The following is a 110,982-nucleotide window of genomic DNA, read 5'->3' on the forward strand; positions in this document are numbered from 1 at the left end:
CCGGTGCCCACTTTTCCTGGGACGCGAAGCCAGCGCGCGACCGCGCGCCGGTCGATAGGCCGCCCTCCCGGAGCCGGCGAGCGAAGCGAACTCGGCGTGAGGGGCTCTTTCTTCCCGCAATCCCGGGCGGAAAACCGGTGCCCACTTTTCCTGGGACGCGAAGCCAGCGCGCGACCGCGCGCCGGTCGATAGGCCGCCCTCCCGGAGCCGGTGAGCGAAGCGAACTCGGCGTGAGGGGCTCTTTCTTCCCGCAATCCCGGGCGGAAAACCGGTGCCCACTTTTCCTGGGACGCGAAGCCAGCGCGCGACCGCGCGCCGGTCGATAGGCCGCCCTCCCGGAGCCGGTGAGCGAAGCGAACTCGGCGTGAGGGGCTCTTTCTTCCCGCAATCCCGGGCGGAAAACCGGTGCCCACTTTTCCTGGGATTGCTCTAGCCATGCGCGATCGGAATGCCGAGCATCGTGGTCGTGATGGTGAAGTAGAGGATCAGGCCGGTCAGATCGACGATGGTGGTCAGTGCCGGGCCGGATACCACCGCCGGATCCTGGCGCACGGCAATCGCCGCCAGCGGCAGAATCGCACCGATCAAAGTTGCCGTCACGACCTGCACGGCGAGCGCGATGGCGATCGCAAGGGCAATGCTCTGCAACGTCAATCCATCCGGCACGTCGGCAGCGTTGGAAATGAACGTCACCTTCAGATAAGCGAACGCAAACAACGTCGCAGCCAGCATCAAGGCGACCCGTCCTTCGCGCCAGAAGATGCGCCCCGCGTCGGCGAGGCCGACCGTGCCCACGGACAGCGCGCGGGTGACCAAGCTTGCAGCCTGCGTGCCGACATTGCCGCCGGTATCCGCCACCATCGGCATGTAGAGCGCGAGGATGACCAGCGCGTCGAGCGCATCCTCGTAGACGTGGACGACATAACCGGCCGCAAGTCCCGCGACCGCAAGGCCGAGCACCCAGGGAATACGGCGGCGAAAATCCGTCCAGACGGAGTGGGTCAGATAGTCGTCTTCGGTCTCGCCGACGAGGCCGGCGAAGCGATCGGCGTCTTCCATCAGCTCGTCGATCAGATAGGCCTGGGCGGCCTTGCAGGAGACCACGCTGAGGACCTGGCCGGAGGAACCGACCACCGGAAGGATATCCAGTCCGTTCGCCACCATGCGCCGGGCGCTGCCCTCGGCGGTATCGGCCGGCCGCGCCACGGCAGCACCGTTTTTCATCACCGAGGCGACCGGCGTTTCGGGATCGGCGGCCAGACAATCCCGCAGGGTCACGATCCCCCGCAGGCGGCCGGCATCGTCCAGCACGCAGGCCGCATCGATCGTCTCCGCCTCGCGATCAGCGGACAGCAGGGCAACCGCAGCGCCGCAGCTCAGCCCCTCCGCCAGCCGTGCGAAGTTGGTGCGCGCGATCTTGCGCACATTGTCCACGACCGCGTTTTCGACGGATGCGGCTTCCACCATGTTTCTTGTCTCTCCTCTGCGGGCACGGCCGATCTATCCTGCAAGCGGCCTGTGTGCCCGTTCAAGACGAACGTTTGGTGAAGCCTGAGCTTTTCACTCCAGTCTTTCCAAGGGGTGGGACGGCTGACGTTTGAGAGGACGCCGCACCATTCCTCCGTCCCTGCCCGCGGAGGAGGTTGGGACCCTGTTGGGGTTTCAAACACCCCCTCATTCCGGCAGAAACCGAAAATCCAGGAGCTACACGACGGGCGTAGGAGGTCTTGGCCCTGGATTCCGGCTTTCGCCGGAATGTGCGGAGTTAATAACTGCGCTCCGCGGGACCCAACATCCTCCGCTCATTCCCGCCAAAGCGGGAATGAGCGGAGGACTGGGCAAGGGCAGGCGAAGCCAGCGCGCGACCGCGCGCCGGCCGACAGGCGACCCACCCGGAGCCGGTGAGCGAAGTGAACTCGGCGTGAGGGGCTCTTTCTTCCCGCAATTGCGGCCGGAAAATCGGTGCCCACTTTTCTCAGGCTTTGCTTCTATTCATCAGCAACCGCGTTGGAGAGCGTGCCGATCCCCTCCGCGGAAACCTCGACCACATCGCCAGGGACCAGCCAGCGCGGCGGATCGAACCGAGCGCCTGCCCCGGTCGGCGTTCCGGTCAGAATCACGTCGCCGGGTATGAGCGTGGTAAAGGTGGAGATGTAGGCAATCAGCCGGCGAAAGCTGAAGATCATCCGGCTGGTGCGATCATCCTGGCGCACCTCGCCGTTGACCGTGGTCGTCAGCCGAATGTCGGCGATCTGCTCCTCCGCCACATAAGGCACCAGCCACGGCCCGATCGAGCCCGAGGCATCGAAATTCTTGCCCTGGGTAACATTGAACTTGGCGTGGCGGAGCCAATCGCGCACGGTGCCCTCGTTGGCCAGCGACAGCGCGGCGATATGGCCGAGCGCGTCGGCCTCGGCGATGTGCCGCCCGGCCTTGCCGATCACCACCACGACCTCGCCCTCATAATCGAACTGGGGCGACACGCGCGGGCGCACAATCGGCTCGCGGTGGCCGACGAAACTTCCGGGAAAGCGGACGAACAGGGAAGGGTTCGCCGGCGCGGCCTGGCCGTCCTTATATTCCTCGTTTCGGTCGGGATAGTTCACGCCGACGCAGATGATCTTCTGCGGCGCAGGCACGGGGATCCGGTAGGCGATGTCGGCTTCGGCGAAGTCGGCCGGCAGGCCCACCGCCTCGTCCGCCAGGCGGGTGAGCGCACCCGCCTCGATCACCTCTTTCAGGGTCGGAAAGGGATGACGCGCGGACAGGTCGACGACACCGTCATCGCGCACGAGGCCATAACGGTCCCGGCCGGCGGCGGCGAAGGTGGCAAGGCGCAAAGAAGCGGTCATGGCGCGACGATCGGCTGGGCATCGAGACGGGCAGGCGAAACGGGCGTGTCGACGAACAGCGTCCCCTCCTCAAACCACGAGCGCGGCGCCGGCGCGCCCCAGAGCGTCTGGCGCTGCGGATCCTTCAGATCCCACTTGATCGGCTCCAGGTCCGGATCGACGGTTTGATAGTCGGAGCAATAGATCTCCACCCGGTGGCCGTCCGGATCGCGCACATACAGGAAGAAGGCGTTGGAAATGCCGTGGCGGCCCGGCCCGCGCTCGATGTTGTCGACATAGCCGGTGGTCGACATCAGATCGAGCAGGTCGATGATGTTGAGCGGGGTTGGCACCCAGAACGCAATGTGGTGCAGCCGCGGTCCGGTGCCGTTGGTGAAGGCGATGTCGTGGACGCCGCCCTTGCGGTGGGTCCAGGCCGCCCAAAGCCGCTTGGTCACCTCGTCTTCGGTGTACTCCGTCACCCGAAAGCCGATGTCGTTGTAGAAGGCGACCGCCTCGTCCACGTCGGGCGAGAAGCAGTTGAAGTGGTCGATCCGGAGCGGTTTCACGCCATGATAGAGCTTATACTGCTGGTGGATCGGCGGCAGCCGGTCCATGCGCGTGTAGAATTCCAGCGGAATGCCCTGGGGGCAGCTCGTGCGCAGGGTGGGCGACTGGAACGGCCGCTCGACCCATTCGACCGCGCGGCCACGCTCTTTGAAGAAGCGCTCCGCATTCTCAAGGTCCGGCTCGTCGAACAGCTTGAAGCCCAGCGCGTTCGCGACAGGTTCCGGCCCCTTGCGCAGAACCAGGCAGTGGTGCCCCCGCTCTTCCAGCGCGCGCAGATAGATCGTGTTCTCGTCCTCGTCGGTCACCTGCAGGCCGAGCGTGTCGACATAGAAGGCCCGCGAGGCCTTTATGTCCGTTACCGCCAGCTCGACATGGCTGAGCCGCACGATGTTGAACGGCGGGTAGAGATTGGGCGTCGGAATCGGCATTTTATCCGCTCTTTTGCTTGTCTTCGTCAGATGACAGGAAAGACCACGTTGGTCTGGCCGGTGCCGGAACTCGGGAAATAATCGGTCACGACTTCGCCTTTGCCCTGATACCGGTCCCAGCCGAGGGCACCGAGCAGCATGACGGTGTCGTGCATGGAGCCTTCGCCGCAGCAGAAGTCGGCATAGTCGGGCAGCATCTTGACGAAGGTCGACCAGTCGCCGCGCTGCCAAAGGTCGAGCACGTGCAGATCGACCTGGCGGTTGAACTCCGAGGAGATCGTGAAGGTGCCGTTGTTGGCCTCGTAATCGTCGTTGGCCCAGATCTTGTGGGACAGCGATCCGGAGGCGAGCAGCAGCACCTTGTCGTCGCTCGCCTCAACGGCCTCGCGCACAGCCTCGCCCAGCTTTCTTGAGGTCTCGAACGAGTGCACCGTACAGTAGGCGGCGACCGAGACGACTTTCAGATCGGCTTCCCGGCTCATGAAGTGCATCGGCACCAGGGTGCCGTATTCCAGCTCCAGCGAGTCGATCTGGTGGGAAAGCGTGTAGACGCCCTTCTCGCGTGCAACCTGCGCGATCCGGTCGCCGAAGGCCGCATTGCCCTCAAAGCTGTAGGCAAGATCCTGAATGAACTGCGGGAACTCGTTGGAGGTGAACAGCCCCTCGAAGCGGTGGTTGGCGTTGATGTGATAGCCGGCGTTGATCAGCCAGTGGGTGTCGAAGATGACGGCGGTGTCCGCGCCGAGCGCCTTGGCCCGGCGCGCGATCTCCAGATGTCCGTCGATCGCCGGCTGGCGGGTTCCGAAGATCCGGCCCGGCTGCTCCGACATCAGCATCGTCGGCACATGCGTCACCTTGGCGGCGAGTACGATCTCTCCCATAGCGTCCCCTCCCCGGAGATGGCTCTCGCGCGTCGGCGCGCAGGTTTTTTACCCGCCCAACTTGGAGATCCGATGCTCCTGCGTGGCGAAGGCCACGTTCTTGGTTTCCATATAGAACTCGAACGAATAGTCGCCGCCGTCGCGGCCGATGCCGGACGCCTTCATGCCGCCGAAGGGCGACGGTAGATGGCGCACATTCTCCGAATTCACCCAGATCATACCCGCATCCAGCTGGTTGGAGACCCGGAAGGCGCGCCCGACATCGTTGGTCCAGATGTAGCCGGCCAGCCCGTAGCGCACGCCATTGGCGATCTCGATCGCCTCTTCCTCGTTCTTGAACGCGATAGCCGTCAGCACCGGGCCGAAGATCTCTTCCTGGGCGACCCGCATGTCCGGCCGCGCGCCGGTGAAGAGCGTGGGCTCGACATAGCAGCCACCGCCCGGCCCATCGGCGGCCTTGCCACCGAGCGCAACGGTTACGCCCTCTTCGCGGGCCAACTCGAAATAGGACACCACCTTCTCCTGGTGCGTCGGATGGATCAGCGGCCCGATGACGGTGTCGGGGTCGAGCGGATGGCCGATTTTGATCGCCTTCGCCTTCTCCGCGATCTTGGCTGTGAAGGCGTCGTAGATTTCCGCCTCGACCAACAGTCGGCTCGACGAGGTGCAGCGTTCGCCGTTGAGCGAGTAGATCATGAACACGGCCGCCTCGGCCGCACGGTCCAGGTCGGCGTCCTTGAATACGATCACCGGGTTCTTGCCGCCGAGCTCGAAGTGGACACGCTTCAGCGTCGGTGCGGCCTGGGCCATGATCGCCGACCCGGTGGCGGATTCGCCCACGAAGGCAATCGCGCGGATGTCGGGATGCTCGGTCAGCGCCTTGCCGGCTTCCTCGCCCAGGCCGTTGACGGTGTTCCAGACGCCCTTCGGCAGCCCCGCCTCTTCCGCGATCTCCACCAGGAGCCGCGCCGTCAGCGGCGAAAATTCGGCGGGCTTGTGGACCACGGTGCAACCGGCGGCGAGAGCCGGCGCGATCTTCCAGGTCGACAGCATGAACGGGGTGTTCCACGGCGTGATCACGCCGACCGGGCCAAGCGGCACGCGGGTGGTGTAGTTGAACTGACCTTCGGTCGGCAGCGCCAAACCGTCGCGCGCCTCAGGGGCCTTATCGGCGTAAAAGCGGAAATTTTCCGCTCCGCGCAGCGCCGCCTTCGCCATGAAGCGATGGGCCTGGCCGGTGTCGACGCACTCGACGAACGCGATCTCCTCGGCGCGCGCGACGATCGCATCGGCCACCTTGTGGAGCAGCTTCTTGCGGTCTTTGCCAGGCATCGCCGCCCATTCCGGAAACGCCGCCTTCGCCGCCTTCGCCGCCTGGTCGATGTCGCCCGCCGTGCCGCGCGCCGCCCGGGCGATCGGCTTCAGGTCGATCGGAGAAATCACCTCGAAGGTCCCGCGATCGGCGGCCGGCACCGCTTCGCCGGCGATCTGGTTCAAAACCGGCCCGTCCTTGAACCGGGCGAGATAGGCGTCGGCCTTCTTCAGGTTTTCGTCGAGCGTCGGCATCTGAACCTCAAGGTCTCGCAAGTCGGGTATGCGTGTGAGCAGAAGTAACGTTAGGCGACGCCGCGCTGCTTCATGTGCTCGCGGATCGAGCCGCATTTCGGGCTGAGCTCGGGGTCGATGTCGCGCATCTCCAGGGAGAGAGCGAGCGGGCGCCGGACGAAGAGCTCCGACAGGAACGTCTCGGCAGCATTGAAGATCGCCTGGGTCGCCGCCTTGCGCGCCTCGATCGGCCGGCCGCCGCGCAGGCGGACGGACATGTCGATGAAGGCGTTGTCGGGGTGACCGTCGGCGATCAGATAGTCGGCGCAGCGCACCGCGCGCACCCGGATGCCGGCCGGATCGAACACCCCCGTTTCCACCGCCGCCGTGCGCAGCGCCTCCATGAAGCCCGGCATGTCGAGGTCGCCGTCCAGATTGGCGGAGTACTCGAAGGAAATGTGAGGCATCGCAGCGTTCCGTCCCGGATTTTTATTAACATGTGAATTATATAGCGCCGGGTGTCAACCGGCCAAGACCGAGACGTCGGCGGGACGCGGAAAAGCGGGACGGGTCTAACGAGAGCGCGCGCGGCGCAGGCCGACGATGTCGCGCAGATCGTCGGAGAGATCGTCCGCTCGGTAGGACCGGTCGGGGAGCTGGTTCACCGTTTCGGTCAACTCCTTCAGGAGAGCCTGCAGCGTCTCCATCCGCTCCGCCCCGAACGCCGCTTCGACCTCGGCGTAGATCTCCTCGGAGTATGGTGCCACGGCCGCGATGACCTTCAGCCCGTCGTCGCTGATGGAGATCAGGGCGCGGCGCAAATCGGCCGGGTCGGGACGGCGGCGGATCAGCCCGCGACCCTCCAGGTCGCGCAGAATGCGCGACAATGACGGCGCCAGCAGAGACGTGGCGTTGGCGAGATCCGTGACCTCGATCTCCCGCACCGCGTTCAGCGCGCGTAAGACCCGCCATTGCTGCTCCGTCAGATTGAACAGGTGCAGCGACGAGCGGAACCGGTTCATCACCGCCTCGCGCGCCAACAACAGCGTCATGGGAAGCGAGCGCGAGAAGCTTCTGAGCTTCACGGTCACGCTGGCGGAGCGGGCGGCATCCGTCTGGGCGGGTGCCTGGAGATCGTCGGTCTCGGTCATGACTCCATCAGGGAGCGCACGGCGGCATGCGTCAAGCGTACCGGTGCGCGCGACGGCCTACCCCTCCTCCGAGGGGCGGAGATCGAAGTGTTCGCCGGGGAAGAATTTCTCCAACCGAATGTCGGCGGTGCGCGCATGGCCCTCCATGCCCTCCAGGCGCGAGATCCGGGCCGTCGCCTCCGCAAGCGGGCGGGCGGCCGCCGGGGTGGCGCGCTGCCAGGTCACCGTCTTCAGGAACTTGTGGACCGAGAGGCCGCCGGTATAGCGGGCCGCGCCAGACGTCGGCAGCACGTGGTTCGGCCCGGACGTCTTGTCGCCGAAGGCCACCGTGGTCTCCTCGCCCAGGAACAGGGAGCCATAGGCCCGAAGCCGGGAAAGCCACCAGTCGAGATCGGCGGCCTGGACGTGCAGATGCTCCGGGGCGTAGGCGTCGGCGGTCTCCGCCATTTCCTCCCGGTCGCCGCACAGGATCACCTCGGCGTAGTCGTCCCAGGCAGCCTTGGCGTTCTGGCCGTTCGGATCCGGCAGCGCCGCAATCAGCTCCGGCACCAGGTGCAGCACCTCCTCGGCCAACGCCCGATCGGTGGTCGCCAGCCAGACCGGCGAGTTGTAGCCGTGCTCAGCCTGCCCCACGAGGTCGGCGGCGACCAAGCGCGGATCGGCGGTCCCGTCGGCGACGATGAGGGAATCCGTCGGGCCGGCGAACATGTCGATGCCGACCTCGCCGAACAGGATTCGCTTGGCCTCCGCGACATACTGGTTGCCAGGGCCGACCAGGATATCGGCCTTCGCCGGCACGAAATAGCCGAACGCCATCGCCGCGACGCCCTGCACGCCGCCGAGATTGAGGATGCGGTCGGCGCCGCAGAGATCCAGCGTGAACAGGAGTGCCGACGGAATGCCGATGCCCGGCCTTGGCGGAGAGCACGCGAGGATGTTGCGCACGCCGGCGACCTTCGCCGTCGTTACCGTCATGATCGCCGACGCCACATGGCTGTAGCGCCCGCCGGGCACGTAGCAGCCCGCGGTCGTCACCGGAAGCTGGCGCTGGCCGGCCATCAGGCCCGGAATGACCTCGATCTCGCACTCTCCGACGGTGGCGAGCTGGGCCTCGGCGAAGCGGCGGATGTTGTCATGGGCGAAGCGGATGTCGTCCTTGATGCGCTCCGGCAGCGCCTTGCGCGCCGCTTCGATCGTCTCCGGCGAGACCACGACCTCGCCGTCCCAACGGTCGAACTCGGCGGAGAAGCGTCGGACCACGGGCTCGCCGCCGGCGCGGATCTCCTCCAGCATGGCGGCGACCGTTTCGCGCAGATCCTCCCGGCCGGTCTCGGCGGTGCGAGACGCCTTCTTGAGATATTCGACTGCCATCAGAAGCCTCTCAAAACCGCTACATCCTGCCCTTCCAGGGAACGACGCGGCGTTCCACGAAGCGCATCAGGAGATCGAACATGTAGGCGATCGCCGCGATCAGGATGATGCCCATGATCACCGTCGCGGTCTGAAGGAACTGGGAGGCCGACAGCACCATGTAGCCGATGCCCTTGGTGGCGGCGACCATCTCGGCGGCGACCAGCGTGGTCCAGCCGAAGCCGATGCCGATCCGCATCGCCGTCAGGATCTCCGGCAGCGCGGACGGCAGGATCACATGGCGCATGACCTGCCAGCGCGAGGCGCCGAAAGAGTAAGCCGCATGAATGCGCTCCACCGCCGCCGAGCGTACGCCCGCCTTGGCACCGAGCGCCACCGGCGCGAACACCGAAAGGAAGATCAAGAGCACCTTGGAGGTCTCGCCGATGCCGAACCAGATGATCATCAACGGCAGGTAGGCGAGCGGCGGGATCGGACGGTAGAATTCGATCGGCGGATCGAAGATGCCGCGGAAGATCGGGCTCATGCCCATGGAGAGCCCGAGCGGAACCCCGATCGCACACGCCAGCAGGAAGGCGCCGAACACGCGCGCCGCCGAAATCGCGATGTGTTCCCATAGCGGCGTGCCGGTGAAGCCGTTCTGCCAGACGGTGACGAACTTATCCACGATCGCCTGGGGCGACGGCACGAACAGCGGCTTCACCAGCCCGAGCGTGGTCACCAGCCACCACAGAAGCAGCAACAGGCCGATCGTCACCAGGCTCAGGATCAGCGTGTCGCCCTGGCCGGGCACGCCATAGGTCTCCCCCGGCTGGGTCGGCCGGCCGCGCTTCATCCGGTCGATGGCCGCCGGAATGAGCGGTTTGCGGGCCGGCTTGCTATCAGCTTCGATCTCGCTCATACGGATTCCTCGTCGGCGAAGATGATCGCCAGCACCTCTTCGCGCAGCTCGATGAAGTCGGACGACGCCTTAATGGCGCGCACCGCCTCTCCCTCGCAGTAGCGTCGGGAGAACGGCAGGTCGAAGCGGTGCGTAATGCGCCCCGGACGCGGTGACATCACGATCAACTGGGTGCCCATGAACAGCGCCTCTTCGACGCTGTGGGTGATGAAGAAGATCGACTTGCCGGTGTCCTTCCAGATCTGAAGGATCAGTTCCTGCGCCTTTTCCCGGGTGAGCGCGTCGAGCGCGCCCAACGGCTCGTCCATCAGGAGCAGCTTGGGATCGCAGGTCAGCGCACGCGCAATGCCCACGCGCTGCTGCATGCCGCCCGACAGCGTGTAGACCGGCGCCTGTTCGAACCCCGACAGGCCCAGCCGCTCGATGAACCGCTTGGCGACCCGGTAGCGCTCTTGCTGCGGTGTGCCCTGCAGCTTGAGGCCGAAGGCCACGTTGTCGATCACGTTGAGCCACGGCAGGAGCGCGTGCTTCTGGAACACCACCGAGCGGTCCGCACTCGGACCGTCGACGATGTGCCCGTCGAGCGCGACGGTCCCGCTGGAAGGGGCCAGAAAGCCCGCGATCAAATTGAGAAGCGTAGACTTGCCGCAGCCCGAAGCGCCGAGCGCGACCACGAATTCGCCTTCTGGAACGGTCAGTTCGACCTTGCTCAAAGCCTCTACCGGCGGCCGCCCATGGGCTGCGGGGTAGACGACCGAAGCCTGATTGATTTCAAGCGCCACGAAAGTTCCCCATGCTCTTCGCGGCGGACGGATCCGCCACGAAGCCGCATCGTTGTCGATGCCGAGAGCATGTCCCGTTCAAATTGACTCAATTCGAACGAAAGGACTTGCTCAAGCGACTGAAGCAGGAGCCATTTCTTGTCGCCAGATGGCTCCATCCGAACGGAAAAAGCTCTGGACCGAGAACTTAGTTGGCGATCGCCGCTTTGGCGTACTCGTCGGTCACGAAGGTGGAGTAGTCGTCCGCGACCTGGTCGATACGTCCGGCCGCCTTCAGGAACTCCGCGGTCGACTTCAGCGCTTCGGCGGCACCCCCGCCCAGCCACTTCTCGCCGACCTGCTCCTTCAGCGGCAGGTAGGTGAAGCCTTCCATGATCTCCGGCACCTGAGACGGATCGGCACCGGTGCGTTCCGCGATCATCTTCACCGGCGTGCTGTCCGGAGTCCAGGACGCGGTGTTGTTCAGATAGTCGAGGTTCGCCTCGTTCATGGTCTTGGTGAAGGCGACCATGGCATCCTTGTTCTCTTCGGCGAATTCCTTGTTCACCACCCAGGCGTCGAAGGTCGGGTAGCCCCATTCGGCGGTCTGGTTGGCGCTGATCAGCCGCTTGCCGGTCTGCAGGATTTTGGCCTGGACCGGCTGCCAGATAAAGCCGCCATCAATGGCGCCCTGCTCCCAGGCTGCGGCGATCTGGTCCGGCGGCATGGAGATGATGTTGACCGCATTCTCATCGATTCCGGCGTGCTGCAAGGCGCCCATCAGCGAGAAGTGCGCGGTGGAGCCGACCGGAACGGCGATCCGCTTGCCCTTCAGGTCCTCGATCGTCTCGATGCCGGACCCGTCGCGCACGATCAGCGATTCCGCGTCGCCGATCACCATGGCGAACATGAACATCTCGATGGGCACGCCCTGGCTGGTGGCGATCGCCAGCGGCGAGGAGCCGAGATCGGACACCACCACGTCGCCGGAGGCCATTGCGGCGATCACATCGGTACCGGAGGCAAACTTGCGCCATTCGATGTCCCAGCCCGTCGCCTTTTCGAACTTCTGCTCCGCGGCGGCGTACTGATCCGGAGTCGGATTGCCGAAATGGCCAATGATCACCTTCTCCGCGGCGTTGGCGCTGCCGATCATGAGGCCCGATACGGCCACGCCGGCAACGAACACGGCTTTCAAATTGTAAGGCATGCTGCTCTCCATCTTTCCACTCTGGGTTCGGACCTCCTGATGCGGAGGCTTCTTTTCGATTTCGGGCGGGACACGGAGAAATGGCACCGGACGTCTGTCCGAACCCCGCCCTCACGTCTTGTCGTCGACCGCGCTCTGATGCCGGGCCGAAAGCACCGACCTCATCGCAATCGAACCGCACAGCAAGGCCGGCACCAAGCGCAGCCCCGCGAAATCTCAGCCTTTCGGCTCCGCAGCATCAGCCCCGGAGAAGGCAACAATCGCATCTGCCAGAATGTCGACCGTATCGACGACCGGCAAGGGCGATGCGATCGCATCGGCGATTATGGAAAATTCCGAACAGGCGACGAGCAGGCTGTCGGCGCCCTTCTCTCCCAATTCGGTCGCCGCCTCGGAGAGAATCTCGCGCGCTTCCGGGCTGCGGCTCGATATCTTGACCGCGCGGATCGCCCGCAGCAGAGCCTCGCGATCATCCGGAAACAGCGACTCGATCCCACGCGCGGCAAAGGCGCGATCGAAGATGCCGGTGATTTTGACCGCCGGCGAAGCGAGCAGCCCCACCCGCCGGGCGCCATCGTTGGCCAGCCGGTCGGCGGAAAGCTCCACCATATTGAGGAACGGCATGGAAACGGCCGCCTCGATTTGCGGCGCATAGTGGTGGGCGGTGTTGCAGGGCATGGCCAAAGCCTCCGCGCCCGCCGCCTCCAGACGGCGCGCCATCTCCGCAATCACCGGTCCCGGATCTTCGCCGGTCCCTTCCACGATCGCCTTCAGGCGCGAGGGCACCTGCGGATTGTTGTCGACGATCATCGGCACATGGTCCTCATCGTCGCGCACGGCGGTGCGGTCGATAACGCGCTGCATGAGCTGCACGGTGGCCTCCGGCCCCATACCGCCGAGAATGCCGATGCGCCGCCGTGCCGGCCCCGCCATCAAGCGGCCCTCCCGATCGGCAAATTCGCCGCGCTGGCCGCAATGATCTCGGCAACCTGGCGGCAATCCTCCACGGAGAAGGTGAGCGGGATGCGCATGTCGAACAGACCGGCGAGGATCGCATCGGTCTTCGGAAGAGACTGCGGCTCCATATAGGCCCAGCTCTTATGGGTGCTGGTGAAGGCGGACGGCTCTTCCGCGCCGAACCATTTGAGCTCGACGCCGGAGGCCGACACCTGCCGCATAAAGCGGCGTGCGTCATTGGGCTGAATGTCCGGGATCAGGAATTGGATGGAGCTGCCGACATAATGTTCCTCGGGCGGCCGCACCGGCAGCTTCAGACCCGGCACTTGGCGCAACCGCATCTCTACCGCCTGATAGCGCGCGTTCCAGCGCGCGATATTGGTGTCCAGATCGGCGAGCTGGGGCAACAGGATCGCCGCCCTCAGATTGTCCATACGGCCGGAGTTGTTCGGTGTCTCCAGCCGGATGCTGGCGAACACGTCCGCCGACGGGGCGGCGCCGTGGCGCTCGTAGAGCATGTAGGACCCCGACAGGATGATCGCGCGAGCGGCAAGCTCCGGATCGTCGGTGGTGAGGAGCCCACCCTCGCCGGAATTCATGTGCTTGTAGGTCTGGGTGCTGAAGCAGGCGACCTTGCCGAAGGCGCCGCTTTTCCGGCCGTTCCAGGTCGCGCCCATGGTGTGGGCGCAATCCTCGATCATGGTGAGCCCGCGCTCGGCCACCAGCGCGGCAAGCTGTTCCATGTCGGCCAGATGGCCGCGCATATGGGAGGCGAGGAAAAAGCGCGCGCCGGTCGCATCGGCCTTTGCCGCCAGGTCGTCCAGGTCGACGACCAGATCCTCTGTGATCTCCACCAGCACCGGGCGGCCACCGGCGGCGGCGATCGCACCCGGCACCGGCGCAAGCGTGAAGGCGTTGGTGAGCACCGGTTCGCCCGGCTCAAGCCCCGCCGCCCTGAGCGCAAGCTGCAAGGCATAGCCGCCGGAAGCGCAGGCGAGACAATAGCGGCTTCCCTGATAGTCCGCGAACGCCCGCTCCAGCTCAGAGGCCACGGACATCTCGCCCGGCTCGGCGTTGTAGCGATGCAGCCGGCCGGAGCGCATCACCTCGACGGCGGCAGCGATCGCCTCCTCCGAGATCGGCTCCTGCTGGGTGAAGCTGCGAGTGAACTTGGGAAGCGCCATGGCCCTATGCCGAATGAGCCTCGAAGGCGGCGGTGTAGCCGAACAGCGCGGCCGATCCGCCGGTGTGGAGGAATACGACCCGCTGGCCCTTCTTGAAGGTCCCCTTGCGGATCAGATCGATCAAGCCCGCCGCGCCCTTGCCGGAATAGACCGGGTCGAGGAGGATCGCTTCCAGCTCGGCGAACATCCGGATCGCCTCGATGGTGCTGTCGGCGGGAATGCCGTAGCCCTCGCCAACATAGTCGGTGTTGGCGACCACGTCCTCGCGCTTCACCACGCCGGGGCAGCCAAGCTTTTCGGCCGTCCTTTCGGCGAGCGCGAAGACGTTCTCCTCCTGCTTGGGCTTCGGAGCGCGCACCCCGATGCCCAGAAGCGGCACGTTGGCGTTCATCGCCTTGAGACCGGTCACGAGGCCGGCCTGAGTACCGGCGCTGCCGGTGGCATGCACCAGGCAATCGATCACGAGGCCGGCGTCGTTGGCCTGGCCAAGCAGTTCGAAGGCGCAGTTGACGTAGCCGAGGGCGCCGGTCGCGTTCGAGCCACCGCCGGGAATGGTGTAGACGCGCTTGCCGTCGGCGCGGAATTTGTCGGCGACCGCCTCCATCTCCGCATTCATGTCGAGGCCGGAACCCCGCTTCTCGGTGGTGGCGCCGTGCAGGCCGTCCAAAAAGACGTTGCCGTTATGATTGTACTGCGGATCCTTGGAGCCGGTGCGATCCTCAAGCAGCAGATGGCAAGCCATGCCGAGACGCGCGGCGGCGGCGGCGGTCTGGCGCGCATGGTTCGACTGGGTCGCGCCCTGGGTCATCACCATCTCGGCGCCCTGCTGCACCGCCTCGGCCATCAGGAACTCGAGCTTGCGGGTCTTGTTGCCGCCGGTCGATAGCCCCGTGCAGTCGTCGCGCTTGATCCAGATTTCCGGTCCATCAAGCTCGCTTGAGAGACGGTCCAGCCGCTCCAACGGCGTCGGCAGATGGGCGAGACGAATGCGCGGAAAGCGAGAGAGATGCATGGAGGTCCGTCTTCGATGAATGATCGATCGTGCGCCTTCAAAATGCGCATGACTGGATCATAACCACCCAAGAGCCATGGCCAATTGCAAATTTCGCCGCTGATTATGCATAGTGCGCATATTAGCAAGAGGAGCGACGATGCGACTGGAGTGGCTGGACGACATTTTGGCGGTGCTGGAAACCGGGTCGCTCGCCGCGGCGGCGGAACGACGGTTCGTCACCCAGCCCGCCTTTTCCCGCCGCATCATGGCGATCGAAGCCCATCTGGGGGTCGAGCTTCTGGACCGCAGCCGCCGGCCCGCCCGCATGAAGCCCGCCGTGCGGGATCAGCGCGAGCGCATCCAGGAGCTCGCGACCGGGCTACGGACGCTCCAGGACGATCTCCGCCGCCAGGACCGGCAGGTGCAGAACCGGGTGGTGATCTCCTGCCAGCATGCCATCACCACCTCGATTGCGCCCTCTCTGGTGGAGCGCCTGTCGGCCGACAAGGCGCTCAGCATCCGGCTCAGGTCCGCCAACCGGGAAGAATGCTACGCCCAACTTATGACGAAGCAGGCCGATATGGCGCTGCTCTATGAATCGGAAACGGAACCGCTGCCGCCGGCCGACGACTATCTGGAGCGCATCGAGGTCGGCTCGGAGCCGCTGTTGCCGGTGTTCGCAACCAACCGGGTCGAAAAGCTGAACCAGGACTATGCGCTGGGCGAGATCCCGATCATCGCCTATCCGCCCGAAGTGTTTCTGGGAAAGGTGATGAACCAGGAGGTTCTGGCCGGTTTCGCCCAACTCTCCTTCATCCGCAAACGGGCGGAGACCGCGCTGACGCTGGCCGTAAAGCAGCTCGCAAGCGCAGGCGTCGGCGTCGCCTGGCTACCGGACAGCCTGGTCGCGAGCGATGTCGAGGCGGGCCGCCTGAGCGACCTCTCCGACCTGCTCCCCATGGGCCGTCTGACCATCGTCGCCATGCGGCTACGCGTGGATGCGGGCGCCGGGCTCGGCCGGGTCTGGGACGAAGTGACCGCCATGGCGGCAGACTTCAGCGAGCCGTACGGCACGAACCCTTTGTTTTGAGGCATTTCCGGACAGCCGTCCGGTGTCCACTTGGCCTGGAAACGCTTTAGCCGAACTCCGGACCGTCGTTTTCAGTAAGCCGCCGCAACAACCGCTTGATGGTGGCAAGCTCGACGGCGTCCACATCACCTAGCCGCTCCAGCTCGAAGCGTTCGGCATACTGGATCAACCGCTTGAGCCGCGCGGTGCCGGTTTCGGTCAGGTGCAGCGCGGTGTCGGGATCGCCGGCCACCAGGTCCTGCCCGCGCAGGGTCTCGAGCGCTTCGGAAGTGATCTGGCTACCGAGATAGGTGCCCCGGCTCACCAGCTCCGCGCTCGATCCCGGACGGATCGAGAGATAGGCGAGCACCCGCATATCGGGACCCGAGATCCCCTCCTCGCCGAGTTCGGCGAAGAAGGCGTCGTAAAGCGACGAATAGGCGCGATGGAGCAGAGGGATCAAAAAGTCGTCATAAGGATGCGGACCGTCTCCGGAGCCCGCGATCCCCGGCTGGCGATCGGCAAGCGGATGCTCCGCCGTCACGCCATAGCGGCCCTGAGCGAACACCAGCACGTCGCGGTCGAAGCGGGCGAAGCGATCCACCCGCCCGACCATGATGATGTGGTCGCCGCCGTCGTGCTCGGCATGACGGGCGCATTCGAACACGGCAGCCGCCCCGGACAGCACCGGCGCACTGCCCAGTCCCGGCGTCCAGTCGACGTCGACGAACTTGTCCTGGCCGGGACGCGCGAATCGGTTGGAATGATCGAGCTGGTCCTTGGCGAGCACGTTGATGGCGAAATGCGTGGCCTCGAGAAACACCGGGAGGCTCTTCGCCTCCCGCACGATCGACCACAATACCAGCGGCGGCTCGAGCGAGACCGACGCGAACGAATTCGCGGTCATCCCGACGATCTCGCCATCCGGCTTCGCCGCCGTTACGACGGTCACGCCCGTCGCGAATTGCCCAAGGGTGCGGCGCAGCGCCTTCGGGTCGAACCCTTCGCGCGCGCCGGCTTCGGTCGGATCATCTGTACGCATTTTCTTGGTCACGCGGGCGCGTATTCCAGTTCCGGGAAAGCTTGGCAAGCGAAGACTTGCGAGCGATGGGCGAGAACAAGCGACGGACCGCTTTCCGCACTGCGCAAAAAATGACCCGAACCAACCGTTGCGGCAAGGGTCGGGAATGAATATCGATGATACCGAAATCTGACATATTTGGCGGAGAGGATGACGGTCGAGACATCCAGAGATTGCACTTTCGCGCCAAGGTAGCGAAGCTTCGTTGGGCAGCGTGGTGGTTTTAACCGGTGCAGTCCCTCTTTGACGCACGCGGCGGCGAATCCGATCAGGAGGATAATTCGCAGCCCTGACTTGCAACGGGAGGCACATTGCGCAAAAAACGAACGCCATGCGTCAATCCGAAGATTTTTAGGGGAAATACCCAAGGAATTGCCCATTTCAATCCCTGCCGCGAAAAAGTCGCGCAGTCGCGAGCAATCGCCGCTAGCAGCGAGGCGTGGTTGAGATGTCGATCGGCACACATGCAATCGCCTGCGGCGCCGTACAACGGCTAACGCAGTGCAACGAACAACCCTGGGGGACGACGCAAACCCAGCGGCCAGATGACCCGGCCGCACGACGACACCAACGGTCCGGCATGAATGCCGGAACGAAGGACCATGCCACCGGCCACCCGGCACCGGGTTCGGGGCCCCAATCCGCATTCGGCGAGGGGCCGTAAGAACCGAGGCGACGACCTTGGCCGACCGGCATGATCATGAGCAGGAAAGAGACTTATGCAAAACCAGCGTTCCGCCAATTCGGTCGACTACCACGTGGGGACGCGGCTGCGGCTGCGCCGTCTTGAGCTCGGAATGAGTCAGGAACGACTGGCCGAAAAGCTCGGCATCACGTTTCAGCAAATTCAGAAATACGAGCGCGGCACGAACCGAATCGGCGCAAGCCGCCTTCACGATATCGCTATCGCGCTGCAGGTGCCGATCTCTTATTTCTTCGAGGGCGCCGACGGCGTGAAGGCCGGTCCGGTCGACGGAGTCGAATCACCGCTTTCGGAAGCGCTGAGCGATTCGGCGACAGTGCGGCTCCTGCGCGCCTTCTCCCTGATCGAAGACGCGAGCGTTCGCCAAAAGGCCGTCACCGTGATCGAGGCCATCGCGTCGGCCGCGGGCGCCGAAGAGACCCTCGCCGAGAAGGCCTCGACCTAAAGCGTTCCTAGGCCAAGTGGGACCCGGTTTTCCGCCCGCTTCCCGCTCTCGCCCTCAAGCCCATCGATCACGATCATGATGTCAGGTCGCTGAGACCGCAAATCGTCACGATCCGGTTCGGTGCTCCGTTCGGCGGGTCCGAACGGCCAGTTAGCGATGCTGCCGCCGCAGGACGCCGATCGCCGCGATCGGCCCCTGAGCGTATGGGTATGCTCTTCTGCATCCTAAGAATTACCGGGCGGCGGATGCGTCGCCCGGCTTTTTCGTGCCCTCAACGACCGGTTTTAGCGTGCGCATCCAGTCGAGGCCGGATTCGGTACGCGTGAGCGGGCGATACTCCGCCGAGACGGCACCACTATAGCCAATCGCACGCAAGACGTTGAAAGCGCTCACGAAGTCGATGGAGCCGGTGCCCGGTTCGTGGCGGCCGGGAACGTCGGCGAACTGGACATGGCCGATAGCGCTATCCGCGCGCCAGATGGCGGCAATGAGATCGGGCTCCGTTCGGGCCATGTGATAAAGATCGAACTGCAGATCGACGGACGGATGATCGATCTCTCCGATCAGCTTCAACGCCATGTCGAGGCTGTCGACGAAATAGCCCGGAACATCATACGGGTTGACCATCTCCACCATTACGCGCCGACCATCCGCCGACAGGACGTCCGCGAGCGCACGCACATTGTCGATCAGCACCCGCCGGGTCACGTCGTCCGGCTGGCCGGGCGGCGGCGGACCGGCGAGCACGTTGACCTTGCGACAGCCGAGACCGTCGGCGAACCGACGCGCGACATCGATCCCCTTACGGAAGCCCTCTATGCGCTCGGCGTCGGTGGAGAGACCCACGTCGCCCGAGAGCGGCGCGCCGGCCGGCGCGTTGATCAGGTGTACGGGACAGTCCACCGCCACATGAGACAGCAGCGACACCTCCTCGTCATAGGGGAACTGGATCTCGACACCATCGAAGCCCGCAGCCATGGCGGCCGGCAAACGCTCCAACAGCGGTCGTTCGGCAAACAGCAACGAGACATTGGCGATCAATTCCATTCATGTCCCCCAATTTCACCGCATCGCGGGCTACACGGCCGCTATCGTGGTCTCGATTGCGATCCATTCGGTCGGACTCAAACGGCCCCTTTTCCAATCGAGGCGCTTGACCGAACTCGTGGCGGCCGCCATGAGCGGACGAACCACGTTGGGCAGAGCCTTTCAATTGCGAATTGCAGGGCCGCGCCATGATCGCGATCAAGGAAACCGTATCGTGCATCGGCCCGCCAAGCTTCGACCAGCCAAAAATTCCGACGGTCCGGGCCTGGTGCGCCTGATCTCGACCATTTTTGCCGACTACGCGAACTGCCACTACGTCGCTTCGGAATTTCCGGAACTCGCCGCCCCCGCCAGCCACTACCGCGCGCGCGGCGGCGCCCTCTGGGTCGCGGAGGCGGACGGCGACGTGATCGGCTCGCTCGCCATCGCGGCGACTGCGGAGCCGGGCGTGTTCGAACTCTTCAAGGTCTATCTCGCCCGGCCGGCGCGCAGACAGGGCCTCGCGCGGCGCCTGCTTGAGAATGCCATTTCTCTAGCGCTGACTGGAGGCGGACGGCGGCTTCGACTGTGGACCGACACCCGCTTTCTCGAGGGTCATCGCTTCTACGAGCGGACCGGTTTCCGCCGACTTCCGGTGGTGCGGGCGGTGCCGGATGCGTCCGATACCTGGGAATTTGCCTATGTGCGCGATCTTGCCCGTCCGGGCGGCAGCACATGAGGAACGAAGCCGGTTATGCCCCCATTGCGCTGGTCGTGCTCGCCGTCGCGCTGTTGTCGGCGATGGACGCGGGCATGAAAGTACAAACCGCCCTGCTGCCCGTGCTGCAAGCGGTTTGGCTGCGCTATGCCGCCGCGACCCTCATTCTCGCCCCGATGTTCCTGGTCCGGCCACAACGGCTCACGCGGCAGACCTTGCGGGCCAACCTCGTGCGCGGCGTGGTCGTGGCGGCGACCGCGCTCAGCTTCTTCTATGCGATCTCCGTGCTGCCGCTCGCGCTCGTGGTCGCCGTGGCGTTCGTCGCGCCGTTCTTCATTGCGCTGCTCGGTCGGCTGATGCTCGGCGAGCCGATCCAACCCCGGGTCGCCATCGGCATCCAGATCGGCTTCGTCGGGGTGTTGGTGATTTTCGGCGGCGAGTTGCGGGTCGGGATCGACCCGGACCAGATCCTGGGCTTCGTGGCAGCGGTCGCCGGCGCCTTTGGCTACGCATTGGTCGCCGTCATGATCCGCAAGCAGGCCGCAAGCGACCGGGCGATCACGATGGTGCTGCTGCAGACCGCCACTGCCGGGGTGGTGCTGACCGTGCCCGCGGTCGCCGTCTGGCAGCCACCGAGCCAGACGTCTTATATGCTCGCCCTTGCCGTGGGGGTATTCGGCGCCTTCGGGCAACTGGCGATCGCCGCCGGCTTCTCCCGTGCGCCGGCCGCCAAGCTCGCCACCATCGAATATACGAGCTTCATCTGGGCCACCCTGTTCGGTCTCGTGCTGTTTTCCGAAATCCCGAAGCTCGAAACCGTCGCGGGGGCGGCGATCATCGTCGCCGCCTGCCTGATTGCGCTTCGCCCGTCACGGGTCCCGTTGGCCGGCCGAGCTACGGCGCGAGCGCCGCGCACGGCGGACACCCGCGAAGAGGAGTAAGTCTTTCGAGGCTTGAGCCGATCAGCTTTTCACGGAATCGCTGAACGGCTCTAACCTTTTATTTTGATGCATTTCCGGATGGCGAACCGGTTCCCACTTCGCCTGGAAATGCTCCAGTCCTAAGCCGCCAGCTTCGCCGCGATCTTGGCGACGTGCGCGCCCTGGTAGCGGGCTCCTTCCAGCTCGACCGCGCTCGGCTGGCGGGACCCGTCGCCATCGGCGATCGTCGTCGCGCCGTAGGGGCTGCCGCCCTTCAGCTCTTCCACGCCCATCTGCTGCTTGAACGAATAGGGCAGCCCCACGATGACGTAGCCGAGATGCAGGAGAACGGTCTGGGTGGAGATAAGGGTGGTCTCCTGACCGCCGTGCTGCGTGGCCGTCGAGGTGAACACCGAGCCGACCTTGCCGACGAGCTTGTCGTTGAACCAGAGGCCGCCGGTCTGATCGAGGAAGTTCTTCATCTGGGCGGTCATGTTGCCGTAGCGCGTCGGCGTGCCGATGATGACGGCGTCATAGTTCGGAAGATCGTCGACCTGTGCGATCGTAGCGGCCTGGTCGAGCTTGAAGCCGGAGCTGCGGGCCACCTCTTCGGGAACCAGTTCCGGAACCCGTTTGATGTCCACCTCTGCGCCCTCCGAGCGCGCGCCCTCCGCAATGGCGTTCGCCATCGTTTCGATGTGGCCATAGCTCGAATAGTAGAGCACCAGAACCTTCGCCATTCTCGATCTCCGTTGCTGTCGTTTTCCGGCCGGTCGGCCGCAATGAATAACGATCAGATAGAGCCGACGTTTCCCCGCAGCGAGATGCAGGACATGAACGGTCCGTTGCGGTTTTGGAAACCTCTGCCCATATCAACTGCGTCCGCGCCGAACCCGATCTCTTGATTTCCCTCTCTTGACATGGCGCAGGCCCGCGCATTACCTCAGCCCCGATCGTTGGCACTCTCTACACGGGAGTGCTAGCAGGCCTCGGATGACCGGTTATTCGAGGTGCATTCGATCCCCCACCGGACGGGCAGCAGTCCGCATTTCGAGCTCATGAGGGAATGACGCGATGAACTTCCGCCCCTTGCACGACCGCGTGGTCGTCCGCCGTATCGAGTCCGACACCAAGACCGCCGGCGGCATCATCATCCCCGACACCGCACAGGAAAAGCCCCAGCAGGGCGAAGTGATCGCCGTGGGTGCCGGCGCCCGTGACTCCAAGGGCGAGATCATCGCCCCGGACGTGAAGGCCGGCGACAAGGTTCTGTTCGGCAAGTGGTCGGGCACCGAGGTGAAGATCGACGGCGAGGATCTCCTGATCATGAAGGAATCCGACATCATGGGCGTGCTGGCCTAAGCCAACCGCACCACGCTCTGCTGACTGATCCCACGAATTCAAAAGAGAGGTAGACGATCATGGCCGCGAAGGAAGTGAAATTCGCGCTTGAAGCCCGCGACAAGATGCTGAAGGGCGTCGACACGCTGGCCAACGCCGTGAAGGTGACCCTCGGTCCGAAGGGCCGCAACGTCGTCATCGAAAAGTCGTTCGGTGCGCCGCGCATCACCAAGGACGGCGTCTCGGTCGCCAAGGAAATCGAGCTTGAGGACAAGTTCGAGAACATGGGCGCCCAGATGGTCCGCGAGGTCGCCTCGAAGACCAACGATCTGGCCGGCGACGGCACCACCACCGCCACGGTTCTGGCCCAGTCGATCGTGAAGGAAGGCGCCAAGGCGGTTGCCGCCGGCATGAACCCGATGGACCTGAAGCGCGGCGTCGATCTCGCCGTTGCCGAGGCCGTCAAGGATCTGGAAGCCCGTTCGCGCTCCATCGACACCTCTAACGAGGTGGCCCAGGTCGGCACGATTTCCGCCAATGGCGAAAAGGAAATCGGCGAGATGATCGCCTCGGCCATGCAGAAGGTCGGTAACGAGGGCGTCATCACGGTCGAAGAGGCCAAGTCGCTCGAGACCGAGCTCGAAGTCGTCGAGGGCATGCAGTTCGACCGCGGCTACATTTCTCCGTACTTCGTGACGAATTCGGAGAAGATGATCGCCGACCTCGAGGATCCTTATATCCTGATCTTCGAGAAGAAGCTCTCCAACCTGCAGGCCATGCTGCCGGTGCTGGAAGCCGTCGTGCAGTCCAGCCGTCCCCTCCTCATCATCGCCGAGGACGTGGAAGGCGAGGCGCTCGCCACCCTCGTGGTCAACAAGCTGCGTGGCGGCCTGAAGGTCGCGGCCGTGAAGGCCCCTGGCTTTGGCGATCGCCGCAAGGCCATGCTGCAGGACATCGCGATCCTGACCGGCGGCACCGTTGTGTCGGAAGACGTCGGCATCAAGCTTGAGAATGTCACCATCGACATGCTCGGCCGCGCCAAGAAGGTCTCCATCACGAAGGACGAGACCACCATCGTCGACGGCGTTGGCGAGAAGTCCGACATCGAGGCCCGCGTCTCCCAGATCAAGGCTCAGATCGAAGACACCACCTCCGACTACGACCGCGAGAAGCTCCAGGAGCGCCTTGCGAAGCTCGCCGGCGGTGTCGCGGTGATCCGCGTCGGCGGTGCCACCGAGGTCGAGGTGAAGGAGAAGAAGGACCGCGTCGACGATGCCCTCAACGCCACCCGCGCGGCGGTCGAGGAAGGCATCGTCCCGGGCGGCGGCGTCGCGCTCCTGCGCTGCAAGGCGGCCGTTTCGAAGCTCTCCTCCGACAACGAAGACGTCCAGGCCGGCATCAACATCGTGTTCCGGGCGCTTGAGGCTCCGATCCGGCAGATCGCCGAGAACTCCGGCGCCGAAGGCTCCATCGTGGTCGGCAAGATCCTCGAGGACTCCAATCCGGACATCGGCTTCGATGCCCAGAACGAGGAGTTCGTGAACATGATCGAGAAGGGCATCATCGACCCGACCAAGGTCGTGCGTGCCGCCCTTCAGGACGCCGCTTCGATCGCCTCGCTGCTCATCACCACCGAGGCCATGGTCGCCGAGCTGCCGAAGAAAGACGGCGGCGCGCCGGCCATGCCGGGTGGCGACATGGGTGGCATGGGCGGCATGGGCTTCTAAGCCCGCGACAGCTCCCAAGCGACGGCTGCGGCCGGCGGGCACGAACCCGCCGACCGGCCAAAAAACTCAGGGCCGGCGACTGCGCCGGCCCTTTTTTGTTGTCCGAAGCTCAAACGAACTCGAGCGCCGCGCGGCACCGGACGTCGCACAGAACCGACACGATCTCTTCGGCCTCCCGCACGAGGCGCGCATGGCGCTCGCTGTCGATCTGGCCCTTCGCGAGCCGTCGATCCAGCATTTCCCGCAACTGCGAGCGCTCGAACGGCGTCGACGCGCGGTCGCCGCGCTCCACGGCCCACTCACTCCGGCCACCACTCATGACACATCCCTGCTCGCAGCCATCGTCATAAAAGATATAAATTCGGCACGATTTGATAGCCGCGAGATTTGAGGAGCCGCCGCCCCCGAAATTCCGGCTCAGATTGGTCGACAGGACCGCCGAACCACCGGAACCGAAGAGGAGTTCATCGACCATGGAGCTGATCGACACCTTGAGCGCGGATGCCAAGTCCGCCGTTGATCCCGTGCTCGCGTGGCTGGCGCTGCGGGGCATGTCGGTCATCTACGCGCTGATCATCCTGGTCGTCGGTTGGCGGATCGCCCATGCCACTAAGCGGCTGGTGTCGCGCGCTCTTGCCCGCACCAAACGGATCGACGCGACGGTGCACGCCTTCCTGGCGAGCCTGACCTACTATTTCGTGCTGGCCGTCGTCGTGATCGCGGTGCTGCAGCTGTTCGGCATCCAGACCACCAGCCTGATCACCGTCCTGGGCGCCACCTCGCTGGCGATCGGCCTGGCGCTGCAGGGAACGCTCACCAACCTCGCCGCCGGCGTAATGATCCTGGCGTTCCGTCCGTTCAAGCAGGGCGACTACATCGCCGTCGCCGGCCAGTCCGGCACGGTGAAGGAGATCACCCTTTTCACCACCGAGCTCGCCACGCCGGACAATGTCCAGATCATCGTTCCGAACGCCAGCGCCTGGGGCACCACGGTCACCAACTACTCCGTTTACGCCACCCGACGCCTGGAGGTGTCGGTCGGCATCTCCTACGAAGACGATGTCGACCTGGCTCTGGACGTGCTGGTTGCAATGGCCAAAAGCGACGCGCGCGTGCTCGCAGATCCGGCCCCGTCCGCCTACGTCGCCGAACTCGCCGACAGCCAGGTCACGCTGAGCTTGCGCGCCTGGTGTGCGTCGGGCGACCTTTGGGCCCTGAAGACCGATTTCACCAGGCGGATGAAGGCGGAGATCGAAGGCGCCGGCATGAACATTCCATACCCGCACACCACCCTGGTGCCACCGGCAACCGCCCCTGCCCCCGCTGGTGCGTCGTCCGAGAGCGCCCGCCCAACATGACCCGGCCCGTCGATACCGTCGTCATCGGGGGCGGCCTCGGTGGCCTGATGGCCGCCGCGCTGCTCTCCAAGCGCGGCTTCTCCGTCGCCCTTTACGAGCGGGCGGACCATTTCGGCGGCGCCGCCTCCACCTATCGCCGCGCCGGCCTCACCATCGAAGCCTCGCTGCACGCGACGGAAGACCCGCGCAGTCCCGGCGATCCCAACCGCCGCGCTCTCGCCGAGTTGGGCATTCTGGACGATCTGCCGCTGGTGGACGTGCCGGAGCTTTTCGAAGTGCGCGGCGGGCCGGTCGGCGCGCCATTCCGTCTGCCGCACGGCTTTGAAGCGGCCCGCGAGGCGCTCGGTTCCCGCTTTCCCGAGGTCGGAACCGGCGCCGGCCGCCTGCTCGACGAGATGGCCGGCGTCGCCCGCGCACTGGAAACCGCGGGCTCGCACAAGGGCCCTGGCGGACTCCTCGCCAGCCTGCCGCGCATGGCCAGCGACATGTGGCCGATCGTCAACGGTTGGAACCGCTCCGTCTCGGAGGTGTTCGCGCGCCGGCTGGACGGGCACGAGGGCGCAAAGTTCGCGCTTGCCGCCAACCTCGCCTACTACGACGACAACCCGGCAGAGCTGTGGTGGCCCTTCTTCGCCGTCGCCCAGTCGGGCTATCTCGCCCACGGCGGCAAATATATCCGCGGCGGATCCCAAACCCTGACGGACAAGCTCGTCGACATCATCCGCGCCAATGGCGGCACGGCGGAAACCGGCCGATCCGTCACGGAGGTGCTGCTCGGCGCCGACGGGCGCGCATGCGGCGTGGTCCACACCGCACCGGACGGCAGCGAACGCTCCGAGCAACCGGCGAGCGCGGTCCTGGCCAATGCTGCCCCGACGGTGGTTACCGGCATGCTTCCGGCCGAAGCGCGAGCGCGTTTCGTGGAGGCCTATCGCGGCCGCGCGCTTTCCATGTCGGCCTTCAACATCCATTTCGGCCTGTCGCGGAAACCGGACCAATTCGGTTTTTCCGCCTATTCCACGATCCTGCTGCCGGAGTGGATGCAGACCCTGGACAACATTGCCGACTGCGGTCCCCTTCTGGGCGAAGCGCCTGGCGCCGCGCTGCCGCTCCTCGATATCGTCGACTATTCCGCGATCGACGCCGGCCACTCCGCCGAACCGCCACATCTGGTCTCCGTTGTCGGCGTCGACCGGGTGGCCAACTGGGACGGGCTCGAACCCGACGCCTACGACGAACGCCGCGAAGCCTGGCTTGCCGCGATCGAGGCGGAGATCGACAGGCAGTTTCCGGGCTTTTCCGCCGCCGTCACAACGCGGATGTTCGCCTCCGCGACGACCTTCGCACGCGCCCTCAACGCGCCCGGCGGCGCGCTCTATGGCTTCGCGCCGACACCGCCCGGCACGCCCATCTGGAAAGGCTATCCGCGCTCGACGGAGACCCCGATACCGGGGCTGCTGCTGGCCTCGGCCTATGCCGGCGCCGGCGGCTTCACCGGCGCGCTCTCAGGTGGCGCATCGGCCGCCAACCGGATCACGCGGGCGAAGGGCGCGAAGAAGTGAGCAGATGGGTTAGCCCTTCACCCAGGCCCAGGCATCGGCGATCCGGTCACTCTCGAAGCCTTTGACACGGCCCGGCATCGCCACTTCGGCAGCGTCCACCATCAACCGGTCGGCCAGGCTGTGGGTCACCACGGCCAGACGTGCGATCTTGTCGATCAGACGCGCGTCGCCCTTCAGCTCTTCCCAGAATGCCGCGACGGAATCCCAACCGTCGAAGCCGGCGAGTTCGACCAGCACCTTGAGCTTGCCGGTCGGATCGCCCTCGGCCCGATAGTGCAGTTCCGGGACCCATTTCTGGTAGTCCGCGACACTCAGCGGTCCGTCGGCCTGTAGCCCGACGACGTTGCCGGCGCTCCCGGATAGCTCGTGCAGCATGTCGTTTTTCTCCGGCTCAAACCGCGGCGGCATTCGCCGCAGCGGCCATCCGCTCATCGCGAAGGCGCCGGACCTCCTGACGCTTCATGGAGATCGACGCCGCGATTACTCCGATCGTCACGATAGAGATCAGGATTGTACAGACCGCATTGATCTCCGGCGACACGCCGAGCCGCACGGCGGAGTAGATCTTGATCGGCAGTGTCGTCGCACCCGGCCCGGTGGTGAAGGAGGCGATCACCAGATCGTCGAGCGAAAGGGTGAAGGCGAGCATCCAGCCCGCCGCAACCGCCGGCGCGATGATCGGAAGCGTGACCGCGAAGAAAGCTTTCACAGGCGTCGCGCCCAGATCGAGGGCCGCCTCCTCCAGCGAGCGATCGAACGAGATCAGCCGAGACTGCACCACCACGGCCGCATAGCAGGTGCAGAAGGTGATGTGGGCGATCGTGATGGTCCAGAAGCCGCGTGAGAAGTCGATCGCAACGAACAGGAGCAGCATGGAGAGGCCGGTGATGACGTCCGGCATCACCAGCGGCGCATAGACCATGCCGGAAAACAGCGTCCTGCCCCGGAACATGCCGCCACGCACCAGCGCGAGCGCGGCCATGGTGCCGAGCACGGTCGCCACCGTCGCCGAAATCAGCGCGACGCGGAGCGTCACCCAGGCCGCCGACAGGAGCTGCTCGTCCTTGAACAGCTCGAAATACCACTTGGTGGACCAGCCCTCCCAGACCGCGACGTTGCGGCCGGCATTGAAGGAATAGATCACCAAAAGCACGATCGGCAGATACAGAAACGCAAACCCGATCGCCATCGACGTGATGTTGAACCAGCTCGGTCCCCGGTTCATTTGCCGCTCTCCTGCAGCTTCGCCTGATGGTTCTGGAAGTAGACGATCGGGATCACCAGGATCAGGAGCAGCAAAACGGCGATCGCCGACGACAGCGGCCAATCACGGTTGCTGAAGAACTCCGCCCACAGCGTGCGCCCGATCATGAGCGTGTCGGAGCCACCGAGCAGATCCGGAATGACGAACTCGCCCACCGCCGGGATGAACACCAGGAAGGAGCCGGCGACGACGCCGGGCAGCGACAGCGGCACGGTAATCTTCCAGAACGCCTTCCATGGCGGGCAGCCGAGATCCGCGGCCGCTTCCAACAAGCTTTCGTCCAGCTTCTCCAGCGTGGCGTAGAGCGGCAGCACCATGAACGGCAGGTAGGAATAGACGATGCCGATATAGACCGCCGTGTTGGTGGAGAGAATGACCAGCGGATTGGCCGGATCGACGACGCCGATAAAGATCAGGAACTGATTCAGCAGCCCTTCCCGGCTCAAGATCCCCATCCACGCGTAGACGCGGATCAGAAAGCTGGTCCAGAACGGCAGGATCACCAGCATTACCAAGAGCGGCCGCCAATGGCGCGGGGCACGGGCCATGCCATAGGCCATCGGAAAGCCGATCAACAGCGTCAGCACCGTCGAGACCAGCGCGATCCAGACACTCGACAGGTAGGAGAGGTAATAGAGCCGATCCTGGGTCAGGAAGAGGTAGTTGTCGAACGAGAACTGCTGCAGTTTGGCCAAGTTGGCCGAAATGCCCTCGGCCAGATCGAACACCGGCGTATAGGGCGGGATCGCGATCGTGATCTCCGAGAAGGAGATCTTGAAGACGATCAGGAACGGCAAGAGAAAGAAGAAGAGCAGCCAGAGATAGGGCAGCCCGACCACCACCAAGCGCCCGAAGCGAGGAAACAGGCGCCCGCGCGCTTTGGCCGGCACGTGCCGCGCCCCCGGCATCGGTTCGCCGGTCAGCTCGCTGATCCGGATCGCTTCAGGGTCGTTCGCCATCCCGTCCCGCTCTCCCCTAAAGAGCCTGCCCCTCGCGAGGAGTCATCGCGTCAAGATCACGCCCGCGTTGCGATCCCATTCCAGCCAGACCCGATCTTCCCAGGTGATCGGCCGCTCCACCAGCCGGGTGGTGTTCGCCACGGTGGCGCGCATGATGGTGCCGTCGTCGAGCTTGACGTTGTAGATCGAGACGTCGCCGAGATAGGCGATGTCCCAGACCTCGCCCTCCACCGCATTGACGCTCGCCTCCGCCGGTCGCTCGCGCAGGATCCGCAGCTTCTCCGGCCGGATCGCGAACCAGGCCACCTCCGGACGCTCGGTGACGGTCTGCTCCGCCTCGATGGTCAGGCCGCTTTTCGGCGCGACGAGACGCGTCATCCCGTCGCCCGCCGCCTCCAAGCTGCCCTCGACGATGTTGATGTCGCCGATAAAATCGGCGACGTACCGCGAGGATGGCTGCTCGTAGATTTCCGCCGGAACCGCCACCTGCCGGATCACGCCCTGATCCATGACGGAGATCCGGTCGGCCACCGTCATCGCTTCCTCCTGGTCGTGGGTCACGATCAGGAAGGTCATGCCGAGCTCCTGCTGCAGGTCGGTCAGCTCGAACTGGGTGGCCTCGCGCAGCTTCTTGTCGAGCGCGCCCAGCGGCTCGTCGAGCAACAGCACCCGAGGGCGCTTGGCCAGCGAGCGGGCGAGCGCGACGCGCTGGCGCTGGCCACCGGAAAGCTGGTGCGGCTTGCGCTTGGCGAACTGCTCCAGCCGGACCATCTTGAGCATCTCGCCGACCCGGTCGTCGATCTCGCTCTTGGCCATGCCGTCCTGCTTCAGGCCGAAAGCGATGTTCTTCTCCACACTCATGTGAGGGAACAGCGCGTAGCTCTGAAACATCATGTTGACCGGCCGCTGATAGGGCGGAACGCCCTTGAGGCTCTTGCCGTCCAGCAGCAGATCGCCCTCGCTCGGCTCCTCGAAGCCGGCGAGCATGCGCATCAACGTGGTCTTGCCGCAGCCGGACGGGCCGAGCAGCGCGTGGAACTCGCGCTCGAACACCGGCAGGTCGACCCGGTCCACGGCGACGAAATCGCCGAACCGCTTGGTCACGGCGTTGAAATGGATGAGCGGCTTCGCCTCGGGATCGTCCCAAGGGGCAAAAGACCGTCTGATCGGCCCCAGAGCCTGCTTGGCCATGTTGTCTGGTTTCCGCGCCTCACCTCCCCGCCCGTGGCAGGGAGATCCCCTCTGCTCTTCCACGCTCGGCCGGAGGTCTCCCGAGCGTCCGGTTCAGCGCTATCGACCGCCCGTCCCGCGCAAACGAAGCACCCCCGAAAACAAACGGGGCAGCAGATGCCGCCCCGTCCGACTGGTTACATGCCAGTCTTCACGTTGGTCCAGGTTCGGGTCAGAAGCCGCTGGTCGCGCGCGTTGTAGACCGCCACCACGTAAAGCTTCTCCATGACCTCAGCCGGCGGATAGATTGCCGGATTGTCCAGGATTTCCTTATCGATATATTCCTGCGACGCCTTGTTGCCGTTGGCGTACCAGACATAGTTGGTCGCCTTGGCGATCACTTCCGGCTTCATCATGTAGTTGATGAAGGTGAGCGCGTTTTCCGCGTTCGGCGCATCTGCCGGCATCGCCATCTGGTCGAACCACATCTGCGCGCCTTCCTTCGGGATCACGTACTGGACCGTGACGCCATTGTCGGCGGCATCGGCGCGATCGGCCGCCTGGAAGACGTCGCCGGACCAGCCGAGCGCCAGACAGATATCGCCGTTGGCGAGCGCGTTGATGTACTCGGAGGAATGGAACTTCTGGATATATGGGCGGATCTTGGCGAACAGCGCCTCCACCTTCTTGAAGTCGTCGGCCGAGCGCGCGCTCGGATCCAGCCCGAGATAGTTGAGCGCGGCCGGGATCACCTCTTCCGGCGCGTCGAGCACTTGAATGCCGCAGGACGAAAGCTTCTCGGCATTGGCGGGATCGAACAACAGATCCCAGGAGTTCAGCGGCGCATCGTCGCCCAGGATCTCCTTCACCTTCTCGACATTATAGCCGATGCCGGTGGTGCCCCACATATAATTGACGGAATAGGCGTTGTCGGGATCGTAGGAGGAGACCCGTTTCTCCACCATCGGCCACATGTTCGTGAGGTTCGGAAGTTTATCCTTGTCGAGCTTCTGGAACACGCCGGCCTGAATCTGACGCGCCAGGAAGGTCGCCGAGGGAACCACAACGTCATAGCCGGTGGAGCCCGCCAGCAGCTTGGTCTCCAGGATCTCGTTGGAATCGAAGACGTCGTAGTTGACCGTGATGCCGGTCTCTTTCTTGAAGTCCGCCAGGATCGACTCGTCGATATAGTCGGACCAGTTGTAGACGTTCACGACTTTGTCTTGGGCCGCCGCCGTGCCGGCGGCAAGAACAGCGGCCACGGCGAGCCCGCTCAACAGGTATCCGCGCATCAGGATCGGCCTCCCCCTCTGGAGTACGTGCGATCTGGATCGAGCACACCCGAACCACGACTGCGCTCGCGACATGAGGGCACGGTACGGTGGCCCGGCCGGGCGCTCAACCGTTTTCCATCGTCCTCAACCCGAAATATGCTGATTTCACAGGCATGTCACATCGACGCGCAGATGGCGACGCGTCACAGATAGGTCGAACGCTCCAGCGGGGAGATCTCGGAGCGGAAGGCGGAGATCTCCGCTTCCTTGATCGCCGCATACATGGCGCGATACTCCACCCCGAAGGTCCGGCGGATGAAGTCGGACTTGCGAAACAACCGCACCGCATCCTGCATGTCGTCGGGCAGTTGCGGCGCCGGCGCCTCGTAGGCGTTGCGATCGGTCGGCGGCGGCGGCACGCGCTGCTCCTCGATGCCGTCGAGCATCGCCGCCAGGATCGCGGCAAGCACCAGGTAGGGATTGGCGTCGGCACCAGCGATGCGATGCTCGATCCGGGTGGCGGCCGCCTCGCCCGCGGGAATGCGCACGGCGACGGAGCGGTTGTTGTGGCCCCAGGCCACACGGGTGGGCGCGTAAGAGCCCGGCAACAGGCGCCGATAGCCGTTCCATGTCGGAACGAACACCAGCATGGCCGGCGCCATCCCCTCCAACAGGCCCGCGACCGCGTGTTCCAGCGTCCGCTGGCCCTTGCTGGCATCGGCGAAGATGTTGGCCCCGTCGATGTCGACCATGCTGACATGGCAATGCATGCCGTTGCCGGCCCAGGGCATGAACGGCTTGGCCATGAAGGTCGCCCTGAGCCCATGCCGGCGGGCGGTTTCCTGGACCAGACGCTTCAGCAACAGCGCATCGTCGGCGGCCGCCATCGCGTCGACGCGATGTTTGAGATTGATCTCGAACTGGCCGGGGGCCGCTTCCGACAGGATGGTATCGATCGGCAACCCCTGCGCCTTCGCGCCGGCGCGGACGGCGGCGAAAAAATCGGAATGGGCGGAGAGATCGGAGAGCGCGTACATGTTCTGCCGGTCCGGCCCGTCGCCGAGCGACAGAACCGGGCGCAATGCTTCGGCCTGCGCCTCGCCGGTGCGCCCGGTGAGAAGGTAGAACTCCAGCTCGAAGGCGACGCAGGCGCGCAAGTTCAGCTTCGCGGCGCGGGCGACCACCGCCTCCAGAGCGTGACGGGGGTCGCCGTGGAATGGCTTGCCGGTCTCCGTGGTCATGGTCAGCACGACCTGCGCTGTCGGAACATCGGCCCACGGCACCGGGCGCAGCGAGCCGGGCACCGCCTTGCAGAAGCCGTCGCGGTCGCCGGTATCCACGTGCAGCCCGGTTTCCATCACTTCGCGCCCCCAGACGTCGAGGCCGAACATGGAAAGCGGAAAGGCCACCCCGGAGGTAAACGCCTTTTCGATCGTTCCGGCGGGCGCCCACTTCCCGCGCATGACCGCGTTGGTGTCGGTGATCAGAAGCTCGACGGCTTCGGTATCGGGGTGGTGGGAGAGGTAGCGCTCGACCTCGTCGAGCGGGTCGGCGGTTGTGTCCGCCGGGAGATCAGGGGTCATCGGGATCGGGGCGTACCGGGCCGGCGCCGATATCGACACCGCCTCTGCTTGTCTTTGGCTGTGGCTGACGCTGCGCGCATCTCGTCGTCCGTCAGCCGATGGAATAAATCGCAGATTTGAACGTTCGCAGGTGTCTGAGCAAGTGCCAAGACCCGAGACGCCGGCTCTGAACCGCACCAAAAGCCTTCCCACACGTAGATGATCAGGGAAGCCCTATGCAGTCTTCTGTCCTCTTTCTATGATGCCCGACGATTGCTCCGGGCCTGTTGCCGGCCGCCCGGGCCGGGTTCGCCGCCGCCAGGCGGCGCGTCTGCAACGCTCAGGCCGCACTCACTGAGGATCCTCCGGGCGGAACCCGGAGGCATGCGTGTTCAAATGGATTCCGAAAACCGCTCGCTCGTCGAGACGGAGGACGCCCGCGGCGTCTCTTCGCATGAAGAGGCCGTCCGGTGGCTGAAGGACCGCCGGATTCAGGACGTCGAATGCATCGTCCCCGATCAAGCCGGTGTCGCGCGCGGCAAGATGATGCCGACGGAGAAGTTCGCCGCCGGCCCTTCCATCACAATGCCGACGTCGATCTTCACCCAAACGATCACCGGCGACTATCCGGAAGAGGACGACAACTTCAAGCACGACCCGAGCGATTCGGATCTGATCTTCGAGCCGGACTATTCCACGCTCGCCGTCGTGCCATGGGCGAGCGATCCGGCCGCGCAGCTCATCCACGAGGCGCGCTATCGCGACGGCCGGCCGGTCGACCACGCGCCGCGCCAGGTGCTGCGCAAGATCGTGGATCTCTACCGTCACCGCGGCCTGAAGCCGGTGGTCGCGCCGGAAATCGAGTTCTATCTGGTCAAGCCCAACACCGATCCGGACTACCCGCTGGAGCCGCCGATCGGCCGCTCGGGCCGGCCGGAAATCGGCCGCCAGTCCTTCTCCATCGCCGCCGTCAACGAATTCGAGGACGTGTTCGACGACATCTACGCCTATAGCGAGGCGCAAGGGCTGGAGATCGACACGCTGATCCACGAGGAAGGCGCGGCGCAGATGGAGATCAATCTTCTCCACGGCGACCCGATCGACCTGGCCGACCAGGTGTTCCTGTTCAAGCGCACCATCCGCGAGGCCGCGCTGCGCCACAACATGTACGCCACCTTCATGGCCAAGCCGATGTCCAACGAGCCCGGCTCGGCCATGCACATCCATCACTCGATCGTGGAGATCGAGACCGGCCGGAACATCTTCTCCACCCCGGACGGCACGCCCAGCCGCGACTTCTTCTCCTTCATCGCCGGCCTGCAGAAATATCTGCCCCACGTGATGGCGATCATGGCACCCTACGTGAACTCCTACCGCCGGCTGGAGCGGTGGACCACGGCTCCGATCAACGTCTACTGGGGCTACGACAACCGCACCGTCGGCCTGCGCGTGCCGCATTCGCCGCCGGCCGCGCGGCGGGTGGAAAACCGGGTTCCCTCGTCGGACGCCAATCCCTATCTCGCCATCGCAGCGTCACTTGCCTGTGGCTTCCTGGGCATGGACGAGGAGCTGTCGCCGGACGAGCCGGTGGAAGGCTCCGCGCGGGAGCTGCCCTACGGCTTGCCGCGCGGCCTTCTGGAGGCGGTCGCGCTGTTTGAGGAATGCGACGAGTTGGTCGGCCTGTTCGGCAAGAGCTTCGTGCACACCTATCGGGCCATCAAGCAGGCTGAATACGAGACGTTCATGCGCGTGATCTCGCCCTGGGAACGGGAGTATCTTCTGCTCAATGTCTGAGGCTGCATTGACGAACGATCCGGAATCCACCGCCGGGCTCCAGCGGCGCGATGCCGCGCATCACATCCACCCCTTCACCGACACCGCCGCCCTCAATGCCGAGGGCGCGCGCGTGGTGGTGTCCGGCGAGGGCTGCTGGATCACCGATTCCGACGGCAAGCGCATCCTCGACGGCATGTCGGGACTTTGGTGCGTCCAGATCGGCCACGGCCGGCCGGAGATCGCCGAAGCCGTGCACCGTCAGATGACGGAGCTCAGCTACTACAACACCTTCTTCAAGACGACCCACAAGCCGGCGATCGCGCTGGCCGAAAGGCTGGCCCGGCTGACGCCGGCCCACCTCAACCACGTCTTCTTCACCGGCTCCGGATCGGAATCCAACGACACCGTGATCCGGATGGTGCGCACCTATTGGGACGCCGTCGGCAAGCCGGAAAAGAAGACCATCATCTCGCGCTGGAACGCCTATCACGGCTCAACCATTGGCGGCGCGAGCCTCGGCGGCATGCGCGCCATGCACGGCCAGGGCGGCATGCCGATCCCCGGCATCGTGCACATTCCCCAACCCTACTGGTTCGGCGAAGGCGGCGAACTGGATCCCGACAGTTTCGGCACCTGGGCCGCGCGCGAGCTCGCCCATGCCATCGAGGCCCAGGGGCCGGATACGGTGGCGGCCTTCATCGCCGAGCCGATCCAGGGCGCCGGCGGCGTGATCATTCCGCCCGACAGCTATTGGCCGGAGATCAAGAAGATCTGCGCCGACTACGACATCCTGCTCGTGGTCGACGAGGTCATCACCGGCTTCGGCCGGCTCGGCACCTGGTTCGGCTCCGACTACTACGACCTGAAGCCCGACCTGATGCCGATCGCCAAGGGGCTATCCTCCGGCTATCTCCCGATCGGCGGCGTGATGGTGGGCGACAGGGTCGCCGACGTGCTGATCGACGACACCGGCGAGTTCTTCCACGGCTTCACCTATTCCGGTCATCCGGCCTGTTGCGCGGCCGCGCTGGAAAATCTCCGCATCCTGGAAGAGGAAGGCGTGGTGGAACACGCCGCGAAAATCGCGCCCTATCTTCAGGAGCGCTGGCGCGCGCTTGGCGATCATCCCCTCGTCGGCGAGGCCCGCATGGTCGGGCTGATGGGCGCGCTGGAGCTGGTGCCGTCCAAGCCGAGCCGCACCATCCGCTTCGACAACGAGGGCGAAGTCGGGACGATGTGCCGTGATTTTTCGCTCAAGAACGGCCTGGTCATGCGGGCGGTGCGCGATTCCATGATCATCGCACCGCCGCTGGTGATCACCCGCGACGAGGTCGACCAGCTCATCGACCGGGCGAGCAAGACCCTGGACGATACCCTTGACGCCCTGAGCAAAGCGGGGCGCCTTCCCTCATGAGCCGGCAAGGCGCCTTCGCGGCTGCCCAGAGAAGCGCAGGGCGGGCTCCCGAAGGGCCTCCCTCCGTTTATACCGCAGGCTTTGCGCCGCGGCACATCGCTCCGCTCCGAGGCGACACCCGCGCCGATGTCTGTGTCGTAGGCGGTGGCTTCACGGGCCTGTCCACGGCGTTGCATCTGGCTGAAGCCGGACGCTCGGTTATCCTGTTGGAAGCCGAACAGATCGGCTACGGCGCCACCGGACGTAATGGCGGGCAACTCCACTCCGGCCAACGCCGCGACCAGGTCTGGCTGGAAAGCCGGCTCGGGCGCGAGGACGCCGCCAAGCTCTGGCAACTTGCGGAAGCCGCCAAGGACCTGGTCCGCGACCTCATCGAGCGCCACGAGATCGAATGCGACTGGAACAGCGGCCTGATCGAAGCCGCCCACACCCGCTCCCTCTTCGACGAAGAGCGCGACTATGTCGACCATCTGGAGACACAGTATGGCGTCACGGCCCTGTCGGTGCTCGACCGCGCCCAACTCGAAGTCGCGATCGGCACCGACCGTTTCGTCGGCGGGTTCCGGGACGCCAGTGCCGGCCACCTGAACCCGTACGCGCTTGCGCGCGGGATCGCCTCTGCGGCCGAGGCCGCCGGCGCGACGATCCACGAAGGCGCGACCGTCATCGGAATCGAGCAAGCTGCCCGCAGCCGTCGCCGGGTCGCCACTGCGGCGGGTTCTGTGGAGGCGGACACGGTCGTGCTGGCCGGCAACGGCTATTTGGCCGACCTGGCATCCGAGGTCGAAAGCCGCGTCCTGCCGATCAACAACTACGTGGTCGCCACCGAGCCGCTCGGGCCGGACGGGATGGCCGCGCTGATTCCGGGCCATGAATGCGTGGCCGACACCCGCTTCGTGATTCACTACTGGCGCCCCACCGGCGACGGCCGGCTGATCTTCGGCGGCGGCGAAACCTACCGCCGGCGGCTTGCGCCCAATGCGGAGGAGCTGGTTCGCCCGCATTTGCGCGAAATCTATCCCCAGCTTGCCGATGTGCGGATCGACTACGCCTGGGGTGGGACGCTGGCCGTCACCCGCCACCGCATGCCCTTCATCCAACGCGTCGAACCCGGCCTCTATGCCGGCTGCGGCTATTCCGGCCAGGGCGTCGGCACCGCCAACTTCGCAGGCAAGATCCTGGCCGACGCCATCATCGGCGACACCGGCGCGCTCGACGTGTTTTCCCGCCTGCCGGTGCCCACCTTCCCCGGCGGCACTCTTTTGCGAACGCCGTTGCTGATGCTCGCCATGACATGGTTCGCCATGCGCGACCGGCTTTAGAGTATGTCCGGCCGACGTGGATCTGGCTCGCCCGCAAACGCCCTATGACGCGTAGAGATCCTTGTAGATCTCGCGCAGCGCCGCCTTCTGGATCTTGCCCATGGTGTTGCGCGGCAGCTCGTCGACGGTGACGACCCGCTTCGGGATCTTGAAGGCGGCAAGCGAGCCGGAAAGGCCGGCGCGCACATCGTCTTCGCTCACGGAGGTCCCTGGCTTCACGGCAATCACCGCGGTGACGCCCTCGCCGAAATCGGCGTGCGGCAGCCCGATGACGGCCGATTCCTTTACCCCCGGCAGCGCATCGATCAGCGCCTCGACCTCGGCCGGATAGACGTTGAAACCGCCGGAAATCACCAGATCCTTGGCTCGGCCGGCAATGCAGATATAGCCGTCAGGGTCGACATAGCCGAGATCGCCAGTGATGAAGAAGCCATCGACGCGGAATTCCTCCGCCGTCTTCTCCGGCTTCTTCCAGTAACCTTTGAAGACGTTCGGGCCCTTCACCTCGATCACGCCGACCTCGCCATCCTCGATGGGTGTCCCGGTCTCGGGATCGGCGATGCGCACCGAGACATCCGGCAGCGGCAACCCGACAGTGCCCGGCTTACGCGGACCGTCATAGGGGTTCGACGTGATCATGGAGGTCTCGGTCATGCCGTAGCGCTCCAGGATCGCCTGGCCGGTGCGGGCGGAAAACGCCTTGTGCGTTTCCGGCGAAAGCGGTGCGGAGCCGGAGACGAACAGGCGCATGCCGGACGTGAGCTCGCGCGTGAAGGCGTCGGACCCGAGCAGGCGCGAATAGAAGGTCGGAACCCCCATCATCGCCGTTGCCTCCGGCATCCGCCGGATCACCTCGTCGACGTCGAACTTGGGCAGGAAGATCATCGATCCGCCCGCCTTCAGAAGCGTGTTGGTCGCCGTGAACAGGCCATGGACATGGAAGATCGGCAGCGCGTGCAACAGCACGTCGGAAGCGGTGAAGCGCCAGATCTCCGCCAGCGCCTCCGCGTTGGAGGCGAGATTTTCATGGGTGATCATCGCGCCCTTGGAGCGCCCGGTGGTGCCGGAGGTGTAGAGGATCGCGGCCAGATCGTCCGGGTCGCGGGCAACCTCGCGGAAGCCGTCCACCGGGGCGGCCGCGATTTCGTCGGCCAAAGAGCCGTTTCCATCGGCGCCGAGCGTTTCCAGTTGGGTGACGCCTGCCTTCTCCGCGATCGGGGCGAGCGCGTCGGATCGGGCCGGGTCGCAGACGAACAGGACCGGCTCGGCATCCTGGAGGAAATACTCGAGCTCGGCGCCGGTATAGGCGGTGTTCAGGGGCAGGAACACGCCGCCGACCCGGATGGTGGCGAGATAGAGCAGAAGCCCTTCCACTGACTTTTCGATCTGGACCGCGACCCGGTCGCCGGGCTTCACGCCGAGCGCGACAAGTGCTGCGGCGATTTCCGCCGTCAGCGCATACATCTCCCGATAGGTAATGCGGCGATCGCCAGCGAGGATGAAAGGCGCATCGTCTCGCACATCGGCGGTCAGTCTGCGAAAAAGCTCAGCCATCAGTGGAAACCAGGGCCTTCGGTTGCGGCAGCGCGCGCGCCAGCTTGGTGACGGCCGACGAGGCGGCCACGGTGCGGTCGTTCACGAATGCCTCGTGATTCTTCTCGATGTCGGCCAGACGGTAGAGATAGTTCACCATCAGCCCTTGGGCGCTCTGTAGCGCCTTGACCGACATGTCGGCCGCGAAGTTGACGCGCTCCAGCCGGGCGCCGTTGCCAAGATGAAAACGGGCGACAGGATCGAGCGGACGGTTACGGGAATCGCGCGCCTTGGTGAGGTACCAGGCGGCCAGCGGCGGCAGCACCTTGGCGAGCTCCTCGCGGGCGTCCTTGTCCAGCCACCAGGCCTCGTTGTCGAGCCGGTCGAGCGCGGGGCGCACGTCCTTGGTCAGCACCACGGAAGCGTCGTCGGCGCGCTCGCGCGCCAGCCAGGCGGCGAAGCCGGGCACCGGCGAGAGCGTCACGAAGGTCTTCAGGTCGCGCAGCTCGCGCTGGAGATCCTCCACCACCTGCTTGATCAGGAAATTGCCGAACGAGATGCCCTGCAAACCCTTCTGGCAGTTGGAGATCGAGTAGAACACGGCGGTAGTCGCGTCCTTGGGCTCGATCGTGGTGCGCTCCTTCTCCAGGATTGGCTGGATCGCCGCCGGTATGTCCGCCGTCAGCGCCACTTCGACGAAAATCAGCGGATCGTCGCCAAGACGGGGATGGAAGAAGGCGTAGAGCCGGCGGTCCGGCAGATCGATCCGGCTTCTAAGATCGTCCCAGTCGTGGATAGCGTGGACGGCCTCATATTTGATGATCTTTTCCAGAACCGCAGCCGAGGTCTGCCAGTCGATCCGGCGCAGGATCAGAAATCCGCGATTGAACCAGGTCTGGAACAACGACATGAAGTCGTCGTTGAGCGTCCAGAATTCCGGATGGCTCGACAGCCGTTCCAAAAGATCCAAGCGCATATCGACCAGATCGGCGGTGCCGCCTGGCGCGAAATTGAGCCGGCGGAACAACTCCAAGCGCTTGGGCTCTGCCGCCCGTTGGATTTCCTTGGCCGCCTCTTCGCTCGGCTCTTCCAGGAAGCGCGCGGAGGCCGCCCCAAGCCGGGTGCGGTCGGCGCCGTAATCGGTCACCAGCAGCCGAAAGAAAGAGGTCTTTCCGGCGTAATCGAGCGCCCGATAGCCATCCAGAAGCTCGCGCGCCCGCACCACGCCGGATGCCTCGCCCGGCGACGACAGCAGAAGATCGGCCAGCTCGCCGAGGGCGCGCCCGCTGGGTCGGCGCGGACGGCGCCAATCGACGAGGGCTCGACCACGGTCGCTGATGATTTGAAGAAGATCGTTCAAGACGGAAGCCTGCGTCATGAAGAGTAAGATGGAGGAACGGCGCGGCGATCACAATCGGGATGCGCCGCAGTGTGCATAGCGACGCCCTGCCGGGCGGAACGCGACCGGAAACCAGCCGGCGAGAGCCAGCGCGCACGCTTGCCCGACTATCGCCGCCCAATATATCGATGCCGTGACGTTTGCCCCGCCCCGCTTCCACCGCTGCCGAAAGGCCCGTCATGCATTTCCCGCCCAATCGCCGTACGGCCACGATCGTCGCTTCGTCCCGCATCCATGACGGCTACGTCAAGCTCGACGAGGTCCAGCTTCGGGTGGAGCGCCCGGGACGGGCGACCCAGGAATACGAGCGCGACATCCACCACCACGGCCATGCCGCCACCGTGCTGCCCTACGACCGGTCTCGCAAGACGGTGGTCGTGGTGCGCCAGCTCCGCGTTCCGCTTTTGGTGATCGGCGATCCGGACCCTTACTTGGTCGAAGCGTGCGCGGGCATCATCGACCCCGAGGACAAGGACGCACAAAGCGCCTGCCTGCGCGAAAGCCAGGAGGAGATCGGACTCAAGCTCCGCACCCTGGAGCCGGCCGGGTTGGTCTATCCGTGCCCGAGTTGCGTCACGGAGCACATCAGCCTCTTCCTTGCGCCCTACACTCCGGAAGATCGCATCTCCGACGGAGGCGGAGCCGACGAGGACGAAGACATCGACGTGATCGAACTCCCGATCGCCGAGCTCATCCGCATGCTGGACGCCGGCGAAATCCGCGACGCCAAGCTTCTGATGCTGACCCAGGCGCTGCTGCGCGCCCATCCGGAGCTTGCGGCCGACTGATCGGGCCGGCGTGCCGCACCCGCATTGCGCAATCCTGCGCAGCTGCGCAATCGACATTTTGCGCAATCCTGCGCAACGGGATCCTATTCTCCGAGGGCGCGTCTTTACGCAATCGGATTTCTTTTCTGCAGCCGGCGCGCGAATTGGAAAACCATATCGCGCAACGGCCGACCGCAATCTTTAACTCTTCCGGACTGATCCTTTCGTCCGGGAGCCGCGTCGCCATGTCCGCCGCATCCGATATCGCTAAAGACCACAAGCTGGCCGTGTTTCCGGCCTTCCACCGCGTCGCCGACCGCAAGGTCGTGATCGCCGGCGGGGGCGATGAAGCGGCCGCCAAGATCCGGCTCCTGTCGGAGACGAGCGCGCGCCTGGTCGTGGTGGCAAAAACGCTTTCGCCGGCCTCCGAAGCGGCGGTCGCCACGTCGGGTGCCGTCTGGATCGACCGCCTTTTTGCGCCGGACGATCTCGCCGACGCCGCCCTCGCCTTCGCCGCGTCCGGCAAAGAGGCCGCCGATCGCGCGGTCGTAGAGGCCGCCCGAGCCGCCGGCGTTCCGGTGAATGCCGTCGATCGCCCGGAGATCTGCGACTTCTATGTCGGCGCCCTGGTCAACCGCGCCCCGGTCGCCGTCGCCATCACCTCCACCGGAACCGGCCCGGTGCTCGCCCGCCACATCCGCGCGAAGATCGAGGCGATGCTGCCTGGAGAGACCGGCGCACTGGCCCGCATCGCCGAAAGCCTCCGCGAGACGATCGCGAGCGTCTTTTCGAACGGCACGGACCGACGGCGCTACTGGGAGCGCTTCTTCTCCGGCTCCGTCGCCGACGCACTGAAATTGCGGGGCGAGGACGCCGCACGCCGCACCGCCAAGGAGCTGATCGGCACGCGCGAGCACACAGGTCGCGTCACCCTCGTGGGTGCCGGACCGGGTGCGGAGGATCTCCTCACGCTGCGCGCCCAGCGCGTGCTGCAGGAGGCCGACGTGATCGTCCACGATCAGCTTGTCCCGGACGCCGTCATCGCCATGGGCCGGCGCGACGCCGAACGCGTTGCCGTCGGCAAGGCCAAGGGCGCCCATTCTGTGACCCAGGAGCGCATCAACGAGATCCTGGTGGAACGCGCCACCCGAGGCGAACGTGTCGTGCGGCTGAAGAGCGGCGATCCGATGATCTTCAGCCGTGCCGGCGAAGAGATCGCCGCGCTGGAGGCCGCCGGCATCGCCTACGACATCGTGCCCGGCGTGACCGCCGCGCTGGCTGCCGCCTCGTCCGCCAAGATCCCGCTGACGCTGCGTGGCATCGCCTCCAGCGTCGTGTTCGCCACCGGCCACGACCGGCACAGCAACGTGCTGCCGGACTGGGCGAACCTGGCGCTCTCCGGCGCCACCGTCGCCGTCTATATGGGCCGCACGGTGGCCGGAAAGGTCGCAACCCGGCTGATGGCCGCCGGCCTTCCTGCCACGACCCCGGTCGCCGTGGTGGAAAACGCCGCCCACGCCGACGAGCGCGCCTTTACCGGCCGGCTGGACGACCTGCCCGAGCTTTCTCGCCGATCGGACGTCGACGGCGCGGTCCTGATCGTGATCGGCGAGGCCGTCGGCGAGGCCGGTGCCAATGCCGCCGAACCACTCGCGCCCCTGGGCGCGCTCCTCGAAGCCGCCTGAGGTCCTGCCATGAAGGTCGTCACCGCCAACCGTCTCATCGACGGCATCGTCGTTTTCCTCGGTCGCAGCCAGCGCTGGGTCGAGCAGATCGACGACGTCAGCCCGTTCGAGGATGACGCCGCCATCGAAGCGGCCCTTGCCTATGCGGCGCGATGTGTCGAGGCACGCGAGATCGTCGAGCCTTACGCGATCGATGTGCGCGCCGATAAACACGGCGTCACGCCCGTGCGTCTGCGCGAGGCGATCCGCGCCAAAGGGCCCACCGTTCGGCTCGATCTCGGCAAGCAGGCCGAGCGCGCCACCGTCGACACCGCCGCTTGAGACAAGCGCCAGTCGAGGACACGTTTTCATGTATCGCTATGACGAATTCGATCACGCCTTCGTCCGCGCCCGCACCGAGCAGTTCCGCGACCAGGTCCGCCGCCGGCTCTCCGGAGAGCTGACCGAGGACGAGTTCAAGCCGCTGCGCCTGATGAACGGCGTCTATCTGCAGCTCCACGCCTACATGCTCCGCGTTGCCGTTCCATACGGCACGCTGTCGTCGCGGCAGATGCGCATGCTCGCCCGCATCGCGCGGGAGTATGACCGCGGCTACGGCCATTTCACGACCCGGCAGAACATCCAGTACAACTGGCCGAAGCTCGCCGATATTCCTGCGATCCTCGACCTTCTGGCCGAGGTCGAAATGCATGCGATCCAAACGTCGGGCAACTGCATTCGCAACGTGACCGCGGACCATTTCGCAGGGGCGGCAGCCGACGAGATCGCCGATCCTCGGCCCTATGCGGAGATCATCCGCCAATGGTCGTCGCTGCACCCGGAGTTCACGTTCCTGCCGCGCAAGTTCAAGGTCGCCGTTTCCGGCGCCGAGCGCGACCGGGCGGCGATCCGCGTCCACGATATCGGGCTGCAGATCAAGCGCGACGACACCGGAACGCTCGGCTTCGAAGTCTGGGTCGGTGGCGGTCAGGGCCGCACACCCATGATCGCCAAGAAGATCCGCGACTTCGTCGCCGAGGAGGATCTGCTGGCCTATCTGGAAGCCATCCTGAGGACCTACAATCGCTACGGTCGGCGCGACAACAAATACAAGGCGCGCATCAAGATCCTGGTCCACGAGACCGGCATCGACGAACTGAAGCGCGACATCGAGGCCGAGTTCGAGGACATTCGCGACGGCGCGCTGAAGCTGCCGGACGACGCCGTGCGGGCGATCGAGGACTATTTCGCGCCGCCCGCCTTCGACGTGGCGGTCGCGGGAGAGGTCGAAGAGCCGTCCGATCCTGTCTTTGCGGCATGGCGCGAGACCAACGTCCACGCCCACAAGGTTGCCGACTATGCCTCCGTAACGATCTCGCTGAAGCCGATCGGCGGCATTCCCGGCGACGCGACGGCGGAGGAGATGGAGGTGGTCGCCGACATTGCCGAGCGCTATGCCTTCGGCGAGATTCGGGTAAGCCACGAGCAGAATCTTGTGCTGCCCCACGTGGCGCGCCGCGATCTTCCGGCAGTCCATGCCGCGCTGATCGCGGCCGGTCTCGAGGAGGCGAATGCCGGGCTGATCACCGATATCATCGCCTGCCCCGGCCTGGACTATTGCGCGCTTGCCAATGCCCGCTCGATCCCGGTGTCCCAGCGGCTGTCGGAACGGTTCGGATCGGCAGAGCGCCAGCGCGAGATCGGCCCGCTCTCCATCAAGATTTCCGGCTGCATCAACGCTTGCGGTCATCACCATGTCGGCCACATCGGCATACTGGGCGTCGACCGGAAGGGCGAGGAACTCTACCAGATCACCCTGGGCGGGGCGCCGGGCGAGGATGCGGCGATCGGCCAGATCGTCGGCCGCGGCTTTTCCGAAACCGACGTGGTCGACGCGGTGGAGACCATCGTCGACACCTATCTCGCGCTTCGGGACAGCCCGGAGGAACCCTTCCTGGCGGCCTATCGCCGCCTCGGCGATCAACCGTTCAAGGAGGCGCTTTATGGCCCCGCCCGGACCGCAGCCTGAGGCGACGGCAACCGACACCAACCCGGATGGCTCGGTGGTCGCGCTGAAGCTCGACCGCCGGCTGCGGGTGCGGCGCGCGCTGGAGACGATCTCGTCGGTGCTGGTGGACGGCTCGGCCGGGAAGACGGCGATCGTCTCCTCCTTCGGGGGCGAATCCGCGGTGCTGCTGGCGCTCGTCGCCGAGGTGGCACCGGACGCACCGGTGATCTTCCTGGAGACCGGCAAGCACTTCCCCGAGACGCTGCGCCACCGCGACCAACTCGTCGCACGCCTCGGCCTGACCAACGTCCAGTCGATCGCCCCGGACGCGACCGCCCTTTCCGACGAAGATCCGGACGGCACGCTCTGGGCGCGCGACACCGACCAGTGCTGCACGATCCGCAAGGTGCTACCGCTGGAGCGCACACTCGCCGGCTACGATGCTTGGATCACCGGACGCAAGCGCTTCCAGGCGGCGACGCGCAACGCCCTGCCCTTCGTGGAGTGGGACGGGCAGCATGTGAAGATCAATCCGCTCGCCGATTGGACGGCGGACGACCTCGCCGCGTTCATGGATGAGCGCGACCTGCCGCTGCATCCGTTGACTAAGCAAGGCTTCCCGTCGATCGGCTGCATGCCGTGCACCGAGCGCGTGGAAGACGGCGAGGATGCGCGGGCCGGGCGCTGGCGCGGCTCGGGCAAGACCGAGTGTGGCATCCACTTGCCAAAGGACCGTGCGGCATGAGCACCGAAACATCGCCCGCCACCGACATCTTTCGCGACGGCGCGTTCCAACCCGATTTCTGGGTGCAGGTCGACGCCGAAGCGCCGCTGCCCGACGACGCCCCGGCGATCGTGCCGCTCGCGCGCTTCCTGGCCGACCGGGACGGCTTCCTGGCCTCGAATCAGCCCCTCGGGCTTTTGATCAAGGTCGGGGAAAAGGTCGAGGACGTCGCGCAGGACCTCTCCCGCTTCTCCGTCGTCGCGATCGACTTTCCCGCCTACACGGATGGACGGGGCTACTCCACGGCACGCCTCCTGCGCGACCGCTACGGCTACGAGGGCGAACTGCGCGCGATCGGCAACGTGCTCGCCGACCAGGTGCCGCTGATGGCGCGCTGCGGCTTCGACAGCTTCGTCGTCACCAAGCCGGCGGCCCGAAAGGTGCTGGAGGATGGCGGCGCGCCCGACGTGCCGGTCTACTACCAGCCGTCGACGCGCGACGAGATCGCCGTCACCACTAGGCGGCCGTGGCTGCGCCGCTCCCCGCCCGGGGTGGCGTGAGGCTTCAGGCTATGACGGTTTGGGCCTCGCAAGGAGGCCGCCCCAGTCTCCGCTCATTCCCGCGCAAGCGGGAATGAGCGGAGTGAAGGGAGCGCGTGACTGCGCGCCGGCCGGTCAAGCGGCGAGGAGCGTAGCGACCGGGACAAAGCTGAATCCGCGCCCTCCCGGACCCCGTGAGCGAAGCGAACTCGGCGGGAGGGGTACAATCTTCCCTCCGCAATCCCGGACGGAAAACCGGTTCCCACTTTTCCGGGGACTTGCGAAGCCAGCGCGCGACCGCGCGCCGGCCGCAGGCCGCCCCCGCGGAGACGTCGCGCACAGCGCGACTGTCGCGAGCGCAAAAAACTAGTTCGGCGTGACCGCGATCTTCAGCACGCCGTCGCGCTGGTGGGAGAACAGGTCGTAGGCATCTACGATATCGTCCAGCTTGTAGCGATGGGTAACCAGCGGCTTCAGGTCCACCCGGCCTGACGAGACCACTTCCAACAAGCGCCGCATGCGCTCCTTGCCGCCGGGGCAGAGCGAGGTGACGATCTTGTTGTCGCCGAGGCCGGCATGGAAGGCATCGAGCGGGATCTTCAGATCGCTGGAATAGACGCCGAGGCTGGACAGCCGCCCGCCCGGCTTCAGCACACGCAGGCAGCTCTCGAACGTCCCCTGGGTGCCGAGCGCCTCGATCGCGACATCGACGCCGCGGCCATCCGTGATCTTCATGATCTCGTCGACCGGATCGACCTCGCGGAAATTGACGGTGTGGTCGGCGCCCATGGCGCGGGAGATTTGAAGCCGCTCGGCGACCGCATCCACCGTGATGATGGTGGTCGCGCCGCAGAGCTTCGCACCCGCCGTTGCGCACAATCCGATCGGCCCCTGCGCAAACACCACAACGGTGTCGCCGATCTTGATGTTGCCGGCCTCCGCACCCGCAAAGCCCGTCGACATAATGTCCGGGCACATCAGCACCTGCTCGTCGGTCAGCCCGTCCGGAACCGGGGAGAGATTGGCCATGGCGTCCGGCACGCGGACATATTCGGCCTGGGTGCCGTCGATCGTATTGCCGAAGCGCCACCCGCCAAGCGGCTTCAGGCCATGCTTGTGGTGCTGGCCGTCCTGGGAGCACAGCCCGTCCAGGCAGGCATTGGAATAGCCGGAGGGGCAGATCGCGCCGGCGATCACCCGCTGGCCTTCTTCGTAGCCAAGCACGCTGGAGCCGAGCTTTTCGATCACGCCCACCGGTTCGTGACCGATGGTGAGGCCCTTTTCCACCGGATACTCGCCCTTCAGAATGTGGACGTCGGTGCCGCAAATGGTCGTGGTGGTGATCCGCACCAGGGCGTCGTTCGGCCCAATATCCGGGATCGGCTTCTCGTCGAGCTCGATCCGACCGGGCTCAATAAAGACCGCCGCCTTCATCATCGTCGCCATACCATCTCTCCCCTGGAGCGATTTCCGCTAAACGTCGGAACCTGCGTGCATCCTGCGGGCGCTTGTGCGACGCGACATTGATCCAGGATAAGGCCCGGACGCGAGCGCCGCCCGTTGACGCGATTGACAGGCGCAAGCGATCCGCCTACAGCCGACCCCAGCCATGCGGGCGGCTGTCGATGCACGCTATCTTACTGATTTATTTATATTATAAAGTGAGCCGGCCAGCGACGGTACGGTCGATCCGGAGACGAGGATGATCCGCTCCATCAAGCACAAGGGCCTTTGGCACTTCGCCGAGACCGGCGATCCCTCCAAGCTCGGCACGGTCGACGCCGACCGCATCCGCCGCATCCTGGCGCGGCTCGACGTCTCGGTGCAGCCCCACGACATGAACCTGCCCGGCCTGGCGTTTCAATATCTCGCGGACGTGCGCCTTTACGCGGTCCGAATCCGCGATAAGAGCCGGATTCGGTTCGGCTGGCACGGGGAGGACGCCGTCGACGTCGATCTGGAGCACCGCACCTGATGGACCGCAACACGCTGCTTCTGGATCTGCGGCCCACCCATCCGGGCGAATTCCTGCGCGAGGACGTGCTGCCGGCGCTCGGGCATTCGCTCGAGGCAATCGCGGACTTGCTGAGGATTTCCCACGCTGACCTCGGCGCGATCCTGGACGAGACGCGCCCGCTTTCGGCGGACATGGCTCTGCGGATCGCCAAGTTGACCGGCACGACCTGCGATTCCTGGGTCCGGATGCAGGTCGCCTTCGACCTCGCCCATGCCGAAATCGCGCTGGAAGACGACCTCGATCTGATCCCGACACTCGATCCAGACGGCGATCTCGGCTGATCCCCGCCTTGTTCCGGGACGGCCTTTCGTCTACTTCACCGGCAATGCACGAAGCGGCGGGATCGCGGCTTCGTCTTTTTCGATTCAGCCGAAGTGTTCGAATTCCAGGTCCATGAGCCGAGACACAGAAAACCTGCCGAAGGCGCGTCTGCCGCGCGGCTTCGCCGACCGATCCGCCGCCGAGATCAAGGCCGCCGAGCGGATCATGGCGGAGATCCGCACCGTCTACGAGCGCTACGGCTTCGAGCCGGTGGAAACGCCGTTCATCGAGTTCGCCGATGCGCTCGGCAAGTTCCTGCCCGACCAGGACCGGCCGAACGAGGGCGTGTTCGCCTTCCAGGACGACGACGAATCCTGGCTGTCGCTGCGCTACGACCTGACGGCGCCGCTCGCCCGCCACGTGGCCGAAAACTACGAGCGGGTGGTGAAGCCCTACCGCACCTACCGGGCGGGCTGGGTGTTCCGCAACGAAAAGCCCGGGCCCGGCCGGTTCCGCCAGTTCCTGCAGTTCGACGCGGATACTGTCGGCGCGGCCTCGGTCGCCGCCGATGCGGAGATCTGCATGATGGCCGCCGACACGCTGGAGGCGATCGGCATTCCGCGCGGCGACTACGTCATCCGCGTCAACAACCGCAAGGTGCTCGACGGGGTGATGGAATCGATCGGGATCGGTGGGCCGGAGTACGGCGGCACCCGCCTGAGCGTCCTGCGTGCGATCGATAAGCTCGACAAATTTGAACCTACAGACATCTATCTGCTTCTGACCAAGGGTAGGAAAGATCAGAGTGGAGACTTCACGCCGGGCGCTGGCCTAACGGAACATCAGGCCGAAGACGTTCTGAAATTCCTGGACATTGTTCATCAAACGTCAAGCGACCCAACAGCAAGCGAATGGATCCGAATTAAAAGCGGATTAGACCCAGATAATCCGCTAGATCAATTTCGCTGGCTTGAGCAACTCCTGATCAAGTCACCAATGGGCCAAGAAGGGACTTCAGAACTTCGCAATATTTCTAAATTCATCGAAGAAGCCGGCTACTCCGATCGCGTCAAAATCGACCCCTCGGTCGTGCGCGGGCTGGAATACTACACCGGCCCGGTGTTCGAGGCCGAGCTGACCTTCGAGATCACCGACGACGACGGCCGCCCGGTGCGGTTCGGCTCTGTCGGCGGCGGCGGCCGCTATGACGGTCTCGTCGGGCGCTTCCGCGGCGAGGACATGCCGGCGACCGGCTTCTCCGTCGGCGTCTCGCGCCTGGTGGCCGCACTTGCCGCCCGCGAAGGCGCACAGGACAAGCCGCTCGGCCCGGTGGTCGTGATGGCGATGGACCGCGATCCGGCCGCCATGGCCGGCTATCAGCGCTTCGCCCGCGACATCCGCGCGGGCCTGAAGGACGCCGGCCTGCCGCTCGGCGCGGAAGTCTATCTCGGCTCGTCGGGCATGAAGGCCCAGATGAAGTACGCCGACCGGCGCAATGCGCCCTGCGTCGTCATCCAGGGGTCATCGGAGCGTGAGACCGGAACGGTCCAGATCAAGGACCTGATCGAAGGCGCGCGGATCGCAAAAGGCGTGACCGACAACAAGACATGGCGCGAGGAGCGCTTCGCCCAGACCAGCGTCGCCGAGGCGGATCTGGTCGCAACCGTGGTCGAGGTCGTCTCGCGCTATCTCGGCGAAAAAGGCTGAGCACCATGGCCCCCGACCGGCTCCGAGCGCTGCGCGCCCTCCTCGCCGAGGCCGCCAACGAAATGATCGACCCGCCGATCCTGCAGCCGGCGGAGGTGTTTCTGGATCTCGCCGGCGAGGACATCCGCCGCCGCCTGTTCGTAACTACGTCCGCGGCCGGCGGCGAGCTCTGCCTGCGTCCGGATTTCACGATTCCTGTTTGCCTCGCCCACCGCGACGATGGCCGGCCCGACGAGCCCGTGACCTACGGCTATCTCGGCCCGGTATTTCGCCAGCGGCGCTCCGGTGCAGCGGAGTTCCTGCAGGCCGGCGTGGAATGGGTCGGCCACGACGACACCCCCGCCACGGACGCCGCCGCGCTTTCGCTGGCGCTGCGCGCCGCGGCAACGCTTGGTCTTTCGCGGCCTCAGATCCGGGTGGGCGACGCCACGTTGTTTTCCGCCCTGGTGGAGGCGCTGCCGCTGTCGCCGGCCTGGCAGCGCCGGCTGATCGCCTGGTTCGGCGAGCCGGACCGGCTGTCGGGCGCGATCGCCAAGCTTGCCGGCGGACAGCCCTTGTCCTCCGGCAAGGGACCGGCTGGCCTGTCGCGCGCGCTTGCCGGCGTGGAGCCGCAGGAGGCGCACCGGATCGTTGCCGATATGCTCGGCGCGGCGGGCCTCACCGTGGTGGGCGGACGCAGCGCCGACGAGATCGCCGACCGGCTGCGCGACACCGCCACACTCTCGGCCGGCGACGGCGACGCACGCGCCGCGGCCGCAGTGATCGAGCGTTATCTGGAGATCCGCGCCCCCCTAACGGAGGCCGGCGACGCGGTCGCCACCTTCGCCAAGCACGAAGGCCTAGACCTGACCACCGCGCTTGATGCGTTTGCGCGCCGGGTCGACGCCTTTGACGCCGCCGACGTGCCGCTGACCGACACCAACTTCGCCGCCGACTTCGGCCGCCGGCTCGACTACTACACCGGGCTCGTGTTCGAGCTTTACGATCCCGCCCGCCCCGACGCCGCACAAACCATCGGTGGCGGCCGCTACGACAAGCTGTTGTCGCTGCTCGGCGCACCGAAGCCAGTGCCGGCGGTGGGTTTTTCGGTCTGGCTGGACCGGTTCGGGATCGAAACCGGCATCGCAGGAGACTGGTCATGACCGGGCTCGTCATCGCCATCCCATCCAAGGGTCGGCTGGAGGAAAATGTCAGCGCCTTCTTCGATCGCGCCGGCCTGACCATCCGCCGCAGCGGCGGTTCGCGGCGCTACCGCGCGGCGATTTCCGGCATCGACGATGCCGAGATCGCCTTCCTGTCGGCCTCCGAGATCGCGCGGGAGCTTGCCGCCGGCAGCGTGCATTTCGGCGTCACCGGGCTCGACCTGGTCCATGAGACGCTGGCCGACGGCGGCGAGCGCGCCGACGCCATTCACCTGGTCACACCGCTCGGCTTCGGCCATGCCGACGTGGTGGTGGCCGTGCCCTCGGTCTGGATCGACGTCGACACCATGGACGATCTCGCCGAGGTCGCCGAGGACTTCCGCGCCCGACGCGGCCGGCGCATGCGCGTGGCGACCAAATATATCAACCTCGCCCGGCGCCATTTCGCCGAGGCCGGCATCGTCGACTATCGGATCGTGGAAAGCCTGGGCGCCACCGAGGGCGCGCCGGCGGCCGGCTCCGCCGAGGTCATCGTCGACATCACCACCACCGGCTCGACGCTGGCGGCCAATGCGCTGAAAGTGCTCGACGGCGGACTGATCCTGGCCTCCGAAGCCCATCTGGTCGCCGCCAAGACCGCCGACTGGAACGACAAGGCGCGGGCAGCAGCCACGACGGTGCTCGACCGGATCGCCGCGGAACTGCGCGCTCGCGCGATCCGCGAAATCCGCGCCGTGGTCACCAACCCCCTCCAGGTCGCGGCGGAAGCCTCCAACCTGTTCGGAACCGTGGCGCCGTTCGGCTCGATCCCGTCGCCGCTGACCCTCCACTGCCCCGCCGGTCAGGCCTACATGTGCGCCCAGTGGCTGAAGGCGCAGGGCGCGGAAACGGTCACGATCGGACGGCTAGACGATGTGTTTGAGCCGGAAAATCCCTTGCTTGCGGCGCTGGAGGCCGCACTTCCGGCTGTTTGACGCGGTACCGGGCGGCGAACACGGCAGACCATCCGGCGCTCTCAAAAGGAAATCGAGAGGCTGCCTGGGGGCATAGGCAGCCTCTCGACCGGCACCCGGACTGACGTCCAGGTACCCGCGCCGCAAGCCGGTACGCGGGGGAGGAGGTGGGGGTGACCGGCCGCAGCGTTGTTCCATACGGAAAATCAGCGTGCCTGGATGACATAGTTTGTCTGGCTTGCACCGGGCTGTCGGCAGCCCCGGTGGCAACGGCCGGCGGCAGCCTCAAGTCGGCCGTTTGAACGCGGCCCGTTCCGCGTCGACGGTCTCGCGCAAACTGCAGCCCTCGACGTGGTCGTTGACCAATCCAACCGCCTGCATGAAGGCGTAGAGCGTGGTCGGCCCAACGAAGCTCCAGCCGCGCCGCTTCAGCTCCTTGGCGAGCGCGCGCGACTGCGGGCAGTCCGTCAGCTTGCGCAGGGTCTCCCAATCGGCGCGCGCGGGGCGTTCGGAAGCCGGCGGCTCGTAGCGCCACAGGAAACCGGCGAGCGACCCCTCCTGATCGATCAGATCGCAGGCCCGCTTGGCATTGTTGATGGCGGACTCGATCTTGCGGCGGTGGCGCACGATGCCGGCATCGGCCAGAAGACGTTCGACGTCGGCCTCCCCGAACCGGGCCATCCGCTCGAAGTCGAAGTCGGCGAAAGCGGCCCGAAATCCCGCACGCTTACGCAGGATCGTCAGCCACGACAGGCCGGACTGGAAGCCTTCCAGCACGATCTTCTCAAACAGGCGTCGATCGTCGGCGACCGGCCGGCCCCATTCCTCGTCATGATAGGCGAGATAGTCCGGCAGATTGCCATGCCAGGCGCAGCGCCGGGCGCCGTCAGGTCCTTCGATCAGTCCGTCGTTGGCCGTCATATGCCCCTACTCTCGTTCTTCCGAAGTCCATATTAACCTTTAACCCCAACGCCTCGTCCGCGACCTCCGCCCACTTGAAAGCGCGGGCGCTTCTTTGCGAATGTTGGGCGCGTTGACTGTCGTGGATGGTTGCCTAATGCGGGCGCGGCGTACTCCAATTTTTCTCACTTGGCTCGCGACCGCCATGGTTCTGTGTGCCATGTCCGGCACTGTGAACGCGGACGAGACGAACGGGCTCAAGCCCAGGGCGCTCCGAGACGCCTTCTTCAAGGTCGTGTTCGGCCTGGAATATGGCCGGCTATTCGGCGAATCTCAGCGCGTCAAGAAATATACCGAGCCGGTGCGCTACAAGGTCATCAACGCCGCCGCCGAGGACCGGTCAAGCGAGGTCAACGCGTTCCTCGCCTCGCTACCCGGCAAGATCGACGGCCTCAAGACGTTGCCCGCGCGTGACCGCGATCAGGCCAACTTCCTGGTCTTCCTGGTCGATCGCGACAAGTTCGCCGACGTGGTCTCCAAGGAGCTACATACCGATGCCATCGCCATGGGGGCGCGCTGCCTGGTGGGCGTCAACACCAGGCGTGGACGCATTCTCCATTCCACCGCGGTGATCGTGGCCGACGACCCCTATCTCTTCAAACGCTGCACGGTGGAGGAAATCCTGCAGGGGCTCGGGCCCATGAACGACAACGATTCCCTGACCGAAAGCGTCTTCAACGACGCCTCGCGCCACACCACCTTCACGCCGTTCGACCAGGCGCTGATGCGCATGCTCTACCATCCCTCGATCCGACCGGGCATGACCGGAAGCCAGGTCAACGACGTGCTGCCGCAGGTGCTCGCCGATCTTGGGTATTTCCGTTAGACACGCTCCGCTTTTCTCGGAGTCACAGAGCAGGTCTAAGTTGTTGTTTCGACGCGCTTTCGGCCGGAAAGCCGGCCCTACCCCGTGACCACGGCAAGCCAGAGCCCGATGGTGAGCACGGAGCCCGCCGTCGTGACGGTGATCGCCGTTGCCGACAGCGCCTGCCCGGTCCCGATCCGAGCCGCGATCAGGTAGGCGTTCACACCGGTCGGGCAACCGGCGACAAGAGTCGCGACCGCCACATAGAGCGGCGGAAGCTGCACCACATAGCGCGCCATCACGAACACGATCGCGGGCAGCACGAACAGCTTCAACACACTGATGGCCAGCGCCGGACCGATAGACCCGCGCAAACCATAGCGGCGCAGCCCCATGCCAAGGGCCAGCAGCGCGCTGGGGATCGCGATATCGGCGATGCGGTCGACCAGGGTGCGCGGGACGCCCTCGAAGGCAAATCCGGACGCGCTGAACAAAGCGCCGGCGAGCGTGCCGAGAATGATCGGGTTCTGGATCAAGGCCAACAGCACGCGGCGTGCGATCCCCATCGGATCGATGCGCTCCTGGCTGAGGCCGTCGCGCTGCTGGGCCAGCTCGGTTTGCACCGCGCTTGCCGTCATCATCACGGAGAGATGCACGGAGACCAGCACCAGGATAACCACCAGCCCCTCGTCGCCGTAGGCCTGGTTCACCACCGGAACGCCGAGCAACACGATGTTGGAATAGCCGGCCGACATGCCGGCCACCACGGCGGCCCGCGCATCGCGGCCGAAGCCCCGCCGGATGATCGCGCCACTCAGCCACCACACCACCGCGACGCCGGAGAAATAAGCCAGCCAGAACGGCCAAGGGGACTCGTCCGGCCAACCGACGGTCGCCAGCGTGCGAAACAAAAGCAGCGGCAGACTAACCTTGAAGACGAAATCAGTAAGCGCATCGCCCACCTCTTCGCCGATCAAACCGACCCAGACGACGAGGTAGCCAATGCCAATTAGACCGAAGACAGGGAGGATGACGCCGATCAGCGCTTCAATGGACATGCACTCTTGCGCTTAAAGGAATTTGAACGGGCTGCGAAGCGACCTGGGCGGGACCCTGCCGCCCGGCACAAGCATGGCAGCCTCTCAATCGGGACCTGCGCGATCCCCGCTGCCGATCGCAAACAGTGACTGGCCATGCGCTTTCAGCCACAGACGGGCCTCCGGCGTCTGCGGCGCCAGCCGTTCGGTCAGCTTCCAGAACCGGTGGGAGTGGTTGCGCTCGATCAGATGGGCGACCTCGTGGGCGGCGACATAGTCCAGCACGAAGGGCGGAGCCATCACCAGGCGCCAGGAGAACGACAACGCTCCCTTATGGGAGCAGGACCCCCATTGGCTGCGCGTCTCGCGAATGCGAATGGCCGTGACGGGCCGGTCGACCTTGCGCGCGTGGCGGTGCGAGGCCTCGGAGAGATCGTCGCGCGCCATGCGCTTCAGCCCGTCGCGCACGCGCCGAGGCAAATGCTGCACCTCGCCGGTGACACACAGAAGCCGGCGCTCGCTCTCCCCGTCGATCCAGAGCGTGCCGCGACGGCCGGGCATATGGCGGATTTCGTGGTCGACCCCGCGCACCGGAATCACGGCCCCCGCTTCAAACGGCACGCACGGCGCCTGGCGCGCCAAACGCTCCGCCAGCCAGCCGGCATGGTCTTTGACGAAACGCTCAAGCGTGGTGTTGGACATGCCCTGCGGCGCAGTCACCACCGGTTCGCCGGCGGTCGGCAGCCGCAGCGTCGCGCGGCGGGCGCGCCGCGACCAGCGCACCTGAACGGTAACCCGGCCATTCGGCAGGTCCAGATCGATGCTGGTCAACGGCGGAGTCGCTTTCAGAGGCCAGTGCAGGGTCCGCTCCCGAATCGCCGAGTTGATGTGGAGACGACAGCCTGCCAATCCGCTCGGCTCATGCAACGGGCAAAAAAAGAGGGCCGCAACATGCGGCCCGCCAAAGTCGAAGAGGTCAGGAAAATCAAGGGGCGGAGGGGACCGCCCCATCCGGGTTCGGCTCTCAGCCGTGGTGAGGATAACCCGCCGGCCCGGCTTCCGGTTCCATCCGCGGACCCGCATTGCCGGCGGACGTCCGCGCCGACATGAAGCGGTCGAACTCCTCCTGGTCCTTCGCGCGGCGAAGGTTGTGCAGGAAGTCGTCGAACTCGGCGCGCATAGCGTCCAGCTTGCGACGCTCTTCTTCGAGGCGCGCAAGCTCACGCTCGCGATACTCGTCAAAAGCAACGTTCCCCGTGCGGCCACCGGTGAAGGCGGTATCACGCATCGTACGCATTTTGCGCATGGAGCATCCCTTGAAATGACCGCGGGCGTCGTCGGCCACGCGGTGGAAGTGATCACCCCACAAGATGTAGGCCAGCATCGCCAGGCCGAGCGGCCAGAACACGATGAAACCCAGCACCATGAGAAAGACGGTGAGCGGCGTCCACGCCGGGCGAAGGGTAAGAGAGTTGGTCATCGTCCGTTCCATCCAATCCAACGATAGAAAGGAGGTGGGGACGGCGCGCGATGCGTTCAAGAAAAATCGGCAACACGTACGCGTTGCCGACTTTTCAGGCCTTCGAACCGGGTCCAAAGGACGCGTTCATCTCTTTTTGTAAGAGCGGCACGGGGCGGAATACCGGCTTCCCCTCTTCCGTGATCGCTACTGAGCGACCGAGCCGGTCTTCACCGCTTCCAGCCGGAACGCCGCCGCCATCAGCGCCCGCGTGTAGTCCGTCTCCGGCGCATCGAAGATGCGCTCGGCGGGACCGGCCTCCACCACCTTTCCGCCCCGCATGACGATCACGTCGTTGGCGAGCGCGCGCACCACTTTCAGGTCGTGGGAGATGAACAGATAGGCCAGGTCGTGGCGCTGCTGAAGGTCACGCAACAGGTCGACAACTTGGGCCTGCACGCTCATGTCGAGCGCGGAGGTGGGCTCGTCGAGCATCAGAAATTTCGGCTCCAGCACCAGGGCGCGGGCGATCGCGATGCGCTGGCGCTGGCCGCCGGAAAACTCGTGCGGATAGCGATGGCGCGTCTGCGGATCGAGACCGACCTCCTCCAGTACCCGCGTAACGCGATCGCCGCGCTGATGGGCGGAGAGCTCCGGGAAATGGATCCTCAGCCCCTCGCCGATGATGTCCTCGATCGACATACGCGGCGACAGCGAGCCGTAAGGATCCTGGAACACGATCTGCATGTCCCGGCGCAGCGGTCGCATGTCCTTCCAGGAGCGCGTCTCAATGTCGGAGCCCAGGAACACGATCCGCCCCTGCGACGAAATCAGGCGCAAAAGCGCGAAGCCGAGCGTGGTCTTGCCGGAGCCGGATTCCCCCACGACACCGAGCGTCTGACCCGCCCGCACGGCAACGTCGACGCCGTCGACCGCCTTCACATGCCCGACGGTGCGCCTGAGCAGCCCGCGCTTGATCGGGAACCACACCTTGAGATCGTCCGCCTCCATGATGATCGGCGCGGACCGGTCCGTCGCCGTCGGCGCGCCCTTCGGCTCCGCCTCCATCAGGTGCTTGGTGTAGGGGTGCTGCGGCCGGTCGAGCACGTCCATGACGGCGCCCTCCTCCACCAGTTCGCCCTTGGTCATCACGCACACCCGGTCCGCAATGCGCCGCACCGTGTTGAGATCGTGAGTGATGAACAGCATCGCCATGCCGAGCCGGTTCTGCAGATCCTTCAAAAGCTCCAGGATCTGTGCGGCAACCGTCACGTCCAGCGCCGTGGTCGGCTCGTCGGCGATTAGCAGGCTCGGCTCGTTGGCAAGGGCCATGGCGATCATCACGCGCTGGCGCTGGCCGCCGGAAAGCTGATGCGGATAGCTTTTCAGCCGCGTTTCCGGGTCGGGAATGCCGACGGCATCCAACAGCTCCAAGGTCCGCTTGCGACCAGCGGTTTCGGAGAGCCCTTTGTGGACACGCAAGATCTCGCCGATCTGTTTGCCCACCGGATGCAGCGGGTTGAGCGACGTCATCGGCTCCTGGAACACCATCGCGATGTCGTTGCCGCGCAAAGCACGCATCTCGCGGTCCGACGCCGTCAAGAGATCGCGGCCGTCGAACAGGATCCGGCCGGAGGGATGGAAGGCCATCGGATAGGGCAGCAGGCGCACGACGGAAAGCGCGGTGATCGACTTGCCGGAGCCCGACTCGCCCACGATCGCGACCGTTTCGCCCTTCTTCACCGACAGCGAAACGCCCTTAAGCGCCTCCAGAGGCGCCCCTTCCTCCTGGCGAAACGAAACGGCCAAGTTCTCGATCTGGAGGAGGTCCTTCGACGATCCGGTCATCTGCTCCTCCTCACACGAACGTCTTGCGCGGATCGAAGGCGTCGCGCACCGCCTCGCCGATGAAGATCAACAGCGACAGCATAATCGAGATCACCAAAAAGCCGGTAATGCCGAGCCAGGGCGCCTGCAGGTTGTTCTTGCCCTGGGCCAGCAGCTCACCCAGGGACGGCGAGCCGGGCGGCAGGCCGAAGCCCAGAAAGTCGAGCGAAGTCAGCGTGGTGATCGAGCCGTTCAGGATGAAGGGCATGAAGGTCAGCGTCGCCACCATCGCGTTCGGCAGAAGGTGGCGCCACATGATGGTGCCGTTGCCGACGCCCAGCGCCTTCGCCGCCGTGACGTACTCGAAATTGCGTGCGCGCAGGAATTCCGCCCGCACCACGCCGACGAGCGCCACCCAGGAGAACAGAAGCAGGATGCCGAGCAACACCCAGAAGCTCGGCGCCAGCACGGCGGAGATGATCAAGAGCAAATAAAGCGCGGGAATAGAGGTCCAAATCTCGATCACACGCTGGAAGATCAGATCCACCCAGCCGCCGAAATAGCCCTGCACCGCCCCGGCTGCGACGCCGATGATCGACGACAGCACCGTCAGCACCAGGCCGAACAGCACCGATATTCGGAATCCGTAAATCAACCGCGCGAGCACGTCGCGGCCCTGGTCGTCGGTACCGAGCCAATTCCAGTTCCAGGGCGTGCAGTTGGGATCAGCCGCGCCGTCGACATAGCCCTGGCAGCGCTCGCTCGCCGACAGCATCCAGGTCGGTGGCGAAGGGGCGGGAACCGGCAGCTCGTTGTTGACGGTGGAATAGGAATAGCGGATCGGCGGCCAGATCATCCAACCATTGGCCTGGATCTCGTCCTGAATAAACGGGTCGCGATAGTCTGTGATCGCGAGGAAGCCGCCGAAGCGCTCTTCCGGATAGTTCACGAACACCGGCATCAACAGGTCGCCCTTGTAGGAGACCAGAAGCGGCCGATCGTTCGCCAGAAACTCCGCAAGAAGCGTGAGGACGAACAGGACCAGGAAGATCCAAAGCGACCAGTAGCCGCGCTTGTGACCCTTGAAGTTGCGCCAGCGCCGGCGGTTGAGCGGGGTGAGCGTGAACACGCCCTTGCCGGTGGCCGGCGCGGACGCCACCGCCGCCACCTCTTCGCCCGAGGGATCGATGCGTGCTTCCACGGCCTCAAACCTCCCGGCTCTCAAAGTCGATCCGGGGATCGACCCACATATAGGTGAGGTCCGTGACCAGGTTCACGACGAGCCCGACCAGCGAGAAGATGTAGAGGGTCGCAAACACCACGGCATAGTCGCGGTTGATGATGGATTCGAAGCCCAGCAAACCAAGGCCATCGAGGGAGAAGATCGTCTCGATCAGCAACGAGCCGGTGAAGAAGGCGGAAATGAAGGCGCCCGGAAAGCCTGCGATGATGATCAGCATGGCGTTGCGGAAGACGTGGCCGTACAGCACCTGGCGCTCCGTCAGCCCCTTCATCCGCGCGGTCATGACGTACTGCTTGCGGATCTCTTCCAGGAACGAGTTCTTGGTCAGAAGCGTGGTGGTGGCGAACGCCGACAGCGACATGGCGATGATCGGCAAGGTCAGGTGCCAGAAATAGTCCGGGATCACCGCGGTGACGCACTGCTTCACATCGAAGGCCGCGTTCCAGGGTGCACAGGTCGCGCCGCGGAGGCCTTCCGACAGCAAGCCGCGCAAGGGGAACCAGTCGTAGAACGATCCGCCGGCAAACAGCACGATCAGAAGCACTGCGAACAGGAATCCGGGAATGGCGTAGCCGACGATGACGACCGCCGACGTCCACACATCGAAGCGCGAGCCGTCGCGCACCGCCTTGGAAATGCCGAGCGGAATGGAAATGCCGTAGGAAATCAGCGTCATCCATAGCCCGAGCGAGACCGACACCGGCAGCTTCTCGCCAATGAGCTCAAGCACGCCGATATCGCGGAAATAGCTCTGGCCGAAATCGAAGCGCAGATAGTTCCAAAGCATCAGGAAAAAGCGCTCGACCGGCGGCTTGTCGAAACCGAACTGGCGCTCCAGGTCCTTGATGAACTCCGGATCGAGCCCCTGGGCGCCGCGATATTTGGAGGTGATGTCGCCGCCGCCGCTGGACGAGCCGGGCTCGCTGCCGCCGGCGAAATCCCCACCCCCGCCGGAAATGCGAGCGGTCGCGGAAACGTCCATACCCTGAAGCTGCGCAATCACGCGCTCCACGGGACCGCCCGGCGCAAACTGCACCACCAGGAACGAGATCAACATGATCCCGAACAGGGTCGGAATGATCAGAAGCAGGCGTCGAAACAGATAGGCGGTCATCGTCTATCTCTGGAGCCGGAGGAAATCGGGGTGAGGCATGCGCCCGTCGCACCGCTCACTCCCGCCAAAGCGGGAGTGAGCATGGCACAGAACACGGTCTCCAATTGGGAGATCCTTTGCACGTCGTCTTTCTCGCTGAGAACCGATTGATTTCACGCCGCGACGATCCCGTCCATACAACCAACTCCCTATAGATTCCCGCTTTCGCAGGAATGAGCGGAGCAAATCAGGGTCCAGTTTTCCATCATCCCGCCTTTTTGGGCACGGGATGAGGGCGGAAAACCGGTTCCCACTTTTCCATCATCCCGCCTTTTTTGGGCGCGGGATGCGGGCGGAAAACCGGTTCCCACTTTTCCATCATCCCGCGCTAGCGGCTCTTGCCGAGAGCGGATGCCTTGTCGGCATCCCACCACCAGGTCGACACCACCGGAAAGCCGTAGTGCGGCGGCTTCTCGGGAAAGCCGAACAGGTCCCAATAGCCGACGCGATGCAGCCCCGGATACCAGTTCGGGACCCAGTAGAAGCCGAGCCGCAGCACCCGGTCGAGCGCGCGCGCCGCGGCCACCATGTCGTCGCGGGTCGGTGCATTGACGAGCTTGGCCACCAGGGTATCGACGGCCGGGTCGGCGATGCCGGATAGATTGTAGGAGCCGTCGGTTGTTGCCGCCTCCGACGTCCAGAAATCCCGGATCCCCTCGCCCGGCGTGGCGGAGAAGGCGAAGCGCTGGCCGGTCATGTCGAAATCGAAGCTGTTGAGCCGGGACTGGTACTGCGCCGGATCGACCAGCCGAAAATTCATCTCGATGCCGAGCCGCTCCAAGTTGCGGGCATAGGGCTGCACCACCCGCTCGAAAGTCGGCGAAAAGCTCAAAAGCTCGATCGTGAAGGGCTGGCCGTCCGCATCGACCAGGCTGCGGCCCTTCCGGGTCCAGCCGGCCTGCAGCAAGAGTTCGTTCGCCTGCCTCAAGAGGGTGCGGTCGGCGCCCGATCCGTCGGAAACCGGCGGCGTCCACGCCTCCTCGAACACACCGTCCGGGACTTGGCCCCTCAACGACTCCAGAAGCGCCAGCTCCTCTGGAGCCGGCACTCCGGTCGCCATCATCTCGGAATTCTCGAAGAAAGAGGCCGTACGCTTATAAAGCCCGTAGAACAGGTTGGCGTTGGTCCACTGAAAATCGAAGGCGAGCCCGAGCGCCCGGCGCGTGCGCGGATCGGCGAATTTCTTGCGCCGTGTGTTGATGAACCAACCTTGCGCGCCGGACGGACGATTGTCGGGAAACTCCGCCTTGATCACCTTGCCCGTCTGCACGGCGGGGAAGGTGTAGGCCGTCGCCCAATTCTTCGCGACCGATTCCATGTAGAAGGTCAGCGTCCCATTGGTCAGCGCCTGGAAGGCGATCTGCCGGTCGCGGAAGAATTCCAGCCGGACGGTGTCGAAATTGGCTTGGCCGCGCGCCACCGGCAGGTCCTTCGCCCACCAGTCCTCTACCCGCTCGAACTCCACGTACCGGCCGGTCTCGAAGTTGCCGACCCGGTACGGACCAGAGGACAGCGGCGGCTCCAAGGTGGAGCGCGCGAAATCGTGGGTGTCGTAATAGGCCTTCGAGAGGATCGGCAGTCCGGCGATCGTCGGCGGCATCCGATTGCTCGCCTCCGGCTTCAGCACCACCTCGACGGTTGCGGGCCCGTCCGCCTCCACGCGCTCCACCCAGCTCAGGATCTGGCGAAGGGTCGGATGGCCCTGGGTTTTCAGCGTCTCCAGCGAAAACACCACGTCCTCGGCCGTCAGCGGCGAACCGTCGTGGAAGCGTGCGTCCGACCTCAGATGGAACGCAAACGTCTTCTCGTCGTCGGAAACCGAGACTGTCTCGGCGACCAGGCCGTAGACGGCATCCGGCTCCTCCAGCTGCCGCACCATCAGGCTGTCGAAGCACATGTCCATCATCGGCGGCGCATCGCCGGCCAAGATGAACGTGTTGAAGGTGTTGAAGGTCACCGGGTTCTGGTTGAAGCCCCACTCCCAAGGCACGACGCGGACGATCCCGCCTTTCGGCGCCTCCGGATTCACATAGGGGAAATGCGCGAAATCCGGCGGCAGCGCGAGGTCGCCGAACACCGACAGACCATGGCGCGGCGCGCCGGTTGCGGGCGAGCCTTGCGCCCAGGCCGGCGGCGGCTTCAGCCCCGCCAGCATGGCGCCAGCGGCACCTACGGAACCGGCATGGAGAAATGTGCGACGATTGAGGGACAGCGATCGAAGCAGGCTCACTTCTTGGCCTCCGCGATCGCCTTCGCCTTGGCCTCGTCATACCACCAGATCGTTGGGAAGCCGGGCGTGAACTTCGGCAACGTTTCGGGATGGTCGATCCTGTCCCAGTAGACGATGCGATCCACCGGCGCCCGGAATTGCGGCACCACATATTCGTTGTGGAGCAGCACCCGATCGAGGGCATGGGTGGCCGCCACCAAGGTCTCGCGATCCTCGGCGAACACGATGCGCTGGATCAGGGCGTCCACCGCCGGGTTCTTGATGCCGGCATAGTTCTGCGATCCCGGCCGGTCGGCCGCATCCGAGCCCCAGTACTCGTTCTGCTCGTTGCCCGGCGACAGCGACTGCGGCCAGACGAAGATCGCGATGTCGAAGTCCCGCGCCCGCACCCGGCGGACATATTGCGAGGTGTCGACCGTGCGCAGGCTCACCCCGATGCCGAGCTTTTCCAGATCCGCCTTGTAGGAGAGCGCGCCGCGTTCCGCACCCGGCGACGACAGCAGGATTTCCACCTGGAGCGGCTCCCCGGTCTTGGAATTGACGAGCTTGCCGTTGTTCAGCTCGTAGCCCGCTTCTCTCAGAAGCCTGGACGCCTGGCGCAGATTCTTTCTAAGCGCCTGGGGCGAACCGCCCACTGGCAGATCATAGGGTTCGGTGAAGACCGTCTGCGGAATGCCCTCACCGTCGACCTCCTCTTCGACGTCCTTCAGAATCTGAAGTTCTTTCCCCTCCGGCAGACCGGTGGCGGCAAGGTCGGTACCGGCGAAGTAGGAATCGATTCGCTCGTTCAGGCCGTAGGACAGGATCTCGTTGGAGGTCTCGAAATCGTAGGCCAAGTTGAAGGCGCGCCGGACCCGCGGATCCTGAAACTGCTCGCGCCGCAGGTTGAACGTGTAGCCCTGCATCCGGCCGGAACCGACATCCGGGAACTCCAGCTTCTTCACCCATCCTTTTTCGATCGCCGGAAAATCGTACTGGGTTGCCCAGCGATTGGCGGACATCTCCTGATACCAGTCGTACTGATCGGCTTTGAAAGCCTGCCGCGCCACGTCCTCGTCGCGGTAATATTCGTAGCGAATCTCGTCGAAATTGTTGGTGCCGACATTCACCGGCAGGTCCTTGGCCCAATAGTCCCCCACGCGCTGGTAGACCACCGAACGGCCAGGCACCACGGAGGAGATCCGATAGGGACCGGACCCGAGCGGCGGCTCTACGGTCGCGCGCGTGATGTCCCGTCCTTCGGCCGTCCAATAGTGCTTGGGCAGCACCAGGAGCTGGCCCACGATCTTCGGCAGTTCGCGGTTGCCGGCCTGGTCGAAGGTGAAGGTGACTTCGCGCTCGCCGGTCACCTCCGCCTTCTCCACATGGCGGTAGTAGAAGGCCTGGCCAGGATTGTTCTCCGTCAGCACCTGGAACGACCAGACCACGTCCTCCGGCGTGACCGGTTCGCCGTCATGCCAGCGCGCGCCCTCGCGCAGCCGAAACTTCACCCAGGACGAATCGTCGGGATATTGCATCGCCTCGGCCAGCAGGCCGTAGTCGGCCATCACGTCCAACTCGTCGTAGGCCGGCGTCATCAGCGTGTCGTAGATGAGCCCGAGCCCGCTGGCGAGGTCGCCGCGCCGCGGCACCGGATTGAGATTGTCGAACGACCCGCTCTCATGCTCCCGGATGGTGCCGCCCTTCGGCGCATCCGGATTCACATAGTCGAAATGAGCGAAGCCCTCGGGATATTTCGGCTCTCCGATCGCAGCCGCCGCATGCCGCCATTCCGGCTCCTCGGCGCGCACGGGTGCGGACACCGCAGCGGCGGCGAGAAACGCGGCCAGGCCGAGAGGAAAGAAACGCATCATCGCTGGCATCCCTGATCCTGAGTCGGCCCCATACTACGGAGCCTGCCGGAGGGGGAAACCGCCGATGACCTCAATGACGAAAATTTAATGCCCGGCCGGGGGCTTGAAACCACCCCGACCGGGCACCGAAACACATGAATTGAGGCGCGGACGGCCCGGCGCTACTGACCGTCGGAGGACGCGGACGCGCCGGGAAGCGGCGCGGGATTGTCCGCAAGGGTCCGCAGATAGGCGACCACGGCCGCGCGGTCCTCTTCCTTCTTGATGCCGGCGAACGCCATCTTGGTGCCGGGCACGACCTTCATCGGAGCCGTCAGATACTCGTTCAGCAGATCGTAGGTCCAGGTCTTGTCCGTGCCCCATTCCTTCATGGCGCCGGAATAGTTGTAGCCATTATCGGGATGGATCACCGGGGAATTCACGATACCCCAGAGGTTCGGGCCGACCTTGTTGGCGCCCCCCTTCTCGAAGGTATGGCAAGCTTGGCAAACGCGAACGCCACGCTTGCCGTCGTCCGGGTTGGCCGCAGCCACCATCTGAACGAACCCGTCACCGCCGGACGCATCACCGCCCGATGCGCTGCCACTGTCCGCCGAAGCCGCCGCCGTCTGGGTCTCGCCGCCGGAGGCGTCGGACCCGCTCGCCGCATCGCCGCCACCGGAACTCGCGTCGGTCGCCGTGCCGGTGTCGGCCGAGGCGGTCTCCTTCGGCACCGGCGGCAGGGCCACCGGGCTGTCGGACAGCGAGCGCAGATAGACCAGCACGTCGGCGCGCTTCTCGGCATTCTTGATACCGGCGAAGCTCATCGCCGTGCCGGACACGGTGCCGCGCGGATTCTCGATGAAGTCGTTCAGATTCTCGAAGGTCCAGGTCTTGTCCGCACCCCATTCTTTCATGCCGGACGAATAGTTGAAGTCGGGATGGCTGATGACCGGACCGCCGACAACGTTCCAGAGGTTCGGGCCGACCTTGTTGGCCCCGCCCTGCTCGAAGGTGTGACAGGCCTGGCAGGGCCGAACCGCGTTTTCGCCGGACGAGACGCTGGCATTGGCCAACAGAACCGGCAGCGGCTCTTCCTTCGGCGCCGCAGGCGCGCTGCCTTCGGGATGTTCGGCATCGGGGATGGCGATCTCGTAGCCGGGTTCCTCCGGCGGATGGTTTTCGAAGATCGAATCCGACAGCACGCCGACAGCCATGGCAAAAAGGCAAGTGCCCAGAACCGCGCCGGCGATCTTGTTAAGCTCGAACGAATCCATCCTTGTCCTCATCCTCGTCGCGGAGGCCCGGGCGCGCCTTTGCCACAACGCTGCGCGAAGCGGCGCTTAAATCGCGGTGGACACTACCCGCTATAATAATTCTATGTCTATCCGTATAAGGCGGCCTGTGCACGAGGCAATCGGTTCTTCACCGCGCGCAATTGACGCGCCCACGCTTCAAGTTCCCTCTCCAACCGGCCCATTCGCGAGCTTCGATGCCAAACGAGACGCTTCTCATCGTCCCCGCCCGCCGCAAGGCGACCCGTCTTCCCGACAAACCGCTGGCGCCGATCGGCGACGTGCCGATGATCGTTCAGGTCTGGCGGCGCGCGATGGAGACTGATGTCGGACGTGTGGTCGTCGCTTGCGACGATCCGGAGATCCAGGCGGTCGTGGAGGCCGCCGGAGGCGAAGCGGTGATGACGGCGGCGGATCATCCGTCGGGCTCCGACCGGGTGTTCGAGGCGGTCTGCCGGATCGATCCCGACGAAAAGTGCGCGGTGGTGGTCAACGTCCAGGGCGACCTTCCAACGATCGAGCCGGACACGATCCGTGCCGCGCTTGCCCCGCTGCAGGAACCCGCCGTCGACATCGCCACGCTCGCCGCTCCAATTACCGACATCGAAGAGCGCACCAATTCGAACGTGGTCAAGGTGATCGGCAGCCCGCTTGCCGAAGACCGCCTGCGCGCCCTTTATTTCACTCGCGCGACCGCGCCCTGGGGCGATGGGCCGCTCTATCACCATATCGGGCTTTATGCCTTCCGCAGGGCCGCGCTCGCCCGTTTCGTGGCGCTGCCGCCCTCTCCGCTGGAACAGCGCGAGCGGCTGGAGCAGCTTCGCGCGCTAGAGGCCGGAATGCGGATCGACGTCGCCGTGGTTGACGCCGTGCCGCTCGGGGTCGATACCCCCGCGGATCTCGAGAAGGCACGCGCGATCCTTGCTCGGGGCCGATAGGTCCGCGCGGTAGACGAAGCGAAGCATGACAGACAGCACGCATCCCCGCGTCGTGTTCCAGGGGGAACCCGGCGCCAACTCGCACATCGCCACCCACACCGTCTTCCCGGATGCCGAAGCGATTCCTTGTGCGACGTTTGAGGACTGCTTTGCTGCGCTGGCCGCCGGCACCGCCGATCTCGGCATGATTCCGATCGAGAACTCCCAGAACGGTCGCGTGGCGGACATCCACCACCTGCTGCCGACCTCCGACGTGCACATCATCGGGGAATATTTTCAGCCGATCCACCACCAGCTTCTGGGGCTGCCCGGCAGCAAGATCTCCGACATCAAGACCGTGCACAGCCACATCCAGGCGCTCGGCCAGTGCCGTCGGACGATCCACCGCCACGGCTTCCTGCCGCTGACGGCCGCCGACACCGCCGGCTCCGCCCGCCAGGTGAAAGAGGCCGGCGATCCCAGTCGCGCCTCGATCGCCTCGCGGCTCGCCGCCGAGATCTACGGTCTCGACATCCTCATGGAGGATATCGAGGACGCCGACCACAACACCACGCGCTTCGTGATCTTGTCGCCCGAGCCGAAGCTCGCGCCCAACGACGGCAACCCGGTCGTCACCTCGTTCATTTACCGGGTGCGCAACGTTCCAGCCGCGCTCTACAAGGCGCTCGGCGGCTTTGCCACCAACGGCGTCAACATGACCAAGCTGGAATCCTACCAGATCGAGGGCCAGTTCTTCGCCAGCCAGTTCTACGCCGAGATCGAAGGGCACCCGGACCAGCCGAGCGCCGCGCTCGCCTTCGAGGAGCTCGCCTTCTTCTCCACCGAGTTGCGGGTGCTCGGCATCTATCCGGCCTCTCCGTTTCGCGCGAAGATCCGCGAGCCGGAGGAAAATCGCGCGCTGCGCCCCGGAGTCCTGAAAAAAAGCATGACGCGCGGCCGAGCACGTCAATAAATCTCCAGATTTCAACGGTTCGATTGTGCCATGTCTGGCGAAAACGACCCCCTCGACGTCGATGAAGATGCCGAAGCCGACGCGGCCGCGATCGGCTCTGTGCTGGTGGCCGTCGCCACCGCATTTCGCACGCGCGACATCACGCCGATTTCCGACGCCTATGCGGCCGACGCCGATTGGACCAATGCCTTCGGCACCACGCTGAAGGGAAGTGTGGAGATCCTGGCCTATCTCGATGGGCTGTTTCGCGATCCGCGCTTCGCGGCAGGCCGGCCGAAAGGCCCGCCCACCGTCGACGTGAGGTCGGTCACGGCGGACGTCGCCGTGGCACGGACCTACATGGAGATCGAAGGCCAGGAGACCACCGAAGGCACCATCGCGCTCAGACGCAATTTCTCCCAGAAGGTGCTCGCCCGCGAAGCGGATGGTGTGTGGCGGATCGTCTCCGACATCTACATGGATGCCCGCGACGAAACGACCTATCTCGGCGCGCCGCCGGAAACGTAAGCCTCGATCAGGTGATGGGCGATCGCCATCGCCGGCGGCACCTTGAAGCCCTCGGGGTGGCGATCGGCGAGCATCGCCGCCACCTCATTCCGACTGAACCAGCGCACATCCTCCAGCTCGTCCACCTCGCGGACGAGATCGAATGACCTCGCCTCGGCGAAACAGCCGACCATCAGGCTGGAGGGAAACGGCCAGGGCTGGCTGGCGTGATAGGCGACGGCGCCGACCCGAAGGCCCGCCTCCTCGGAAATCTCGCGGCGGACGGCGTCCTCCAGCGTCTCGCCGGGCTCCACAAAACCGGCCAGGCAAGAATAGACCCCGGCCTGGAAGCGATACTGCCGGCCGAGCACGCAGCGGTCGCCATCGACCACCAGCATGATGACGACCGGATCGGTGCGCGGGAAATGCTGGGCCCCGCAGGTGGCGCAATCGCGGCGATAGCCGGCCTGGGCAATCGCCGTGCGCGCACCGCAATTGGAGCAGAAGCCGTGGCGCTCGTGCCAGTTGAGCAGGCTGCGCGCCTGGGCGAGAGCGCCGAGATCGTGCGCCGGCAGGCTGGCCTCCACGGCAAGGCTGCGCAAATCGACCGCGCGAAATCCCGCAACTTCGCCTGTGGCGGTCACACGTGCGGCCAACCGGGGCGCACCGTCGTCGAACCCGAGCAGGATCGCCGCCGAGGGATCGAAGCCGAGCGATTCCGCCGTCGCGATGTCGTGCAACGCGAGCGGGCCGTCGCCCGACGTCACCAGCGCCTTGTCCTCCTGAAACAGATAGAGACCGGCATCGCTTCGCGCGGCGATCACGCACAGCGACGGCAGCTTTCCCCGCGCCTCGGCAAGACGGTCGATCCGGTTGCCGGCAAACCCGGTGCGAGCGGAGGCCTCGACATCGGGAAAAAAGGGAAAGGGCTGCCGCTGCATTGTCTCCCGAACCACACAAGAGGGGGAAAGCGCCGAATCGGCTGCTCACCACTGCTCCGACGGTGCAGGCTGGAGCGATCCCAATCAAGTCGCGCGGGAGGACGACGCAGCGCTCATCCGTCGGCGAGCGCGCGCTCCAGCCTGGCGGTGAAATCGGCATGTTCCAGGCTGTCCCAGGGAAGTGCCGGCCCCTTGCCCCAGATCGGCCCGGGCCAGGCCGGATCGTCGGAGAAGCGCGCAATCACGTGGACGTGAAGCTGCGGCACGGAATTGCCGAGTGCCGCCACGTTGAGCTTTTCCGCGTCGGTCAGCTCCTTGAGCACGCGCGACGCCATCACGATCTCCTCAATCAGGAGAGCGCGATCGCCGGGGTCGAGGTCGATCAGCTCTACGCACTCCGCCCGGCGGGGCACCAGAATCAGCCAGGGATAGGTGCGGTCGGCGCTGAGCCGCACGGAGCACAATGGCAGCTCGATTACCGGTGTGCTGTCGGCGGCGAGGCGTTGGTCGAGGGCGAAGGCGTGGGCCATGGACGGTCTCCCGTTTTTTGCCGGCGTCTTGGGCCATCGGGCGGACCGGCTGGAGCATGGTGAGCGTGGTCTCATCGGACCACGACTCAGGAACCTGATCGGTTCCGGCTTGCTTCTAGGCGGATGCGGGCGGAAAACCGGCACCCACTTTTCCTCATCCCGCAAGATCAACCCCTTCGGACCGAAGGGATAAGTTGATCGCCTTTCATTCTTAGAGCGGGATGCGGGCGGAAAACCGGTACCCACTTTTCCTCATCCCGCGAGATCAACCCCTTCGGACCGAAGGGATAAGTTGATCGCCTTTCATTCTTAGAGCGGGATGCGGGCGGAAAACCGGTACCCACTTTTCCTCATCCCGCAAGATCAACCCCTTCGGACCGAAGGGATAAGTTGATCGCCTTTCATTCTTAAAGCGGGATGCGGGCGGAAAACCGGTACCCACTTTTCCTCATCCCGCAAGATCAACCCCTTCGGACCGAAGGGATAAGTTAATCGCCTTTCATTCTTAAAGCGGGATGCGGGCGGAAAACCGGTACCCACTTTTCCTCATCCCGCTCGAGCCTGTGGAAAATCGCATGACCAGACGCCTTGCCAAAAGGGGGGCGACCTTTGATATAGAGAGGTGGGAGGTTGGCAGTGGACGCGCCACTCGCCAACCGGGTCAGGTCCGGAAGGAAGCAGCCCTAACGAGCCAGGCACGGGTCACCGTGCCAGCCTCCCACCCCGACCTTCTGGAAGGGATCCGGCGCCGGGTCATGGACGACACATCACCGCGCGAGGTCCCGGCGGCGCCCTATCGCGTACTCGCCCGCAAGTACCGCCCTCGCACATTCGACGACCTGATCGGCCAGGAGCCGATGGTGCGAACGCTGAAGAACGCGTTCGAGACCGGGCGGATTCCGCAGGCCTGGATGCTGACCGGCGTGCGCGGGGTGGGCAAAACCTCCACCGCCCGTATCCTCGCCCGCGCGCTCAACTACGAGACCGAGAGCGTCCAGCGCCCGACCGTCGACATGCCCGAGCTCGGCGTTCATTGCGCCGCGATCATGGAGGGCCGCCATGTCGACGTGATCGAGATGGACGCCGCCTCCCACACCTCCATCAACGACATCCGCGAGATCACGGATGCCGCGCGCTACAAGCCTGTGAGCGCGCGCTACAAGGTCTACGTGATCGACGAGGTTCACATGCTGTCGACGGCGGCCTTCAACGGCCTCCTGAAGACGTTGGAGGAACCGCCGGAGCACGTGAAGTTCGTGTTCGCCACGACGGAGATCCGCAAGGTCCCGGTCACGGTCCTGTCGCGCTGTCAGCGCTTCGATCTGCGCCGGGTCGACGCCGAACCGCTGGTCACTCACCTCACGCGCATCGCCGGCATCGAAGAGGTCACCGTCGAAGACGAGGCCTATCGGCTGATCGCCAGGGCGGCGGAAGGCTCGGTGCGTGATTCGCTATCGCTGATGGATCAGGCGATCGCCCATGGCGCCGGCGCCGTGACGGCTGAGACGGTCAAGGACATGCTCGGCCTGGTCGACCGGGCGCGGGTGGTCGACCTGTTCGAAACCGTGATGCGCGGCGACGTGGCCAAGGCGATCGCAGAGCTCGACGAGCAATATGCCTCAGGCGCCGATCCCGCGACCGTGCTGTCCGACCTCGCCGCCTTCGTGCATCTGGTTACCCGCTTCCGGCTGGTGCCGGACGTCGCCGCCGACGCGACCGTGACGGAAGAAGAGCGCACACGCGGTGCCGCCTTCGCCAAGTCGCTCTCGGTGCCGGTGCTGTCTCGCGCCTGGCAGATCCTGTTGAAGGGGCTGCCGGAGGTGCAGACCGCGCCGAAGCCGCTGGCGGCGGCCGAAATGGTGCTGGTGCGGCTTGCCTATTCCGCCGACCTGCCGACCCCCGATGCCGTCTTGAAGGCGTTTTCCGGCGAGGGCGGTGCGGACGCCCGCTCCGGCGGTGGCGCGCGTACCGGCGAGTCGTCGGGTCCGGCCGCCCGTGCCGTCGCCAACAGCAATGGCGGCGGCGCGCCCCGGCCCGACCCGGTTCCCCGCGAGGAGGCGTTTGCCGCCCCTGCTCCGACGGCCGCGGCAGAGCCCGACACCGGTCCGAAACTCTCCTCGCTTGCCGATGTCGCAGCCCTTGCCGGCGAAATGCGCGCGGCCAAGCTGAAATTCGCCGTGGAACGCGAGATGCGGCCCGTGCGCTTCGAGCCGGGGCGGATCGAGGTCTCAATGGTGCCCAACGCCTCGCCGACAGTGGCGGGCGAGCTGGGACAGCGGCTCACCGAATGGACCGGTCGGCGCTGGCTCGTCATTATCTCGTCCGACGAGGGCGGAGAGACCCTTTACGAAGCCCGTGCCCGCAATGCTGAGGAGCGCCGGGCCGATGCCGCAGCCGACCCGATCGTCGCGGCCGTGCTATCGCGCTTTCCCGGCGCGGAGATCGTGGACGTCCGCATCGCCGACGAAACAGAAGAAGCCGGCGGCGAAATCGCCGTGCCGGATGACGAACTCGACGAGGAGTAGATCATGGACTTCATGAAGATGATGAAGGCGGCCAAGGAGCTGCAGTCCAAGATGGGCGACCTTCAGGAGGAGATGAGCGCCGTCGAGGCCGAGGGCACCTCCGGAGGCGGGCTCGTCACCGTCCGGGTCAACGGCAAGCAGGAGCTCCTCGGCGTCAAGATCGACACCTCGCTGATGAACCCGGACGAGACGGAGATCCTGGAGGATCTGATCGTCGCCGCCCATGCCGACGCCAAGACCAAGGTCGACGCGGCCGTTCAGGAAAAGACCCAAGAGTTGATGTCGGGCCTCGGCCTGCCGCCTGGCATGATTCCTCCCGGCATGCCGGGGATGTGAGGAAGGGCAGCCCCCTTGCTCCGCTGATTCCCACGAAAGCGGGAATCCATCGGGCCTAGTGGAGGGGATCCGGCCTTTCCAATTTACGCGTCCAAGAGCGCGCTCACCGCGTCTTCGTACTGCTGATAGATGCTCCGGATCGCCCGCTCACTATGGATTCCCGCTTTCGTGGGAATGAGCGGAGGGTGGGGCAAATTCTGCAGCGAACAACAAGTCCTATCCGTCCCCTCCACAGCCCCCAACCCAGTCCCTTCGCCCATGGCCGCCACCACCGGACCCGAAATCGAGCGCCTGATCCAGCTCCTGGCCAAATTGCCGGGGCTCGGGCCACGCTCGGCCCGGCGCGTGGCGCTGACGCTGGTGAAGAAGAAGGAAGGACTGCTGATCCCGCTGGCCGGCGCGCTGAACGAGGTGGCGGAAGCGGTGAAGGTGTGTTCGTCCTGCGGCAACATCGACACCGCCGACCCGTGCTCCGTCTGCACCGACACACGCCGCGACCGCTCGCTGATCATCGTGGTGGAGGATGTCGCCGATCTCTGGGCGCTGGAGCGCGCCTCCGCCGTCTCTGCGCTCTATCATGTGCTGGGCGGCACGCTCTCCGCCCTCGACGGCATCGGCCCGGACGCGCTCAACATCGCGTCCCTGATCGAACGCGCCCACTCCGACGAGGTGAAGGAGATCATCCTGGCAGTGAACGCCACCGTGGAGGGTCAGACCACCGCCCACTATCTGATGGAGCAGCTCGACGGACTGGGCGTCAGCGTCACCCGGCTCGCCTCGGGCGTGCCGATCGGCGGCGAACTCGACTATCTCGACGAGGGCACGCTGCAGGCGGCGCTCAGGCAAAGACGGCCGTTTTAGAGGATTCCTTTTCGCTCACGCCAATGCGCTCCGCGCACGGCTGCGCGGGCGCGGCCTCACCACCGGCCGGTGCGCGGTCGCGCGCTGGTGGGTGCGGTCCGGCAAGGCGGGAGCCACCCTCCAGATGCCGCCTGCGCCGAGCGAGTTTGTACCACTCCCGAACCCAAAGGGTTCGCAAGCACGACCGTGCGCCACCCGGTTAAGAGGCGAGGAGCGCCGCGACCGGGACACGAAAATGTGCCGCGCCCGCCCGAAGCCGGTGAGCGAAGCGAGCTCGGCGTGAGCGATAAAAAAACGGCCCGCCATTTGGCGGGCCGCATCGATTCCATCCCAAGAGAGCCGAAGCTTAGACCTTGAAGCCTTCCTGGCGAACCAGGTCGACCAGCTTCACCTCCGGGCGGGCGCCCAGGTGCTGGATCACCTCGCCGGCGGCGAGACCGCCAATCGCGGCACAGTCGGGAAGCGGCAAGCCGCGCGCCAGGCCGAACAGGAAGCCACCGGCATAAAGATCGCCGGCACCCGTCAGATCGACGACCTTGTCGACCGGCGCGGCCTTCACGTGGTGGGTCTCGTCGCGGGTGATGGCGAGCGAGCCCTCCGAGCCCATGGTAACGGCGGCAAGCTTGGCGTCCTGGCGCAGGGCGGAAACGGCGGTGTCGAAGTCCGACGTCTCGTAGAGCGAGCGCAGCTCGTGCTCGTTGGCGAACACGATGTCGACGGTGCCGGACTTGATCAGCTCCAGGAACTCGGCGCGGAAGCGATCGACGCAGAAGGTGTCGGACAACGTCAGCGCGACCTTGCGGCCGTTCTGGTGGGCGATCTCGGCGGCCTTGCGGAAAGCCTCCTTCGCCTGCGGCGGATCCCAGAGATAACCCTCCAGAAAGATCACTTCGGCATCGGCGACCAGCGCAGGATCGACGTCGTCCGGGCCGAGCGCCTGGCAGGCACCGAGGAAGGTGCTCATGGTGCGCTCGCCGTCCGGGGTGACCAGCACCAGGCAGCTCGCCGTCGGCGCTCCGCCGGAAAGCGGATTGGAATCGAAGGCGACGCCCACGCCGCGCATGTCGTGGCGATAGGCCTCGCCGAATTCGTCGTCGGCAACCTTGCCGATATAGGCGGCCTTGCCGGTGAGCGAGGCGACGCCGGCAATCGTGTTGCCGCCCGAGCCGCCGGAAATGCGAACCACCTGGCCGAGATCGCCGTAGAGGCGCGCGATCTCGTCGCCATCGACCAGACGCATCGACCCTTTCACCAGGTCTTCGCGAACAATGAAGTCGTCGTCGACATGAGCGAGAATATCGAAGATCGCATTACCGATCCCAAGTACGTCGAAGCGCGGCGCGGCCATGATTGGTCGGTCCTCCTTACATGCTAGATCTGATCGAAGACTGCCGATCGCCGTCGCAGACACACCGCGGAAACGACCGGATCCCGATAGGAAAAGGCGAAATGAGTGGCGCGAACCTTACAGAGATCGATCCGATTTTCCACCCCCGCCGCCAAATCCCCCTCTAAACCCGCACTTGAGCCCGGCTCGGCAAGGGCTTAGAGCCTGCGTTGCGGTCGCATCGGTGACGGCGACGAACCTGCACCCGCTTTTTCGCCCGGCGCTCGACGTACCGCGTGGTCCCAAGCCCTCATTCCCCGATGCAAACGGACGGATCCTCATGCTCGCGAGTGCGTCTCGTGCCTTTTCGGAGATCTTCACGCCACCGTTCCGTCCGGTCCTCCTGAAGACCCTCGGGATCACGCTGGCCTTCCTCGTCGTGCTGTGGCTCGGGGTCCAGGCGGCCCTCGCCCATTGGGTCCACCTACCCTACGGATGGCTGGAAACGATCCTGTCGATCCTGACCGGCATCGGCCTCGTCATCGGTCTCGGCTTTTTGGCCGCCCCGGTTTCCGCCGCCGTGGCGGGCCTGTTCCAGGACGAGATCGCCGGTACGGTGGAGCGGATCGACTATCCCCACGACGCACCCGGCCACGACATTCCGATGATGCTCGGCCTCTGGCACACGGTGAAATTCACCGGCGTCGTGATCCTCGGCAACATCCTGGCGCTGCTTCTGCTTCTGGTGCCGATCGTCAACGTCGCCGCGTTCTTCGTCGTCAATGGCTACCTGCTGGGGCGCGAATATTTCGAGGCGGCGGCGATGCGGTTTCACTCCGAGGAGGAGACGAAACGCCTGCGTCGGGCCAATTCGATCCCGATTTTCATGGCGGGGCTGGTGATCGCGGGCGTCCTGGCGGTGCCGATTCTCAATCTGGTCACGCCGATGTTCGCAACCGCCTTCATGGTGCACCTGCACAAGCGAATCATCGCCGGCAACCAGGTGATGTGAGGCGCAGAGCCGAAGCAATCTGGCGCAAATTTATTGGGGCAGAGCCCCACTTGCTGCTAAGAGGGCGCTGCAAAAAGCCGCGGACCATCCTCCTCGCCACCGGCTTTGACGGGGGGCGGGTCGCAGGCTAGAACGATGACAGAAACCGCCCGGCGGTCCATCCGGAGAACGCGTAATGTCGCACGTCGACGCCAAGGCAAACCGGCCTCTGTCGCCTCATCTGCAAGTCTATCGTCCGATCGTCACGATGGTGATGTCGATCATGCACCGCATCACCGGCAGTGCATTGTTTTTCGGCACCATCCTGCTGGTCTGGTGGCTGGTGGCCGCCGCAACCGGCCCGGAAGCTTTCGCAATTGCGAACGGCTTCATGGGCTCGTGGATCGGAATCATCCTTCTGTTCGGCTTTTCCTGGGCGCTGATCCACCACACGCTCGGCGGCATCCGCCACTTCATCTGGGATACCGGCCGCGGCTTCGACGAGAAGTCCCGCGAGGGCCTCGCCTGGGCCACCATCATCGGGTCCGTTTCCCTCACGATCCTGCTTTGGATCATCGGCCTGATCGCGATCTGAGGCTTAGAGACATGGCGAATATGACGACCCCGCTGAAACGCGTCCGCGGCCTCGGCTCGGCCCGTTCCGGCACAGATCACTTCTGGATCCAGCGCCTCACCGCGCTCGCCAACGTTCCGCTGGTCCTGTTCTTCCTGGTGCTGGTGATCTCGCTCGCCGGCGAATCCTACGACGTCGTGCTGGACCGCCTGTCCTCGCCGCTGGTGGCGATCATCTTCGTTCTCACGATCGCCTCGATCGCGATCCACATGCGCGTCGGGATGCAGGTCGTCATCGAGGACTACATCCATCGCGATCCGACGCGCGTGCTGTTGTTGATTGCGAACACCTTCTTTTCGCTGTTCGTCGCCGCGGCGTCGATCTTCGCGATCCTGAAAATCAGTTTCGGAGGCTAATGCCATGGCTGACAGCAATGGCAACGGGGCGGGCAACGGCAGTGCGCCGGCCCTGATCGGAGAGGCCTATCCGGTCATCGACCACACCTTCGACGTGGTGGTGGTCGGGGCCGGTGGCGCAGGCCTGCGCGCCGTCGTCGGCAGCGCCGAGGCCGGGCTCAAGACCGCTTGCATCACCAAGGTGTTCCCGACCCGCTCGCACACCGTGGCCGCCCAGGGCGGCGTCGCCGCATCCCTCGGCAACATGGGCGAGGACGACTGGCGCTGGCACATGTACGACACCGTGAAAGGGTCGGACTGGCTGGGCGACCAGGACGCGATCGAATATCTGGTGCGCAACGCGCCGGCGGCCGTCTACGAGCTGGAGCACTGGGGCGTGCCGTTCTCGCGCACCGAGGACGGCAAGATCTACCAGCGCCCGTTCGGCGGCATGACCACTCATTTCGGCAAGGGCACCGCCCAGCGCACCTGCGCCGCTGCCGACCGAACCGGCCATGCGATGCTGCACACGCTCTACGGCCAGTCGCTGCGCCATTCGGCGGAGTTCTTCATCGAGTATTTCGCCCTCGACCTCATCATGGAGGACGGCGCCTGTCGCGGCGTGATGGCGATGTGCCTCGACGACGGCTCGATCCATCGTTTCCGCGCGCACAAGGTGATTCTGGCGACCGGCGGCTATGGCCGCGCCTACTTCTCCTGTACCTCCGCCCACACCTGCACCGGCGACGGCAACGCCATGGTGCTGCGCGCCGGCCTGCCGCTGCAGGACATGGAGTTCGTGCAGTTCCATCCGACCGGCATCTACGGCGCGGGCTGCCTCATCACCGAGGGCTCGCGCGGCGAAGGCGGCTACCTCACCAACTCCGAAGGCGAGCGCTTCATGGAGCGCTACGCGCCGTCGGCGAAGGATCTCGCCTCGCGTGACGTGGTCTCCCGCTCCATGACCATGGAGATCCGCGAAGGTCGCGGCGTGGGCAAGATGAAGGATCACATCTTCCTGCATCTCGACCATCTGGATCCCGCGATCCTGCACGAGCGCCTGCCGGGCATTTCCGAATCGGCCCGGATCTTTGCCGGCGTCGACGTGACCAAGGAGCCGATCCCGGTGCTGCCGACCGTGCACTACAACATGGGCGGCATCCCGACGAACTTCCACGGCGAGGTGCTGACCAAGGTAGACGGCGACCCGGATGCCGTGGTGCCGGGCCTGATGGCGATCGGCGAAGCGGCCTGCGTGTCCGTCCACGGCGCCAACCGGCTGGGCTCCAACTCGCTGATCGACCTGGTGGTGTTCGGTCGCGCAGCGGCGCATCGCTGCGCCGACACGATCCAGCCCGGCCAGTCCCACGCCGACCTGCCCAAGGACGCCGGGGAAGCCGCACTCGCTCGCCTGGACCACTTCCGCTACGCCTCCGGCGGCACGCCGACGGCGGAGCTGCGCGACCAGATGCAGCGCACCATGCAGTCGAACTGCGCGGTGTTCCGCACCGGCGAGGTGCTGGAGGAAGGCCACGAGCTGATCCACAAGGTCTGGTCGAGCGCGGACGACGTGAAGGTCTCCGACCGCTCCATGATCTGGAACACCGATCTGATGGAGACGCTGGAGTTCGACAACCTGATCTGCCAGGCCGTCGTGACCATGGATTCCGCGGTGAACCGCAAGGAATCCCGAGGCGCCCATGCCCGTGAGGACTTCCCGGACCGCAACGACGACGAATGGATGAAGCACACGCTCGCCTTCGTCGACACCGCGAACCGGCAGGTGACCCTGGATTATCGTCCGGTGCACACCTTCACGTTGTCGAACGACATCTCCTATATCCAGCCGGCGAAGCGGGTCTATTGAGCTCCGCCCATCGGTCACGGCGATGAGCGATGTGACGGAGGCCGGCGCGATCGATGCGCCCTTCGGCAGCCTCCGTCCGAGCCTCGCAATCCGAACGCTGCTCGCGGTCGCCTGCGGGCGGCATTTGCCGTCCGGGCTGCGCTCTGCCGTGCGTCGGCGCGTTCGCCCACTGATCGCCGATCGCGACATCGACGTCGTCGTAGAGGGACTGAAGTTCCGGATTTCGCCGCGCGACAACAAGGACGGCTTCGACCTCGCCGCCAAGCATCGGTTGCCGGAACCCGACGAACGCGCCTTCGTGCTGGAGCAGCTTCGACCAGGCGATCTGTTCGTGGATATCGGCGCCAATCTCGGGGTCTATTCCGTTGCGACCGCCGCCCGTGCGCCGACTGACGTTCATGTGGTGGCGTTCGAGCCGCACCCGGTCTCCCGTCCCCGGCTGGCCTACAATATCGCCGCCAACGGCCTGCAAGACCGCGTCACGATCGAACCGGTCGCGGTAGGGGCCGAACCGGGGCATGCGACCTTGTGGGCGAACGCCTCTGGCAACCAGGGCCGCGCATCGCTGCATTCCTTCTCCGGCGACCGCTCGCTCGGCTACGATGTCGAGATCGTACGGCTCGCCGACCGGCTTTCCGCCTATTCGGCACCGCTCGGCGTCATCAAGCTCGATATCGAAGGCTTCGAGGATCAGGCTCTGGTGCCCTATCTGGAGGCCGTCGATCCGGAGCGCTGGCCGCGTGCGGTGGTGGTGGAGACCACCCATGCCGACTTTTGGAAACGCGATCTTTTGGGAGCGCTCGCCGAGCGTAACTATCGCGTCGTCCAGGCGAACGACGAGAACGCGATGCTGATTCGCGGATGACCGGTTGGAAAAGCAGGGCGCGACGGCGGGTCGCAGACCAGCATTTCTGCCATGCACGAAACGCCGATCGCAGAAGAGCCCCCTATTTGATCGGTTCGAAACAAGGGCGTAGAAGACGCCCGAGAACAGGTCGGTGGCAACCGGCGGACGCGACCCGAAACGGGACTGTCCGTCCTCGCCTTCAGACCGACCGCGCGTGTGCCGAAAGGCGCATTCGTCGCTGGCCTTTTGCGGCGCAGTGCGTATGTTTGGCACCATTCCAAACTGTACCGGGACGAGTGGCATGGTCGAACTGACGCTTCCGAAAAACTCGAAGGTTACGAGCGGCAAGGTCTGGGACAAACCGACCGGCGCCAAGAACCTGCGGGAGTTCCGGGTCTACCGCTGGAACCCGGACGACGGCCGCAATCCCCGGATCGACACCTATTTCGTCGACACCGACGACTGCGGTCCGATGATCCTGGATGGTCTGATCTGGATCAAGAACAAGGTCGACGCGACGCTGTCGTTCCGCCGCTCTTGCCGCGAGGGTATCTGCGGCTCGTGCGCGATGAACATCAACGGCATCAACCACCTCGCCTGCACGTCCGGCATGGACGAGGTGAAGGGGCCGGTGACGCTCTATCCGCTGCCGCACATGGAGGTCATCAAGGACCTCATCCCGGACCTCACCAACTTCTACGCCCAGCTTCGCTCGGTCGAGCCGTGGCTGAAGACGGTCACGCCGACACCGCAGAAGGAATGGCGCCAGAGCCACGAGGACCGGGTGAAGCTCGACGGGCTTTACGAGTGCATTCTCTGCGCCTGCTGCTCCACCTCCTGCCCGAGCTACTGGTGGAATTCCGACCGCTATCTCGGCCCGGCCGTTCTGCTGCAGGCCTATCGCTGGATCATCGATTCCCGCGACGAGGCGACTGGCGACCGGCTCGACAATCTGGAAGATCCCTTCCGGCTCTATCGCTGCCACACCATCATGAACTGCGCGAACGCCTGCCCGAAGGGCCTCAATCCGGCCAAGGCGATCGCGGAGATCAAGAAGCTGATGGTCGAGCGGCAGATCTAAGAGCAAAGCCTGAGAAAAGTGGGAACCGGTCTGCCGTCCGGGCGACGCAATAGACCTCCGCTCATTCCCGCGAAAGCGGGAATCCATAGGGCGGATCAGCAGGTCCTTGGGCAGCCAGTCCGCTCCGTTCGCCAGGTGGGCGGCAAGACCGCTGGCGAAGCTGGATCCCGACCTCCGCAGCCATAAATGACGTCGGAGTCACTATGGATTCCCGCTTTCGCGGGAATGAGCGGAGGCTTGAGGGAACTTCTGCGAGGCTTCTCCTCAGCCCCAGAAGGGGCTGAGGAAGATCGCCATCGACAGGATCCAGCCGGCGGTCCAGATCCCGGAGCGCAGGAAGCTCAAGCCCTTCCAGTAGGCCGCGATGTAGGCGAGCCGGACGATCACGAACACGATCGCCAGGGCATTGATCGCCGAAGCCGGACCGCCGTTGGTTTCCGCCACGATCACAGCCACGGCGAACAGGAAAAAGGCTTCCCACGAGTTCTGATGGGCCGCATAGGCCCGGCGTTGGAAGCCGGTCTGCTCGGCATGGCGAGCGCGCGGATCGCGGTTGTCAAGCTGCGGGTCGGCCTTGGCGGGATACACCGCCACGAACGGCAGCAGGCTCGCAATCACAACGCACCAGATCGCAATCGACATCGAAGGCCTTCCCTACGACAACATCTCGCGGCCGGAGAAACGGACCACGCGGTCGCGCCCGGCCTCCTTGGCCATGTAGAGCGCACGGTCGGCCCGTTCGAGCATCGAGGCCAGATTTTCTGCAGGTCCGCCCTCGGCGACTTCCCCGAATTCCGCGACACCGGCGCTGAAGCTCACCGGCGCCACACCGGCAAGCGGCGCCCCTCCGCAATCGCCCCGCGCAGCCGATCGACCGCCGCAGCACAATCGTGCGAGCCGGAGTGACTGATCAGGACGGCGAACTCTTCCCCACCGAGACGGAACAGCCAGTCCTCAGGCCTCAGCCGCTCGCGCACCAGTTCGGCGAAACGAACCAGAACGGCATCGCCGGCGGCATGGCCATAGAGATCGTTCAGCCGCTTGAAATAGTCGAGATCGAGAGCGGCAACGCTGAAACGCGCGCCGACCCCGGCGCTCCGGCGCTCCTCGGCAGCAAACACGCGGGCCAGCATGCGCCGGTTCCAGCAACCCGTCAGTCCATCGGTCAGCGCCTGGCGACCGACTTCGAGCTGGTTGATCGTCAGCGCGGCGAGATCCACCAGGATCTGGCGTTCGGCCGGCGTCATCGAGCGCGGCTTACGATCGATCGTGCACAACGTGCCGATGGGCACCTGGTTGAAGGTGACGAGCGGCGCGCCCGCGTAGAAGCGGACGTTGGGGCTTGAGCGAACATATGGATTGTCCGCGAAGCGCGCATCGTGGACGGCATCCTCGACGACGAATACCTCGTTGCGTTCAAGCGTATGGATGCAGAACGTCTCCTGGATCGGAACGCTTCCGGTGGAAATCCCCCACGGCCGCCTGGACCCACTGCTGTTCGGCATCGAGGAAGCTGACATGAGCAATCGGCATGCCCAATGCCGTGGAGGCGATTCGACTTACCCGGTCGAGCGTATCGCGCACTTCACTGCCCAACGCGCCGAGATCTTCGATTTCGCGACGCCGCATCTCGCCCTGCGTGACCTGCGGGCGGTGAAATTGGGCCATCATCTGCTCCGGCTGATCGGTCCAGTCGGCGCCACCATCGGCACCTCCGGCGGCCGATGCGAGGGACGCCGAAAAGCGAAATGGCTTCGAGCCGATTCGGCCCGAAGCCATTCTCATTCAGGTCAGAGCACCGATCGCTTCGGTCAGGACAAATCGTTCAGAATCGAGGCCGTGACCTGATCCTTCTCGTCGACGTCCTTCAGCATGCTCTTCATCATCCAGATCTGCTTCTCGTGCTCCACGAGGCGATCGTCGAGGATGTTCGCCGAAGCGTCGTCGCCGGCTTCATCGATGGTTGGCCGGATCTCTCGCATGGTGCGCACCACGATCTCATTATCGTGAATGAGCTTGCGCACCATCTCCCAGGGGCCTGGCACGCCGCGTTCTTCCTCCACCGACGCAAGCTCGGCAAAATCGGCATAGCTGGAGGGTGCATAGTGGCCGAGCGCGCGAATCCGCTCCGCGATCGTGTCGAGCGCGTTCCACTGGTCGGTGTACTGTTCCTCGAACATCAGATGCAGCGTCCGGAACCGCTGTCCCTCGACATTCCAGTGGAACCCGTGGGTCTTGATATAGAGGCGATGCGTGTCGGCGAGCACACGCGCCAGCCCCTTGGCGATCGACTTGCTCTCGGTTTCGGACATCACATTGTCGTTGCGCATAACAGCCTCCGTCGTTTCGCCATCAATGTGGGAAATCCTGCCGACACGGCAACCATCCGTGGGCTGCGACGCAACGTCCGGGAGGCCTCGCATCTTTTTCCCGAAAAAGTGACGGCCAATGTTCTAGAGAACGGCCGGATGCGGCGTTAGACGAAGGTCGGCAAGAAAGGACCCCCTCGGCCTATGAAGCGCGCAACGCTCCGAAATCGTTCCAACGTCGGCAAATTTCTCTGGGCCGCGCCGGTGGTGGCCAGCATGCTGGCGTTGGCGTCCCCGGCACGGGCCGCGAGCGCCGAGATCGAGACGCCGCACATCTCCACCGAGATTCTGGTGCGCGCCGAAACGGTCGCGCCCGGCGACACGGTGGATATCGCCGTCCGCCAGAGCGTCGCGAAGGACTGGCACACCTACTGGCGCAATCCGGGCGATTCCGGCGCACCGACGGAAATCACGTGGACGTTGCCCGAAGGCGCCGCCGCCGGCCCGATCCGCTGGCCGGTGCCCCACCGCCTGCCCTATCCACCGCTGGTGAACTACGGCTATTCTGACACCGAGACGCTGCTGACCAGCGTAACCGTCCCTTCCGACTGGCAGGTCGGTAAGCCGTTTGCGACCACGATCGAGGTCGACTGGCTGGTCTGCGCCGATATCTGCATTCCCGAAAGCGGCAGCGCCGAACTCACCATCCCGACCGGCGCGGAAACGCTGCCGGCCTCCTCCGTCGCCTTCGCCTTCCTGAACGCCGAACGTGCATTGCCGAAGCCGGTCGACTGGCCGGCACACTTCGAGACGACGGAGGACGGCGGATCGCTGGTGGTCGCGCCGGAGGGGATCGATCTCGCTTCCGTGTCGGAGGCCTATTTCTTTCCCGCCGAATGGGGCGTCATCGATCATTCGTCCCCCCAAGACGTCTCCGTCCGGGACGGTCGGCTGGTGCTGTCGCTAACGCCCGACGCCAAGTTCGCCGAAACGGCGCCCTCCGGCGTGCTGACCGTGGCGACACAGGATCACGTCCACGCCGGCTATGCGCTTGGCCCCGTGGAAGGAACGCCCACCAAAATCGCGAGCGCCGCTGTCGATAAGTCCCCCTCGCCGCCCTCGGGAGGCGGGACCCCGACGGCCGAACTTGGCACCAGCCCAGGCAACAATGCGGCCGCGACCGCCGGATCGCCGGGGCTGGTGCAAGCGATCCTGTTCGCCTTCATCGGGGGCCTGATCCTCAATCTGATGCCTTGTGTGTTCCCCGTGCTCGCGCTGAAGGCGGTCGCCTTCGTCGGCCATGGCCATGAGACCATGTCGCGACGCGTGACCCAAGGTGCGGCCTATACTGCCGGCATTCTGGCAAGCTTCCTGGCCCTGGCGGGCGGGCTGATCGCGATCAAGGCAGGCGGAGCCGCCGTCGGCTGGGGCTTTCAGCTCCAGCAGCCCATCGTCGTCGCCGTGCTCGCTTATGTCCTGTTCCTGGTCGGGTTGAACCTTTCCGGGCTGTTCGAAGTCGGCGTCGGGCTCACGCGCGCCGGCCAGGCCGTTCACGGCACGTCCGGCGCGACCGGATCGTTCCTCACCGGCGTGCTCGCCGCGGTGGTCGCCACCCCGTGCACGGCGCCGTTCATGGCGGTCGCGATCGGCTACGCCCTCACCCAAGGCACCGGCGTCACGCTCGCCGTTTTCGCCGCGCTCGGGATCGGGCTCGCCCTACCCTTCCTGATCATTTCGCTGGTCCCGGCGATCGGGCGCCGACTGCCCAAGCCCGGGGCCTGGATGATCCGCCTGCGCCAGGTGCTTGCCTTCCCGGTCTACGCCACGGCCGCCTGGCTGATCTGGGTGCTCGCCCAGCAGGCCGGTGTGGATGCCATGTTCGCCGCGCTGGTCGGCTGCGTGCTGCTAGCTTTCGCCGGCTGGCTTTACGGTCTGCTGCAGCACGGGCTGAAAGGCGGGCGCGTCGTCGCGATGGCGTTTTCCGTGCTCGGGCTCGTCGCGGCCGTCGGCCTGCTTGCCCCAACCATGACGCCGCCGGCCGATGCCGCGTCCGCCGACGCCGCCGCCGCGCGCGAGGATGGCGCTCAAGTCTACTCGGCGGAGCGCCTGGCGTCGCTTCGCTCCGATGGCGCGCCCGTATTCGTCAACGTCACGGCCGCCTGGTGCATCACCTGCAAGGTCAACGAGCGGGTCGCCCTCGGCCGGCCCTTCCGCGAGACCTTGGAGCGCGACGGCGTCACCTATCTGCACGCCGACTGGACCCGGCGCGATCCTGAAATCACCGCGCTTCTGGAGCGCTTCGGGCGCGCCGGCGTGCCGCTCTATCTGGTCTATCCCAAGGGCGACGGCGCACCCCGCGTCCTGCCGCAAATCCTGACCGAGCGCATTGTGATCGATGCGCTCGACGCGGCAGCCGGGGCGCAAAGCTAAAGCGTTTCCAGGCCAAGTGGAAACCGGTTGGCCGTCCGGAAACGCGTCGAAACAATAACGGAGACCCGCTCGGCTAGTCCGAGAAAAGCGGAAGGGATCCAAAGCCGGACTCCCGGGCCGCGGGTCTTTTTCCAACCGAATTCCGGTTCATCAGGCCTCTGGCGATCCGGCTCTACACGCCGAAGATCGCAACGGAGGCCTCACGACCGCGAAGCTCCACACCCCCGATGGCCTGCAGATCGCTTTCCGCGCTGAGGCCGTTTGCGGTTTCGGCATCGATCAGGATACGCGACTGCAGCTCCTTGTTCAGCGCCTGCAGCCGCTGGGCCCGGTTGACAGTATCGCCGTAGACCATGAAGGCTGGACGGTCGGTCCCCACGGCGCCCGCCGCGATCGGGCCGGTCGCGATTCCGATCGCAAGCTCCAGCTTCGCGCCGGCGAATTCCTCCTTGCGCGAAGCATGCAGCAGCGCCCGCGCCACCCAGAGCGCCCGGTCGGGATAGCTCTCGGTAGCGAGCGGCAGATTGAAGGTCGCCAGAAAGGCATCGCCGACGAAGGCGACAATGGTGCCGCCGGCCTCGCCCACGATCGCGCTTGCCCGGGTGAAGAAGGCATCGAGGATCTGGACCGCATCTCCGGGCGCGCGATCGCCCGCCAAAAGCGTGAAGCCGGCGACGTCCACGAAAATCGCCGACGCATCGCGTTCGGTCGGCTCCAACGCCCCTTCCGTCTCCAGGATCTCTTCGCGGATCGCTTCGGGCAAATAGCGCCCGAACGCACCCTCCACGTCCCGACGCGCCTCCACGGCTTCCTCGCCTTCGACGATCGCGCGGCGCACCAGGGCGATCATGACGGCCAGCACGGCCGTCGCCGCAAGCAGCGCCAGCGTTCCCGCGATCGCGCCGGCGCCGAAAAGCGTGCCCGGATTGGCCTCAGCCCCGGAGACGCACCAGATCCACGCGCCCCACCAGGTGAGCGTCATCGCGATCCCGGTCCACACCACCAGTCGCGAGCCAAGTGCAAATGTGGAAAGAGCCACCAGCAGGGCGCCGGACACCAAAGGTCCAGCGACAATTCCCGGACCGCTCGCGAACGGCCCGGTAGCGATCAGTACCCCTATGCAGACGGCATCAAGGCCGAAGACGGCAAAGGCCATCCAGGGCCGATCGGCGCGGGTTCCGATGACGCGCGCATAGATCAGGCCGATCAGCAGGATCGGCGCCGCCGCTGTTGCCAGAGTAGAGGCGAGCATCGGCGGGAGGGTCAGTCCCAGCCAGGCCATGACCGCGAGCGCGGTCAGGATCTGGAGCACCATGGCCACGCGCAGGCCACGGTGGCGGGTCGCTTGGAAGGCGCCGGAAACGGTCGCGTCGACAGGAAGGGTCATCGCGTCAACCGGTGGTCAGGAAGCGCCGCGTCTCTTCCTCGAGAACGAGGCAGGTGAGGACGTCGGAGGCGACGGCGCCGGTGTCGATATCGAGACGGAACGGCTTGATCTCCGGTGCTTCCACCGGCGTGTGGCCATGCACGACGAAATAGGGAAGCGGGCCAGCATGGGACAGGAACGGCTCCCGGATCCACATCAGATCTTCCGGATCCTGGGCCTCCAGCGCGACGCCGGGCCGGATGCCGGCATGGACGAACAGATAGTCGCCCTCAACGTGGCTGAGCTTCAGCTTCTTGAGAAAATCGAGATCGCGGCCAAGGGCCTCGCGGAGCTGGTCGCGCGCCTGGCCGATGGTGGTCCGGCCCACCTCCGCCGGCGGACTCACGCCGTAGGACTGCAGCGTCGGCCGGCCGCCATTCTGCATCCACAGCACCAGCAGCTCGGGATCATCGAGGAAATCGAGCACCATCTCCTCGTGATTGCCCTTGAGACAGATCCGCTCGCCATCGTGGGCGGGATCGGCCTGGAGCATCCGCAGAACCTCCTGGGAACTCGGCCCCCGGTCGACATAGTCGCCGAGAAACACTTCGACGATGTCGTCGCAGGGATTGCGCGTCACGTCGCGTTCGATCTCGGCGAGGATCCGGCCAAGAAGATCGGCGCGGCCGTGCACATCGCCGACGGCGTAGATCCGAGTGCCTTCGGGCACGCGCGGCGCGGTCTCGGGAAAAGCCATTCTGGGACGTCCGATCGCTTCGGCAAAGGAAAACGGCCGGGACGATGGTCCGCCCCGGCATCGCGCTTGGTTACCCCATCGCACCATTTCGGCGCAATCGAGGTCAAAAGGTTACCGCACGTGCTTCTTCAGTCGTGTCGGCGGGGCATTGGTCGGATCTTCCGGCCAGTTATGCTTGGGATAGCGCCCTTTCAGATCCTTGCGCACATCCGACCAGCTTCCGCGCCAAAAGCCCGGCAAGTCCCGCGTCACCTGGATCGGTCGATCGGCCGGCGACAAAAGATGCACCACCAAAGGCACGTCGCCACCGGCGATCGACGGATGGACGGCGAGCCCGAACAGATCCTGGACCCGAACCGAAATCGACGGTTCTTCGCCGTCATAGTCGATCGAAAGGCTGCGTCCGGACGAGATCTCGACCCGCGCCGGCGCCAACCGGTCGAGATCGCCGGGTCGATCCGGCGGCACCAGCGCCGAAAGCGCGGCCTCAAGGTCGCCCGCCTTGATGCCGGAGAGCGCGACGGCCGTCGGCACGAACGGGCCGAGCCAATCGCCAAGGCCGGCCGCGAGGGCCTCATCGTCGACCTGCGGCCATGGCGGGCCATTCGTCCTATGCAAAAAGGCCAGCCGATCGCGGAGCTGGCGAGCAACGTTAGACCACGGCCACCGATCGAGGCCGATTTTTGCCACGCCGTTCAGAAGGGCGGCCACGGTCTCCGGTCCCGGCTTCGGCACCGTGCGGCGCTCCGACAACACCACCCCCCCCAGCCGGCGCCGCTTGGTCTGGCGCACGGCGGCAACCTCCGGATCGAAAGCAAAGACGTCCTCCTCCTCGATCCGGTCGGCGAATGTGGTCTCGATCGTTGCGGCATCCAGCGGCGCGGCAAGCAGGATGCGCGCGTTCCGGGCGGCCCCCTGCAGCTCTGCGACGGCCAGGAAGGCTTCGCGAGCGAGCGCATCGGCGGGATCGAGAAGTCCCCCGCGACCCCCTGCCGTGCGGAAGCCGCCGGTCTGGCCGCGCGCCTGGGCGACCCGATCGGGATAGGCGAGTGCCGTCAGCCGACCGACCTGGAGCGGAACGATCGCCCGCCCCTCGCCCTTCGCGCCGCCGGCGGCCTCTGCCCAGCCCCGCGCGACGGCTCGTGCCGTGCGGGCCCGGTCCGAGCGATCCCGACGCAGGCTCTCGATGCGATGGGCGAGGCTGGTGTCGCGTCCGCCAAGCCCCTGTTCGGTCAGGATCAACGCGATCTCGGCCGCAAGCCCGGCCTCTCCGGTTCCCGCCGCCGCATGCACCATGTGGGCGAGCCGCGGCGGCAGCGGCAACGCGCGCAGGGCCTTGCCTTCCGCCGTCAGCGCGCCCGCTCGATCGATCGCGCCAAGCGCGTCGGCAAGCGCCACCGCCTCGCGCCAGGCGGCCGCCGGCGGCGGATCGAGCCAGGAAAGTTGCCCCGGATCGCTCACGCCCCATTCGGCCAAATCCAACACGAGCGCCGATAGATCCGCCTCCAGGATTTCCGGCGGATCGAACGCGAGTAGCGCCGCCGTCTGGCCCTCCGGCCAGAGACGGATCGCCACGCCCGGCTCGGTGCGGCCGGCGCGGCCGCGGCGCTGGTCGGCGGCAGCGCGCGAGACGCGTTCGGTGACGAGCCGGGTGAGCCCGGTCGCGGGCTCGAAGCGCGGCCGACGCACATAGCCGGAATCGACCACCACCCGCACGCCCTCGATCGTGATCGAGGTTTCCGCGATCGGGGTGGCGAGCACCACCTTGCGCCGGCCGGACCTGGCCGGACGGATGGCCGCGTCCTGGGCCTTGCCATCGAGGCCACCGTGTAACGGCACCACGTCGACGCCGTCCGGCAGATCCGACAGACGCGTCGCCGTACGTTCGATTTCGGCGCGGCCTGGCAGAAAGGCCAGGATCGACCCGGTCTCGGTCGCGAGCGCATGGCGCACCGCATCCGCAACCGCCTCCTCCATCCGGGTACCGGATGCAGGCGCTCGGTGGCGCGTCTCGACCGGATAGCTGCGCCCCTCGCTGACGATCACCGGGGCATCGCCCAGAAGACGCGCGATGCGCTCGGCATCCGCGGTGGCCGACATGGCCAGCAGCCGGATATCCGGCCTGAGCGCGCCTTGCGTGTCGAGAGCGAGCGCAAGGCCGAGATCGGTATCGAGGGCGCGTTCGTGCACCTCGTCGAACAGCACCGCCGCCACGCCGGAGAGTTCCGGATCGTCAACGATCATGCGGGTGAACACGCCCGACGTGATCACCTCCACTCGTGTTGCGGCCGACACGCGCGCGTCCATCCGAACCCGGTAGCCGACACGCTCGCCGACCTTTTCGCCCAGCGTTTCGGCCATGCGGCGCGCAGCCGCCCGCGCGGCCAGCCGGCGCGGCTCCAGAACCAGGATCCGGCCGTCGCCGCGCCAAGAGGTGTCGAGAAGCGCCAGCGGCACGCGCGTGGATTTGCCCGCACCCGGCGGCGCAACCAGCACGGCCGCAGCCCCCCTCTCCAGCGCGCCCAAGAGCTCCGGCAATGCGGCTTCGACCGGAAGCGTCGTCACGGTCGCGTGTTCCTTGCGCGAGCCGGTTGGCAGGCCCAGCCCACGCAACTACGCTCCCTCATCCCCACCTGCGCAGGATCGGATTCCGTGGCCATCCTCAAGAGCTTGCTCGCCTTTGTCCTTGTTATCGCCGCAGCCGCCCATGCCGCCGCGGAGGCCCCGGACCCGTCCGACTGGGACGGTGTCCTCGCCGAGGCCCGAGGTGAAACCGTCTATTTCCACGCCTGGGGCGGAGAGCCGCGCATCAACGCCTATATCGCCTGGGTGGGCGAGAAGGTGAAGGCGCGCTACGGCATCGATCTTGTCCAGGTCAAGGTCAGCGACACCGCCAACGTGGTCGCACAGGTGCTGGCGGAGAAGACTGCCGGTCGCGACAGCGGCGGCAGCGTCGACCTGGTCTGGATCAACGGCGAGAACTTCGCCGCCATGCGCCGGACCGATCTTCTGATGACGCCCGGCTGGGCGACCAAACTTCCGAACTGGCGCTATGTCGATACCGAGGGCAAACCGACGGTGACGACGGACTTCACGCTGGCAACCGATGGTCTGGAATCGCCGTGGGGTATGGCCCAGCTCGTGTTCTTTCGCAATCTGGAGACCATGCCGGACGCGCCGACCACCCTCGACGCACTCGCCGACTATGTCGCCGCCCATCCCGGCCGCTTCACCTACCCTCAGCCGCCCGACTTTCTGGGCACGACCTTCCTGAAACAGCTCCTGGTCACGCTTGCGCCCGACAAAGACTTGTTGTCGAAGCCGGCAACGGAGGAGGCCTTCGCGGCCGCAAGCCGGCCGGTGTTCGCCTTTCTCGACAAGATCACGCCGGATCTCTGGCGCCACGGCGCCGCCTATCCGCGCAACGTCGCCGCGCTGCGCCAACTCTTCGCCGATTCGGAGACTGATCTCGCCTTCACCTTCAACCCCGCCGACGTGAGTGCGGCGATTGCCGACGGCGAGCTGCCCGACACCGTCCGCCCATTCATCCTCGACGGTGGCACCATCGGCAATTCCCATTTCGTAGCGATCCCGTTCAACGCCAACGCCAAAGCGGGCGCGCTGGTGGTGGCCGACTTCCTGCTCTCGCCGGAGGCCCAAGCGCGCAAGGCCGACCCCACGATCTGGGGCGATCCGACGGTGCTCGACGTCACGGCCCTGCCCCCGAAGGACCAGGCGCTGTTCTATGCGCTGACGGAAGATCCCGCCCTGCTGCCGCCCTCCCAGATGCGGCCGACCCTGCCGGAACCGCACCCGAGCTGGACGGAACGTCTGGAAGAGGCTTGGGTGGCGCGCTACGGGAACCGCTGATGCGCTGATTGAGGAAAAGGTACCCCCGTCGATGCTGCGGCTCGGCCCGGCGATCACACTGGCGCTTTTGATCGGGCCGGTCGCCGCCGGGCTTGCCGGGGCTGCCTTGCCGGCGTTCGGTTATCTGCCGGCGCTCGGCGGCAACACGCTTTCGCTCGCTCCCTTCCGGGCGCTCTTCGCCGAGCCGGGACTTACCACATCGGTCGCACTCAGCCTGTGGACAGGACTGGCCTCCGCATTGCTGGCAACCACGATCACGCTCCTCTTTCTCGCGGGCTGGTCCGGAACGCGCACCTTCTTCTGGATGCGCCGGATGCTGTCGCCATTGCTGGCGCTGCCCCATGCCGCCGCCGCACTCGGGCTGGCGCTTCTGATCAGCCCGTCCGGTTTCCTGATGCGGCTATTCTCGCCTTGGGCGACCGGATTTGCGCGGCCACCCGACCTTCTGATCGTGCACGATCCGGCCGGGCTCGCCGTGATCGCCGCCCTGGTGGCGAAGGAAGTGCCGTTCCTGCTCCTGATGGCGCTTGCCGCTCTGCCCCAGACCGATGCCGACCGGCTGACGCGTGTCGCCGCCAGCTTCGGCTATGGCCGAATTTCCGGCTTCGCCTTCGCCGTTCTGCCGCGGCTTTATCCTCAGCTTCGACTGCCGATCTTCGCGGTGATCGCGTTCGCGACCTCCAACGTGGAAGTGGCGCTGGTGCTCGGCCCCACGACGCCGGCCCCGCTTGCGGTGCGCCTGGTGACCTGGATGGGCGACCCCGACCTTGCCCGCCGCTTCGCCGCCTCCGCCGGCGCGCTCCTGCAAATCGCCGTCACGGGTGCCGCTCTCCTCTTGTGGCTTGCGTTCGAGACGCTGGTGAAAACGATTGGATGCGCGATGGTCCGCTCCGGCTGGCGCTATCGCCGCGATGGCGGCCTGCGGGGGATCGGCGCCGCTTTGGCGCTTGTGTGCGCCGCCGCGATCGGGCTCGGCCTTCTCTGTCTCGCGATCTGGTCGGTCGCCGCCGTCTGGCGCTTCCCCGATGCGTTGCCGACCCACTGGACATTCGCCGCCTGGCGCGACCAGGCGGGCGCCACCACCGGCCTGACGGCCACCACGGCAGCAATCGCCGCCCTCGCCACGCTTGCGGCCTTGCTGCTCGCGCTCACCTGCCTGGAGAACGAAAGCCGACGCGCCCGCCCGCCCGGCCGCCGCGCCCTTGCCCTCGTCTATGTGCCGATGGTCGTACCGCAGGTGTCGTTCCTGTTCGGGCTACAGGTGCTGCTCTTGGCCGCCGAATTTACGCCATCGCTCGCCACCGTCGCCTTCGCGCACCTGGTGTTCGTGCTGCCCTATGTGTTCCTGTCGCTCGGCGATCCCTGGCGCGCGTTGGACCCGCGCTACGGCCAGGTCGCGACCGCGCTCGGCACGCGACCCTGGACCGTGTTCTTCCGGGTCCGGCTGCCGCTCCTGGCTCCGGCAGTGCTGACGGCCGCAGCGGTCGGATTTGCGGTTTCCGTCGGGCAGTACCTGCCCACGCTCCTGATCGGCGGGGGCCGAATCGCCACCGTCACGACGGAGGCGATCGCGCTTTCCGCCGGTGGCAGCCGACGCCTTGTCGGGGTTTATGCGGTGCTGCAAATGGTGCTGCCGATGCTTGGCTTCATGGTCGCGCTCGCCGTACCCGCGATCGTGTTTCGCAACCGGCTCGGCATGCGACAGGCCCAGACATGAGCGCGGACACCGACCTCGTCCTCGATCATGTCGAGATCGCCAGGGACGGCATGCCTTTTTTGGCGTTGAGCGCGACCATCCGGGCCGGTGCGGTCTTGACGATCATGGGCCCCTCGGGAAGCGGCAAATCCACGCTTCTGGCCTATGTCGCAGGCTTCTTGCGTCCGCCCTTCGTCGCGCGCGGCACGGTTCGAATCGGTACTTTCGACCTCACCCGGCTTCCCGCCGCCGAACGACGCGTCGGACTCCTGTTTCAGGATGCGCTGCTGTTTCCGCATCTTTCCGTCGGCGGCAACATCCGCTTCGCGTTGCCGGCGTCCGTGAAGCGGGCCGCGCGCGCAGAAGCGGTCGACAACGCACTGACCGAAGTCGGACTTGCCGGCAATACAAACCGCGATCCGGCCACCCTATCGGGCGGCGAGCAGGCCCGCGTCGCTCTCGCCCGGGTGCTGAGCGCGCAGCCGCGTGCGCTGCTCCTCGACGAGCCCTTCTCCAAGCTGGACGCCGCCTTGAAGGCCCAGATCCGTCAGCTCGTTTTCGACACAGCGCGGGAGCGCCGCCTGCCCGTGCTTCTGGTCACTCACGACCCGGACGACGCCCAGGCCGCGGGTGGAGCTGTCGTTCGTCTGGATGAGAATTAGGCCGACGGCTTACTCAACAAAAAAGGGGCACGCCTGCGCCCCCTTCTCGTCCGGATTTCGCTCGCGTGAGCACTTTTTTAACCGCAAATCCCGGACGGAAAACCGGTTCCCACTTTTCCTGGGATTTCGCGAAGCCAGCGGACGACGGTCCGCCGCCCGGTCAGGGCGCGCCCGCGCAGCCGCGAGCAAAGCGAGCCGGCGTGAGCACTTTTTTAACCGCAAATCCCGGACGGAAAACCGGTTCCCACTTTTCCTGGGATTTGCTTAATCGTCCGACGCAGGAGCCGACTGCAGCATCGAGTAGCGCTCGGTACCGATGGACTCCAGCAGGTGAAGCTGGGTCTCCAGGAAATCGATATGGCCTTCCTCGTCGCCGAGCAGGCTCTCAAACAGCGCCATGGAGACGTAGTCGTCCTTCTCCCGGCAAAGCTTGCGGGCTTCGGTGTAGAGCGCACGGGCCGAATATTCCGCTGCCAGATCGCACTCCAGCACTTCCTTGATGCTCTGGCCGATCCGCAGCGCTTCCAGCGTCTGCAGGTTCGGGAACCCCTCCAGGAAGATGATGCGCGTCACCAGCTTATCGGCGTGCTGCATCTCCTCGATGGACTCCTCCCGCTCCTTCTTCGCAAGCAGGGTGAAGCCCCAGTCGTCAAGCATGCGATAGTGCAACCAATACTGGTTGATCGCGGCCAGCTCGTGCTTCAAGGCACGATTCAAATAATCGATGACTTCGGGATCGCCCTTCATGTGTCAGCTCTCCGGTGCAGGATGAAATTGGAATAATTCAAAAATAGCTGGCGGAGCGAGCCCCGTCCAGTAGCGTCAGCTAAAATATCGAAGATTTTAGTCAGGATTTTTCCGGCCGGCCGTTCGGGGCCACTATCGAACCGGCAAACGTGCCAGAGCGTTTCCAGGCCAGGTGGAAACCGGTTGGCCGTCCGGAAAACGCTTCGAAACAATAACTTGGCCCCGCTCCGCGAGCCCGGAAAAGCGGAACGGATCTAGCCCCCATCGGCAGCCGTCATTTGGAATAGACGTGGATCCGATGCACGATCGCCGTGCTTTCTGCGGGCATACCGGCAAAGGCCGGGCTCGATTCGATATGGCGCCAGCGGCCTTCGAATTGGAGCTTTTCGATCGTCTCGCCATACTCGGGCTCGATGCCCTCGTCGGCCCGGAGCGAAAACACGATGCGGCCGCCCGGACGCACCACCCGCAGGAGTTCGGCGAGAGCCTCGGGGCCCGCATGGCCCGGCGTCAGCGTTCCGACGCACATCACCGCGGCGAACACGTCGTCATCGAAGCCGAGCTGGTCGCCGAGACGCATGGGCAGAAGGCTCTCATAGGCGTTCTTGAGCGCGGCTTCGCCCAGCATCGCCTCCGAGAGATCGATCCCGACAATCGGTCCGAATCCAATCAGCGACATAAGCGATCCGACCAGCCCGGTACCACATCCGGCATCCAGGATCGGTCCGTCACCGGCCCCGATATGACGGGCGGCGAGCGCCACCGCGACGGAAGGCAACAGGTAGCCGAAACGGGCAAGGTCGCTCTCGTAGTCGTTTGCCCAGGCGGCATAGGCTGCCAGCCGTTCCGCATCGTTCGTGGCGCTGTAGACGCGCGAAAGCCGCTCGGACGCGCTATCGGGCATGCTGCTCCCCCTCGCTGGTCGTCCTCTGATCGTGTCGTCCTTGGAGCCGCCGCGGTGCATCCGCGCGCGCGGCTCCTCTTGTCGACAAGAACGGGTCGATCTCGTCCTCCCCGCACGCAAGCGATGTATCGCCCGCAGGCGGAGGTCGGTGCGGGCGGACTATAGGCCGGCTTGGCCGATTGACCAAATCCGACCATATCGCGGAAACTGAACGCCCGTTGTGACGTCCGGCCCTGCTCCGCCAAGAGCGTTTCCAGGCCAAGCGGAAATTGGTTGGCTGTCCGGAAATGCGTCGAAACGAGAACTTAGGCCGCTCCACGATTCGGAGAAAAGCGGAACGGGTCGTTAGTTGAAAAACCGCAGCCGCCGCTTGGGTTGAGGGTCCTCCTCGTCGGATCCTTCCGGGCCGGGATCGTCGGGCGCCGACTGCAGCGGGAAGGTCACCGTGGAAGCATGGTTCGCGCCGTTGCCCGCGCGCGCCTTCTCGGTCTTCGCCTTCTCCTCGACCGGTTCGGGGGCGGGCTCGTTGGCAGCCGCTTTGTGCGCGTCGTCCGAAGCCGATGCCGCCTTCTCCTGCGATTCGTGGTCCGCGTCCGTGACCGTCTCGGCGTCCTTCGGCGGGACGGCAGCAGACGGCGGCGCGGGCGGCGGCACGATCTCGTCCGGTTCGACAGGGGCAGCCGGGGCAGCCGCCTGCGGCTTCTCCGGCGCAGCAGGGTTCGGCGCAGGCGACGCTGGCCTCGCAGAAGCCGAGCCCGGCGCAACCGCCACCACGGCCGCATCCGCCGAAGCAGGCTCGCTTGGGCCAACCGTCTTCAGTTCGGGCACGGCACGCTCCAGAAGCGCCTTGTCGATTGGCGGCTCCACAACGCCGCCGAGCGCTTCCACCGGTACCTTCCATTCGAACGCATCGATCCGCCCGGTCACCGGAGAGACCGGCGCCCAGGTGTCGGAGACCACTCCGTCGGCGGTCCAGGCCGGATCTTTCGGCGCGCGCAGCGCCCGCGACAGCCATTCGCGGACGCGGCCCTGGTCGTTGGTCTCCGCCTCTTCCAGCTCCGCCATCAGCAGGCAGGCGCGCTGGGTCGGATGGTTTTCTAAAATCGGCCGCATGGCCTGGCGCGCTTCGTCGAACTCACGCGCATCGATCGCGGCCTCGGCGATCGCGAACGAGCCTTCGGAGCTGGTCGGCCGCAAGGCGGCGAGCGAGCGCATCCGCTTCAGCCGGTCGCGTGCCGCATCGCCGTGGCGAATATGGCTGTAGGCTTCCGCCAGCTCGGGATGCGGCTCGCGCTTCCAGGTCTGCTCGACCACCTTGCCGGCGCGCCGGATGTCGCCGAGACGCGCCAGAAGCCGGGCCGCGACGGTCGCCGCGGGCACCAGATCCTGCGCCAGGCTGTGAGCTTCCAGCGCAAGGCTTTTGGCCTTTTCCGGCTCGCCGAGTTCCAGCTCGAGCGCCCTTGCCGTCAGGAGAACACCCTTGAGGCGGCGCGACTTGGCCTTGTCGACCAGCTTGTTGTGGGTGTTGCGATCCAGGATGCGGGTCGCGGCCTCCCAATCGCGGCGCGCGGCGGCATGTTCGAATTGCGCCTCCGCAGCCCAGGGCAGGCTGGGCGCGATTTCCGCGGCGGCGTCGGCATAATGCTGCGCGGCCTCCGCCTGCCCCTCGCGGCTTGCCTCAATGTAGAGCCCGTGCAGACCGAGAAGCCGGGTCTCGCTGTCGCCCACCATCTGCTCGAACAGGGCACGCGCCTGGCTGCGGTCACCGCCGAGCTGAGCCGTCTGCGCCTCAAGCAGGCCCACGGCCGGCTCGTTCGGCAGCGTGCGACGGGCCTCGACGGCGTATCGGCGCGCCAGGCGATGGTCGCCGGACCCGACCGCAATCAAACCGTTGGAGAGTGCCCGATAGCCCTTTTCCCGGCGGCGACGGTCGAAGAAGCGCGACAAGCGGCCCGGCGACAGGAGGATCGCCCGAAACAACCCCCACAGGATGATCGCCGCCGCCATCAGCACCACGAGCGCGGCCAGCGCCACGGTGGTGGAGGTTTGGATCTGATAGCCGAGCCAATTGATGTCGACGGCACCCGGACGATCGGCGACCCAGGCTCCGCCAAGCGCCAGCGCGAAGACCAGGAGAAGGAAGAGGAGAACGCGAATCATCGTGCTGGTCTCGCTCGATCAGTTGCCGGGCGTGGCGGAAGACGAAGCGGCCGGAGCGGCGCCCCCGCCGTCGGTCTGGGCGAGGCTCGCAAGCACGTCGTCGCCGACCTTCTTGACGAGCTGATCGGCGGCCGCACGCGCAGCAAGCTGATCATGCCACTCCTTGGAGGCCGCCTTGGCCGGCTCCGGCAGGTTCTGCCAAGCATCAGCCGCCGCCGACAGATTGCCGTCGTCGAGGTCGCTACGGATCTGGTCCAGCGTCGCGCCGACCCCGCCGCCGCCGGCCTCTCCGGTGCGGCGAATGCGCACCAGCGATTCCGCGTTGGCCAAAAGACCGGAGACGAAGCCGTCCTGGGACGCCGAGCCCCGCACGCTTTCATAGACGGCGGTGGTGACCTCGGGATAGGCATCGATCAGGGCTTGCCGGGTCATTAGCCCCTTGTCGGCAAACGGCTTCAACGGCGCGATCAGGGCGGGATCGTCGACCCGCGAGGTCACGGCAGCAAGCTCGGCCGTAAAGGGCGCGCCGGTTCGCAGCGCCTGGTCCAGCATCGCGGTGGCGACCGCAAGAGCCGCCGTTTCGCGCGGTCCCGGACCGCCAAGCTGCTTCTCGATCGCGGCCACACGGCCGGAGAGATCGGACGCCGTCGAGGACAGCGACGAGACCGTGCCCGACAGGTTGCTCACGGTGCCGGACAGGTTGTCGAGAGTCGTCTTCAGCGAGCCCTCCGACGTCTGGATGGCGTCCAGCGACCGGTTGATTTGGCTGATCGTCGCATTCGCCTTGTCGGCATCCGCAGCCGCCTGCTTGGCCGTGTTCAGCGCCTGGCCCGACTGGTCGGCAACATTGGTGAGGGAAGTCTTGAGGGCATTGACCTCATCGGGCGTCACCGCCGGCGCCGACTGGCTCGACTGAACGCTGGACTCCAGGTTCGAGACGCGGTCGTGCAGGTTGCTCTGGACCGAGGCGAGCGAAGACTTGAGGTTCTCGATCTCGTCGCTCGCGCCCTGCGACCCCGAGCGAAGCCGGTCCTCCAGACCGGCGATCCGGCCGCGCAGCTCCGCGCCCAATCCACCGTTCGAGGAGGCGGCGTTTTCCAGAGTCACGATCCCGTTCTTCAGAACGATAAAGCCGCCAGCCAGCGTCACCACCGCACCGAACAGGGCAGCGAGCACGAGCCCGCCGAACCCGCTGCCACGGCGTACGATGGTGATTTCCTGCGGCGGCATGCGAACGTCGTCGTCATCGTCATCCGCGTCGCGGCCGGCGCCTTGCGGCGCGTCGGCAGCGGCTGGGGTCTCGGAGGCCTCCGACGCGTCCTCGCCATTGCGCGGACCGGTGGTCGGCACGCCGCTGGTGCGCGGGCGCGCCTGCGATTCGCCTCCGGTTGAGCTGTCCTTCGGCGTTTCGCCGTCCTTCGCCTCTTGGGAAGCGGCGGTCTTGGCAGCCCCCGTCGCCTCCGCGGTGTCGGCCGGCTCGCTGTCGGACTTCGGCTGATCGGCCGACGGCTTACCCGATCCCGTGTCGGACGGCTTGTCACCGGACGAAGCGGACATCTCGTCGGCCTTGGCCTTTCCAGACGATTGGGACGGTGGCTCGGACGAGCCGGCGCCGGGCTTTTGGTCTTTGCCAGACGTCCCGGCTGCCTTCGGCGCGGTTTCCTCGCGGACTTCCGATGCCGGCAGATCGATGACCGGCGGATTCCGCCTGTCCTTTCCGCTTTTCGGATCGCTCGGATCGTTGCTCGCCGCCATCTCCATCCCCGTCTGACTCAGCCGGGCCGCCACTCATTTGCGACCCAAGGTCCGTTATACACCATTTGGCACGGGCCGCGTCCCGGGTCGACCGGTTCGATGGCCGCACGACGGCCCTGTCCCACCCGCTCGTTAAGCCGGAATGAGCGCCAGCAACGCATCCTGATCCGGCGTTGCCGCAACCGCCACATCGCGGGCACCAGCGTCACGCAGGCAATCGGCGACCGCCTCCGACAGGCAATAATGTCGCGCGCGCATCAGCGATTCCTTAAGCCCGGCGGCCTCGGCAAGGGTGAGCAACGTGGCGGCCGAACGCGGCGAAAAGGAGAGGACACCGTCGAGCGTGCCCGCCCGCAGCGCCTCTGCGGCATCCGAGGGAAGCGCCGTGGCCGGCTCGGCCCGGTAGACCACCCGTGTCTCGACCTGAATGCCAGCAGGCCGAAGCAGCGCGGCGAGATCGCCGCTCCTGTCCCGGCCGGCAAGATGCAGGAGCCGGTGCGGTTTCACCTCTTCCGCGGAAATCCGCTCGGCCACGGCGGCAAGATCCCCACCGGCCGAGCGCACATCACCGAAGCCCAGCGCGCGCGCAGCGCGCGCCGTGGCATCACCGACGGCAAACACAGGCAGGGAGAAGATCCGCTCTTTTTCCGGATGAAGCGAGATCGCCCGCACCGCACCGCGGCTCGTCAGGACGATCGCATCCGCATCGCAGGGCGCCAGGCTCACGGTCGGATCCGGCACGATCTCCAGGAGCGGAGCGCGCACCGGTTCGTGCCCCGCCGCCTCAAGCCGATCGGCGGTCTCTTCCGCCTGCGGCATCGGACGGGTCACCAGCAGTCGCATAAGGAGGTTAGACCCAATCCACGAAGAAATCGGGGCCGCCGCGTTCCTTCAACGCCGCGCCCAGGGCACGGCCGATGGAATCGGCTTCGGCGAGTGTGCCGTCGAGGGTCTGTTCCTCCACCCGAGCTCCGTCCGGCGTGGCGATCAGGCCGTGCAGGCTGAGCCGGTCGCCGTCGAGCGTGGCATGACCGGCGATCGGGGTCCGGCAGGAGCCGTCGAGGGTCGCCAGGAAGGACCGCTCGGCTGCCAGCGCGATCCCAGTCGCCTTGTCCAGATGCGGCGCCAGCGCCGCCTTGGTCGCGGCATCGTCTGCGCGGATCTCCAAGGCGATCGCGCCCTGGCCGAGCGCGGGCGGAAACCGGTCGATCTCCAAAACGGCGGTGGCGACATCCGGCCGGCCGAGCCGGTTGAGCCCAGCCATGGCGAGCAGCGTGGCATCGACCACGCCCTCTTCCAGCTTGCGCAAGCGGGACTGCACGTTGCCTCGAAAGTTGACCACCTTCAGGTCCGGCCGCAACCGCTTGACGAGCGCCCCCCGGCGCAGGCTCGCGGTACCGACAACGCCCCCCTCCGGCAAATCGTCGAAGCTCTTCGCCGTCAGCGAGATAAAAGCGTCGCGGACATCCTCGCGCGGCAAATAGCCGGCAAGCACCAACCCGTCCGGCAGCACGGTCGGTACGTCCTTTGCAGAATGGACCGCGACATCCAGCGAGCCATCCAAGAGGCCGTCCTCGATCTCCTTGGTGAACAGCCCTTTGCCGCCGAGCTCCGCGAGCGGCCGGTCGAGCACCTTATCGCCGGTCGTCTTGATAACCACGACTTCGACCGCGTCGGCTTCTAGTCCGGCCGAGGCCACCAGCCCATCGCGTACGGCGTGAGCCTGCGCAAGCGCCAGCGGGCTGCCGCGCGTTCCGATCCTGATGCGTTCCAATTGCACGAAGCGCTCGTCCAGTGCTACCGCAGAGAAGAAGGGACGGACCATAACGGTGCACCCGCCGCCGGCCAAGCCGGTCCTTGGGATTTCCGACCGCGTCCGTCCTTAAGCATGTCCTCTCCGAATTGAGCCGATTTGAACGAAAAGGACTTGCTCAACCTGTTGAATCTGGAGCCATTTCTGGGCGCTTAGATGTTTCCATCCGAGCCGAAAAGGCTTTAGAGGCTGTTATGACGCGTTTCCGGACGGCGAACCGGTTCCCACTTCGCCTGGAAACGCTCGACGTCATGAACTCATAGACAACCGGGCCCGAATGATCGTCCTCGGCATTGAAACGAGCTGCGACGAAACCGCAGCAGGAGTGGTTCAGCTACAGCCGGACGGAACCGGCCGGATCCTGTCGGACGTGGTGCGCAGCCAGGTAGAGGCCCATGCCGCCTATGGGGGCGTGGTGCCGGAAATTGCCGCGCGCGCCCATGTCGAGGTTGCCGACGAGGTCGTGCGCAAGGCAATGGCCGACGCGGAGCTGGGTTTTTCCGACCTTGATCTCGTCGCCGCCACCGCGGGGCCGGGGCTGATCGGCGGCCTGCTGGTTGGGCTCACCACGGGCAAGGCGATCGCCTCCGCCGCCGGTCTGCCCTTTCGCGGCATCAACCATCTGGAAGCCCATGCGCTGACGGCACGCCTCACCGACGGTCTCGCCTTTCCCTATCTGCTTCTGCTGGTCTCCGGTGGTCACAGCCAGTTCATCCTGGTGGAGGGCGTTGGCCGCTATCGGCGCTGGGGCACCACCATCGACGATGCGCTGGGCGAGGCGTTCGACAAGACGGCAAAGCTGCTCGGGCTCGGTTATCCCGGCGGCCCGCAAGTGGAAAAGACGGCGGCCACCGGCGACCCGACCCGGTTCGCCTTTCCCAGGCCGCTCGCGGACCGGCCGGATCTCGCGCTTTCCTTCGCCGGATTGAAGACTGCTGTGCGGCTCGCCGCCGAACGTACCGATCCGCTCGACGAGAAGGCGATCGCCGACATCTGCGCGAGCTTCCAGGCGGCGATCGCCGACGTGCTCGCCATCAAATCCGCCCGCGCGCTCGCCCGCTTCCGGGCCGAGTATGGCGCCACCGCCCCTGCCCTGGTCGCCGCCGGCGGCGTGGCTGCGAACACCGCCGTTCGTACCGCTCTCCAAGGGGCTGCGGAAAATGCCGGTGGCCGGCTGGTGGTGCCGCCCGGCCGGCTTTGCACCGACAACGGCGTGATGATCGCATGGGCCGGCGCCGAACGCGCCGCCGCCGGGCTCGATGACGACCCGGAGATCACCGCCCGGCCGCGCTGGCCGCTCGATGCGGATGCCGCCCCGCTGGTCGGCTACGGTCGTCTGGGCGTGAAGGTCTGACCCGATATGGCCACGCCCCGTACCATTGGCATCATCGGCGCCGGCGCCTGGGGCGCGGCCCTTGCCCAGGTGACGGCGCGCGCCGGCGGTCGCGTCCAGCTCTACGCCCGCCGCCCCGAGGCCGTCGAGGCCATCAACCGGGAGCGGAGCGCCCCGAACCTGCCCGGCATTCGCCTCTGTCCGGAAATCATCGCGACCGGCGAACTCGCCGAGGCCGCCGCGGCGGATGTTGTGGTGCTGGCCACCCCGGCCCAGACCACCCGCGCGGTCTCCTCCGAGGTCGCGCCCCATGTGGCGCCGCGCACTCCGATCGTCATCACCGCCAAGGGCATCGAGCGCGACACTGGACGGCTGTTGTCGGAAGTAATCGCCGAGACCATTCCACATGGGCGGATCGCGGTCCTGTCCGGGCCCGGCTTTGCCCGAGAAGTGGCAAGCGGACTGCCCACGGCCGTGACGATCGCAAGCGTCGACCGGGCAGTCGCGCCGGTGCTGTTGGAAAGCTTCGCGGCGCCGTCCTTCCGGCCCTACGCCTCCGAAGACGTGCGCGGCGTCCAGATCGGCGGCGCGCTCAAGAACGTGCTGGCGATCGCTGCCGGCATCGTGATCGGCCGGGCGCTCGGCGCCAGCGCCCATGCCGCGCTGACCACGCGCGCGCTTGCCGAGCTGATCCGGATCGGGGTGGCCGATGGCGGTCGGCGCGAGACGCTGACCGGGCTTTCTGGCCTGGGCGACCTGCTTTTGACCTCCACCAACCCGCAATCGCGCAATTTCACATTCGGCGAGAAGCTCGGCCGTGGCGAGACGACGGTTGCCGAGACCCGCACCGGCGGGCCGCTGGTGGAAGGGGTGGCGACCGCTCCGGTGGCGCTCCGGATCGCCCGGCGATTGGAGGTCGACACCCCGATCATCGCAGCCGTCGCCGCCGTGCTCTCCGACAAGCTCACCATCGACGCGGCGATCGAGGCGCTGCTCAGCCGACCCTTGAAGCGCGAGGAGGACTGATTTTCCGCGCCGTCTGGCCATTCCCAGCAAATCACGCTAGCCAGGACGGCAATCGAGACTACACAATCAGCCATTCTACGAGAGGACGCCCATGCTGTTCGTCGCGATCTGCCGGGACAAGCCCAATTCCGCCGACCTGCGCACCAATGTCCGGCCCGACCATATCGCCTGGCTGGAAGCGAACCCCGACAAGGTGAAGCTCGGCGGACCGTTCGTGACCGAGGACGGAGCGGCGTCGATCGGCTCGATGCTGATCGTCGAGGCCGACACGCTCGAAGGCGCCCAGGCGTTCCTGGCCGATGATCCGTACGCCGGCGCGGGCCTGTTCGAGGCCGTGCAGGTCGTGCCCTGGCGCGCGACCGTCGGCGCCAAACTCTAAAGGCCGGCAATGGCATACTGGCTGTTCAAGTCGGAGCCCGGGGCCTGGTCGTGGGACGACCAGGTCAAGACCGGCAAGGCCGGACAGGAATGGGACGGCGTGCGCAACCACCTGGCCAAGAAGCAGATGCAGGCCATGAAGGTGGGCGATCTCGGCTTCTTCTATCACTCCGTCAACGAGAAGCAGATCGTCGGCATCGTGAAGGTGATCGCCGAAGCGCATCCCGATTCCACCGACGGGACCGGCACTTGGTACTGCGTCGATATCGCGGCGGTAAAACCGCTGAAGACGCCCGTGACGCTTGATATGGTGAAATCCACACCCGAGCTTTCCGAGATGGCCCTCGTAAAGAACTCGCGGCTCTCCGTGCAGCCGGTGACCGAGGCCGAATGGGAGCGCGTATGCGCGATGGGCGGCGTGAAGGCTTAACCTCAGACCTCCCTGCGGACGGCGACGCCGGGCCGAAGCGCCGGCGCGCCTTCATCCTGGCCCACACCCGACTTTTGACGCCGCCGCACGTGCCGGAAATCCGGCTGCATCTTGCCGACGAAGCGACCGAGCTCTGGGAGCGCACCGAAGAGGAGCTCCAGGAAATCGGCCTGCCGCCACCCTTCTGGGCCTTTGCCTGGGCCGGCGGCCAAGCGCTGGCCCGCTACATCCTCGATCGGCCGGAGCTGGTGGCCGGCAAACGCGTGCTCGACTTCGCCAGCGGCTCGGGCCTGGTCGCGATCGCCGCCGCCAAGGCCGGGGCTGCGACGGTCGTCGCCACGGAAATCGACGCCTTCGCCATTGATGCGATCGCGCTCAATGCCGCCGAAAACGCCGTAACCGTCGAGGTCCGCCACGCCGATGTCCTGGCCGCTCCGCCTTCGGACGCGGATCTCCTGCTCGCCGGAGACGTGTTCTACGAAAAGCCCATGTCCGAGGCCGTCATCGCCTGGCTCGACACGGCGTATCGGGCCGGCGCCAACGTTCTGATCGGCGACCCCGGCCGCTCCTACCTTCCGCGAGATCGGCTGCAAGCCCTCGCCGACTACCGGGTGGAAGTCACCCGCGCCCTGGAAGACAGCGAGATCAAGCACACCACGGTCTGGCGGCTCGCAGCGCCCGGCGCATAGAGCATTTCCAGGAAAAGCGGAGCGGCTCGAAACCCGGCGTTAACCAAACCACACGAAAGAAGAGGATGGGACTATCCGCCGCCCAGGACCGACAGGTCCGGCAGGATCATCCCTTGGCGGGCTCCGATGCTGCGTCCGCCCTTTTCGCTTTCATCGTTTGGCTTCGCGGGACGGATCAGGACGTCCGTCCGCTCCGGGAGACCCTCGTCGTGATCGACCGCCGCCTGTTTTTGAGCACGCTTGCCGCCTCCGCCGCCGGAGGCTTGATCCTGTCGCGCACAACGATCGCGCAGGACATCGCCGACATGAAGCCGGGCGACTATTTCTGGGATCCCGACCGGGCACCGGACGGCCTCGTCGTGGTGGTCGTCTCGATCCCGGAGCAGAAGACCTATGTCTACCGCGACGGCGTGCTGATCGGGGTCTCGACCTCCTCGACCGGACGGCAGGGCTACGAAACGCCGACGGGCGTGTTCACGATCCTGCAGAAGGACAAGGTCCACCACTCCGACAAATATAACAACGCCTCGATGCCCTACACGGAACGGCTGACCTGGTCGGGTGTCGCGCTGCATGCCGGCAACCTGCCCGGCTACCCGACCTCCCACGGCTGCATCCACCTGCCGCTCGCCTTCTCCAAGGATCTGTTCGGAATCACCCAGCTCGGCACCCCGGTGATCGTCGCCGACAGCCATTCCGGCCCCTCCGATCTGCTCGATCCCGGCCTTCTCTTGCCTGAGGACGGCGACAGCGAAGCCCTCGCCAAGACCATCATGACCGACGGCGACAAGGCCGATCCGGATGCCGCTCCCGCCTCGGCCGCGGCCGTCCCGGCCTCGGTGATCGCCTCCGCCGCCGACCAGAAGATCTACGTGATGGAAAACGGCGAACTCACCTTCGAAGGCCCGATTTCCTTCAAGGACGGCCCGCCGATCGGCAGCACCGTCTATCTCATGAAGGCCACCTCGCCCGGTGCGTCGGCGACTTGGACCGCCATCCGCTACGAAACCGCCGATGGCAGCGAAGAGCCGGATGTGCCCACCGCTGACCCGCTGCAACGCATCACCGCCGATGCCGATGTGCGCCAGCGGCTAGTCACGCTCTTCACGCCGGGCGCGACCCTGCTGGTCACACAGTATCCAGCCGATCCGGCGACCCGCAGCGACCCAGGCTTCCTGGTTGCCACCCACGCGACTTCCTAAAGCGTTTCCAGGCCAAGCGGAAACCGGCTGGCCATCCGGAAATGCGCAATAGCAATTGGTTCGACCCGTTCGGCGATTCGGTGAAAAGCTGAACGGATCGAAGCGGATTGATCTTCTGCGCGTTCGGGCCGAGAACGGGGCTCTTCGGTCCGAATCGCCTGCGTTGGTCATATTGCGAGTCGGACGCCGGTTATCGGTCTCCCAGGATGAGCGCATGAACCAGGACGCCGCACAGGCCGTCATCGTCGCCACATCGTTCGTCGCCCGGGGCTCGGTGGGGCTGCGCGCGACTGGGTTCGCTCTGGAACGGCTCGGCCATCCCGTTTGGGCGGTGCCGACCGTGTTCCTGCCCTGGCATCCCGGCCATGGCCGCGCCACCCGCAGCGTCCCCGATGCCGGGGGCTTCGCCGCAGGCGTGGAAGAACTTGCCGACAGCCGCTGGCTGGACGAGGTCGGAGCCATCGTGACCGGCTATCTCGGGGCCGCCGATCAGGCGACCGCGCTCGTCCGCCTGGTGGAAACCGCCAAGGCCCGACGACCGGAAATTCTCTATTTTTGCGATCCGGTGATCGGCGACGAGGCCGGTCTCTACGTTCCGGAAGCCACCGCCACGGCGATCCGCGATCGGCTCTTGCCGCTGGCCGATATCGCCACCCCCAACCGCCACGAGCTCGGCTGGCTCACCGGCCAGCCCACCGACAGCGTCGGCGCCGCCCTTGCCGCCGCCCGTGCGCTCGGGCCGGCGCGGGTGCTCGCCACCTCCGTGCCCGCGCTGATGCGCAACTCCGTGGCGATGGTCTACGCCACGCCTCACGGCGCGTTCGCGTCCGAACATCCGCTGGTGGCCCACACCCCACGCGGCGCGGGCGATCTCGCGGCCGGTCTTTTAGCCCACCAGATCCTCGCCGGCGCGAGTGACGAGCTGGCGCTGGAGCGCACGGCGGCCGGCGCGTTCGAGATCGTGGCGCGCTCGGCCAGGGCCGGCGCCGACGAACTTGCGATCGTGGTCGAACAGGGCCGACTTCCCCGACCGATGGCGATGGTGCAGATGCGCCGGCTTGCCGAAGCGAAGGGATGAATTTTGGCGCCGCGGCCGATCGCCGGCGTCGACGGCTGCCGTACCGGTTGGGTCGCGGTCGTCACTGACGCGGACCTGAACGCCTCGCCGATCGTCCATGTGGCCGTCCGCTTCGCCGATCTGCTCGCCCGCCTGCCCGACGACACGATCGTCGCCGTCGATATGCCGATCGGCCTGCCCGAACGGATAGGTCCGGACGGGCGTGGGCCGGAACGCGCCGTGCGTCCGCTGCTCGGCATGCGGCAGTCCTCGGTGTTCTCAGTGCCGTCGCGCAGCGCGGTCTTTGCGCAGAGCTTCCAAGAGGCCTGCGCAATTGCGCGCGCAACGTCCGATCCGCCGAAAGCCGTCTCCAAGCAGTGCTTCTACCTGTTCGACAAGATCCGCGAGATCGATGCGCTTTTAACAGCCGAACCGCTGCTCATCGCTCGGGTGTTCGAGGTCCATCCGGAAGTCGCCTTCTGGCGGCTGAACGGCGAGCAGGCGATGTCCCTGCCGAAGAAAGTCAAAAGCCGGCCGGATCCGCCCGGGCTGGACGAACGCCGCGCGCTTCTGGAGCGTTGCGGTCTACCTACGGCGTTGTTTCAGGCGCCGCTTGCCAAAGGTGTCGGCGCCGACGACCGGCTCGATGCCGCCGCCTGTTGCCTGATCGCCCGGCGGATCGCCACCGGCGCGGCCCGCCCCTTCCCCGATCCACCGGCGCACGATGCGCGTGGATTGCCAATCGCGATCTGGGCGTGACAGCGAAGCACTTGATTGAAATGTACACCTAATCGACGTACATTGAGGTATCTCTGATACACGATGCGCCTTTTGAGGACTTCATGCGCGGCTCCGACGAGCACACCAAAGATATCGGCGAGCGGGCCAGCGAGCGGATGAATTTCCGCGCAAAACCGCACATCAAGCGCACGATTCAACGCGCCGCCGCCCTGGCGGGAATGGACGATTCCGTCTTCACGATGAACGCAGCCTATGCCTCGGCGCTGGAGACGATCGCAGCCCACGAACGCACCATGCTTGCGCCGGTCGACCATGACGCCTTCTTCAAGGCACTGGAGACGCCGCTTGAGCCGACCGACAAGCTTCGTTCGGCCGCACAGCGTCACGCTGCCCGCGTCACCTCCAAGTGACGCAAGCGTCGCGCGCGCAGGTCGTCATTGAGACCCTTGATCCGGCCCGACATGACCGCTCGCGCTTTTCCAGCGGCGTCGCCCAGGTCGATAACTATTTCCGCAAGACGGCGAACAAGCTTGCCACGGCCGGAAACACCCGCGTCTTCGTAATGGCCGGTCCCGACGGCCGTGTGGTCGGCTTCTACGCGCTCAACGCCCATGCCATCGACTACCAAGAGCTTCCGCCGAAATTTGCCCGGAACCGTCCGTCGCACGGCTCGATTCCGGCCGCCTTCCTGTCCATGATCGGCGTCGATCAACGCTTTCAAGGACAGGGCTATGGCGGCGACCTGCTCATCGATGCCCTGTTTCGCGTTCTCGCGATTTCGGAGGACCTGGGGATCGCAGTCTTGGTTCTCGACATCCTCGACGACGGCGACGACCAGGCCGTCGCACGCCGCACGTCTCTCTATGCCGGCTACGGCTTCACGCCACTCCCCAGCCAACGGCACCGCATGTTTTTATCCGTCGCAACGATCCGGAAACTCAAAGAAACCGTCGATCGAGACGTGTAATCGACGGTCCCGCCCCCCTCACTCGTCGGCCTGGAGAGCAGCCTGAACGATGCGGCGGTCGCTTTGGGGGCCGAGCACGATCACCTTGGCGCCGACCGGCACGCGCTCGTAGAGATCGGACACGTCCTCGTTGGTCAGACGGATGCAGCCGGACGAAACCGCCGAGCCAATGGTCCAATCCTCGTTGGTGCCGTGGATGCGGTAGACGGTGGCGCCTAGATAGAGCGCGCGGGCGCCGAGCGGATTCTGCGGTCCACCGGCCATGAACTCCGGCAGGAAGGGTTGGCGGGCGCGCATCTCCGCCGGCGGGCGCCAATCCGGCCATTCCGCCTTGCGGGTGACGCGCTCGACGCCGGCCCAGGTGAAGCCTTCGCGTCCGACACCAATGCCATAGCGAATCGCCTGCCCGCCCGGCTGAACCAGATAGAGATAGCGGCCGGCCGTATCGACGATGACGGTGCCCGGTGCCTCGCTGGTCTCGAAGGGAACGATACGGCGCCGGAACGCCTCGCGGCGACGCTCCTCCATCTCTTCACGGGAGGCCTGGTAGGTGCGCCACTGACTCGAGGACGGGTCATAGTAGCGATATTTCGGTCGCTCCGGCCGTTTGGGCTCCGCCCCAATCGGACGATAGTCGATCCAGCGCTCGTTGCGCGGGTCCCAGACGCGGACCGTTTGCGAACCGGCAAGGACCTCCGACATCGTGAAGACGAGCGTGGCGGCGATCACGAGGAGCGCGACCAGACGGCTCATGGCGGCCTCCATATGGTTGATTGGACGTACGGGCGGACCGCTCCGCCCCGTCGCTCCAGAAAGCCGCCGTTATGGTTAGCATGCGGTTAACGCAGAGCTGGTCCAAGCAATTTGCCCTCTCCGGCCGTTGCCTGTCGGGAAGCGGGATGATTTGGTTGGGCCATCCTCCTTCGGCATCCCCTGCCGATCGCTTCAAGAAGAAGAAGAATGGCTCAAAGCACAGACATCGATAGGGCTGCCAAGCGCGGCCTCGTCACCCAGGCGATGCCGATCGTGTTCGTCGTCCTCTGGTCGACCGGCTATATCGGCTCGAAGTTCGGCGCACCGTACGCCGAACCCTTCACCTTCCTGACCGCCCGCTTCGTGCTCGTGTCGGCGCTGATGGGGCTTGCCATCGTCGTCACGCGGGCGCGCTGGCCCTCCGATCGCACCGCACTGCTGCATTCGGTCGTGATCGGCATGATGATGCACGGCCTCTATCTCGGCGGCGTGTTCTGGGCGATCGCGAACGGCATGCCGGCCGGCGTCTCCGCCTTGATCGTCGCGCTGCAGCCGATCGCCACCGCCATCGGCGCGGCCTTGGTGCTGGGCGAACGGCTTTCCACCCGGACCCTGATCGCCCTGGTGGTCGGCATCGTCGGCGTCGCGCTGGTGCTCGGGCCGCGCTTCACGCTGTCGGCAAGCGGCATCACGCCGGCCACCATCGCCGCCGTGGTGGTCGCGATGATCGCTATTTCCGCCAGCACCATCTACCAGAAGCGCGTCGTCACCGACCTCAATCTCTGGGTCGGAGGGCTGTGCCAATATATGGGCGGCTTTCTGGTCTGCCTGCCGCTTGCGGCCTTCACCGAAACGATGGTGATCGACTGGTCTCCCATCTTCGTTCTGACGCTCGCGTGGCTGGTCGTCGTGCTGTCGATCGGCGCGGTCTCGCTCCTGATGCTGATGATTCGCGCCGGCGCGGTCTCGCGGGTGGCCACCTTGTTCTTCCTGGTGCCGGCCAGCACCGCCCTGATGGGCTTCCTGTTCTTCGGCGAAACGCTGACGATCGTGCAGATCGCCGGCATGGTCGTGACGTCAGTGGCGGTGGCGATCGCCATGCGCGCCAAGGCGTAATTCGAGCGGGATGAGGAAAAGTGGGCACCGGTTTTCCGCCCGCATCCCGCTCTAAGAATGAAAGCGATCAACTTATCCCTTCGGTCCGAAGGGGTTGATCTTGCGGGATGAGGAAAAGTGGGTACCGGTTTTCCGCCCGC

At 65.7% G+C, this 110,982-nt stretch carries 106 protein-coding genes and 1 other RNA gene; 52 read left to right on the plus strand and 55 right to left on the minus strand.

Annotation, left to right across the window (positions count from 1 at the left end; genetic code table 11):
• Positions 1-429: 429 nt before the first annotated feature.
• The 14 genes from HNS03_RS16880 to HNS03_RS16945 all read right to left on the minus strand — a co-directional run bounded on the left by HNS03_RS16880 (position 430) and on the right by HNS03_RS16945 (position 14,802).
• Positions 430-1,467, minus strand: a complete 1,038-nt coding sequence (locus tag HNS03_RS16880) for a magnesium transporter (protein WP_367196948.1) — start codon at positions 1,465-1,467, stop codon at positions 430-432.
• A gap of 521 nt (positions 1,468-1,988) precedes the next feature.
• Complete coding sequence (locus HNS03_RS16885) at positions 1,989-2,852, minus strand: fumarylacetoacetate hydrolase family protein (RefSeq protein ID WP_367196950.1); 864 nt, start codon at positions 2,850-2,852, stop codon at positions 1,989-1,991.
• The gene (gene hpaD, locus HNS03_RS16890) at positions 2,849-3,829 is read right to left on the minus strand and encodes a 3,4-dihydroxyphenylacetate 2,3-dioxygenase (RefSeq protein ID WP_367196952.1); all 981 of its coding nucleotides are present in this window, start codon (positions 3,827-3,829) and stop codon (positions 2,849-2,851) included. Before hpaD (HNS03_RS16890) ends, HNS03_RS16885 begins: the two co-directional genes overlap by 4 nt.
• 26 nt (positions 3,830-3,855) lie before the next feature.
• Complete coding sequence (gene hpaD, locus HNS03_RS16895) at positions 3,856-4,710, minus strand: 3,4-dihydroxyphenylacetate 2,3-dioxygenase (protein ID WP_367196954.1); 855 nt, start codon at positions 4,708-4,710, stop codon at positions 3,856-3,858.
• Between the two features lie 48 nt (positions 4,711-4,758).
• Positions 4,759-6,276, minus strand: coding sequence for a 5-carboxymethyl-2-hydroxymuconate semialdehyde dehydrogenase (gene hpaE, locus HNS03_RS16900; protein ID WP_367196955.1), 1,518 nt, complete (start codon positions 6,274-6,276; stop codon positions 4,759-4,761).
• Between the two features lie 50 nt (positions 6,277-6,326).
• A complete protein-coding gene (locus tag HNS03_RS16905) occupies positions 6,327-6,722 on the minus strand; it encodes a 5-carboxymethyl-2-hydroxymuconate Delta-isomerase (RefSeq protein ID WP_367196957.1) in 396 nt (131 codons plus the stop codon).
• Positions 6,723-6,827: 105 nt separating this feature from the next.
• Entirely contained in the window at positions 6,828-7,406 is a 579-nt protein-coding gene (gene hpaR, locus HNS03_RS16910; RefSeq protein WP_367196959.1) for a homoprotocatechuate degradation operon regulator HpaR, read from the minus strand.
• A gap of 57 nt (positions 7,407-7,463) precedes the next feature.
• On the minus strand, positions 7,464-8,777 hold the full coding sequence (hisD, locus tag HNS03_RS16915; protein ID WP_367196960.1) for a histidinol dehydrogenase: 1,314 nt from the start codon (positions 8,775-8,777) through the stop codon (positions 7,464-7,466).
• 19 nt (positions 8,778-8,796) lie between these two features.
• Positions 8,797-9,678 (minus strand): ABC transporter permease subunit, encoded by an 882-nt coding sequence (locus tag HNS03_RS16920; RefSeq protein ID WP_367196962.1) that lies wholly within the window; start codon positions 9,676-9,678, stop codon positions 8,797-8,799.
• Positions 9,675-10,460, minus strand: coding sequence for a taurine ABC transporter ATP-binding protein (locus HNS03_RS16925; RefSeq protein ID WP_367196964.1), 786 nt, complete (start codon positions 10,458-10,460; stop codon positions 9,675-9,677). Before HNS03_RS16925 ends, HNS03_RS16920 begins: the two co-directional genes overlap by 4 nt.
• 187 nt (positions 10,461-10,647) lie before the next feature.
• A complete protein-coding gene (tauA, locus tag HNS03_RS16930) occupies positions 10,648-11,649 on the minus strand; it encodes a taurine ABC transporter substrate-binding protein (RefSeq protein ID WP_367196965.1) in 1,002 nt (333 codons plus the stop codon).
• Between the two features lie 216 nt (positions 11,650-11,865).
• Entirely contained in the window at positions 11,866-12,582 is a 717-nt protein-coding gene (locus HNS03_RS16935; RefSeq protein WP_367196967.1) for an aspartate/glutamate racemase family protein, read from the minus strand.
• Positions 12,582-13,790, minus strand: coding sequence for a DegT/DnrJ/EryC1/StrS family aminotransferase (locus HNS03_RS16940; RefSeq protein ID WP_367196968.1), 1,209 nt, complete (start codon positions 13,788-13,790; stop codon positions 12,582-12,584). The genes HNS03_RS16935 and HNS03_RS16940 overlap by 1 nt, the downstream gene beginning before the upstream one ends.
• A gap of 4 nt (positions 13,791-13,794) precedes the next feature.
• Positions 13,795-14,802 (minus strand): D-cysteine desulfhydrase, encoded by a 1,008-nt coding sequence (locus HNS03_RS16945; RefSeq protein ID WP_367196970.1) that lies wholly within the window; start codon positions 14,800-14,802, stop codon positions 13,795-13,797.
• Positions 14,803-14,941: 139 nt separating this feature from the next.
• Here HNS03_RS16945 and HNS03_RS16950 point away from each other — a divergent pair, with 139 nt between their 5' ends.
• A complete protein-coding gene (locus HNS03_RS16950; protein WP_367196972.1) occupies positions 14,942-15,874 on the plus strand; it encodes a LysR family transcriptional regulator in 933 nt (310 codons plus the stop codon).
• Positions 15,875-15,920: 46 nt separating this feature from the next.
• Here the strand turns inward: HNS03_RS16950 and HNS03_RS16955 are convergent, their stop codons facing one another.
• Positions 15,921-16,895 carry a flavin reductase gene (locus tag HNS03_RS16955; protein WP_367196974.1) on the minus strand — a complete coding sequence of 325 codons (975 nt, stop codon included), beginning with the start codon at positions 16,893-16,895 and terminating at the stop codon, positions 15,921-15,923.
• Between the two features lie 8 nt (positions 16,896-16,903).
• Positions 16,904-17,314, minus strand: coding sequence for a hypothetical protein (locus HNS03_RS16960; RefSeq protein WP_367196976.1), 411 nt, complete (start codon positions 17,312-17,314; stop codon positions 16,904-16,906).
• A gap of 339 nt (positions 17,315-17,653) precedes the next feature.
• Between HNS03_RS16960 and HNS03_RS16965 the strand changes: the two genes are divergently transcribed.
• Positions 17,654-18,082 (plus strand): helix-turn-helix domain-containing protein, encoded by a 429-nt coding sequence (locus tag HNS03_RS16965; RefSeq protein WP_367196977.1) that lies wholly within the window; start codon positions 17,654-17,656, stop codon positions 18,080-18,082.
• A gap of 231 nt (positions 18,083-18,313) precedes the next feature.
• Here the strand turns inward: HNS03_RS16965 and HNS03_RS16970 are convergent, their stop codons facing one another.
• Positions 18,314-19,129: a hydroxypyruvate isomerase family protein gene (locus tag HNS03_RS16970; protein ID WP_367196979.1), complete on the minus strand. Its 816-nt coding sequence runs from the start codon at positions 19,127-19,129 to the stop codon at positions 18,314-18,316.
• Between the two features lie 214 nt (positions 19,130-19,343).
• Between HNS03_RS16970 and HNS03_RS16975 the strand changes: the two genes are divergently transcribed.
• Positions 19,344-19,847, plus strand: a complete 504-nt coding sequence (locus HNS03_RS16975; RefSeq protein ID WP_367196980.1) for a GNAT family N-acetyltransferase — start codon at positions 19,344-19,346, stop codon at positions 19,845-19,847.
• Complete coding sequence (locus tag HNS03_RS16980; RefSeq protein WP_367196982.1) at positions 19,844-20,767, plus strand: DMT family transporter; 924 nt, start codon at positions 19,844-19,846, stop codon at positions 20,765-20,767. The genes HNS03_RS16975 and HNS03_RS16980 overlap by 4 nt, the downstream gene beginning before the upstream one ends.
• 119 nt (positions 20,768-20,886) lie before the next feature.
• Here the strand turns inward: HNS03_RS16980 and wrbA are convergent, their stop codons facing one another.
• Complete coding sequence (gene wrbA / locus HNS03_RS16985) at positions 20,887-21,486, minus strand: NAD(P)H:quinone oxidoreductase (protein WP_367196983.1); 600 nt, start codon at positions 21,484-21,486, stop codon at positions 20,887-20,889.
• A 334-nt stretch (positions 21,487-21,820) separates the two neighbouring features.
• On the opposite strand from wrbA, the gene groES reads away from it, so the two are divergent.
• Together groES and groL are read left to right on the plus strand one after the other, a co-directional pair.
• Positions 21,821-22,108 carry a co-chaperone GroES gene (gene groES / locus HNS03_RS16990; protein ID WP_367196985.1) on the plus strand — a complete coding sequence of 96 codons (288 nt, stop codon included), beginning with the start codon at positions 21,821-21,823 and terminating at the stop codon, positions 22,106-22,108.
• Positions 22,109-22,167: 59 nt separating this feature from the next.
• Positions 22,168-23,814: a chaperonin GroEL gene (gene groL / locus HNS03_RS16995; RefSeq protein ID WP_367196987.1), complete on the plus strand. Its 1,647-nt coding sequence runs from the start codon at positions 22,168-22,170 to the stop codon at positions 23,812-23,814.
• A 109-nt stretch (positions 23,815-23,923) separates the two neighbouring features.
• Here the strand turns inward: groL and HNS03_RS17000 are convergent, their stop codons facing one another.
• Positions 23,924-24,322 carry a hypothetical protein gene (locus HNS03_RS17000; RefSeq protein WP_367196988.1) on the minus strand — a complete coding sequence of 133 codons (399 nt, stop codon included), beginning with the start codon at positions 24,320-24,322 and terminating at the stop codon, positions 23,924-23,926.
• Between HNS03_RS17000 and HNS03_RS17005 the strand changes: the two genes are divergently transcribed.
• Both HNS03_RS17005 and HNS03_RS17010 read left to right on the plus strand, forming a co-directional pair.
• Entirely contained in the window at positions 24,288-25,172 is an 885-nt protein-coding gene (locus HNS03_RS17005; protein ID WP_367196990.1) for a mechanosensitive ion channel family protein, read from the plus strand. The genes HNS03_RS17000 and HNS03_RS17005 overlap by 35 nt on opposite strands.
• Positions 25,169-26,734 (plus strand): phytoene desaturase family protein, encoded by a 1,566-nt coding sequence (locus HNS03_RS17010; RefSeq protein ID WP_367196992.1) that lies wholly within the window; start codon positions 25,169-25,171, stop codon positions 26,732-26,734. Before HNS03_RS17005 ends, HNS03_RS17010 begins: the two co-directional genes overlap by 4 nt.
• A 9-nt stretch (positions 26,735-26,743) precedes the next feature.
• Here HNS03_RS17010 and HNS03_RS17015 read toward each other — a convergent pair whose 3' ends face one another.
• From HNS03_RS17015 to HNS03_RS17040, 6 genes are all read right to left on the minus strand, one after another.
• A complete protein-coding gene (locus HNS03_RS17015; protein ID WP_367196994.1) occupies positions 26,744-27,109 on the minus strand; it encodes an STAS/SEC14 domain-containing protein in 366 nt (121 codons plus the stop codon).
• A gap of 16 nt (positions 27,110-27,125) precedes the next feature.
• Positions 27,126-27,959 carry an ABC transporter permease gene (locus HNS03_RS17020; RefSeq protein ID WP_367196995.1) on the minus strand — a complete coding sequence of 278 codons (834 nt, stop codon included), beginning with the start codon at positions 27,957-27,959 and terminating at the stop codon, positions 27,126-27,128.
• Positions 27,956-28,906, minus strand: a complete 951-nt coding sequence (locus tag HNS03_RS17025) for an ABC transporter permease subunit (RefSeq protein ID WP_367197121.1) — start codon at positions 28,904-28,906, stop codon at positions 27,956-27,958. Before HNS03_RS17025 ends, HNS03_RS17020 begins: the two co-directional genes overlap by 4 nt.
• 93 nt (positions 28,907-28,999) lie before the next feature.
• Complete coding sequence (locus HNS03_RS17030; protein ID WP_367196996.1) at positions 29,000-30,148, minus strand: ABC transporter ATP-binding protein; 1,149 nt, start codon at positions 30,146-30,148, stop codon at positions 29,000-29,002.
• A gap of 176 nt (positions 30,149-30,324) precedes the next feature.
• Positions 30,325-31,419, minus strand: a complete 1,095-nt coding sequence (locus HNS03_RS17035) for a polyamine ABC transporter substrate-binding protein (protein ID WP_367196997.1) — start codon at positions 31,417-31,419, stop codon at positions 30,325-30,327.
• 185 nt (positions 31,420-31,604) lie between these two features.
• Positions 31,605-32,984, minus strand: coding sequence for a glutamine synthetase family protein (locus HNS03_RS17040; RefSeq protein WP_367196999.1), 1,380 nt, complete (start codon positions 32,982-32,984; stop codon positions 31,605-31,607).
• A 363-nt stretch (positions 32,985-33,347) separates the two neighbouring features.
• Here HNS03_RS17040 and HNS03_RS17045 point away from each other — a divergent pair, with 363 nt between their 5' ends.
• From HNS03_RS17045 to HNS03_RS17055, 3 genes are read left to right on the plus strand one after another with little or no spacing between them, the layout of a single operon-like run.
• A complete protein-coding gene (locus tag HNS03_RS17045) occupies positions 33,348-34,757 on the plus strand; it encodes a glutamine synthetase family protein (RefSeq protein ID WP_367197000.1) in 1,410 nt (469 codons plus the stop codon).
• A complete protein-coding gene (locus HNS03_RS17050) occupies positions 34,750-36,153 on the plus strand; it encodes an aspartate aminotransferase family protein (RefSeq protein WP_367197001.1) in 1,404 nt (467 codons plus the stop codon). Before HNS03_RS17045 ends, HNS03_RS17050 begins: the two co-directional genes overlap by 8 nt.
• A complete protein-coding gene (locus tag HNS03_RS17055) occupies positions 36,150-37,475 on the plus strand; it encodes an NAD(P)/FAD-dependent oxidoreductase (protein WP_367197003.1) in 1,326 nt (441 codons plus the stop codon). The genes HNS03_RS17050 and HNS03_RS17055 overlap by 4 nt, the downstream gene beginning before the upstream one ends.
• 42 nt (positions 37,476-37,517) lie before the next feature.
• Here HNS03_RS17055 and HNS03_RS17060 read toward each other — a convergent pair whose 3' ends face one another.
• Both HNS03_RS17060 and HNS03_RS17065 read right to left on the minus strand, forming a co-directional pair.
• Complete coding sequence (locus HNS03_RS17060; protein WP_367197005.1) at positions 37,518-39,029, minus strand: malonyl-CoA synthase; 1,512 nt, start codon at positions 39,027-39,029, stop codon at positions 37,518-37,520.
• Entirely contained in the window at positions 39,022-40,368 is a 1,347-nt protein-coding gene (locus tag HNS03_RS17065) for a malonyl-CoA decarboxylase (protein WP_367197007.1), read from the minus strand. The genes HNS03_RS17060 and HNS03_RS17065 overlap by 8 nt, the downstream gene beginning before the upstream one ends.
• 218 nt (positions 40,369-40,586) lie before the next feature.
• Between HNS03_RS17065 and HNS03_RS17070 the strand changes: the two genes are divergently transcribed.
• The 6 genes from HNS03_RS17070 to HNS03_RS17095 all read left to right on the plus strand — a co-directional run bounded on the left by HNS03_RS17070 (position 40,587) and on the right by HNS03_RS17095 (position 46,130).
• On the plus strand, positions 40,587-41,195 hold the full coding sequence (locus HNS03_RS17070) for an NUDIX domain-containing protein (RefSeq protein WP_367197009.1): 609 nt from the start codon (positions 40,587-40,589) through the stop codon (positions 41,193-41,195).
• 224 nt (positions 41,196-41,419) lie between these two features.
• Positions 41,420-42,859 (plus strand): siroheme synthase CysG, encoded by a 1,440-nt coding sequence (gene cysG / locus HNS03_RS17075; RefSeq protein ID WP_367197011.1) that lies wholly within the window; start codon positions 41,420-41,422, stop codon positions 42,857-42,859.
• Positions 42,860-42,868: 9 nt separating this feature from the next.
• Positions 42,869-43,180: a DUF2849 domain-containing protein gene (locus HNS03_RS17080; RefSeq protein WP_367197013.1), complete on the plus strand. Its 312-nt coding sequence runs from the start codon at positions 42,869-42,871 to the stop codon at positions 43,178-43,180.
• A 28-nt stretch (positions 43,181-43,208) separates the two neighbouring features.
• A complete protein-coding gene (locus HNS03_RS17085) occupies positions 43,209-44,867 on the plus strand; it encodes a nitrite/sulfite reductase (RefSeq protein WP_367197015.1) in 1,659 nt (552 codons plus the stop codon).
• Complete coding sequence (locus HNS03_RS17090; RefSeq protein WP_367197017.1) at positions 44,842-45,591, plus strand: phosphoadenylyl-sulfate reductase; 750 nt, start codon at positions 44,842-44,844, stop codon at positions 45,589-45,591. Before HNS03_RS17085 ends, HNS03_RS17090 begins: the two co-directional genes overlap by 26 nt.
• Positions 45,588-46,130: a DUF934 domain-containing protein gene (locus HNS03_RS17095; RefSeq protein ID WP_367197019.1), complete on the plus strand. Its 543-nt coding sequence runs from the start codon at positions 45,588-45,590 to the stop codon at positions 46,128-46,130. Before HNS03_RS17090 ends, HNS03_RS17095 begins: the two co-directional genes overlap by 4 nt.
• Positions 46,131-46,475: 345 nt before the next feature.
• On the opposite strand, the gene HNS03_RS17100 is transcribed toward HNS03_RS17095, so the two are convergent.
• A complete protein-coding gene (locus tag HNS03_RS17100) occupies positions 46,476-47,555 on the minus strand; it encodes an NAD(P)-dependent alcohol dehydrogenase (RefSeq protein WP_367197021.1) in 1,080 nt (359 codons plus the stop codon).
• A gap of 256 nt (positions 47,556-47,811) precedes the next feature.
• Here HNS03_RS17100 and HNS03_RS17105 point away from each other — a divergent pair, with 256 nt between their 5' ends.
• From HNS03_RS17105 to hisG, 5 genes are all read left to right on the plus strand, one after another.
• A complete protein-coding gene (locus HNS03_RS17105) occupies positions 47,812-48,084 on the plus strand; it encodes a type II toxin-antitoxin system RelE/ParE family toxin (protein WP_367197022.1) in 273 nt (90 codons plus the stop codon).
• Entirely contained in the window at positions 48,084-48,407 is a 324-nt protein-coding gene (locus HNS03_RS17110; protein ID WP_367197023.1) for a HigA family addiction module antitoxin, read from the plus strand. Before HNS03_RS17105 ends, HNS03_RS17110 begins: the two co-directional genes overlap by 1 nt.
• A 112-nt stretch (positions 48,408-48,519) precedes the next feature.
• Positions 48,520-50,094, plus strand: coding sequence for a histidine--tRNA ligase (gene hisS, locus HNS03_RS17115; protein WP_367197025.1), 1,575 nt, complete (start codon positions 48,520-48,522; stop codon positions 50,092-50,094).
• 5 nt (positions 50,095-50,099) lie between these two features.
• Positions 50,100-51,236 (plus strand): ATP phosphoribosyltransferase regulatory subunit, encoded by a 1,137-nt coding sequence (locus tag HNS03_RS17120; protein WP_367197027.1) that lies wholly within the window; start codon positions 50,100-50,102, stop codon positions 51,234-51,236.
• Positions 51,233-52,210 (plus strand): ATP phosphoribosyltransferase, encoded by a 978-nt coding sequence (gene hisG, locus HNS03_RS17125; RefSeq protein WP_367197028.1) that lies wholly within the window; start codon positions 51,233-51,235, stop codon positions 52,208-52,210. The genes HNS03_RS17120 and hisG overlap by 4 nt, the downstream gene beginning before the upstream one ends.
• A gap of 264 nt (positions 52,211-52,474) precedes the next feature.
• Here the strand turns inward: hisG and HNS03_RS17130 are convergent, their stop codons facing one another.
• Positions 52,475-53,110 carry a DNA-3-methyladenine glycosylase I gene (locus tag HNS03_RS17130; RefSeq protein ID WP_367197030.1) on the minus strand — a complete coding sequence of 212 codons (636 nt, stop codon included), beginning with the start codon at positions 53,108-53,110 and terminating at the stop codon, positions 52,475-52,477.
• Positions 53,111-53,309: 199 nt separating this feature from the next.
• Between HNS03_RS17130 and HNS03_RS17135 the strand changes: the two genes are divergently transcribed.
• On the plus strand, positions 53,310-53,975 hold the full coding sequence (locus HNS03_RS17135) for a DUF2927 domain-containing protein (RefSeq protein WP_367197031.1): 666 nt from the start codon (positions 53,310-53,312) through the stop codon (positions 53,973-53,975).
• A 77-nt stretch (positions 53,976-54,052) separates the two neighbouring features.
• On the opposite strand, the gene HNS03_RS17140 is transcribed toward HNS03_RS17135, so the two are convergent.
• The 9 genes from HNS03_RS17140 to HNS03_RS17180 all read right to left on the minus strand — a co-directional run bounded on the left by HNS03_RS17140 (position 54,053) and on the right by HNS03_RS17180 (position 66,012).
• The gene (locus tag HNS03_RS17140) at positions 54,053-55,012 is read right to left on the minus strand and encodes an AEC family transporter (RefSeq protein WP_367197033.1); all 960 of its coding nucleotides are present in this window, start codon (positions 55,010-55,012) and stop codon (positions 54,053-54,055) included.
• 84 nt (positions 55,013-55,096) lie between these two features.
• Complete coding sequence (locus tag HNS03_RS17145; RefSeq protein WP_367197034.1) at positions 55,097-55,822, minus strand: M48 family metallopeptidase; 726 nt, start codon at positions 55,820-55,822, stop codon at positions 55,097-55,099.
• A 193-nt stretch (positions 55,823-56,015) separates the two neighbouring features.
• On the minus strand, positions 56,016-56,471 hold the full coding sequence (locus tag HNS03_RS17150) for a DUF2852 domain-containing protein (protein WP_367197123.1): 456 nt from the start codon (positions 56,469-56,471) through the stop codon (positions 56,016-56,018).
• Between the two features lie 186 nt (positions 56,472-56,657).
• On the minus strand, positions 56,658-58,298 hold the full coding sequence (locus HNS03_RS17155; RefSeq protein ID WP_367197036.1) for an ABC transporter ATP-binding protein: 1,641 nt from the start codon (positions 58,296-58,298) through the stop codon (positions 56,658-56,660).
• A gap of 10 nt (positions 58,299-58,308) precedes the next feature.
• Positions 58,309-59,445, minus strand: coding sequence for an ABC transporter permease (locus tag HNS03_RS17160; RefSeq protein ID WP_367197125.1), 1,137 nt, complete (start codon positions 59,443-59,445; stop codon positions 58,309-58,311).
• Positions 59,446-59,482: 37 nt separating this feature from the next.
• Positions 59,483-60,634: a microcin C ABC transporter permease YejB gene (locus HNS03_RS17165; RefSeq protein ID WP_367197037.1), complete on the minus strand. Its 1,152-nt coding sequence runs from the start codon at positions 60,632-60,634 to the stop codon at positions 59,483-59,485.
• A gap of 367 nt (positions 60,635-61,001) precedes the next feature.
• Positions 61,002-62,903: an extracellular solute-binding protein gene (locus tag HNS03_RS17170; protein ID WP_367197038.1), complete on the minus strand. Its 1,902-nt coding sequence runs from the start codon at positions 62,901-62,903 to the stop codon at positions 61,002-61,004.
• Positions 62,900-64,756: an extracellular solute-binding protein gene (locus HNS03_RS17175; protein WP_367197040.1), complete on the minus strand. Its 1,857-nt coding sequence runs from the start codon at positions 64,754-64,756 to the stop codon at positions 62,900-62,902. The genes HNS03_RS17170 and HNS03_RS17175 overlap by 4 nt, the downstream gene beginning before the upstream one ends.
• A 161-nt stretch (positions 64,757-64,917) precedes the next feature.
• Positions 64,918-66,012, minus strand: a complete 1,095-nt coding sequence (locus HNS03_RS17180) for a cytochrome c family protein (RefSeq protein ID WP_367197041.1) — start codon at positions 66,010-66,012, stop codon at positions 64,918-64,920.
• Between the two features lie 215 nt (positions 66,013-66,227).
• Here HNS03_RS17180 and HNS03_RS17185 point away from each other — a divergent pair, with 215 nt between their 5' ends.
• From HNS03_RS17185 to HNS03_RS17195, 3 genes are read left to right on the plus strand one after another with little or no spacing between them, the layout of a single operon-like run.
• Complete coding sequence (locus tag HNS03_RS17185; RefSeq protein WP_367197043.1) at positions 66,228-66,968, plus strand: 3-deoxy-manno-octulosonate cytidylyltransferase; 741 nt, start codon at positions 66,228-66,230, stop codon at positions 66,966-66,968.
• 25 nt (positions 66,969-66,993) lie between these two features.
• Complete coding sequence (locus tag HNS03_RS17190; protein WP_367197044.1) at positions 66,994-67,920, plus strand: prephenate dehydratase; 927 nt, start codon at positions 66,994-66,996, stop codon at positions 67,918-67,920.
• A 30-nt stretch (positions 67,921-67,950) separates the two neighbouring features.
• Entirely contained in the window at positions 67,951-68,427 is a 477-nt protein-coding gene (locus HNS03_RS17195) for an SgcJ/EcaC family oxidoreductase (protein ID WP_367197046.1), read from the plus strand.
• On the opposite strand, the gene nudC is transcribed toward HNS03_RS17195, so the two are convergent.
• Positions 68,400-69,347, minus strand: a complete 948-nt coding sequence (gene nudC / locus HNS03_RS17200; protein WP_367197048.1) for an NAD(+) diphosphatase — start codon at positions 69,345-69,347, stop codon at positions 68,400-68,402. The genes HNS03_RS17195 and nudC overlap by 28 nt on opposite strands.
• Positions 69,348-69,460: 113 nt before the next feature.
• Positions 69,461-69,877 (minus strand): HIT domain-containing protein, encoded by a 417-nt coding sequence (locus HNS03_RS17205; RefSeq protein WP_367197050.1) that lies wholly within the window; start codon positions 69,875-69,877, stop codon positions 69,461-69,463.
• 625 nt (positions 69,878-70,502) lie between these two features.
• Here HNS03_RS17205 and ffs point away from each other — a divergent pair.
• The 4 genes from ffs to recR all read left to right on the plus strand — a co-directional run bounded on the left by ffs (position 70,503) and on the right by recR (position 73,599).
• An RNA gene (gene ffs / locus HNS03_RS17210) (signal recognition particle sRNA small type) lies at positions 70,503-70,599 on the plus strand.
• A 33-nt stretch (positions 70,600-70,632) separates the two neighbouring features.
• Positions 70,633-72,402 (plus strand): DNA polymerase III subunit gamma/tau, encoded by a 1,770-nt coding sequence (locus HNS03_RS17215; RefSeq protein WP_367197052.1) that lies wholly within the window; start codon positions 70,633-70,635, stop codon positions 72,400-72,402.
• Positions 72,403-72,405: 3 nt separating this feature from the next.
• Complete coding sequence (locus HNS03_RS17220) at positions 72,406-72,738, plus strand: YbaB/EbfC family nucleoid-associated protein (RefSeq protein ID WP_367197054.1); 333 nt, start codon at positions 72,406-72,408, stop codon at positions 72,736-72,738.
• A 258-nt stretch (positions 72,739-72,996) separates the two neighbouring features.
• Positions 72,997-73,599, plus strand: a complete 603-nt coding sequence (gene recR / locus HNS03_RS17225; RefSeq protein WP_367197056.1) for a recombination mediator RecR — start codon at positions 72,997-72,999, stop codon at positions 73,597-73,599.
• Positions 73,600-73,945: 346 nt separating this feature from the next.
• On the opposite strand, the gene HNS03_RS17230 is transcribed toward recR, so the two are convergent.
• Positions 73,946-74,947 (minus strand): adenosine kinase, encoded by a 1,002-nt coding sequence (locus HNS03_RS17230; RefSeq protein ID WP_367197058.1) that lies wholly within the window; start codon positions 74,945-74,947, stop codon positions 73,946-73,948.
• A gap of 319 nt (positions 74,948-75,266) precedes the next feature.
• On the opposite strand from HNS03_RS17230, the gene HNS03_RS17235 reads away from it, so the two are divergent.
• The 6 genes from HNS03_RS17235 to HNS03_RS17260 all read left to right on the plus strand — a co-directional run bounded on the left by HNS03_RS17235 (position 75,267) and on the right by HNS03_RS17260 (position 80,681).
• Positions 75,267-75,938, plus strand: coding sequence for a sulfate transporter family protein (locus HNS03_RS17235; protein WP_367197060.1), 672 nt, complete (start codon positions 75,267-75,269; stop codon positions 75,936-75,938).
• A 175-nt stretch (positions 75,939-76,113) separates the two neighbouring features.
• Positions 76,114-76,512 (plus strand): succinate dehydrogenase, cytochrome b556 subunit, encoded by a 399-nt coding sequence (gene sdhC, locus HNS03_RS17240; RefSeq protein ID WP_367197062.1) that lies wholly within the window; start codon positions 76,114-76,116, stop codon positions 76,510-76,512.
• 11 nt (positions 76,513-76,523) lie between these two features.
• Entirely contained in the window at positions 76,524-76,907 is a 384-nt protein-coding gene (sdhD, locus tag HNS03_RS17245; RefSeq protein ID WP_367197064.1) for a succinate dehydrogenase, hydrophobic membrane anchor protein, read from the plus strand.
• Between the two features lie 4 nt (positions 76,908-76,911).
• Positions 76,912-78,753 carry a succinate dehydrogenase flavoprotein subunit gene (gene sdhA / locus HNS03_RS17250; protein WP_367197066.1) on the plus strand — a complete coding sequence of 614 codons (1,842 nt, stop codon included), beginning with the start codon at positions 76,912-76,914 and terminating at the stop codon, positions 78,751-78,753.
• A gap of 22 nt (positions 78,754-78,775) precedes the next feature.
• Positions 78,776-79,618, plus strand: coding sequence for an FkbM family methyltransferase (locus tag HNS03_RS17255; protein WP_367197068.1), 843 nt, complete (start codon positions 78,776-78,778; stop codon positions 79,616-79,618).
• Between the two features lie 283 nt (positions 79,619-79,901).
• A complete protein-coding gene (locus HNS03_RS17260) occupies positions 79,902-80,681 on the plus strand; it encodes a succinate dehydrogenase iron-sulfur subunit (RefSeq protein ID WP_367197070.1) in 780 nt (259 codons plus the stop codon).
• A gap of 264 nt (positions 80,682-80,945) precedes the next feature.
• On the opposite strand, the gene HNS03_RS17265 is transcribed toward HNS03_RS17260, so the two are convergent.
• Genes HNS03_RS17265 through HNS03_RS17275 form a run of 3 tightly spaced genes read right to left on the minus strand, consistent with a single transcriptional unit; the run spans position 80,946 to position 82,201 of the window.
• Positions 80,946-81,323: an MAPEG family protein gene (locus HNS03_RS17265; RefSeq protein WP_367197071.1), complete on the minus strand. Its 378-nt coding sequence runs from the start codon at positions 81,321-81,323 to the stop codon at positions 80,946-80,948.
• A gap of 12 nt (positions 81,324-81,335) precedes the next feature.
• Complete coding sequence (locus HNS03_RS17270; RefSeq protein ID WP_367197073.1) at positions 81,336-81,500, minus strand: hypothetical protein; 165 nt, start codon at positions 81,498-81,500, stop codon at positions 81,336-81,338.
• Complete coding sequence (locus tag HNS03_RS17275; protein WP_367197075.1) at positions 81,497-82,201, minus strand: sensor domain-containing diguanylate cyclase; 705 nt, start codon at positions 82,199-82,201, stop codon at positions 81,497-81,499. Before HNS03_RS17275 ends, HNS03_RS17270 begins: the two co-directional genes overlap by 4 nt.
• On the opposite strand from HNS03_RS17275, the gene HNS03_RS17280 reads away from it, so the two are divergent.
• Positions 82,200-82,529, plus strand: a complete 330-nt coding sequence (locus tag HNS03_RS17280) for a hypothetical protein (protein ID WP_367197077.1) — start codon at positions 82,200-82,202, stop codon at positions 82,527-82,529. The two genes, HNS03_RS17275 and HNS03_RS17280, sit on opposite strands and share 2 nt — an antisense overlap.
• Here HNS03_RS17280 and HNS03_RS17285 read toward each other — a convergent pair.
• Positions 82,493-83,011: a Dps family protein gene (locus HNS03_RS17285; protein WP_367197079.1), complete on the minus strand. Its 519-nt coding sequence runs from the start codon at positions 83,009-83,011 to the stop codon at positions 82,493-82,495. The two genes, HNS03_RS17280 and HNS03_RS17285, sit on opposite strands and share 37 nt — an antisense overlap.
• Positions 83,012-83,194: 183 nt before the next feature.
• On the opposite strand from HNS03_RS17285, the gene HNS03_RS17290 reads away from it, so the two are divergent.
• Positions 83,195-85,420: a protein-disulfide reductase DsbD family protein gene (locus HNS03_RS17290; protein ID WP_367197081.1), complete on the plus strand. Its 2,226-nt coding sequence runs from the start codon at positions 83,195-83,197 to the stop codon at positions 85,418-85,420.
• Positions 85,421-85,592: 172 nt separating this feature from the next.
• Here the strand turns inward: HNS03_RS17290 and HNS03_RS17295 are convergent, their stop codons facing one another.
• The 3 genes from HNS03_RS17295 to hrpB form a co-directional block, all read right to left on the minus strand.
• On the minus strand, positions 85,593-86,807 hold the full coding sequence (locus HNS03_RS17295) for an adenylate/guanylate cyclase domain-containing protein (protein ID WP_367197083.1): 1,215 nt from the start codon (positions 86,805-86,807) through the stop codon (positions 85,593-85,595).
• Between the two features lie 4 nt (positions 86,808-86,811).
• Entirely contained in the window at positions 86,812-87,543 is a 732-nt protein-coding gene (locus HNS03_RS17300; RefSeq protein ID WP_367197084.1) for a metallophosphoesterase family protein, read from the minus strand.
• A 111-nt stretch (positions 87,544-87,654) separates the two neighbouring features.
• Positions 87,655-90,108 carry an ATP-dependent helicase HrpB gene (hrpB, locus tag HNS03_RS17305; protein ID WP_367197086.1) on the minus strand — a complete coding sequence of 818 codons (2,454 nt, stop codon included), beginning with the start codon at positions 90,106-90,108 and terminating at the stop codon, positions 87,655-87,657.
• Positions 90,109-90,195: 87 nt separating this feature from the next.
• Between hrpB and HNS03_RS17310 the strand changes: the two genes are divergently transcribed.
• From HNS03_RS17310 to HNS03_RS17320, 3 genes are read left to right on the plus strand one after another with little or no spacing between them, the layout of a single operon-like run.
• Complete coding sequence (locus tag HNS03_RS17310) at positions 90,196-91,413, plus strand: ABC transporter substrate-binding protein (RefSeq protein WP_367197087.1); 1,218 nt, start codon at positions 90,196-90,198, stop codon at positions 91,411-91,413.
• Positions 91,414-91,444: 31 nt separating this feature from the next.
• The gene (locus HNS03_RS17315) at positions 91,445-93,130 is read left to right on the plus strand and encodes an ABC transporter permease (protein ID WP_367197089.1); all 1,686 of its coding nucleotides are present in this window, start codon (positions 91,445-91,447) and stop codon (positions 93,128-93,130) included.
• Positions 93,127-93,771 (plus strand): ATP-binding cassette domain-containing protein, encoded by a 645-nt coding sequence (locus HNS03_RS17320; protein WP_367197091.1) that lies wholly within the window; start codon positions 93,127-93,129, stop codon positions 93,769-93,771. The genes HNS03_RS17315 and HNS03_RS17320 overlap by 4 nt, the downstream gene beginning before the upstream one ends.
• 264 nt (positions 93,772-94,035) lie before the next feature.
• Here the strand turns inward: HNS03_RS17320 and bfr are convergent, their stop codons facing one another.
• From bfr to hemC, 6 genes are all read right to left on the minus strand, one after another.
• Positions 94,036-94,518: a bacterioferritin gene (bfr, locus tag HNS03_RS17325; protein WP_367197093.1), complete on the minus strand. Its 483-nt coding sequence runs from the start codon at positions 94,516-94,518 to the stop codon at positions 94,036-94,038.
• Positions 94,519-94,792: 274 nt separating this feature from the next.
• Positions 94,793-95,422 carry a class I SAM-dependent methyltransferase gene (locus tag HNS03_RS17330; RefSeq protein WP_367197094.1) on the minus strand — a complete coding sequence of 210 codons (630 nt, stop codon included), beginning with the start codon at positions 95,420-95,422 and terminating at the stop codon, positions 94,793-94,795.
• A 345-nt stretch (positions 95,423-95,767) separates the two neighbouring features.
• Positions 95,768-97,582 carry a heme biosynthesis protein HemY gene (locus tag HNS03_RS17335; protein WP_367197095.1) on the minus strand — a complete coding sequence of 605 codons (1,815 nt, stop codon included), beginning with the start codon at positions 97,580-97,582 and terminating at the stop codon, positions 95,768-95,770.
• Positions 97,583-97,600: 18 nt separating this feature from the next.
• The gene (locus HNS03_RS17340) at positions 97,601-99,337 is read right to left on the minus strand and encodes a hypothetical protein (protein WP_367197097.1); all 1,737 of its coding nucleotides are present in this window, start codon (positions 99,335-99,337) and stop codon (positions 97,601-97,603) included.
• Between the two features lie 132 nt (positions 99,338-99,469).
• Positions 99,470-100,168 carry a uroporphyrinogen-III synthase gene (locus HNS03_RS17345; protein ID WP_367197098.1) on the minus strand — a complete coding sequence of 233 codons (699 nt, stop codon included), beginning with the start codon at positions 100,166-100,168 and terminating at the stop codon, positions 99,470-99,472.
• A gap of 19 nt (positions 100,169-100,187) precedes the next feature.
• Positions 100,188-101,162, minus strand: a complete 975-nt coding sequence (gene hemC / locus HNS03_RS17350) for a hydroxymethylbilane synthase (protein WP_367197100.1) — start codon at positions 101,160-101,162, stop codon at positions 100,188-100,190.
• Between the two features lie 265 nt (positions 101,163-101,427).
• Here hemC and tsaD point away from each other — a divergent pair, with 265 nt between their 5' ends.
• From tsaD to HNS03_RS17400, 10 genes are all read left to right on the plus strand, one after another.
• The gene (gene tsaD / locus HNS03_RS17355) at positions 101,428-102,504 is read left to right on the plus strand and encodes a tRNA (adenosine(37)-N6)-threonylcarbamoyltransferase complex transferase subunit TsaD (protein ID WP_367197101.1); all 1,077 of its coding nucleotides are present in this window, start codon (positions 101,428-101,430) and stop codon (positions 102,502-102,504) included.
• Positions 102,505-102,510: 6 nt separating this feature from the next.
• Positions 102,511-103,509: an NAD(P)H-dependent glycerol-3-phosphate dehydrogenase gene (locus tag HNS03_RS17360; protein WP_367197102.1), complete on the plus strand. Its 999-nt coding sequence runs from the start codon at positions 102,511-102,513 to the stop codon at positions 103,507-103,509.
• Between the two features lie 91 nt (positions 103,510-103,600).
• Entirely contained in the window at positions 103,601-103,888 is a 288-nt protein-coding gene (locus HNS03_RS17365) for a YciI family protein (RefSeq protein WP_367197103.1), read from the plus strand.
• Between the two features lie 9 nt (positions 103,889-103,897).
• A complete protein-coding gene (locus tag HNS03_RS17370) occupies positions 103,898-104,317 on the plus strand; it encodes an EVE domain-containing protein (protein ID WP_367197105.1) in 420 nt (139 codons plus the stop codon).
• The gene (locus HNS03_RS17375; RefSeq protein ID WP_367197107.1) at positions 104,290-105,006 is read left to right on the plus strand and encodes a methyltransferase; all 717 of its coding nucleotides are present in this window, start codon (positions 104,290-104,292) and stop codon (positions 105,004-105,006) included. The genes HNS03_RS17370 and HNS03_RS17375 overlap by 28 nt, the downstream gene beginning before the upstream one ends.
• A gap of 65 nt (positions 105,007-105,071) precedes the next feature.
• On the plus strand, positions 105,072-106,208 hold the full coding sequence (locus HNS03_RS17380; RefSeq protein ID WP_367197108.1) for a L,D-transpeptidase: 1,137 nt from the start codon (positions 105,072-105,074) through the stop codon (positions 106,206-106,208).
• 214 nt (positions 106,209-106,422) lie between these two features.
• Positions 106,423-107,286, plus strand: coding sequence for a pyridoxal kinase (pdxY, locus tag HNS03_RS17385; protein ID WP_367197109.1), 864 nt, complete (start codon positions 106,423-106,425; stop codon positions 107,284-107,286).
• Between the two features lie 3 nt (positions 107,287-107,289).
• Entirely contained in the window at positions 107,290-108,024 is a 735-nt protein-coding gene (locus HNS03_RS17390) for a DUF429 domain-containing protein (RefSeq protein ID WP_367197111.1), read from the plus strand.
• Between the two features lie 83 nt (positions 108,025-108,107).
• Positions 108,108-108,416: a DUF1778 domain-containing protein gene (locus tag HNS03_RS17395; RefSeq protein ID WP_367197113.1), complete on the plus strand. Its 309-nt coding sequence runs from the start codon at positions 108,108-108,110 to the stop codon at positions 108,414-108,416.
• Complete coding sequence (locus tag HNS03_RS17400) at positions 108,413-108,973, plus strand: GNAT family N-acetyltransferase (RefSeq protein WP_367197115.1); 561 nt, start codon at positions 108,413-108,415, stop codon at positions 108,971-108,973. The genes HNS03_RS17395 and HNS03_RS17400 overlap by 4 nt, the downstream gene beginning before the upstream one ends.
• Positions 108,974-108,991: 18 nt before the next feature.
• On the opposite strand, the gene HNS03_RS17405 is transcribed toward HNS03_RS17400, so the two are convergent.
• On the minus strand, positions 108,992-109,726 hold the full coding sequence (locus HNS03_RS17405; RefSeq protein WP_367197117.1) for a L,D-transpeptidase: 735 nt from the start codon (positions 109,724-109,726) through the stop codon (positions 108,992-108,994).
• A 207-nt stretch (positions 109,727-109,933) separates the two neighbouring features.
• Between HNS03_RS17405 and HNS03_RS17410 the strand changes: the two genes are divergently transcribed.
• Positions 109,934-110,842, plus strand: coding sequence for a DMT family transporter (locus HNS03_RS17410; protein ID WP_367197119.1), 909 nt, complete (start codon positions 109,934-109,936; stop codon positions 110,840-110,842).
• The last annotated feature ends 140 nt before the right edge of the window (positions 110,843-110,982 follow it).

The sequence above is a fragment of the Amorphus sp. 3PC139-8 genome (genome assembly GCF_040750475.1).
Taxonomy (GTDB): Bacteria; Pseudomonadota; Alphaproteobacteria; order Rhizobiales; family Amorphaceae; genus Amorphus.

Excerpts from the sequence above, each read along its gene's own strand:
- HNS03_RS16880 (WP_367196948.1), bottom strand. The coding sequence starts at position 1,467 with ATGGTGGAAGCCGCATCCGTCGAAAACGCGGTCGTGGACAATGTGCGC.
- HNS03_RS16885 (WP_367196950.1), bottom strand. The coding sequence starts at position 2,852 with ATGACCGCTTCTTTGCGCCTTGCCACCTTCGCCGCCGCCGGCCGGGAC.
- hpaD (WP_367196952.1), bottom strand. The coding sequence starts at position 3,829 with ATGCCGATTCCGACGCCCAATCTCTACCCGCCGTTCAACATCGTGCGG.
- hpaD (WP_367196954.1), bottom strand. The coding sequence starts at position 4,710 with ATGGGAGAGATCGTACTCGCCGCCAAGGTGACGCATGTGCCGACGATG.
- hpaE (WP_367196955.1), bottom strand. The coding sequence starts at position 6,276 with ATGCCGACGCTCGACGAAAACCTGAAGAAGGCCGACGCCTATCTCGCC.
- HNS03_RS16905 (WP_367196957.1), bottom strand. The coding sequence starts at position 6,722 with ATGCCTCACATTTCCTTCGAGTACTCCGCCAATCTGGACGGCGACCTC.
- hpaR (WP_367196959.1), bottom strand. The coding sequence starts at position 7,406 with ATGACCGAGACCGACGATCTCCAGGCACCCGCCCAGACGGATGCCGCC.
- hisD (WP_367196960.1), bottom strand. The coding sequence starts at position 8,777 with ATGGCAGTCGAATATCTCAAGAAGGCGTCTCGCACCGCCGAGACCGGC.
- HNS03_RS16920 (WP_367196962.1), bottom strand. The coding sequence starts at position 9,678 with ATGAGCGAGATCGAAGCTGATAGCAAGCCGGCCCGCAAACCGCTCATT.
- tauA (WP_367196965.1), bottom strand. The coding sequence starts at position 11,649 with ATGCCTTACAATTTGAAAGCCGTGTTCGTTGCCGGCGTGGCCGTATCG.
- HNS03_RS16935 (WP_367196967.1), bottom strand. The coding sequence starts at position 12,582 with ATGGCGGGGCCGGCACGGCGGCGCATCGGCATTCTCGGCGGTATGGGG.
- HNS03_RS16940 (WP_367196968.1), bottom strand. The coding sequence starts at position 13,790 with ATGGCGCTTCCCAAGTTCACTCGCAGCTTCACCCAGCAGGAGCCGATC.
- HNS03_RS16945 (WP_367196970.1), bottom strand. The coding sequence starts at position 14,802 with ATGCATCTCTCTCGCTTTCCGCGCATTCGTCTCGCCCATCTGCCGACG.
- HNS03_RS16950 (WP_367196972.1), top strand. The coding sequence starts at position 14,942 with ATGCGACTGGAGTGGCTGGACGACATTTTGGCGGTGCTGGAAACCGGG.
- HNS03_RS16955 (WP_367196974.1), bottom strand. The coding sequence starts at position 16,895 with ATGCGTACAGATGATCCGACCGAAGCCGGCGCGCGCGAAGGGTTCGAC.
- HNS03_RS16960 (WP_367196976.1), bottom strand. The coding sequence starts at position 17,314 with ATGGGCAATTCCTTGGGTATTTCCCCTAAAAATCTTCGGATTGACGCA.
- HNS03_RS16965 (WP_367196977.1), top strand. The coding sequence starts at position 17,654 with ATGCAAAACCAGCGTTCCGCCAATTCGGTCGACTACCACGTGGGGACG.
- HNS03_RS16970 (WP_367196979.1), bottom strand. The coding sequence starts at position 19,129 with ATGGAATTGATCGCCAATGTCTCGTTGCTGTTTGCCGAACGACCGCTG.
- HNS03_RS16980 (WP_367196982.1), top strand. The coding sequence starts at position 19,844 with ATGAGGAACGAAGCCGGTTATGCCCCCATTGCGCTGGTCGTGCTCGCC.
- wrbA (WP_367196983.1), bottom strand. The coding sequence starts at position 21,486 with ATGGCGAAGGTTCTGGTGCTCTACTATTCGAGCTATGGCCACATCGAA.
- groES (WP_367196985.1), top strand. The coding sequence starts at position 21,821 with ATGAACTTCCGCCCCTTGCACGACCGCGTGGTCGTCCGCCGTATCGAG.
- groL (WP_367196987.1), top strand. The coding sequence starts at position 22,168 with ATGGCCGCGAAGGAAGTGAAATTCGCGCTTGAAGCCCGCGACAAGATG.
- HNS03_RS17005 (WP_367196990.1), top strand. The coding sequence starts at position 24,288 with ATGGAGCTGATCGACACCTTGAGCGCGGATGCCAAGTCCGCCGTTGAT.
- HNS03_RS17010 (WP_367196992.1), top strand. The coding sequence starts at position 25,169 with ATGACCCGGCCCGTCGATACCGTCGTCATCGGGGGCGGCCTCGGTGGC.
- HNS03_RS17015 (WP_367196994.1), bottom strand. The coding sequence starts at position 27,109 with ATGCTGCACGAGCTATCCGGGAGCGCCGGCAACGTCGTCGGGCTACAG.
- HNS03_RS17020 (WP_367196995.1), bottom strand. The coding sequence starts at position 27,959 with ATGAACCGGGGACCGAGCTGGTTCAACATCACGTCGATGGCGATCGGG.
- HNS03_RS17025 (WP_367197121.1), bottom strand. The coding sequence starts at position 28,906 with ATGCCGGGGGCGCGGCACGTGCCGGCCAAAGCGCGCGGGCGCCTGTTT.
- HNS03_RS17030 (WP_367196996.1), bottom strand. The coding sequence starts at position 30,148 with ATGGCCAAGCAGGCTCTGGGGCCGATCAGACGGTCTTTTGCCCCTTGG.
- HNS03_RS17035 (WP_367196997.1), bottom strand. The coding sequence starts at position 31,419 with ATGCGCGGATACCTGTTGAGCGGGCTCGCCGTGGCCGCTGTTCTTGCC.
- HNS03_RS17040 (WP_367196999.1), bottom strand. The coding sequence starts at position 32,984 with ATGACCCCTGATCTCCCGGCGGACACAACCGCCGACCCGCTCGACGAG.
- HNS03_RS17045 (WP_367197000.1), top strand. The coding sequence starts at position 33,348 with ATGCGTGTTCAAATGGATTCCGAAAACCGCTCGCTCGTCGAGACGGAG.
- HNS03_RS17050 (WP_367197001.1), top strand. The coding sequence starts at position 34,750 with ATGTCTGAGGCTGCATTGACGAACGATCCGGAATCCACCGCCGGGCTC.
- HNS03_RS17055 (WP_367197003.1), top strand. The coding sequence starts at position 36,150 with ATGAGCCGGCAAGGCGCCTTCGCGGCTGCCCAGAGAAGCGCAGGGCGG.
- HNS03_RS17060 (WP_367197005.1), bottom strand. The coding sequence starts at position 39,029 with ATGGCTGAGCTTTTTCGCAGACTGACCGCCGATGTGCGAGACGATGCG.
- HNS03_RS17070 (WP_367197009.1), top strand. The coding sequence starts at position 40,587 with ATGCATTTCCCGCCCAATCGCCGTACGGCCACGATCGTCGCTTCGTCC.
- cysG (WP_367197011.1), top strand. The coding sequence starts at position 41,420 with ATGTCCGCCGCATCCGATATCGCTAAAGACCACAAGCTGGCCGTGTTT.
- HNS03_RS17080 (WP_367197013.1), top strand. The coding sequence starts at position 42,869 with ATGAAGGTCGTCACCGCCAACCGTCTCATCGACGGCATCGTCGTTTTC.
- HNS03_RS17085 (WP_367197015.1), top strand. The coding sequence starts at position 43,209 with ATGTATCGCTATGACGAATTCGATCACGCCTTCGTCCGCGCCCGCACC.
- HNS03_RS17090 (WP_367197017.1), top strand. The coding sequence starts at position 44,842 with ATGGCCCCGCCCGGACCGCAGCCTGAGGCGACGGCAACCGACACCAAC.
- HNS03_RS17095 (WP_367197019.1), top strand. The coding sequence starts at position 45,588 with ATGAGCACCGAAACATCGCCCGCCACCGACATCTTTCGCGACGGCGCG.
- HNS03_RS17100 (WP_367197021.1), bottom strand. The coding sequence starts at position 47,555 with ATGGCGACGATGATGAAGGCGGCGGTCTTTATTGAGCCCGGTCGGATC.
- HNS03_RS17105 (WP_367197022.1), top strand. The coding sequence starts at position 47,812 with ATGATCCGCTCCATCAAGCACAAGGGCCTTTGGCACTTCGCCGAGACC.
- HNS03_RS17110 (WP_367197023.1), top strand. The coding sequence starts at position 48,084 with ATGGACCGCAACACGCTGCTTCTGGATCTGCGGCCCACCCATCCGGGC.
- hisS (WP_367197025.1), top strand. The coding sequence starts at position 48,520 with ATGAGCCGAGACACAGAAAACCTGCCGAAGGCGCGTCTGCCGCGCGGC.
- HNS03_RS17120 (WP_367197027.1), top strand. The coding sequence starts at position 50,100 with ATGGCCCCCGACCGGCTCCGAGCGCTGCGCGCCCTCCTCGCCGAGGCC.
- hisG (WP_367197028.1), top strand. The coding sequence starts at position 51,233 with ATGACCGGGCTCGTCATCGCCATCCCATCCAAGGGTCGGCTGGAGGAA.
- HNS03_RS17130 (WP_367197030.1), bottom strand. The coding sequence starts at position 53,110 with ATGACGGCCAACGACGGACTGATCGAAGGACCTGACGGCGCCCGGCGC.
- HNS03_RS17135 (WP_367197031.1), top strand. The coding sequence starts at position 53,310 with ATGTCCGGCACTGTGAACGCGGACGAGACGAACGGGCTCAAGCCCAGG.
- HNS03_RS17140 (WP_367197033.1), bottom strand. The coding sequence starts at position 55,012 with ATGTCCATTGAAGCGCTGATCGGCGTCATCCTCCCTGTCTTCGGTCTA.
- HNS03_RS17150 (WP_367197123.1), bottom strand. The coding sequence starts at position 56,471 with ATGACCAACTCTCTTACCCTTCGCCCGGCGTGGACGCCGCTCACCGTC.
- HNS03_RS17155 (WP_367197036.1), bottom strand. The coding sequence starts at position 58,298 with ATGACCGGATCGTCGAAGGACCTCCTCCAGATCGAGAACTTGGCCGTT.
- HNS03_RS17165 (WP_367197037.1), bottom strand. The coding sequence starts at position 60,634 with ATGACCGCCTATCTGTTTCGACGCCTGCTTCTGATCATTCCGACCCTG.
- HNS03_RS17175 (WP_367197040.1), bottom strand. The coding sequence starts at position 64,756 with ATGATGCGTTTCTTTCCTCTCGGCCTGGCCGCGTTTCTCGCCGCCGCT.
- HNS03_RS17180 (WP_367197041.1), bottom strand. The coding sequence starts at position 66,012 with ATGGATTCGTTCGAGCTTAACAAGATCGCCGGCGCGGTTCTGGGCACT.
- HNS03_RS17185 (WP_367197043.1), top strand. The coding sequence starts at position 66,228 with ATGCCAAACGAGACGCTTCTCATCGTCCCCGCCCGCCGCAAGGCGACC.
- HNS03_RS17190 (WP_367197044.1), top strand. The coding sequence starts at position 66,994 with ATGACAGACAGCACGCATCCCCGCGTCGTGTTCCAGGGGGAACCCGGC.
- HNS03_RS17195 (WP_367197046.1), top strand. The coding sequence starts at position 67,951 with ATGTCTGGCGAAAACGACCCCCTCGACGTCGATGAAGATGCCGAAGCC.
- nudC (WP_367197048.1), bottom strand. The coding sequence starts at position 69,347 with ATGCAGCGGCAGCCCTTTCCCTTTTTTCCCGATGTCGAGGCCTCCGCT.
- HNS03_RS17205 (WP_367197050.1), bottom strand. The coding sequence starts at position 69,877 with ATGGCCCACGCCTTCGCCCTCGACCAACGCCTCGCCGCCGACAGCACA.
- HNS03_RS17215 (WP_367197052.1), top strand. The coding sequence starts at position 70,633 with ATGGACGACACATCACCGCGCGAGGTCCCGGCGGCGCCCTATCGCGTA.
- HNS03_RS17220 (WP_367197054.1), top strand. The coding sequence starts at position 72,406 with ATGGACTTCATGAAGATGATGAAGGCGGCCAAGGAGCTGCAGTCCAAG.
- recR (WP_367197056.1), top strand. The coding sequence starts at position 72,997 with ATGGCCGCCACCACCGGACCCGAAATCGAGCGCCTGATCCAGCTCCTG.
- HNS03_RS17230 (WP_367197058.1), bottom strand. The coding sequence starts at position 74,947 with ATGGCCGCGCCGCGCTTCGACGTACTTGGGATCGGTAATGCGATCTTC.
- HNS03_RS17235 (WP_367197060.1), top strand. The coding sequence starts at position 75,267 with ATGCTCGCGAGTGCGTCTCGTGCCTTTTCGGAGATCTTCACGCCACCG.
- sdhC (WP_367197062.1), top strand. The coding sequence starts at position 76,114 with ATGTCGCACGTCGACGCCAAGGCAAACCGGCCTCTGTCGCCTCATCTG.
- sdhD (WP_367197064.1), top strand. The coding sequence starts at position 76,524 with ATGGCGAATATGACGACCCCGCTGAAACGCGTCCGCGGCCTCGGCTCG.
- sdhA (WP_367197066.1), top strand. The coding sequence starts at position 76,912 with ATGGCTGACAGCAATGGCAACGGGGCGGGCAACGGCAGTGCGCCGGCC.
- HNS03_RS17255 (WP_367197068.1), top strand. The coding sequence starts at position 78,776 with ATGAGCGATGTGACGGAGGCCGGCGCGATCGATGCGCCCTTCGGCAGC.
- HNS03_RS17260 (WP_367197070.1), top strand. The coding sequence starts at position 79,902 with ATGGTCGAACTGACGCTTCCGAAAAACTCGAAGGTTACGAGCGGCAAG.
- HNS03_RS17265 (WP_367197071.1), bottom strand. The coding sequence starts at position 81,323 with ATGTCGATTGCGATCTGGTGCGTTGTGATTGCGAGCCTGCTGCCGTTC.
- HNS03_RS17280 (WP_367197077.1), top strand. The coding sequence starts at position 82,200 with ATGAGCAATCGGCATGCCCAATGCCGTGGAGGCGATTCGACTTACCCG.
- HNS03_RS17275 (WP_367197075.1), bottom strand. The coding sequence starts at position 82,201 with ATGTCAGCTTCCTCGATGCCGAACAGCAGTGGGTCCAGGCGGCCGTGG.
- HNS03_RS17285 (WP_367197079.1), bottom strand. The coding sequence starts at position 83,011 with ATGCGCAACGACAATGTGATGTCCGAAACCGAGAGCAAGTCGATCGCC.
- HNS03_RS17290 (WP_367197081.1), top strand. The coding sequence starts at position 83,195 with ATGAAGCGCGCAACGCTCCGAAATCGTTCCAACGTCGGCAAATTTCTC.
- HNS03_RS17295 (WP_367197083.1), bottom strand. The coding sequence starts at position 86,807 with ATGACCCTTCCTGTCGACGCGACCGTTTCCGGCGCCTTCCAAGCGACC.
- HNS03_RS17300 (WP_367197084.1), bottom strand. The coding sequence starts at position 87,543 with ATGGCTTTTCCCGAGACCGCGCCGCGCGTGCCCGAAGGCACTCGGATC.
- HNS03_RS17315 (WP_367197089.1), top strand. The coding sequence starts at position 91,445 with ATGCTGCGGCTCGGCCCGGCGATCACACTGGCGCTTTTGATCGGGCCG.
- HNS03_RS17320 (WP_367197091.1), top strand. The coding sequence starts at position 93,127 with ATGAGCGCGGACACCGACCTCGTCCTCGATCATGTCGAGATCGCCAGG.
- bfr (WP_367197093.1), bottom strand. The coding sequence starts at position 94,518 with ATGAAGGGCGATCCCGAAGTCATCGATTATTTGAATCGTGCCTTGAAG.
- HNS03_RS17330 (WP_367197094.1), bottom strand. The coding sequence starts at position 95,422 with ATGCCCGATAGCGCGTCCGAGCGGCTTTCGCGCGTCTACAGCGCCACG.
- HNS03_RS17335 (WP_367197095.1), bottom strand. The coding sequence starts at position 97,582 with ATGATTCGCGTTCTCCTCTTCCTTCTCCTGGTCTTCGCGCTGGCGCTT.
- HNS03_RS17340 (WP_367197097.1), bottom strand. The coding sequence starts at position 99,337 with ATGGCGGCGAGCAACGATCCGAGCGATCCGAAAAGCGGAAAGGACAGG.
- hemC (WP_367197100.1), bottom strand. The coding sequence starts at position 101,162 with ATGGTCCGTCCCTTCTTCTCTGCGGTAGCACTGGACGAGCGCTTCGTG.
- tsaD (WP_367197101.1), top strand. The coding sequence starts at position 101,428 with ATGATCGTCCTCGGCATTGAAACGAGCTGCGACGAAACCGCAGCAGGA.
- HNS03_RS17360 (WP_367197102.1), top strand. The coding sequence starts at position 102,511 with ATGGCCACGCCCCGTACCATTGGCATCATCGGCGCCGGCGCCTGGGGC.
- HNS03_RS17365 (WP_367197103.1), top strand. The coding sequence starts at position 103,601 with ATGCTGTTCGTCGCGATCTGCCGGGACAAGCCCAATTCCGCCGACCTG.
- HNS03_RS17370 (WP_367197105.1), top strand. The coding sequence starts at position 103,898 with ATGGCATACTGGCTGTTCAAGTCGGAGCCCGGGGCCTGGTCGTGGGAC.
- HNS03_RS17375 (WP_367197107.1), top strand. The coding sequence starts at position 104,290 with ATGCGCGATGGGCGGCGTGAAGGCTTAACCTCAGACCTCCCTGCGGAC.
- HNS03_RS17380 (WP_367197108.1), top strand. The coding sequence starts at position 105,072 with ATGGGACTATCCGCCGCCCAGGACCGACAGGTCCGGCAGGATCATCCC.
- pdxY (WP_367197109.1), top strand. The coding sequence starts at position 106,423 with ATGAACCAGGACGCCGCACAGGCCGTCATCGTCGCCACATCGTTCGTC.
- HNS03_RS17395 (WP_367197113.1), top strand. The coding sequence starts at position 108,108 with ATGCGCGGCTCCGACGAGCACACCAAAGATATCGGCGAGCGGGCCAGC.
- HNS03_RS17405 (WP_367197117.1), bottom strand. The coding sequence starts at position 109,726 with ATGAGCCGTCTGGTCGCGCTCCTCGTGATCGCCGCCACGCTCGTCTTC.
- HNS03_RS17410 (WP_367197119.1), top strand. The coding sequence starts at position 109,934 with ATGGCTCAAAGCACAGACATCGATAGGGCTGCCAAGCGCGGCCTCGTC.